The organism is Streptomyces sp. NPDC041784 (assembly GCF_055591025.1).
In genome coordinates this window covers 118,904-229,752 of sequence record NZ_JBVJAB010000004.1, presented here as the reverse complement: position 1 = coordinate 229,752, position 110,849 = coordinate 118,904, and the positions used below count along the sequence as shown (strand labels likewise).

The following is a 110,849-nucleotide window of genomic DNA, read 5'->3' as shown; positions in this document are numbered from 1 at the left end:
CACCCACCGCTTCTGCTCCCGCTGCGGCGAGCGCACGGTCATCGCCGCCGCCGGCCACATCCGCCGCTGCCCCGCCTGCGGCGCCGAGCACTACCCGCGCACCGACCCCGCGGTGATCATGGCCGTCACCGACGAGGACGACCGCATCCTCCTCGGCCGCCAGGTCCACTGGCCCGAGGGCCGCTTCTCGACCCTCGCCGGCTTCGTCGAGCCCGGCGAGTCCATCGAACAGGCCGTGCGCCGCGAGGTCTTCGAGGAGGTCGGCGTCTCCGTCGGCCAGGTCGACTACATCGCCAGCCAGCCCTGGCCCTTCCCGTCCAGCCTGATGCTGGGCTTCGTGGCCCGCGCCACCTCCACCACGATCGACGTCGACGGCGACGAGATCCACGAGGCCCGCTGGTTCTCCCGCGACGAGCTGGGTGCGGCCTTCGAGTCCGGCGAGGTCCTGCCCCCGTACGGCATCTCGATCGCGGCCCGTCTGATCGAGCTCTGGTACGGCAAGCCCCTGCCGACGCGCAACTTCATCTGAACGAGCGCTGACGTCTGAACGAGCGCTGACGTCTGAACGAGCGCTGACGTCTGAACCAGCGCAGACAAGAGGGCGGCCCCCCGATATCCCGGGGGGCCGCCCTCTTCTCTCACGCCTACGCGTCTGTCACGCCTACGCGCTTACGCTTACGCGCCGATCTTCTGCTTCACCTGCGCCAGCGACGGGTTCGTCAGCGTCGAGCCGTCCGGGAACAGCACGGTCGGCACCGTCTGGTTTCCGCCATTCGCCTTCTCCACGAACGCCGCGGACGCCGGGTCCTGCTCGATGTTGATCTCGGTGTACCCGATGCCCTCGCGGTCCAGCTGCTTCTTCAGCCGCTGGCAGTAGCCGCACCACGTGGTGCTGTACATCGTCACAGTGCCCAGCATGTCTCTCGTGCTCCTTCGGCGGGTCGGGGAGAGCGGGTCGCAAAGGGTGAACGTACTTGAAAGGGCGAGCATTCCCGGAACGCCCCCGGGGCGGGAACGGCCGGGAGTGACCTCCGCCGCATTAGTACGACCGCAAGGGCCTGCCTGTGGACAACCGGCTCGCCCGTCTCCACCGACCTGGCAGCATGGCCATGTGACAGCAGCAACGCACTCCCCCCTCTTCCCGCGGGTACCGGACTCGGCCGACGCGGTGCTCGAAGGGCTCGACCCCGAGCAGCGCGAGGTGGCCACCGCCCTGCACGGTCCGGTGTGCGTGCTGGCGGGAGCCGGCACGGGCAAGACCCGGGCGATCACCCACCGCATCGCCTACGGCGTGCGGGCCGGCATCCTCCAGCCCTCCAGCGTGCTCGCCGTCACCTTCACCAACCGTGCCGCCGGAGAGATGCGCGGCCGGCTGCGCCAGCTCGGCGCCCAGGGCGTCCAGGCCCGCACCTTCCACTCCGCGGCCCTGCGCCAGCTCCAGTACTTCTGGCCGAAAGCCATCGGTGGCTCCCTGCCCCGGCTCGTCGACCGCAAGATCCAGCTGGTCGCCGACGCGGCCGCCGCCTGCCGCATCCGCCTCGATCGCGGCGAGCTGCGGGACGCCACCGCGGAGATCGAGTGGTCCAAGGTCACCCAGACCGTCCCCGCCGACTACGCCGCCGCGGTCGCCAAGGCGGGCCGCGACGCCCCCCGCGACCCCGCCGAGATCGCCCAGCTCTACGCCGCCTACGAGGACCTCAAGCGCGACCGCGCGGTCATCGACTTCGAGGACGTCCTGCTGCTGACCGTCGCCGTCCTCCAGGACCGGCGCGACATCGCCGAGCAGGTCCGGGCCCAGTACCAGCACTTCGTCGTCGACGAGTACCAGGACGTCAGCCCGCTCCAGCAACGCCTGCTGGAGCTGTGGCTGGGCGAGCGGGACAACCTGTGCGTCGTCGGCGATGCCAGCCAGACGATCTACTCCTTCACCGGCGCCACCCCCGACCACCTCCTCGACTTCCGCACCCGCCACCCCGGCGCCACCGTCGTCAAGCTGGTCCGCGACTACCGCTCCACCCCCCAGGTCGTCCACCTGGCCAACGGCCTCCTCTCCCAGGCCCGCGGCCGCGCCGCCGACCACCGCCTGGAGCTGGTCTCCCAGCGCGGCGCGGGGCCCGAGCCCGCCTACTCCGAGTACGCCGACGAGCCCGCCGAGGCCGAGGGAGCCGCCCGCCGTATCCGCGAACTGCTGGCCGCCGGGGTCCCGGCCGCCGAGATCGCCGTCCTGTTCCGCACCAACGCCCAGTCCGAGACCTACGAACAGGCCCTCGCCGACGCCGGCATCCCTTACCAGCTGCGCGGCGCCGAGCGGTTCTTCGACCGGCCCGAGGTCCGCAAGGCCGGGGTGGCCCTGCGCGGCGCGGCCCGCTTCGGCGGCAACGACCCCCTCCTGGAGGACGCCGTCGACCTGCCCTCCCAGGTGCGTGCCGTCCTCTCCGGCGAGGGCTGGACGCCACAACCGCCGGCCGGCTCCGGAGCCGTCAGAGAGCGCTGGGAGTCACTGGCCGCGCTGGTGCACCTCGCCCAGGACTTCGCCGCCGCCGGCCCCGGCGCCACCCTCGCCGACCTCGTCGCCGAACTCGACGAGCGGGCGAACGCCCAGCATGCCCCGACCGTCCAGGGCGTCACCCTCGCCTCCCTGCACTCGGCCAAGGGCCTGGAGTGGGACGTCGTCTTCCTGGTCGGCGTCGCCGAGGGCATGATGCCGATCACCTACGCCAGGACGGACGAGCAGATCGAGGAGGAGCGCCGTCTCCTCTATGTCGGGGTCACCCGGGCCCGGGAGCGCCTCCATGTCTCCTGGGCGGTCTCCCGCTCGCCCGGCGGCCGCCCGAGCCGCCGCCCCAGCCGCTTCCTCGACGGACTGCGCCCCGGGTCGGGGGCGGCCGCGGGCCGCTCCGGCTCCGTAGCCTCCGGAGGCATCGAGCGGGGCTTCTCCGGCGCCGTCGTGGGCACCCCCGACGTGCCGCGCCGCAGACAGCGCACCCCCGCCCGCTGCCGGGTCTGCGGGCGCACCCTCACCGACGCCGGCGAGCTGAAGCTGCTGCGCTGCGAGGGCTGCCCCTCCGACATGGACGAGGGGCTCTACGAACGGCTGCGGGAGTGGCGCGAGGTGCAGGCGCGACGCAACCGACAGCCCGCGTTCTGCGTCTTCACCGACAAGACCCTGATGGCCATCGCCGAGTCCGTCCCCGAGGAGGCGGGCGAGCTCGCGAGGATCCCCGGGGTCGGCGTCCGCAAGCTCAACCGTTTCGGAGCCGATGTGCTGGCCATCTGTGCAGGCCAGCACCTCACCGAGGGGGAAGAGGGGGACTGATGCGAACTCGTCGAAAAAATAGTTTGCGCATGCCCCAGCAATCCCCATAGGTTCTTAGACACGGGAACGGGGGCCTTCTCGGAGGCCCTGATTCCGTGTTCTACTTTCATATCCGCAGGACTGGGCTCACCCCCGGTCCCCCGAGACGCCGAGAGGAGGCGATTCCAGTGATCATCATCAACAGCAGCTCCATCAGCACCGCCAAACTGAGCGATTGCTCGGTCGTCTCCACGTGCATGCTCGGCGCCTCGAACCTGGGCACCGGTCTGTCCGGCATTCGTGCCGACCGGCTGGCGTCCCTCTCCGTTGCCCCCGCGGGTCTTCTCACCCGTGAGCGCGACGAGCGACCGACAGAGGCACTGGAAGCAGTAGAGGCACAGGCCCACGCCTATGCCTTCGCGGCGGCCGGTGCCGGATTCCGGAAGCAGACGACGCAGCACCACCTGATGTGGGCCTTCCGTGGGCCAGAACCCTGGAGTGATCCAGCCTGATCGTCGATCAGGCCGGCGCCTTCAGGGCCGCGGAACCCCACCGGGATCCGCGGCCCTTCTGTTTGTCCCCGTACCGGGGACAGACGGGCGAAGGGGCCTCGGGACAAGAAACGCCGACACCCGGCCCAACAGGGCCGGACCGACCAGACGAGGAAGACGAACCGTGCAACTCGAAGCGCACGCCCCGTCCGTACCGCCTTCCGAAACGATCCCCCCGCCCGGCCTCACGGAGGACTCCACCTTGACCCCGCTCACCGCGCTCACCGCGCTCGACGACGCCATCGAGAACCTCGGTGTACCCGTCCCCTGCCGCTCCTACGACCCGGAGGTCTTCTTCGCCGAGTCGCCGGCCGACGTCGAGTACGCCAAGTCCCTCTGCCGCACCTGCCCGCTGATCGAGGCCTGCCTCGCCGGCGCCAAGGAGCGGCGTGAGCCCTGGGGCGTCTGGGGTGGCGAGCTGTTCGTCCAGGGTGTCGTCGTCGCCCGGAAGCGGCCGCGTGGCCGCCCGCGCAAGAACCCGGTCACGGCATGAACACCGCAGGAACGATCGACCGCCCCCTCACGCAAGACCCCCAGAAGCAGGCCCCGATGAAGCCGTTCACCAGCGAGCCCGCAGGCTCCGCAACCGAAGACGTCACCACCACCGGCGCGATCGACTCGCGCAAGAACAGGACCCGAGAGATGCAACTCATCCCAGAAGCGCTGGCTCGCGCGCATATGCGCGACCAGCTGCAGGAGGCCGAGCGGGAACGCCGGGCGCTGCGCCTGGCGACCGCTCGCCGGATGCAGCGCAGGGCGGAGCGCGCCTCGATGCGCGCCCGCCGGGCGCTCGCCATGGCCGTGATGCAGTAACACCCACACCGGAAGCGGTGGCCTCCCCGACCGGGGAGGCGGAACTTTCCCCGCGGGGGCCGGTCCGTCCGAACGGACCGGCCCCCCCGGTGCGTTGTGCCCGGTGCCGCGCCCGCGCGGCGTATCGTCCCGTGAGTGACGAGTCGATCCGGCGGCAGTGACCACGGCGGTTCCCCGGCGGAGCCCCGCCCTCTCAGGTGCGACCGCTGCGGCGCCCGGGCGGAGGAACCGCCGCCCGTCACCTGGACCTGCTCCGTGGAGCACGGCGTCCGCCGCTACTACTGCGAGACCTGCGCCCGGGAGAACCTCCGGGCGATCGAGGGACGGCTGGACTCGGAGTGGTGGTGAGGCCCCCGCCCAGTGGCGGGAGCCCCCTCACGCCCCCGCCGCCGACTCCTCCGCCTCCAGGTCGTCCTCCAGGACGAAGCCGGGGAGCCACTCGGCCAGCTCGTCCCGCAGCCGTACCGTCGCGCCGAGCTGACACAGCACACCGATCGTGCTCAGCGTCACCCGGTGTATCAGCAGGTAGGCCGGCGGCAGGTTGAGCTGCTTGCCCAGCTGGTGGGCGGGGGAGCGGGGATCGGCGATGCGGGCCGCCTGGCTGCGCATCCAGCCCCGGGTGAACGTGAACTCCTCCACCCGGGCCGGCTCGATGATCGGCAGCAGGTAGTCGAGGACCGCGTCGGGATCCAGTGCGATGGACTCCTTGACGAAACCCTCCGCGCAGAGCAGGTCGTAGACCGCGTCCGCCTCACCGTCGAGCGTCATGCGCAGGGAATCGCCGATCGGCTCTGGCAGGCCGCCCGAGAGCCGGTCGACCGTGCCGAAGTCCAGGACGCCCAGCCGCCAGTCGTCCTCGCCGCCGGGACCGCCGGGCAGCAGACGGAAGTTGCCGGGGTGCGGGTCGGCGTGCAGCAGACCGGTGCGGGCCGGGCCGGAGAAGAGGAACCGGGACAGCAACTGGCCGGCCCGGTCGCGCTGTTCCTGGGTGCCGTCGGCGATCACCTCCGACAGGGGCACCCCGTCGATCCACTCCGTGATCAGCACCTGGTCGCATTGGTGGACCACCGCCGGGACCATGACGTCGGGATCGTCGGCGAACTCCTCCGCGTGGGCCTGCTGGGCCGCGGCCTCCAGGCCGTAGTCCAGCTCCTCCGAGACCCGGTCCCGCAGCTCCGAGATCAGGGGTTTGACGTCCATGCCCGGGATGAGCGGGCCCAACAGACGTGCGAAGCGGCTGAGTTGGGTGAGGTCGGACAACAGGGCCTCGCCCGCCCCGGGGTACTGGACCTTGACCGCGACCTCGCGGCCGTCGTGCCACACCGCGCGGTGCACCTGCCCGATCGAGGCAGCCGCGGCCGGCTTGTCGTCGAACTCCAGGAACAGCTCGGGCCAGTCCGCGCCGAGGCGCTCGGCGAGCACCGAGTGCACCGTGCGGGTCGGCATGGGCGGCGCCGCGTCCTGGAGCTTGGTCAGGGCCGCCCGATAGGGGCCCGCGACCTCCTCGGGCAGGGCCGACTCGAAGACGGACAGGGCCTGCCCGAACTTCATCGCGCCGCCCTTCAGCTCGCCCAGGACCTTGAACAGCTGCTCCGCGGTCCGCTGTTGCAGCTCACGGCCGACGATCTCCGCGGACTCGCCCACGATCCGCTTGCCCAGACCCCAGGTCGCCCGGCCGGCGAAGCCGAGCGGGAGCGCGGCGAGCTTGGCGGTTCTGGTGACCGCCTTCCGGGGAAGATCAGACATGCGCCCTCCAAGTCCCAGCCTGCCGCGCCGCCGCAGTCGTACGGCGTACGTCCTTCGAATGCCGTTGCTCCGCCATTGTCTCGTGCGATCCCCTGTCCTCGGCGGTGTGTTCCTGCTTACCTTTCGCGGCGGCCCCGCACGGACATGCGGGGTGTGGCCACAACGGTCGCGCATTCCACTGGAGTGTGGGGAGGGAGACCTCCCACCGGGCGCCCGCGCTGGAGGGCTGCCGGCCGTCGAGGAACGTGAGCGCGTGTGCGGCCGCCAGCCCGGCAACCGTGGTGGCCAGGGACAGATCGCAGGCGCGGGCCGGGCGCCGCCGCCCGGACTGCCACTGCGCGACCAGCCGCGGCCAGGTCGCGTCCCGGTCGGTGCGCGCCTGATGCAGACAGCCGGCACAGCCCGTCTCCCCGGGCAGGACGAGCGGGCCTACGACGCCCGTGCCCTCCACCACCCCGGCGTGGAGATGCGGTGTGCCCGAGGCGATCAGCGGCTCGGCCGTCGCGGGGTCGGGCGCGTGCACGGACACGTCGTCGCGCGGGGCGAGGACCACCAGGGAGAAGCCGGGCGTGTCCGCCTCGGCGGACGGTCCGGCGCTCCGGCGCGGCGGGCGCTGCGGGGCGGCCCGGCGCACGGCCCGCCGGGCCGCCTCGTCCCGCCGCTCGCCGACGGCCTCTACGGGCAGCCCGCCCGGTGCGATGTCCCCCGGGTCCACCCGGCCGCCGTCGCGGACGTCGACCTCGCCGACCCCCGCGCCCGCCAGCAGCGAGGCCAGCACCGCGCCGACCCGGCCCGCGCCCCGCACCTGCACCCGCAGCCGGCGCCGGGCGGCCAGCCGGCCCATCGCCTCGCCCGGTTCCGACGTGGTCAGCGACAACGAGGCGAGATCGGGACGCAGCCGGTCCAGGACCTCCTTCCGCTCCCGCAGGGCGTCCGCGTCCGGACCGCCCCCGCGCGCGTCGTCCAGCAGACCGGCCCCGGCCAGCCGCTCGACCAGCCGGTCGACATGACCGTCCGGCAGATCCATGCGGCGCCCCTCCTCGCGCAGCAGAGCGAGCCTGCGGGTGCCGTCCAGCAGGGCGAGGAAACTGCCCGTTGCCGTGTCCACCGGACCGAGTGTCAGCGCGTGCGCCGGTGCCATCCCGAACTGCACGGTGTTCAGGTCACGCCAGCCGCGCCGCAGCGCCGGCTTCACCATCGGATGCATCGAAGACCCCCGTACGCCTGGTACTCCCGTACTCCCGTACTTCCGGACGCCGGTGGAGCGGGGGCGTGAGGTCGCCTCGCTCCGCCGACGAGTGCCAGCATGCCCGGCCCCGCCGAGCCGTGCCGAAAGTTGTCCACAGGTGGGGGAGTTCGTCGTACAAATCCATCGTACGAGGCAAAGCGGAAGTGAGGGTTCGGAACCCGACCGTCCCGGAGTCGGGACTTCTCCCGTGTGCAGCGGGTAACGTCGGGGCGTGCCCGCCGACCCCCTGCACCGCGCCAAAATGCCACAGCGCAGCACGACGAGCCAGCCGCCCAGCAGCTCGAGGACGAGCCCGATCGAGGTTCGCAGAAGCGCCCGTCGACGTCGGACGGTCTCCGCGTACCGCGAGGGCGATCGCACCATCGTGCTCATCCCCGCCCGGATGTCCGAGGCCGAGGAGCAACGCTGGGTGAGGGTCATGCTCGACAAGCTCGCCGCGCAGGAGAGCAGGCGGGTACCGGGCGACGCCGAGCTGGCGGAGCGCGCGCAGCGGCTGTCGGACCAGTGCTTCGACGGCCGGGCCCGGCCCACCTCGGTCCGCTGGGTGACCAACCAGAACACCCGCTGGGGCTCGTGCACTCCGGCCGAGGGCAGCATCCGGCTCTCGCACCGCCTGAAGGGGATGCCGGAGTACGTCATCGACTACGTGCTCGCCCATGAGCTGGCGCATCTGTTGGTCCCGGGGCACGGCCCCGACTTCTGGCGGCTGCTGGAGGCCTACCCGCGCACCGAGCGGGCCCGCGGCTATCTCGAGGGTGTCGTCGCCGCCGAGCGGCTGCCCCATCTGCCGGGCGCGCGCGGAGAGTAGTTCTTCCGGCACCCCGCGCGCCGGTTGTGTACCGGGTCTGTACCGACATCGTGCGTTGTCGGACTTTGCCGTTAGCCTGACGCGACGCACTCGCAATCGGGATGGGGGACGGTCGTTACGCATGCCCAGGGAATTCCAGCGCGGCCACAAGGCCAGGATCAGTGACCTCACGGCGGGCACCGATCTGTACGTAGGCGTGCAGATCTCCGCCCCCGGCCTGTCCTTCGACATCAGCTGCTTCGGTCTGGACGCCGACGAGCGGCTCTCGGACGACCGGTACTTCGTCTTCTTCAACCAGCCGAAGTCCCCCGAGGAGTCCGTCCAGCTCCTGGGTGCCCAGGCGGGTGACACGGAGTCCTTCCGCATCACCCTGGACCGGATCCCGGCTCAGATCCAGAAGCTGTCCTTCACGGCGACCATCGACGGCGCCGGCCAGATGTCGCAGATCGCCCCCGGGTATCTCCGCATCGTCGCGGGCGGAGAGGAGGTGGCCCGGTACGCCTTCAGCGGCTCGGAGTTCACCACCGAGCGCGCCGTGATGCTGGGCGACTTCTACCTGAAGGACGTCTGGCGGTTCGCGGCCGTCGGACAGGGCTTCGACGGCGGTCTGGAGGCGCTGCTGAAGAACTTCGGCGGCGAGGTGGCGGAGGAGGAGGCGCCTGCCGCGCCGCCGCAGCCACAGACCGGTGCCGCCCCCGGCTTCGCCCCGCCCGCGTTCGCCGCCCCGTCGGCCCCGGCGCCCGCGACGGTTCCGGCCCCGGCGCCCGCACCGCAGCCGCAGCCCGCCGCGCAGGGCTTCGCGCCGCCGCCCGGAGCGACTCCGCCGCCCGCCCCGGCGCCCGCGCCCTCGGTGCACGGCGCGCCGACCATCGTCGCGCCCATGACCCCGCCCGGCGGAGTCCAGGTGCCGCCTCCGGCCCCGGCCCCCGCGCCGTACGGCCAGCCGCCCCAGCAGCAGCCCTACGGCCAGCCCGCCGCCCCGATGCCGCCCGGCTACGGCCAGCCCCAGGCACCGCAGGCCCCCGTGCCGCCCGGCTACGGCCAGCAGACGCCGCCCCCAGGCTACGGTCAGCAGCCCCCCTTCGGGCAGGCCCCCGCCCAGCAGGCGTACGGCGTCCCGCAGGGCGCGCCCCAGGGCGGTGCCGGTGTGGCCGCGGCGCTCCAGCAGTTCAAGGAGACGCCCACCGGACAGCGCTGGACGCAGCAGAACAAGAAGCTGGTCCGCGTCGACCTCGGCATCGGTGGCCAGCCCGTGCTCGCCCGGCAGGGCAGCATGGTGCTCTATCAGGGCAAGGTCGACTTCAGCTACAAGGGCGCGGGCTTCGCCGGCCGGATCGTGGGCAACGCGACCGGCCAGGAGATGCAGCTGATGCGCTGCACCGGCCAGGGCCAGGTGTTCCTCGCCGACAACTCCACGATGCTGCACCCCATCGAGCTCCAGGGCGACGGCATCTGCGTCTCCGCCGAGAACGTCCTCGCGTTCGACGAGAGCCTCCAGTACGAGGTCCGCCGCATCGAGGGGCACGGCATTCCCGGCGGCGCCCTGTTCACCATGCAGTTCACCGGCACCGGCACCATCGTCGTGAAGACGCACGGTGTGCCTGTCGTCCTGCCGGTCACGCCCACCACCTTCGCCGACTGCAACGCCGTCGTCGCCTGGTCGGCCGCCTCCCAGGTGGTCGTCTCCAGCCAGGTGCGGATGCGCCGCAACGCCTACCCCGGCGACACCGGCGAGAGCGTCAACCTCCAGTTCCGGGGCGCGCCCGGCAACTTCATCGTCGTCCAGCCGTACGAGGTCTGAGGGAGCCCGTCATGAACCAGCCGCTCGCGGGCTATGCCCCCGCACCCGTCACCGCCCGCATGGAGAACCACGGCAACCACATGCTGAAGGTCGCCATGCAGACCGGGAACGACCTTCTCGCGCGCGTGGGCTCGATGGTCGCCTACGAGGGCTTCGTCCAGTACGAGCCCAACCCGCCTGCCGTGCGCCAGATCGCGCGCGACTGGATGACCGGCGAGGGCGCGCCCCTGATGAAGTGCTCCGGCGACGGCCTGCTGTACCTCGCCGACTACGGCGCCAACGTCGTCGTGATCAACCTCAACGGCGACGGCATCTCCGTCAACGCCACCAACCTGCTCGCCTTCGACGCGCACCTCACCTGGGGCGTCGAGCGGGTGAAGGGTCTGGCGAAGTTCGCCGGTCAGGGCCTGTGGAACACCAAGATCTCCGGGCAGGGCTGGGTCGCGCTGACCTCCCGGGGCAAGCCGATCGTCGTCGATTGCGGTGGCGGCGAGGACGAGACGTACGTCGACCCGGACGCGCTCGTCGCCTGGTCCCCGAACCTCAAGGTGAAGGGCAAGCGCAGCTTCAAGGCGCAGTCCCTGATCGGCCGGGGCAGCGGTGAGGCCTACCAGATGGCCTTCTCCGGCCAGGGCATCGTCGTCGTCCAGCCCAGTGAGGACAGCACCGACCGCCTCCGGATCCGGGGCTGAGGGGGAGCCAGAAACGCCATGCAGAGCTCACTTTTCGCGCACAACGACTCGCAGACCCAGGAGCGTTGGAGCCTCCAGAACAAGCAGATGCTCCGCGTCACCCTGGAGGGCCACGACGACATCCTGGCCCGCAAGGGCACGATGGTCGCCTACCAGGGCCTCGTCGAGTTCGACGCCGAGTACCAGGCCGGGGGTCAGGCACGCGCGCGTGCGCGTACCGGCGAGGGCCTGGACCTGATGCGCTGCCACGGACAGGGCACGGTCTACCTCGCCAACCTCAAGCAGCACGTCCACCTCGTGGACGTGGAGCAGGACGGCCTGACCGTCGACAGCAGCTATGTGCTGGCCATGGACTCCTCGCTGCACCACGAGGTCATCGCCGTCGACAGCCTCTACGGCATCTCCGGCTCCGGGAAGTACCAGCTCAACATCACCGGCCGCGGCCGGGTCGCCCTGATGACCTCGGGCGCGCCGCTGATGATGCAGGTCACGCCCGACAAGTACGTCAACTGCGACGCCGACGCCATCGTGGCCTGGTCCACCGGGCTGCGGGTGCAGATGCAGGCCCAGACGCACTCCTCCGGGGTGTGGCGCCGGCGCGGCAACACGGGTGAGGGCTGGGAGCTGAGCTTCATGGGCACCGGTTTCGCGCTCGTGCAGCCCAGCGAGCTGCTGCCGCCGCAGAACGCCCAGATCGGCTCCGGGGTGGCCGCGCAGTACGGGATGGGACAGCAGGGCGCCCGGGGGCAGAACCAGGGCAACGTCTGGAGCTGACCGTCCGGAAAGCAGACGTAAGGGGCGACCGTCCAGGTGGTCGCCCCTTACCCATGCCCCGGAACGGACACGGGGTGCTCAGACCGCGAGCCTCGCACGGGTCGCCTCCAGCAGGCGTACGACCGAGTCGTCCGCCACCTCCGGGACCTCGGCGTAGGCGAACCAGCGCAGGTCGAGGGACTCGTCGCTGATCGCCTCCACGGCACCGGCCGGGGCGAGCGCCGCGTACTGGACGTCGAGGTGCCAGGCGCACGGCGTGTGGTGCCGGTCCAGGCGCACCGGGCCGCCGGGCAGCAGGCTGAGCCCCGGGATGCCCGACTCCTCCGTGGCCTCGCGCAGGGCGGCCACGGCCAGCGTCTCGTCGGCCGGCTCGCAGTGGCCGCCCATCTGCAGCCACATCCGGATCTTCTTGTGGAGCGTGAGCAGCACCCGCCCGCGTGACGGGTCGATCACCAGCGCGCTCGCCGTGACATGCCCGTCGCCGCAGGCCTTCCACATGCCGTCCGGGTGGGCCTCGAGGTGGTCCAGATAGGCCTGGCGCAGCTCGTCCTGGCCCTCGTAGCGCTTCAGTACGAGGACCGCGTCGTCGTGGAGGCTCACTCGGTGTCGTCGCCCTTGTCGTCGTCCTTCTTCAGGTTCGGCTTCCCGGCGGAGCCGCTGCCGCCGGCCGCCTCGCCGAGCATCTTGTCCAGCTCGGAGAAGTCCATGTGCTCGCGGTGCACGAAGCCGTCCGGGTCGTCCAGGTCGGAGGCCGTCGGCAGCATGTCCGGGTGGGCCCACAGGGCGTCCCGGCCGTCGACCCCGCGCGCGTCCGTCAGCGATGCCCACAGCCGGGAGGCGTCGCGCAGCCGGCGCGGACGCAGCTCCAGGCCGATCAGCGTGGCGAACGTCTGCTCCGCCGGACCGCCCGAGGCGCGGCGGCGGCGCAGCGTCTCGCGCAGCGCGTCCGCGGACGCCAGGCGCGGCTTCGCGGCGGCGTGGACCACCGCGTCCACCCAGCCCTCGACCAGCGCCAGGGCCGTCTCCAGACGGGCCAGGGCGACCTTCTGCTCCGGGGTGTCCTCCGGCTGGAACATACCCTGCTGAAGGGCGTCCTGAAGCTGCTCGGGGTTCTGCGGGTCGAACTGGCCGACCACGTCCTCCAGCTTGGCCGTGTCGACCTTGATCCCGCGCGCGTAGCCGTCGACCGCCCCGAACAGGTGCGAGCGCAGCCACGGGACGTGCGCGAACAGGCGCTGATGGGCGGCCTCGCGCAGCGCGAGGTACAGCCGCACCTCGTCCTTCGAAACGCCGAGGTCCTTGCCGAACGTCTCGATGTTCACCGGCAGCAGCGCGGCCCGGCCGGCCGGACCGAGCGGCAGACCGATGTCGGTCGAGCCGACGACCTCACCCGCCAGCACCCCCACGGCCTGGCCGATCTGTGAGCCGAACATCGCGCCGCCCATGGAGCGCATCATGCCGATCAGCGGGCCGGCCATGGCCTGCATCTCCTCCGGCAGGACGTCGCCCATGGCCGCGCCGACGCGCTCGGCCACCGGGTCGACCAGCTCCTTCCACGCGGGCAGGGTCGCCTCGACCCACTCCGCGCGCGACCAGGCCACGGCCGAGCCGGCGCCGGACGGCAGGGACGTCGCGTCGTCCAGCCACAGGTCGGCCAGGCGGACGGCCTCCTCGACCGCGGTGCGCTCGGCGGGACCGACGGACGCGTCCTTCACACCGTCGGACGTGCCCTGGGAGACCGTCTGGCGGGCGATCTGCTTGGCCATGTCCCAGTTCACCGGACCGCCCTCGTAGGAGAGCATCTGGCCCAGCTGCTGGAACGCGGCGCCCAGGTCGGTGGGGTTCAGCGAACCGAACATGGCCGCGAGCGGATTGTCCGCGCCGGGGGCGCCGAAGCCTCCGGCTCCGGGCATCCCGCCGAAACCGAACGGGTTGGCCGGTCCCTGACCACCACCGCTCTGCTGGTCCTTCTTCTTGCCCTCGTCGCCGTCTTCCGGCTCCTCCGGCGGAAGGCCGAATCCGAATGGGGTGTCACTCACGGGGTTCCTCGGCTGGTAAGGCCACCGGTTCTCGTCCGGCGGCGCGGCTGCCCTGCAACACCACCCAGCGTAGACACCCCGGGGCTCGATCGGGCCTCGGTGCTTCGCCGACTCTTGGCCTGCGGCAGGATGGATGCCACCTGGTACGTACGCGTCACTCGCGCTCGTATGCCAAGACAACCGCTGGAGACACCTGGTGAGTTCCCCAGATCCGCAGGTTCGCGCAGCGCGAAACCACTCAACCCCCGCCGGTGCGCGCGGGCCCGTCGTCGCCGTGACCGGCGCCGCGACCGGGGTCGGCGCCCTGCTCACCGAGCGGCTCGCCGCGTCGGAGGAGGTCAAGCAGGTCATCGCGATCGACGAGCGGCGTGGTGAGTGCGACGCGGCACAGTGGCACATCCTCGACGTCCGCGACCCTGCGATCGCCGACAAGCTCCGTGGGGCGGACGTCGTCGTCCATCTCGCGCTCGATCTCGACCTGGGGAGTGACGCCGCCGCCCGGACGGCCTACAACGTGCGCGGGACGCAGACCGTGCTGACCGCGGCCGCGGCGGCCGGGGTGCACCGCGTGGTGCTGTGCACCTCCGCGATGGTCTACGGCGCGCTGCCGGACAACGAGCTGCCGCTCTCGGAGGACGCGGAGCTGCGGGCCACGGCCGAGGCGACGGGCGTCGGGGACCTGCTGGAGATCGAACGGCTGGCCCGCCGGGCACCGCGGGCGCACCCCGGGCTGAACGTCACCGTCGTACGGCCGGCGGTGCTGGTGGGAGGCACGGACACGGCGCTGACCCGGTACTTCGAGTCGCCCCGGCTGCTGGTGGTGGCCGGGTCGCGGCCGGCCTGGCAGTTCTGCCACGTCGAGGACCTGTGCAGTGCGCTGGAGTACGCCGTCCTGGAGAAGGTCGACGGCGAGCTGACCGTCGGCTGCGACGGGTGGCTGGAGCAGGAGGAGGTCGAGGAGCTGAGCGGGATCCGGCGGATGGAGCTGCCGTCCGCGGTGGCGCTCGGCGCGGCGGCCCGGCTGCACCGGATCGGGCTGACGCCGTCTCCGGCGGGGGACCTCGCCTACACGATGTATCCGTGGGTGGTGAGCGGGTCGCGGCTGCACGACGCGGGGTGGCGGGCGCAGTGGACCAACGAGGAGGTGCTCGCGGAACTGCTGGAGGAGGTGGCCGGGCGGCACACGGTGGCCGGACGGCGGCTGGGCCGCAAGGACGCGACCGCGGCGGGGGCCGCGGGGGCGACGGTCGCCCTGCTGGGAGCGGCGGCCGTGGTGCGCAGGGCCCGGAAGGCCCGGCGGCGCTGAGCGACGGGCGGGGCGGGCGGCCGGACGGTCGCCCCCGCCGCCTCCGTTCCCGGGGCGCAGCCCCTCCTCGTCCCGTTCCCCGTCCCCGTTCCCCGGGGTGCGGCCCGGACCTGTAGGACGCTCCAAGCCCGCACACGCGTGTGCCGGGCGATCACGCTGTTCCCCGTGGTCCCGCGCGTGCGGCACGATGGGGGTATGGCAGTCACCAACGATCATCCCGGCGAGCAGGGCACCCAGAACCCCCTGAAGCTGATCGCCGTCCGGGACACGGCGCTCTCCCTGGACGAGGTCTTCGGAGCCGTCGGGGACGACGCGGCCGGCGGGACGGCGCTGTTCGTGGGGACCGTGCGCAACCACGACGGGGGTGCCGACGTCGACTCGCTCGGGTACTCCTGCCACCCCAGCGCCGAGGCGGAGATGCGGCGGATCGCGGAGAAGGTGGTCGCCGCGTACCCGGTGCGGGCGCTCGCGGCCGTGCACCGGGTCGGGGATCTGAGGGTGGGCGACCTCGCGGTGATCGTCGCCGTGTCGTGTCCGCACCGGGGTGAGGCCTTCGAGGCCTGCCGGAAGCTGATCGACGACCTCAAGCACGAGGTGCCGATCTGGAAGCACCAGCGGTTCTCCGACGGGACCGAGGAGTGGGTCGGGGCCTGCTGAGGACCGCCCGCCGAGATCTGCCCCCGACCTGTCCGTGGCTCCGGTTGCGTAACCGGCCCCCTGCCGTGAGCGTTGTCAGTGCGGATGGTTAATCTGCTGATCAGTCAGTTGCGGTATGGGGTTGGGAGGTCGGCATGGGTGCGCTCGCCTGGTTGCTGATTCCGCTTGTGGCTGCTGTCGGTGCCGGCCTGTGGGGGAGCTGGGCCAACCGCACCCGGAAGGCGCGCAGCGACGGACCCGAGCTGGACGGGTACGCGCGGTTCCGTGCCGCCATGGAGAGGCCCGCCGTCGTGCAGCGGCCGGCCGCCAGGGAGGAGTCCCCCTCGGGGACCTGACCCGGGACCTGCCCCGGGCCCGACGCGGGGCTGACCCGGACCTGCCCCCGGACCTGCCCCGGGCGGCCCTGCCCCGGGTGGTGGCCCTGACGGTGCGCTGACAGAAGCGTCCCGTACTGTCGAGTCATGCCACGCCGCACCGCGACGATGCTCGCCTCCACCCTGATGCTGATCGCGCTCCTGTGCGCGGGGGTGCTGATCCCCGTGCCGTACTCGGAGATGTCTCCGGGGCCGACGGTGAACACGCTGGGGGAGCACGACGGCGAGCCGGTGCTGCAGATCTCGGGGCGCAAGACCTACACGGCCGACGGTCACCTGAACATGACCACTGTGCGGGTCACCAGCGCGGACTACCGGATGAACCTCGTCGAGGCCGTGTACGGCTGGCTGGCACACGACAACAAGGTCGTGCCGCACGACACGCTGTACCCCGACGGCAAGACCGAGGAGCAGTCCACCCAGGAGAACGCCGAGGAGTTCAGCCAGTCCCAGGAGAGCGCCAAGGTCGCCGCCCTGAAGGAACTGGACATTCCGGTGACGTCCTGGGTGATCGTCTCGACCGTGGTGAAGGACTCCCCGGCGGAGGGCAAGCTGCACGCCGGCGATGTGATCAAGGCCGTGGACGGTACGGCGGTCAAGGAGCCGGGCGACGTCGCCGAGCTGGTGACGAAGCACAAGCCGGGGCAGGACGTGGTCTTCACGATCGTCCCGGCCAAGGAGCAGGCCGCCGCCGAGAAGGCGAACCGGACCGCGACGAAGACGCAGGACGTCGCCATCAGGACCGCGACCTCCGACGACACCGGTGAGAAGCGGGCCATCGTCGGGATCTCCGCCGGGACCGATCACACGTTCCCGTTCACCATCGACATCAAGCTCGCCGACGTCGGCGGCCCCAGCGCCGGTCTGATGTTCGCCCTCGGGATCTACGACAAGCTCACCCCGGGCAGCCTCACCGGCGGCACGTTCGTCGCCGGCACGGGGACCATCGACGACGACGGCAAGGTCGGGCCGATCGGCGGCGTCGAGATGAAGACGGTCGGCGCGCGCAGCCAGGGCGCCCAGTACTTCCTGACCCCGAAGGACAACTGCGCGGCCGCCGCCAAGGACACCCCGGCGGGGCTCAGGCTCGTCAAGGTGGACACCATCGACGACGCCCTCGCCGCGCTCCAGGACATCCGCAGCGGCGACACCGCCGACCTGCCGAAGTGCACGAAGTAGCCGGGACGACCGTTCCGCGAAGGGCGCCTACGCCTCGGAGGGCCCCCACTCCGCGAAGGGCGCCTACTCCTCGAAGGTCGCCGACAGCGCCTGCGCCAGGCCCGGGACCAGGCTCGCGCCCGTGAGGACCTCCGTCGGGGCGTCCTTCTCGCGCAGCCGCAGAGCGGACTCGCGGGTGCCGTCACGCAGTACCGCGACCGTCATCCGGACCTCCTGGCGGTCCGGGTGGGCGGCCACCCACTGGGTGAGCTTCGCGTCGCTCAGGCCCTGCGGGACCTGGGCCTCGGCGGACGGAGGCAGCATCAGCCGCTCCACGGTGAGCGCGCAGCCGACGACCGCGTCGGGCCAGGCGATCGTGGCCAGGAACTCGTCGAGCGGCTTGTCCGTTGGCACTTCGTCCTGCTCGATCGGAGTGAGACCGGTGGTCTCTGGCTCGTCCTCCAGGCCGAGCTGGGCCGCGAGCGAGGGTTCCTGAGCCCGCAGCCGTGCGGTGTCTACGAGGGCGAAAAGGCGTGCGGGCTGGTCCCAGCCGAGGCCGGAGGCGTACTCGTCGATCTCGAGCACGGCCCGGGTGAGCGGGTTCGCCGCCATGGGAGTGTTGGACATGGTCACAATCCTCTCTCGTTCCTGGCCGGAATCGGGAACCGAGTAAACGGTGAGTAAGTTGCATAGGTGTGGGCCCACGATCACGGGGGGCCACTCACGGTCCACGAACACGCGGGCCTGACGGATCAACAGCGACTTTCGAGGTGCGCACCTTGGCTTTCCAGATGCCGGACCGCGGCGGAGGCCCGACAGGGCCGCGGATCAGAGTGGGCCGCCCGTCCCGGCGGGTCAGGACCCTGCTCATGACACTGGGCGTCCTTGCCGTACTCGGCATGGCGTTCACCATGTTCGCCGGGTTCTGGACGGACTGGCTCTGGTACCGGTCGGTGAACTACTCGTCGGTGTTCACCACCATGCTGTGGACCAAGATCGGGCTGTTCTCCGTCTTCGGCCTGCTGATGGCCCTCGCGGTCGGCTTCAACATCTGGCTGGCCCACCGGCTGCGGCCGCCGCTGAGCGCGATGTCCGCCGAGCAGCAGAGCCTCGACCGCTACCGCATGGGGATCGCGCCCTACAAGCGGTGGCTGCTGTTCGGCATCACCGCGCTGGTGGGCCTGATCGCCGGCGCCTCGGCGGCCGGCCAGTGGCGGACCTGGCTGATGTGGGTCAACGGCGTCTCCTTCGGACAGAAGGACCCGCAGTTCCACCTCGACGTGTCGTTCTTCGCCTTCGACCTGCCCTGGTACCGGTTCCTGCTCGGCTTCGGCTTCGCCGCCACGATCCTCTCCCTGATCGCCGCCGCGCTCACCCACTACCTGTACGGCGGCCTGCGCGTCACCAGCCCCGGAGCGCGCGCCACGGCCGCGGCGACCGGACACCTGTCGGTGCTGCTGGGCATCTTCGTCGCGCTGAAGGCGGTCGCCTACTGGCTCGACCGCTACGGCCTCGCAGTGAAGTCCAGCGACTTCAAGGCGACGGACAACTGGACGGGCCTGAGGTACGTCGACGCCAACGCCTATCTGCCGGCCAAGACGATCCTGTTCTGCATCGCCGTCATCTGCGCCCTGCTGTTCTTCGCCACCCTGTGGCGGCGCACCTGGCAGCTGCCGGTGATCGGCTTCGGCCTGATGGTCCTCTCGGCGATCCTGATCGGCGGGCTGTACCCGGCGATCGTGCAGAAGTTCCAGGTCCAGCCGAACGAGCAGGCCAAGGAAGCCCCGTACGTCGAGAAGAACCTCAAGGCGACGCGTGAGGCGTACGGCATCGACGGCGCGCAGGTCACCGAGTACTCGGGCACCAGCCCCACCGAGGACAAGACGCAGCTGCGCGACGACGTCGACGCCACCGCGAGCATCCGCGTCCTGGACCCGAACATCGTCTCGCCGACGTTCCAGCAGCTCCAGCAGATGCGGAAGTACTACGCGTTCCCGACCAACCTGGACGTGGACCGCTACACCGTGGAAGGCACCGACCAGGACACGGTCATCGGTCTGCGCGAGCTGAACCTCGCGGGCGTCGACAAGCAGAACTGGATCAACAACCACTTCCGCTACACCCACGGCTACGGCGTGGTCGCCGCCAAGGGCACCACGGCCGACGCCGACGGCCGCCCGGCCTTCACCGAGTCCAACCTGCCCTCCGAGGGTGTCCTCGGGAACTACGAGCAGCGGGTCTACTACGGCGAGAAGACGACCACGTACTCGATCGTCGGCGGTCCCCAGAAGGAGATCGACTACTCCGACGACCAGGGCGAGAAGACCACCAGTTACACGGGCAAGAGCGGCGTCAACCTCTCCAACCCGGTCAACCGGGCCGCGTACGCGGTGGCGTTCGGCGAGCCGCAGATCCTGTACTCCGGCGCGATCGGCGACGGTTCGCGGATTCTGTACAACCGCACGCCGAAGGACCGCGTCGAGGCGGTCGCCCCGTGGCTGACCATCGACGGCGACGCCTACCCGGCCGTGGTCGACGGCAAGATCCAGTGGATCGTCGACGCGTACACGACGACGAACGGCTACCCGTACGCGTCCCGTACGACCCTCGGCGACACCACCGCCGACTCGCTGACCGCGACCAACGACAACCGCGCGGTGGTGGCCCAGCAGAACCAGGTCAACTACATCCGCAACTCGGTGAAGGCGACCGTCGACGCGTACACGGGTGAGGTCAAGCTCTTCCAGTGGGACACCGAGGACCCGGTCCTGAAGACCTGGATGAAGGCGTTCCCGGACACGGTGGAGCCGAAGGCCGACATCTCCCCCTCGCTGATGGCCCATCTCCGGTACCCGCAGGACCTGTTCAAGGTCCAGCGCGAACTGCTCACCCGCTACCACGTGAAGGACGCCACGACGTTCCTCAGCGGCAGCGAGGTGTGGCAGGTGCCGGACGACCCGACGAACAAGTCGGGTGACGCGGTGCCGCCGTACTACCTGAGCATGAAGATGCCCGACCAGAAGGCGCAGGCGTTCTCGCTGACGACGACGTTCACGCCCAACGGCCGGGACAACCTCAGCGCGTTCATGGCGGTCGACTCCGAGGCGGGCACGGCCGACTACGGCAAGATCAGAGTCCTCAAACTGCCGACGAGTACGACCGTCGACGGACCCAAACAGGTCCAGAGCCAGTTCAACTCCGAACAGGCCATCGCCGAATCGATCAGGCTGCTGAGAGGCGGCGACTCGGAGGTCGAGTACGGCAACCTGCTGACGGTGCCCCTCGACGGCGGACTGCTCTACGTCGAACCGGTCTACGTGCGCGGTGGGGGACTCCAGTACCCGCTGCTGCGCAAGGTGTTGGTGACCTACGGAGGCAACACCGCCTTCGAGGACACCCTCGACCAGGCCCTCGACAAGGTCTTCGGCGCGACGGCCACGACCCCGCCCGCAGACGACGGGGGCGACGACGGCGGTGGCACCACCACACCACCACCGACGTCCACCAACCCCACGGTCCAGGAGGCGCTGGACGACGCGCAGAAGGCCTTCACCGCCGGCCAGGAAGCCCTGAAGAAGGGTGACTGGGAGGCGTACGGCAAGGCGCAGGACGACCTTGAGGCCGCGCTCAAGCGGGCCGAGGACGCGCAGGCGGCGGCGGGCAAGAACGGCGACAAGGCCAGTAGCACGCCGAGTCCGAGCAACTCCGCCAGCCCGTCGGCCACTCCCAGTCCGACCGGCGGTACCGCCGACGGCTGATCAACACCGTCCCGCGTCGTGGTACAGTTGTTTCACACGGCGCGGGGTGGAGCAGCTCGGTAGCTCGCTGGGCTCATAACCCAGAGGTCGCAGGTTCAAATCCTGTCCCCGCTACTGAAAACGAAGGCCCGGATCCAGAAACGGATCCGGGCCTTCGTGGTGTGCGAACGCATGTGCCGTGGTGGCGGACCGCCGCGCCGCTGTGGGGAGTTGAAGGAGTTGTGTTTGACTTGTCTCTCTGTGGGCATGTCGACAAAACGCTGAAGTGACCTCACGGGCTGCGGTATACCAGGTGTACCCGGGTTGCAGGTGGTGCGACGATGGACGTTATGGGGGACAAGGCAACTCTGTTCGAGACAGGGCGGTTTGTGCAGCCTTCCGGTAAGGAAGCGACCCCGGACCAGGGCCGGGACGAGGCGGCGGAGTCCGTCGAGACGGTGGACATGGTCGAAACAGTCGAAATGGCTGAAACGTCTGAAACGGTCGAATCGGTTGACGCTGTCGAATCGGCTGGATCGGTCGGGACGGGCGAGACGGTCGAGACCGGGGAGGCCGTCGAGGAGATGCGGCTGCGGCTCGCGGCCGAGTCCGGCGACGCCGAGGCGACCAGCGTCCTCGGGGCCATGCTGCTGCGCCGCGGCGACCTCGACGGGGCCGAGCCCCATCTGCGGGCCGCCACCGCGGCAGGCGACCGGGCCGCGGCCAACAACCTGGGTGTCCTCCTGCACCAGCGCGGCTACCCCGACGAGGCCGCCGGATGGTGGCGGGTCGCCGCCGTCGCCGGCTCCGCCGCGGCCGGGCACGCGCTCGGCCGCCACCACCGTGAGCGCGGCGACGAACCCGCGGCCGAGTACTGGCTGCGCCAGTCCGCCGAGCAGGGCCACGCGCTGGGCGCCTACGCCCTCGCCGACCTGCTGGAACACCGCGGTGACCGCGGTGCCGAACACTGGATGCGGGCCGCCGCCGAGCGCGGGCACCGCGAGGCGGCGTACCGGCTGGCACGGGCGCTCGAACACCAGGACAACCCGGAGGCCCGGGCCGCCTCACCGGTCGAGGGCGACCCCGACAACGGTGTCTCCAGGCAGGCGGAGGCCGAGCAGTGGTACCGGCAGGCCGCCGCGCGCGGGCACCGGCGGGCCGCGCTGCACCTCGGCGCGATCCTGGAGCGGCGCGGCGCGCTCAAGGAGGCCGGGCGCTGGTACCTGACCTCGGCCAAGGACGGCGAGGCGCGGGCCGCCTGCGCGCTCGGCTTCCTGCTGCGCGACGCCGGCGACACCGAGAACGCCGCCATCTGGTGGCTGCGGGCCGCACAGGACGGCGACGGCAACGCGGCGAACGCGCTGGGCGCGCTGCACGCCGAGCGCGGCCAGACCCAGACCGCCGAGCGCTGGTACCGGGCCGCGATGGACGCCGGTGACGACAACGGCGCCTACAACCTCGCGCTGCTCAGCGCCGAGCAGGGCCGCACCGCGCAGGCCGAGCAGTGGTACCGGCGGGCGGCCTACGCCGGGCACCGGGAGGCGGCCAACGCGCTCGCCGTCCTGCTGCTCCAGGTCGGGGACACGGCCGGTGCCGAGCCGTGGTTCTCCAAGGCCGCGGAGGCGGGCAGCGTCGACGCCGCGTTCAACCTGGGCATCCTGTTCGCCGGGCGGGGCGAGGAGACGGTCGCGCTGCGCTGGTACGAGCGGGCAGCCGCCGCCGGACACACCGAGGCGGCGCTCCAGGTCGGGATCGCCCGGCTGCGGGACGGCGACGAGCGGGAGGCCGAGCGGCATCTGCGGTGCGCCGCGGGCGGGGGCAGCGCGGAGGCGGCGTACCGGCTGGCGGCCGTGCTCGACGCGCGCCGGCCGCCGCAGCCCGCGCACGAGCTGGGCGAGATCGTGCACGAGAAGACCGAGTGCGAGGAGTGGTACGAGCGGGCGGCCACGCAGGGGCACCGACGGGCCCAGGTGCGGGTCGGGATGCTGGCCGCGGCGCGGGGTGACGTGGTGGAGGCGGCACGGTGGTACCGCACGGCCGCCACGGCCGGGTCGCGCAACGGTGCCTTCAATCTGGGGCTGCTGCTGGCGAGGGAGGGCAGCGAGCCCGAGGCGGTGGTGTGGTGGACCCGGGCCGCAGACGACGGGCACGGGCGGGCGGCGCTCCGGCTCGCCCTGGTCTACGCGCGTCGCGGTGAGCTGGCGGAAGGGAAACGGTGGGCGGACCGGGCGGTGTCGCTGGGGCCGGGAGAGGTCGCGGAGCGGGCGGCGCGGCTGCGGGACGCGCTGCGGGAGGAGCTGTCGGCCTGACGGCGCCCGGGTGCCGCTCCAGCGGTACGGACGGCCCGCAGGCCGTGCCGCCCCCCAGGCTGTTCGCGCCGCAGGTCGCAGGGCTGTCGCAGGGCTGTCGCAGGGCTCACAGGTATTGATTTGCTTCCGCCCTCCTCCTTCACGTAACGTTGCATTCATCGACGCGGGGTGGAGCAGCTCGGTAGCTCGCTGGGCTCATAACCCAGAGGTCGCAGGTTCAAATCCTGTCCCCGCTACTGAAGGCCGAGGGCCGGAATCCGAAAGGGTTCCGGCCCTCGGTTTTTTCGTCGACCAGGACGCGTGGGCCACGGCACACCGACCGTCGGCACACCGACCGCAACGCGAAGCCCCGGCGCCCGCAAGGGGCACCGGGGCTTCGGAGCTGAGCGAAGCGCTACGCCGCCGCGCAGGTGGGGCAGGTGCCGCGGTACGTCACCTCGACGCCTGAGACGGAGAAGCCGAAGCGCTCCGAGGCGGGGAGGTCCGCCAGCGGGTTGCCGGTCGGGTGGACGTCGCGGATCGCGCCGCACCGGGCGCACACCAGGTGGTGGTGCGGACGGTGGGCGTTGGGGTCGTACCGCTTGGCGCGCTTGTCCGTGGCGACCTCGAGCACCTCGCCGAGGGAGACCAGCTCGCCGAGCGTGTTGTACACCGTCGCCCGGGAGATCTCGGGCAGCTTGGCGACCGCCCTGGCGTGCACCTCGTCGGCCGTCAGGTGGACGTGATCGCCGTCGAGGACCTCGGCCACGACGCGTCGCTGCGCGGTCATCCGCCAGCCGCGTCCGCGCAGGCGTTCCAGAAGGTCACTCATGCGCACCAGCCTAACAGCAGGGGGGAACAGAACCCGATCAGGTGTGATTTTGGAGATGTACTCGACTTGGACTGTGTCCATTGTAGGATCGGGCTTGGCTCTGGCCAAGGTTCATACCCGCTGTCGGGCGGTGTCAGGCGGGGATGTGCTGCCGGGCCGGTACCCAGCAGCGGATGATGTCGCGGACCGAGACGATCCCGGCCGGTTCGCCCCGGTCCAGGACGATCAGATGCCGGAAGCCGCCGTGGGCCATGGCGCGGGCCGCCTCCTCCAGGGTCCAGGTCGGCGCGGCGAAGACCACGTTGTTGGTGGTGTGGGCGTGGGTCCGCTCGGTGTCCGGGTCCTGACCCAGGCCGACGGAGTTGAGGATGTCCCGCTCGGTGAGGATGCCTATGCCGCCGGCGTCCGGATCGAGGACGACGGCGGCGCCGACATGACGCGCGGACATCAGGGCGGCTGCCTGGCGGAGGGTGTGGGCGGGGCCGATGGTGAGAACCACCGTGCTCATGGCGTCGCGGACGAGCATGGGCTGGAACACCTCCTACGGATCCATGGGACTAGTTCATGGATTCACAAGTTCACAAGTGGGGGTGTTGTCAGCGTCCCAGGTAAAGCCAGGGTCAACAAGAGGGCGCGCGTGGCCAATTGAGGGCGTGCGCGCTCATCTGTGGGCGTCAGCGGCGCCCGTCGAGATACCCCAGGAGCTCGTCGTGCAGCAGCCCGTTCGACGCGGCCGCGTCACCGCTGTGCGGGCCCGGGCGGCCGTCGAGTCCGGTGAAGGTGCCGCCGGCCTCCGTCACGACGATCGCGTTGGCCGCCATGTCCCAGAGGGACAGCTCGGGCTCGGCGCAGAAGTCGATGGAACCCTCGGCGACCATCATGTACGGCCAGAAGTCGCCGTACGCGCGCGTGCGCCACACCTCGCGGGTCAGGTCGAGGAAACCGCGCAGCCGGCCGCGCTCCTCCCAGCCGGAGAGCGAGGAGTACGCGAACGAGGCGTCGGAGAGGTTCGCCACGCGTGAGACGTGCAGCCGGGAGGCGGAGGAGAGGCTGCGCCCGGAGTAGGCGCCGTGGCCCTTGGCGGCCCACCAGCGGCGGCCCAGGGCCGGTGCCGAGACCAGACCGACGACCGGCTGGTAGCCGCCCTCACCGGCCTCCATCAGGGAGATGAGGGTCGCCCAGACCGGGACGCCACGGACGTAGTTCTTGGTGCCGTCGATCGGGTCGATCACCCAGCGACGAGGTCCCGTGCCCTCGAGGCCGTACTCCTCGCCGAGGATCGCGTCCCGGGGGCGGGCGCGCTGGAGCTGGCCGCGGATCAGTTCCTCGGCGGCCTTGTCGGCCTCGCTCACCGGGGTCATGTCCGGTTTGGTCTCGACCTTGAGGTCGAGGGCCTTGAAGCGGTCCATGGTCGCGGCGTCGGCGGCGTCCGCGAGGACGTGCGCGAGACGGAGGTCGTCGAGGTAGTCCGGCATGGGACGAACGGTATCCGGCGGGGGTCGGACGGGGCCACAGGGGACCAGGGTGCGGACGATGCGCGCGGCCGACTGCTTCCGCGCACCCTTGACAGTGCCCCCTTGCGCGTCAAACCTGTCAGCAAGCCGCTCGCCCCGGGAGGCGATGATGCCTGCAGCGCGGGAATCCCTACTGGACGCCGCCTTCGCGGCGCTTGCCGAGCGGCCGTGGTCCGCGGTGCGGATGGTGGACGTCGCCGTGACGGCCGGGGTGTCCCGGCAGACCCTCTACAACGAGTTCGGCAGCAAGGAGGGCCTGGCCAGGGCGCTGGTGCGGCGGGAGGCCGACGGGTATCTCGCCGGCGCCGAGCGTGCCCTGGCGGTCCCCGGCGACGTGCGCGAGCGCCTCACCGCCACCGCCGAGTGGACCGTCTCCGTCGCCCGCGACAACGTGCTGGTACGGGCCGTGCTCACCGGCTGCTGGAGCGAGCGCCTGCCGTCCCCGACGCTCTCCGCGGTGCCGTCCTCCTCCGCCGTCCCGGCGCAGCGGCGGGCGGACGGCCCACTGCCCTCGCCCGGCGACCTCCTGGCGGCCGTCCGTGACCGGGCCGTCGCCGCGCTCGGCGGTCCCGGCGCGGCCCGCGCGGACATGACCGAGCTGGCGCGCTCCTGCGAACTCGCCGTCCGCCTCGCCCTGTCCTGCGTCGCGGCGCCACCGCCCGGGGAGGACGGGGTGGCGGACCTGGTGCGGTGCGCGTTGCAGCGCCAGAACACGCACGGGAACACGCACCAGAACACCCACCAGAACACGCAGTAGCGGGTAGCGGCATGCGGCCTAGTGCGTCGACCCCGACAGCTGGAGCCCGATCACTCCTATGATCACCAGGCTGATCGAGACGATCTTCAGGACGGACACCAGGTCGCCCAGGAAGATCATTCCGTAGATCGCGGTGCCCGCCGCGCCGATGCCGGTCCATACGGCGTACGCCGGGCCGACGTCGAGTTTCTTCAGGGAGAGGGTCAGCAGGCCGAAGCTGCCGAGGGCGAAGATGCAGAAGGCGATCGTCGGCCAGAGCCGGGTGAAGCCGTGCGAGAGCTTCAGGCAGACGGCGAAGCCGGTCTCGAGCAGTCCCGCGACGATGACCAGCAGCCACGCCATGTGCTGTCCTCCCGTGTGTGCGGCTCGGTGCGATTATGCACTTACCGGACTCAGCACCCCACAAACAACGCGGAGGTCAGCCCCCTCCTCCGTCACCTGCTCAGCCCGGTTCCCCGGTCGCCTCAGTCCCCGTCCGTCCGTTCCCGCGTGGCCAGCAGCCGCCGCAGCGAGTACAGCCGCGCCGGGTCCGCGTGGCCCTCGGCCACCCACGCGTCCAGCGCGCAGTCCTGCTCGTCGTGACTGCACGCGCGCGGGCAGTTCACCGTCCCCGGCTCCAGGTCGGGGAAGGCGTGGATCACCCGGGACGGGTCGATGTGGGCGAGGCCGAACGACCGTACGCCCGGAGTGTCGATCACCCAGTCGTCGGTGCCGTCGAGGGGCAGGGCGAGAGCCGAGGTCGTGGTGTGCCGGCCCCGGCCGGTCACCGCGTTGACATGACCCGTCAGCCGGCGCCTGTCCTGCGGGACCAGCGCGTTGACGAGGGTGGTCTTGCCGACGCCGGAGTGGCCGACGAACGCCGTGATCCGCCCGGCCAGGTGCTCGCGCACCCGGTCCGCCGCGTCGCCGTTCTCCAGCTCCTCGCGGCTGGTGACGACGTACGGGATGTCGAGGTGGCCGTACAGCTCCAGCAACTTGTCCGGCGACGCCAGGTCCGACTTCGTCATGACCAGCAGCGGGGTCAGACCGCCGTCGAACGCCGCGACCAGACAGCGGTCGATCAGGCGCGGGCGGGGCTCGGGGTCGGCGAGGGCGGTGACGACGGCGAGCTGGTCGGCGTTGGCGACCACCACCCGCTCGTACGGGTCGTCGTCGTCCGCGGTGCGGCGCAGCACCGAGGTGCGCTCCTCGATGCGGACGATCCGGGCGAGGGTGTCCTTCTTGCCGGACAGGTCGCCGACGATCGCCACCCGGTCGCCGACGATCGCCGCCTTGCGGCCCAGTTCGCGGGCCTTCATCGCCATCACGACGCGGTCGTCGACCAGACAGGTCAGCCGGCCCCGGTCGACGGTGAGGACCATGCCCTCGGCGGCGTCCTCGTGCTTGGGCCGGATGTGGCTGCGAGGCCGGTTGCCCTTGCGGTTCGGGCGGCTGCGGATGTCGTCCTCGTCGGTGTGCTTGCCGTAGCGGCGCATGGCTAACGTCCCTGAACCCCGAGCATCCCGGTCCACAGGTCGGGGAAGTCCGGCAGTGTCTTCGCCGTGGTCGCCACGTTCTCGATCTGCACGCCCTCCACGGTCAGGCCGATGATCGCGCCGGCCGTCGCCATGCGGTGGTCGTCGTAGGTGTGGAAGATCCCGCCGTGCAGCCGGCGCGGACGGATGTGCAGGCCGTCGGCCGTCTCCGTCACGTCCCCGCCCAGCTCGTTGATCTCCTTGGTCAGCGCCGCCAGGCGGTCCGTCTCGTGCAGCCGCAGGTGCGCGACGCCGCGCAGGGTGGACGGGGAGTCGGCGAGGGCGGCGACGGCCGCGATGCCCGGGGTCAGCTCGCCGACGTCGCTGAGGTCGACGTCGACACCGTGGACCGAGCCCGAGCCGGTGAACACCAGCCCGTAGTCGGTCAGCTCGCAGGAGCCGCCCATCTCGGTGAAGATCTCGCGCAGCCGGTCACCCGGCTGGGTGGTGCGGGCCGGCCAGTCGGGCACGGTCACCCTGCCGCCCGTCACCAGCGCCGCCGCCAGGAACGGCTGGGCGTTGGACAGGTCCGGCTCGATCGTCAGGTCCCGGCCCAGCAGCGCGCCCGGGGTGACCCGCCAGACGTTCGGCTCGCCGCCCGACTCCGGGGTGTCCACCTGGGCACCGACCGCGCGCAGCATGTCCACGGTCATCCGGATGTGCGGTACGGAGGGGAGCGTGGCGCCCGTGTGGCGGACCTCCACGCCCTGGTTGAACCGGGGGCCGGAGAGCAGCAGCGCCGACACGAACTGGGACGACGACGAGGCGTCGATCTCCACCGGGCCGCCGTCCAGCGCGCCCACGCCGTGCACGGTCAGGGGCAGCGCGCCCCGGCCGTCGTCGTCGATCCGGGCACCGAGGACGCGCAGCGCGTCGATGACACCGTGCAGGGGACGCTCGTACGAGCGAGGGTCGCCGTCGAACCGGACCGGGCCGTCGGCCAGCGCGGCGACCGGCGGCAGGAACCGCATGACCGTGCCCGCGTTGCCGACGTCGACCGCGGCCGGGCCGTGCAGCCCCGCCGGGAGCACGCGCCAGGCCTCGCCGGTGCCGTCGGGGCCCACGCCCTCCTCGATGCCGATGCCCATCGCGCGCAGGGCCTCCGCCATCAGCAGGGTGTCCCGGGAACGGAGCGGGCGACGCAGCCAGCCGGGTTCGGAGGCGAGGGCGGCGAGGACGAGGGCGCGGTTGGTGACCGACTTCGACCCCGGAACGTGGACCGTCGCGTCGACGGCCTCGCTCACGGTGGGGGCGGGCCAGAGGGCGGTGTGGGCCGGGTTCACGGGCATGCGTTCACTTTAGTCTTACGCCGTGGTTCGGGTGCGGCGGCGTTGGGGCTGGTCGCACCCCCGGGAGTGGCGCCCTTGAGAGCCGCGCCCCGAGCGTCCGCCCCGGAGAGTCGCGCCCCTGGCCAGCGGGGCGGGCTCACAGCCCGAGCAGCCAGCGCCCCCCGCCCATCAGCGAGCACAGGCTCACCGCGTGGAACAGGAACAGCCACAGCCCCGCCGGTACGTGCGTCAGCCGTGACAGCTGGTCCGCGTCCGAGTCGCCCGCCCCGCCCCGGGTCCGCTTCAGCTGGAGCTCGAAGGCCGGGCGTACCCCACCCAGCAGCAGGAACCACACCACCGCGTACGCGAACGCCGCCTGCACCTGGGGGCCCGCCAGCCAGGAGACCAGCAGGAACGTGCCCCCCGTGAGGACCACCGTGAGCGCCCCGTACGCGTTGCGGATCATCACCAGCATCGCCACCAGCAGGGCCGTGGCCAGCCACAGCAGCAGGGTGATGCGGCCGGCGCCGAGGAGGGCCGCGCCGCCCAGGCCGAGGAGCGGGGGAGCGGTGTAGCCGGCCGCCGCCGTGAGGATCATGCCGAGGCCGTACGGCTTGCCGCGGCTGACGGTCAGACCGCTGGTGTCGGAGTGCAGCCGGATGCCGGTGAGCTGGCGGCCGGTCAGCAGGGCGATCAGGCCGTGGCCGCCCTCGTGGGCGATGGTGATGGCGTTGCGGGATATTCGCCACAGGGTGTGCGGGACGACGACGGCGAGCGCGGCGACCGCGGTGGCGATCACCACCCACAGGTCGGGGTCGGACTGGGTGCCGACGAGACGGTCCCACAGGTCGGGCAGCGCTAGGGCGGCGGTGCTCTCCATGTTCGGTGGTGGCTCCCTCTCGTTGAGTACAGGGGTGTCGGCGCGGGGCGCCGTCTTTCGGGGGGTGGTGGCCGGGTGACGGGTGGGCCTGGCAGTGTGGCACGCATGTGCGGACGGTATGCAGCGAGTCGCAGGCCTGAGGATCTCGCAGGAATCTTTGAAGTCGAGAAGTGGGAGCCGGAGGAGACTCTGGAGCCCGACTACAACGTGGCGCCGACCAAGGAGGTCTACGCCGTCCTCGACCGTCCGGTGAAAGACGCCGGCGACCCGCGCCCGGTTCGCCAGCTGCGCAGGCTGAAGTGGGGGCTCGTGCCGTCCTGGGCCAAGACGCCCGAGGGCGGCGCCCGGATGATCAACGCGCGCGCGGAGACCGTCCACGAGAAGCCGTCGTACCGCCGTGCCTTCGCCGCGCGGCGCTGCATCCTGCCCGCCGACGGCTACTACGAGTGGGTCACGGCCAAGGAGGAGCGGGACCTGGAGGTCGAGGGGAAGAAGAAGCGCCCGCGCAAGCAGCCCTACTTCGTGCTGCCGGCCGACGGCTCGGTGTTCGCGATGGCCGGGCTCTACGAGTTCTGGCGCGACCGGACCCTGCCCGACGACCACCCGCAGGCCTGGTGGGTGACCTGCTCGGTGATCACGACCGAGGCGGAGACGACCCCGCTCGCCGTGGCCCCCGCCGACGGGCCGCACGCCCTCGCCGACATCCACCCCCGGATGCCGCTGATGCTCACGCCCGACCGCTGGGACGCCTGGCTGGACCCGGCCCGCTCCGACCTGGACGGCCTGCGCTCCCTCCTCGACCCCCCGCCGGCCGGTCTGATGCGCGCCTACCCCGTGTCCACGGCCGTCAGCAACGTCCGCAACAACACCCCGGAGCTGCTGAAGGAGCTGGAAGGCCCGGAGGAGGGCACACTTTTCTGACGTGACCACCGTGACCTCAGAGATCGTCTCCACCGACGCGGGCGACGCCCGTGTCACCTGGCACCCCGCCGACGCGCCGCGGCTCGTCCTCGCCGTCAGTCACGGCGCCGGCGGCGGCATCGAGGCCCGTGACCTCCAGACCCTGGCCCGGGTGCTGCCGGGCCACGGCGTCACCGTCGCCCTCGTCGAGCAGCCCTGGCGGGTGGCCGGCAAGAGGGTGGCGCCCGCGCCGAAGACGCTGGACGTCGGCTGGCGCGGGATCTGGCCGGCCGTCGCCGGCCCCGGGCTGCCGGTGATCTCCGGCGGGCGGTCGGCGGGGGCCCGGGTGGCCTGCCGTACCGCCGGCGAACTCGGCGCGCACGCCGTCCTCGCGCTCGGCTTCCCGCTGCACCCGCCGGGCCGGCCCGAGAAGTCCCGCGCCGCCGAGCTGCTCGGCGCCGGGGTGCCCACGCTCGTCGTCCAGGGCGGGAACGACAGCTTCGGACGGCCCGAGGAGTTCCCCGAGGGCGACTACGAGCTGGTCGAGGTGCCGGACGGCGACCACGGCCTCGCGGTGCCCAAGCGGGCCGGGATCAGCCAGGAGCAGGCGCTGGAGATCGTCTCGACCGCCGTCGTGCAGTGGGCCGGGTCACTCGGGTAAAGAGTCACTCGGGTAAAGGGCAGGGAATGTCGGGGCGCCGCTCTCTGTTGAGCCGGACAGAAGTGCTGAACACGCAGCACCGATGTCGTGGGAAAGGAAGTCCGCCGCATGGGTTCGACCATCTGCCCGAGCCGCAGCGCCCGCACTGACCTGGACTGGACGGTGCTGCACGCGGCCAGGACCGCTCCTATTCGAGGGGCGGCAGGCACGGGTAGTCGTCTATCCTCCGATTCGAGTGGGACCGGTTTCGGTTCTGCCCGCGATCTTGAGGAGGTGGGTCCGGTCACCGGTACCGACGCAGGGACCGACAACGGCCAGGCGGAGCTGCCCGAGGGCCAGGGCGCGGAAGCGGCGACGGGCACGGAGTCGACCGCCGAGCGCAGTGCGCGCTTCGAGCGGGACGCGCTGGAGTTCCTCGACCAGATGTACTCGGCCGCCCTGCGCATGACGCGCAACCCGGCGGACGCGGAGGACCTGGTGCAGGAAACGTACGCCAAGGCGTACGCGTCCTTCCACCAGTTCCGCGAGGGCACCAACCTCAAGGCCTGGCTGTACCGGATCCTCACCAACACCTTCATCAACTCGTACCGCAAGAAGCAGCGTGAGCCCCAGCGCAGCGCGGCCGAGGAGATCGAGGACTGGCAGCTGGCCCGCGCCGAGTCGCACATGTCGACCGGTCTGCGCTCCGCCGAGTCGCAGGCGCTGGACCACCTGCCCGACTCGGACGTGAAGTCAGCACTGCAGGCGATCCCCGAGGAGTTCCGCATCGCCGTGTATCTGGCGGATGTCGAGGGCTTTGCGTACAAGGAGATCGCCGACATCATGGGGACACCCATCGGTACGGTGATGTCCCGGCTGCACCGGGGCCGCCGTCAACTGCGCGGCATGCTCGAGGACTACGCCCGTGAGCGCGGGCTGGTCCCGGCCGGCGCCGGAGAGTCGAACGAAGCGAAAGGCTCGGGCTCATGAGCTGCGGAGAGCCGCACGAGACGGATTGCAGCGAGGTTCTCGACCATCTCTACGAGTTCCTCGACAGCGAGATGCCGGAGGTGGACCGGGACAAGTTCAAGGTCCACTTCGACGAATGCTCGCCGTGCCTGGAGAAGTACGGCCTGGAGCAGGCCGTGAAGAAGCTGGTCAAGCGGTGCTGCGGACATGACGACGTGCCGACCGACCTGCGCGCCAAGGTCCTCGGCCGGCTCGATCTGATCCGCTCCGGCCAGACCGTGCCCGAGCATGACGTGACGGCTTCGCCGGTGACTCCCCAGGAGTCCTGAGCACCAGGCGTCCTGAACACCAGGCGTCCCGAGCACCGGTCGTCCTGAATTCTTCTCGGGTCACTCGAATGTGCTAATCGGCGGGTGATACGCCCGCCCGCCCACCCCCGGCCGTCCTAGGCTCCTGAGCCCGGACAGGCACGGCTGGGGGAGGCGGACATGCAGACAGTCCCGGCACGGGCGCGTGCCTATGCCGCCTGTGTCGCCCTCGGTGCCCTGGCCTGTCTCACCCCGCTCACCACCGTGACGACACCCTGGTGGGCCGTCGGCCTGCTCGCCGCCCTGTACGCCGGGGGCGAGCAGATCGCCCGGCGCCGGTTCGCGGGCACCTTCTCGACGGTGCTGCTGGCCGGCGCCTTTCTGCTGGCACCGCCCGCCGCCGCGCTCGTCCCGCTCCCCGGGGCTCTGCTCTCGCACGTCGAGCAGGGCCCCGTTGCGCTGCGCCGGATCTGGCGCGCGGCCCAGTCCTCCCTGGCGGTGTGGGCCGCCGCGCGGGTGCACGGCGCGCTGGGCGGCCCGGACACCGTGCTCGGTTCCGCGCTGCCGTACGCGCTGCTGCCGGCGGGCGCGGCCGTCCTCGTCTTCTGCGCCGCGCTCGCCCTGCTGGACGGCGGCATGCTCGCGCTCGCCGAGGGCCTGCCGCTGCGGCGGGTCTGCCGGGGGCTGTTCGTGCGCTCGCTCGCGCCCCTCGCCGTGCACGGACTCGCCGGGCTGATGACGGCCGTGCTGTGGCGCAGCCCGTACGGGCCGGTCTCCGCGCTGCTCGTGCTGTTCCCGGTGGGCGTCTCATGGTGGGTGTTCGCCCAGTACCACCGGGAGCGTGCCGCCCACCGGGCCACCATCCGGGCGCTGGTGCAGGCCGTCGACATCAAGGACGGGTACACCCGCGGGCACAGTGAGCGGGTCGGCCAGGCCTCGATGATGATCGCGCGCGAACTCGGCATGGACGAGGGGCGGATCGAGGTCCTCCGGTTCGCCGGGATCCTGCACGACGTCGGCAAGCTCGGCGTCCCCACCCGGCTGCTCCGCAAGGACGGACCGCTGACTCCCGAGGAACGGCGCGTGATCGAGCTGCACCCCGAGTACGGGCACGAGATCACCCGGGGCATCTCCTTCCTCGGCGAGGCCCGCTCGGCGATCCTCCACCACCACGAACGGATCGACGGCAGCGGCTATCCGTACGGTCTGGCGGGCAGTCAGATCCCGGAGCCCGCGCGGGTGGTGGCCGTCGCGGACGCCTTCGACGCGATGACCTCCAACCGGTGCTACAGCCGGGCCCGGCCGGTGGACGCGGCGCTGGAGGAGCTGCGGCGGTGCGCGGGGGCGCAGTTCGATCCGCGGATGGTGACGGCCCTGGAGCGCGTGATCGGCCGGGAGGGCTGGCATCCGGTGGTCACCGCCGACGAGCCCGCGCCGTCCGTTCCCCCGCAGCCGTCCGCGCGCCGGAACCCGGAGGTGCACCGATGACCTGCCGCTTCCCCCTGCTCGCCCTGCGTGCCGCCGCAGTCCTGCTCGCCGCGGTCTGCCTCCTCGTCACCCTGCGCACGGGCGTCGAGGCGGGCCGGACCGCCCTCGCCTTCGGCGTCCTGGTCGCCGTCGGCGAGCTGATCCGCCCCCACTCCCGGCCCCGCCCGGGCGCGGGGTCCCCCCTGACCGGGTCCGGGCTGCGCGAGGCCGCGCCGCTCGGCGCCGCCGGGGCCCTGTCGTACGCGCTGCTCGGGGAGCACGCCGGACAGCCCACGCAGCACGGGGCCGCGCAGGTGGTGTCCGTCGTGGCCGCCGCCGCGCTGCTGGGGAGCGTGCCGCGGCTGGCCCGGGGGCAGGGCCCCGTCCTCGACCACCTGGTGCGGCGGATCCTGGCCGTCGGCTTCACCGCGGTGTGCTTCCAGCCGCTCTACCACTGCGGCTTCTTCGACGGCTGGAGCGGCTCGGCGTACGCGCTGCTGCTGCTCGCGCTGCTCGTCCTGACCGTGCTCTGCGACGCCGTGGTCGCCGCCGCGCTGGCGCACTCCCGTACCGGCTGGCCGTTCGGGCCGCTGCTGCGGGACGAGCTGCGGGCCGTGCCCGGGATCGGGTCGGCGGTGTGCGCGACGGGCGCGGTGATGGCGCTCGCGGTGGCCGTCGTCGGCCTGTGGGCGCTGCCCGTGTTCTCGGTGCCGCTGCTGCTCACCCAGCTGTCCCTGCGCCGGTACGCCGCCGTGCGCGCCACCTATCGGCAGACCATCGCCTCCCTCGCCCGCGCCACCGAGATCGCCGGGTACACCCCGGCCGGGCACGCCCACCGGGTCGCCGCGTTGGGCCAGGCCGTGGGCCGCGACCTGGGGCTTCCGGAGGCGGAGCTGACCGTGCTGGAGTACGCGGCCCTGATGCACGACATCGGCCAGCTCAGCCTGGTCGACCCGGTCCCGGCCGGGGCCACCGCGGACCTGCCCGCGGCCGAGCAGCGGCGGATCGCGCTGCTCGGCGGGGCCGTCGTCCGTCAGACCGGGGCGGGTCCCCAGGTCGCGGCGGTCGTCGAGCGGCAGGCCGACCCCTACCCCGAGCAACCGGTGGCCGCCCGCATAGTCCGGGTGGTGAACGCGTACGAGGAGAAGGTGCGCGACGCGGGTCCGGGCGGGCCGCTCACCGCCCTGGAGGAGCTGCGGCTGGGCACCGGCGGGGAGTACGCGCCGGAGGTCGTGGAGGCGCTGGCCAGGGTGCTCGCACGGGACTGTCTGACCCTGCCCAGGGGTGGGTAACCCATGGGTAATGAGCGGCCTTCCAGCCACACGTGGTTGGATGCGAGGGAGAGAGTGTCCGGGGGCACTGGCCAGCCCACACCACGGAACTGGCAGGCGGGAATCGTGAGGATCTTCGGCAAGGGACGGCACCGGCCCTCCGCCTCCTGGCGGCAGGCCACGGACCGCGCGTTCACGCTGATCGGCGACGGACGGTACGAGGACGCGGGCGCGCTGCTGACACGTGCCGCCGATCTGGAGCCCTGGCTGTCCGAGTCCTGGTTCAACCTCGCCCTGCTGCACAAGTTCCGGCACGACTGGGAGCAGGCCCGCACCGCAGGCCTGCGGGCGGTGGCCCTGCTCGACCGGGAGACCGGCGCCCCCGACTGGTGGAACGTCGGCATCGCCGCCACCGCGCTCCAGGACTGGCCGCTGGCCCGCCGCGCCTGGCAGGCCTACGGGCTGCACGTCCCCGGCAGTGTGACCGGCTCCGGCGAGCCCCTCGGCATGGAGCTGGGCAGCGCGGCCGTACGGCTGTCCCCGGAAGGGGAGGCCGAGGTCGTCTGGGGGCGGCGGCTGGATCCCGCGCGCATCGAGGTGCTGTCGATCCCGCTGCCGTCGTCCGGGCGGCGCTGGGGCGAGGTCGTATTGCACGACGGTGTCCCGCACGGGGAGCGGACCACGTCCACCGGGCACTCCTACCCCGTCTTCGACGAGATCGAGCTGTGGGCGCCGTCACCGGTCCCCACCTGGGTGGTGCTGCTGGAGGCGGCCAGCGAGGCCGACCGGGACGCCCTGGAGCAGCTCGCCGCCGACGCGGGCTTCGCCGCGGAGGACTGGTCGTCGTCGGTGCGGCTGCTGTGCCGGATGTGCTCGGAGTCGCGGATGCCGTCGGACGAGGGCGACGGGGAGCATCTCGACCCCCACGACCACAGTGAGCCGGGGCATCCGGGGCCGCTGGGGCACCGGACGGACGGGCAGCTGTGGGTGCCCGAGCGGGAGTGCGGGGTGGCCGCGCCCGCTGCGCTGGTGCGGGGACTGCTGGACGGCTGGGTCGCCGACAGCCCGGACTCCAGGGCGTGGCGGGATCTCGAAGAGGTTTGCTGAACGGCTCCCTCCGGCCCGCTCCCTTTAGGCTGTACTCGCAGATTTCTCTTCAGGTTGCAGGAAGGCATACGTCGGTCATGGCGCAGCAGGACACCGATCAGCAGCACGCGGGCGTGCTCCCCGTGGACGACGAGGGCTTCGTCATCGACACCGAGGAGACGGAGGAGCGGGAGCTGGCCTACCGCGAGCGCGGCACCTCGCGGCCGATCACCGTCGTCGGGAACCCGGTGCTGCACAAGGAGTGCAAGGACGTCACCGAGTTCGACGACGCGCTGCTGAAGCTGGTGGACGACATGTTCGCGAGCCAGCACACCGCCGAGGGCGTGGGCCTGGCCGCCAACCAGATCGGCGTCGACCTGAAGGTCTTCGTCTACGACTGCCCCGACGACGAGGGCAACCGGCACACCGGCGTGGTCTGCAACCCCAAGCTCGTCGAACTGCCCGCCGACCGGCGCCGGCTGGACGACAGCAACGAGGGCTGCCTGTCGGTGCCCACCGCCTACGCGCCGCTGGCCCGCCCCGACTACGCCGAGGTGACCGGGCAGGACGAGAAGGGCAATCCGATCAAGGTGCGCGGCACCGGGTACTTCGCTCGGTGTTTGCAGCACGAGACGGATCACCTGTACGGCTACCTCTACATCGACCGGCTCTCCAAGCGCGAACGCAAGGACGCGCTGCGGCAGATGGCCGAGAACGAGCCCCGCTACCCCGTGGTCGCCAACGACTGAGCCACGTACGCAGCGATCACGACGCCTGGCCGGGAACCCTCCCGGCCAGGCGTCGTTCGTATGTCCGTCGGACGTTCGATCGCTTACGCACATCGACTGATCCATAACCAGTCACGCGGGGGTGGATTATCAGCATGTTGGGGTAGTGAATGAAGCAAATCCGTTCCCAGAACGGTCAGTTGTAGTGCTGAATGGGGAGTGCGGGGATACGCAACGGCGCACGCCCGGCACGGCGGGAGGGGCGTGTGCCCACTGGCGGCTGAGAGGGGTTGTTCGTGCCAGCTTTCCCATGCAGCACCACATACAGCACCACGGCGACGGTGGCCGCGCCCGCGGTCCCGCCCTCGCTCTCTCTTCCGGTCATCGAGGCCGCGTTTCCCCGGCAACTGCATCCGTATTGGCCGCAGTTGCAGGAGAAGACCCGTGCCTGGCTGCTGGAAAAACGGTTGATGCCGGCGGACAAGGTCGCAGAATATGCCGACGGCCTGTGCTACACGGATCTGATGGCGGGATACTACCTGGGAGCCTCGGACGAGGTTATGCAGGCCATCGCCGACTTCAGCGCCTGGTTCTTCGTCTGGGACGACCGGCACGACCGTGACGTCGTGCACGGTCGCACCGCGGACTGGCGACGACTCAGGCTCCGGTTGCATGCCGCGCTGGACGCCCCGGTGGCCCACCTGCGCCATCGGGATCCGCTGGTGGCCGGACTCGCGGACAGTGCGCGCCGGCTCTTCGCCTTCCTTCCCGGCACCTGGAACGCGCGGTTCATCCGCCACTTCCACGCGGTGATCGAGGCGTACGACCGGGAATTCCACAATCGCATCGAAGGGCGGGTTCCCGGCGTCGACGAATACCTCGCGCTGCGCCGGCTCACCTTTGCGCACTGGATCTGGACGGACCTTCTGGAACTCAGTGCGGGACGTGAAATACCGGATGCGGTGCGGAAACATCCTTCCTTTCGGTGCGCGGCCCTGCTGAGTCAGGAATTCGCCGCCTGGTACAACGACCTCTGTTCGCTCCCGAAGGAAATAGCGGGCGACGAGGTGCACAATCTCGGAATCAGTCTCATCACCCATGAGGGGCTGACCCTGGAAGAGGCAGTGGAAGAAGTCCGGCGACGCGTCGAGGGATGTATATCCGGGTTCCTCGCCGTCGAAAGGGACGTCTTACGGCTCGCGGACCGTCTCGCCGACGGGACGGTCCGCGGAAAGGAACTCGCCGCTGCCGTACGGGACTGCCTCGCGAATATGCGGAACTGGTTCAGTTCCGTCTACTGGTTCCACCACGAGTCCGGCCGGTACATGGTCGACAACTGGGACGACCGGTCCACGCCCCCGTACGTCAACAACGAAGCGGCAGGTGAGAAATGACCGTCGAGTCGGTGAAGTCCGCGACACCCGCGCCATCCGAACTGCGTGAGCCACCCCTGGCCGGTGGCGGGGTCCCGCTCCTGGGTCACGGCTGGAGGCTCGCCCGCCATCCGCTGGCCTTCCTGGCCCGGCTGCGCGACCACGGCGACGTCGTCCGCCTCAAGCTCGGCCCCAAGACGGTGTACGCCGTCACGGCGCCGGAGCTCACCGGGGCGCTCGCCCTCAACCCCGACTTCATCGTCGCCGGACCCCTGTGGGAGTCCCTGGAGAGCCTGCTCGGCAAGGAGGGCGTGGCCACCTCCAACGGCCCGCGCCACCGCCGGCAGCGGCGCACCATACAGCCCGCGTTCCGGCTCGACGCCATCCCCGGCTACGGGCCGATCATGGAGGAGGAGGCCCACGCGCTCGTCGCCCGCTGGTCGAAGGGCGAGGTCATCGACGTCACCGCCGAGGCCTTCCGGGTGTCCGTGCGCATCTCCGCCCGCTGCCTGATGCGCGGCAGCTACATGGACGCCCGCTCCGAGCGCATCACCTCCGCGCTCGCCACCCTGTTCGCCGGTATGTACCGACGCATGGTGGTACCCCTCGGACCGCTTTATCGGGTGCCGGTTCCGGCCAACCGCGAATTCAACCGGGCGCTGGCCGATCTGCATCGCCTGGTGGACGAGATCGTCGCCGACCGCCGGGCATCCGGTCAAAAGCCGGACGATTTGCTGACGGCTTTGCTGGAGGCGACGGACGAGAATGGCGAGCCGATCGGGGAACAGGAGATCCACGACCAGGTCATCGCGATACTCACCCCGGGCAGTGAAACCGCCGGGTCCGTGCTCATGTCGCTGCTCCACGTGCTCACGGAGCACCCGGATCAGGTGGACAAGATCCGCGAAGAGGTGAAAAACGTTGTCGGTGACCGGCCGGTCACATTCGACGACGTCCGAAAGCTGCGGCACACCGCCAATGTCGTCGTCGAGACCATGCGGCTGTATCCCGCCGTATGGATATTGACCCGGCGCGCGGTGACCGACACCGAGCTCGGTGGATACCGCATTCCCGCCGACGCCGACATCATCTACAGTCCGTACGCGGTCCAGCGCGACGAGCGGTCGTTCGAACGGCACGAGGAGTTCGACCCCGACCGCTGGCTGCCCGGTCACTCCGAGGAGGTGCCGAAGCACGCCATGGCGCCGTTCGGCGTCGGCAACCGGAAGTGTCCGAGCGACCACTTCTCGATGGCCGCGCTCACGCTGATCGCCGCGACCGTGGCGAGCGCGTTCCGCTTCGAGCGGGCACCCGGCTCCGACCCCCGCACGCACATCGGCATCACGCTCCGGCCGCGCCGGCTGATGCTGCGGGCGCTGCCGGGGTGAGACGCGGCGTGCGGGTCAGGCGGCCTGCGGACCCCGGAACGCGCGGCGGTAGGCGTTCGGGGTCGTCCCCAGGGCCCGCACGAACTGATGGCGCAGGGCGCCCGCCGTACCGAAGCCGGTGCGCCAGGCGATCGCGTCCATCGTCTCGTCCGTCGCCTCCAGCAGCTGCTGGGCCAGCAGTACGCGCTGCCGCAGCAGCCAGCGGTAGGGGGTGGTACCCGTCTCCTGCTGGAAGCGGCGGGCGAACGTCCGCGGGGACATGTGGGCGCGGGCGGCGAGCTGTTCGACCGTGACCTCCTGGTCGAGGTGCTCCTCCATCCACGCCAGCACCTCGCCGACCGTGTCGCACGACGACCTGGGCAGCGGCCGCTCGATGTACTGTGCCTGGCCGCCGTCCCGGTGCGGCGGCACGACCATCCGCCGGGCGATCCGGTTCGCGACCTCGGGCCCCTGCTCCTTGCGGACCAGGTGGAGACAGGCGTCGATCCCGGCGGCCGTACCGGCGGAGGTGATCACCGGGTCGTCGTCGACGTAGAGGACGTCCGGTTCGACGACCGTCCGGGGGTGGCGGCGGGCCAGCACGTCCGCGTGCCGCCAGTGCACGGCGCAGCGCCGGCCGTCGAGCAGCCCCGCGGCGCCCAGCACGAAGACCCCGGAGCAGACGCTGAGCACCCGGGCGCCCCGGTCCACGGCCCGGCGCAGGGCGGCGAGCAGCTCGGGCGGAAACGCGCGGTCGAGATTCGCGTCCGAGGCCGGTACGGCGATCAGGTCGGCCTCCTCCAGCCGGTCGAGGCCGTACGGCGTCGACACGGTGAGCCCGCCGACATGGGTGCCCAGGACCGGACCCTCCGCCGACACCACGGCGAAGTCGTACACCGGCAGCCCCTCGTCGCTGCGGTCGAGGCCGAACACCTCGCAGACGACGCCGAGCTCGAAGGGATGCACGCCGTCGAGGAGGACCGCGGCCACGTTGCTCAGCATGGCCAACCTCGCTTCCTGGCAGAGGCTCTCTTCTCGCTCTTCGGCCGGGGGTCCGGGGGTTGTCCCCCGGGACAGCGCAGCAGCATGGTGACAGTGTGCACCCTGAGTGGCAGGAATTTGAAGGTGTGCGGCAGTCCTGCCACTCACGGTCAGGAGCGTCCGGCGGGACAGTGGTGTCCATGAACACGAACCAGATCGAAGGCCTCATCGGAATGCTCATGGTCCTCGGGATCCTCGTCCTCCTGGTCCTCCCCTCCGTGCTCGGCATCGTGCGCGACCGGCGCGCCGACCGGCAGATCAGGGAGGCCCAGGAGGCCCGGGAGGTCCCGGGCGACAGGGAGCGTCAGAAGTCCTCGTCCAGGTCCACGGAGCCCTCCACCGCGACCTGGTACGCCGACGGGCGGCGCTCGAAGAAGTTGGTCAGCTCCTGAACGCCCTGCAGCTCCATGAAGGAGAACGGGTTCTCCGAGCCGTACACCGGGGCGAAGCCGAGCCGCGCCAGGCGCTGGTCGGCGACGCACTCCAGGTACTGCCGCATGGAGTCGGTGTTCATCCCCGGGAGGCCGTCGCCGCACAGGTCACGGGCGAACTGCAGCTCGGCCTCGACGGCCTCCCGCAGCATGTCCGTCACCTGCTGTTCGAGCTGGTCGTCGAAGAGGTCCGGCTCCTCCTTGCGGACGGTGTCGACCACGTCGAACGCGAAGCTCATGTGCATGGTCTCGTCACGGAACACCCAGTTGGTGCCGGTGGCGAGGCCGTGCAGCAGACCCCGGCTGCGGAACCAGTAGACGTACGCGAAGGCGCCGTAGAAGAACAGGCCCTCGATGCACGCGGCGAAGCAGATGAGGTTGAGCAGGAAGCGGCGGCGGTCGGCCTTCGACTCCAGGCGGTCCAGCTTCTCGACCTCGTCGATCCACCGGAAGCAGAACTCGGCCTTCTCGCGGATGGACGGGATGTTCTCCACGGCGTCGAAGGCGGCCGCCCTGTCCTCCGGGTCGGGGAGGTAGGTGTCCAGGAGCGTCAGATAGAACTGGACGTGCACGGCCTCCTCGAACAGCTGGCGCGACAGGTACAGGCGCGCCTCCGGGGAGTTGATGTGCTTGTACAGCGTCAGCACGAGGTTGTTCGCGACGATCGAGTCGCCCGTCGCGAAGAACGCGACCAGCCGGCCGATCATGTGCTGCTCGCCCTCGGACAGCTTCGCCAGGTCGGCGACGTCCGAGTGGAGGTCGACCTCCTCCACGGTCCAGGTGTTCTTGATGGCGTCCCGGTAGCGCTCGTAGAAGTCCGGGTAGCGCATGGGGCGGAGCGTCAGCTCGAAGCCCGGGTCGAGCAGGTTTTTGGCAGACACAGTCTTGGCTTCGCTGGTCATTACTGGCAGGCCTCGCAGGACTCGGGGTTCTCAAGGGAGCAGGCGACGGCTTCTTCCGAGGGCACCTGCTGTACGGGGATGGAGGCTTGGGCCTGTGCGGCGCGGGCGATCCGGGTCGCCGGGCGCGAACGCAGGTAGTACGTCGTCTTCAGGCCCGACTTCCAGGCGTACGCGTACATCGAGGAGAGCTTGCCGATGGTCGGCGTCTCCAGGAACAGGTTCAGGGACTGGGCCTGGTCCAGGTACGGGGTGCGGGCGGCGGCCATGTCGATCAGACCGCGCTGCGGGATCTCCCACGCCGTGCGGTACAGGGCGCGCACCTCGGCCGGGATCCACGCGAAGTCCTGCACCGAACCGCCCGAGTCGCGCAGCGCCTCACGGGTCCGCGCGTCCCAGACGCCCAGCGCCTTGAGGTCCTGCACCAGGTACGAGTTGACCTGGAGGAACTCACCGGACAGCGTCTCGCGCTTGAACAGGTTGGACACCTGCGGCTCGATGCACTCGTACACACCGGCGATGGAGGCGATGGTGGCCGTCGGCGCGATGGCGAGGAGCAGCGAGTTGCGCATCCCGGTGGCGGCGATCCGCTCGCGCAGCGCCGCCCAGCGCTCCGGCCAGGTGAACTCGACGCCGTAGTGGTCGGGGTGCAGGACACCACGGGCGGTACGGGTCTTCTCCCAGGCCGGCAGCGGGCCGTTGCGCTCGGCCAGGTCCGCGGAGGCCTCGTACGCGGCGAGCATCACGCGCTCGGCGATCCGCGTGGACAGCGCCTTGGCCTCGGCGGAGTCGAAGGGCAGCCGCAGCTTGAAGAAGACGTCCTGGAGGCCCATCGCGCCCAGGCCCACCGGGCGCCAGCGGGCGTTGGAGCGGCCCGCCTGCTCGGTCGGGTAGAAGTTGATGTCGACGACCCGGTCGAGGAAGGTCACGGCGGTGCGGACGGTCTCGTCCAGCCGCTCCCAGTCGATGTCGCCGTTCGCCGTGTCGACGAACGCGCCGAGGTTGACCGACCCCAGGTTGCAGACCGCCGTCTCGCCGTCGTTCGTGACCTCCAGGATCTCCGTGCAGAGGTTCGAGGAGTGGATCACATGGCCCGGCTCGGCCGTCTGGTTGGCGGTGCGGTTGGCCGCGTCCTTGAAGGTCATCCAGCCGTTGCCGGTCTGCGCGAGGGTGCGCATCATCCGGCCGTACAGATCACGGGCCGGGATGGTCTTCCTGGCGAGCCCGGCGGCCTCCGCCTTGCGGTACGCGGCGTCGAACTCCTCGCCCCACAGATCGACCAGCTCGGGCACGTCGGCCGGGGAGAACAGCGACCACACCTCGTCGGCGTTCACCCGGCGCATGAACTCGTCCGGCACCCAGTGCGCGAGGTTCAGGTTGTGCGTACGGCGGGCGTCCTCACCGGTGTTGTCGCGCAGCTCCAGGAACTCCTCGATGTCGGAGTGCCAGGTCTCCAGGTAGACCGCGGCCGCGCCCTTGCGCCGGCCGCCCTGGTTCACGGCGGCCACCGAGGCGTCCAGGGTCTTCAGGAACGGGACGATGCCGTTGGAGTGCCCGTTGGTGCCGCGGATGAGGGACCCGCGGGAGCGGATCCGGCTGTACGACAGTCCGATGCCGCCGGCGTGCTTGGAGAGCCGGGCCACCTGGTGGTAGCGGTCGTAGATGGAGTCCAGCTCGTCCAGCGGGGAGTCGAGCAGGTAGCAGGACGACATCTGCGGGTGCCGGGTGCCGGAGTTGAAGAGCGTGGGGGACGACGGGAGGTAGTCGAGCCGGCTCATGAGCCCGTAGAGCGCGGCGACCTCGTCGACGGAGCGCGGGGTGTCGTCCTCGGCGAGGCCGGCGGCGACCCGCAGCAGGAAGTGCTGGGGCGTCTCGACGACCTTGCGCGTGAGGGGGTGGCGCAGCAGGTAGCGGCTGTGCAGGGTGCGCAGGCCGAAGTAGCCGAAGCGGTCGTCGGCGCCGGTGTCGATCAGCGCGTCGAGCCGCGCCGCGTGCAGCGTCACGAAGTCGGCGGTGCGGTCGGCGATGAGGCCCTCGCGGTGGCCGACGGCGACGGACTCGGTGAACGTCGTCACGCCCTGCGAGGCGGCCTCGGCGGCGATGCCGACGGTCAGCAGCCGGGCGGCCAGCTTCGAGTAGGCGGGGTCCTCGGAGATCAGGCCGGCGGCCGCCTCCGTGGCCAGCTCGCGCAGCTCCGTCTCGTCCGCCCGCGCGGACCGGCCGCGCAGCGCGGCGGCGGCGACCCGGCCGGGGTCGGCGTCGGGGAGGTCGGCGGTCAGCTCGGTCAGGGTCCGCAGCAACGCGGTACCGGGACCGTCGGTGTCCAGCTGGATGGCTGAAGCCGGGTCGGCTGGCGCGATGGTCACGTGGGGGCTCTCCCTCGCTCGGCAATGGGCCTGGCGGAGGGCAGGGGGCAGCACACGAGCGCGCACGGCGTCGCGGTCCACCGGCCCACTCCACGAGGCCCGGACGGCAGGCACCCGAGCCGGACGGCCGGGTGCGCTGTCGGCAGGTCCTCGGACTGACTCCTGCGCACGACGGCTCCTGGGAACAGACATGCACAAGTACACCGTTGCGGGACAGTTCCGGATTCGCACCGGATTCCCCTGCGACGACAGCGAGCATGAGCATACATCTTGTGCTCGCCGGTCACGCCACCCCCAGATGTTGTGTCGAGGCGGTTTCAGAGCGTCAACTGATAGGCGAGCAGAGTGATGTCGTCCAGCTCCGGCACGGGATTCCAGTCCCGCTCGGGTGTTCGGACGAAGCCGAGACGTTCGTAGATGCGATGGGCCGCGTACATGGTCCGCTGGGTCGACAGCACGACACGCGCGCAGCCGTCGACGGCCCGCGCGCGCTCGACGCAGGCCCACACGAGGGCCTCACCGGCACCCCGGCCGCGGCCGGCCCGGTCGACGGCGAGCATCCGGATCTCGGCCTCGCCGGGAACCGCCAGATCGGCCATCGGGCCGGGGCCCGGGACGAAGGTCACCCCACCGAGGAGCCGGCCGCCCTCCACGGCTACGAGCACCTCGGCGGCGGCCGCCCGCCCGGCCACGTCCTTCAGCACGGGCAGGTACAGGTCGTTCCCGCCGTAGTCGAGGAGGCCGTCCTCGAGATAGGCCCGGGCGGTGATCTCGCCCAGCGCCTCGTACTCGGCGATCTCCGCCGGTCGTATCACGATGTCCATGGCCCCGAGTCTGTCGGACGGCCGCACCCGGGAGCCCCCGATTTCCGCGGTGGGGCGGCCGGGTTGCGGGGCGTGCCGGGAGTGCTTCCATGGAAGAAGGCGTCGGCGCCCCGCAGGTCCTCCGTCCCGAGATCCGCTCTCGGAGGGAGCACACGATGACGAGGGTCGTCCGCCACCTGCCCGGCAAGGAACGGCCGCGCGACGCGCCGATGGCGACACTGGACCTCCGGCGCGCGGGAAGCCGGGTAGGACAGGGCCTCGTGGGCCGCTGGCACACCCTGACGATCCGTCTGGAGGCCCGCCGCGGGGCCACCCGCCCCCGGAAATGGCGCCGCTGGGTCACCTACGCCAACGTCACCCGGATCGTCTGGCTCGTCGCCGTGCTCGCGCTGCTCGCCTGGATCGGGGAGGGCCTGGCCATCCTCATCACGAGCGAGACGACCGGCTTCGAGAAATGGCGGCAGCACAACCAGGGTTTCGACACCGTCTTCAAGTTCGTCGGTCCGATCCTCGCCGCCTCGATCGCCGCCACGCTCTTCCTGTTCTGGTGGTACCGCTGGACCAAACGGCGATACCTCGCCAAGGCACTGCGCGATCCCCGCAAGCTGGTGCCCACCGCCGGGCACGACACCGCCGAGATCGTGGGACGGGAGGAGATCGCCCAGGTCATCGCCGAGCGGCTGCGCGAGCGCGACACCCGCCGGCCCTATCTGCTCGTCGGCGGCGTCGGCGCGGGGAAGACCGCCGTCCTCGTACGGCTCACCGAACTCCTGGCCCACCAGAACGCCGTACCCGTACCGATCCGGCTGCGGGACGCGGTCGACGGGGGCGACCTGAACTTCGAACATCTCGCCAGGCGCCGCTTCGCCGACGAGGCACCCAAGGGCATCCTGGCGCGCGGCAAGACCGACCGGGTCTGGCAACAGCTCCTCGCCGACGACAAGCCGGTCGTCCTCGCCGACGGCCTGGAGGAGGCCCTCCTCGACGACGGGCGCCAGCAGAACCGGGACAACGTCATCCGACGGGCCATCGAACGCGCCCACGAGGAGAAGCTGCCCCTGGTCATCGCCTCCCGGCCGCACAGCCCGCTGGAGAGCACCTCCGCCGCGATCGTCGAACTGGAACCGCTCGGCGAGGAGGCGGCGCTGCGGTTCGTCGAGGCGGGCGTACCGGAGACCGACGAGCGCCGGGTGGATTGGATCGTGGAGACGGCGGAGGTGACCGAGTCACCGGTCTACCTCCAGATCGCCCGCGAACTGCACCGGCGCGGAGCCCTGGAGCACGACCGTCCGGACGCCGATCCCCACCACATGAACACCCGCAGCCGTGACCGCGCCACCCTGCGGCTCTGGCTGCTGGAGACCTGGGCCGAGGCGCTGTGCGAGGGGAAGCTGCGCGAGGACGTCGCGCTGGCCCCGCAGGAGCGCCGGGACACCCTCGAGGTGGCCTCGGCCCTGGCCTGCGTCGGACTGCTCCAGGACAAGCTGGAGGTCGGCCTCGCGGAGCTGCTCGACCCGGACGTCCTGCACCCCGGACCGGCGCGGCGCGCCCGGGCCCGGGCACAGCACCTGTGGGCCGGCCGCGTCTTCGACCAGTACGGCAAGCACGGGAACGACCTCTCCGACTGGCACCGGCAGCGGATCTGGGACGCGCTGTGCGAGCGGCTCGGCGACGACGAGCGCAGACGGCTGCACGCGGGGAACATGGACCAGTGCCACGCCGCCCTGGCCCGCCTCGCGGCCCACGCGAGCAAGCTCAAGCTGGTGGAGGGCTTCGAGCGCAGGGTCCGTTTCCCGCACAGCATCATCCAGGCCTACTTCGGCTACCGCGTGCTGAACCACCTGGGGGAGCGGGGCGCCGGGGAACTGGTCGAACAGGCGCTCCAGCCGCCCGGTCCCAGCCGTGAGCTGCTCATCGCCCTGGTGCTGCTGTCCCGGGCGCGGGCGGCGAGCCTTCCGGCCCGGGGCGGCGGGATCCGGGCCGACGTGCGCAAGGAGATCGCCGAGCTGGCCCGGCAGACATCCGTGCGGGGCCGCCCGCCGGCCCTCCGGCTGAGCACGGCCGCGGGCCGCCGCACGGACGATCCGAAGGCCCTCGACCTCTACGCGGCGGCCGTGGAGATCGAGAGCGCGGAGCACGACCCGAGACGGCTGGCCGGCATCGTCGCGGAGGTGCGCGCACGCTGGCCCGGCATCAAGGGAGACCGGCGCACCCTGCGGGACGCGAAGCGGAGACTGATCAAGCAGGTCGGAGCCGCGCTGCGCAAGACCTCCGACCGGATCGACACCACCCCGCTGTACTGGGAGCTGTTCCAGCTGGGCATCGAGGAGCCCTCCTACTCGATCCGCCTGGCCGTGTCCCAGGAGTTCGGAGCCGGCGGCAACGCGGCGTTCGCCGTGATCCGCGAGCGGGTCGGCCTGAACAGCGACCCCGTGGAGGAGTACAACGACCGGCTGGAGCAGCTGAGGGCCTGGAAGCGAGGGGAGTACGAGACGTGGGCCGCGCGCATGGGGCGGGCGAGAGCGGCCGGGGTGTCCTCGCGCGCCGCGTCGGCCGAGGATGTCCGGCGGCTGCAGCGCGAGCGGCGGGAGCTGAACGCGCGCTACCGCGAGCAACGGGTCGCTCTCTTCCGGGAGTTCGTGATGCGGGCCTGGGCGGTCCCCATGCTCTTGGGCTCGGTCGACGAGGCCCACCGCGACGAGGCCCAGGAACGCCTCACCAAGTGGCTGCGCCACCTCGACCCGGCGTTCACCGGCGGCGCCCCCGACCTGCCGCTCGCCCTGGAGGCCGCGCTGGCCCAGGGCTTCAAGTACGCGGCCAACCGGCGCCAACGGCACCCGCACACCTACCCGGGCGGCCGCGCCGGCCTGATCCGCCAGGCGGAGACCGTGCTGCAGCAGTCCCGGTGCTGGTACGCCCAGCTCAGCCTGCTCCAGGCCCTGTGCCTGTGGGAGCTGGCGGACAGCGCCGGCGGCAATGACCGGGGGCACGGTGCGGCGGGGCGCAACGGCGGCCACCCCGACGGGCACGAGCCGATCCAGCCGCTGGGCGGGGCCACCGCCGTACGGACCGTGAAGCGCTGGCTGTCGATGGCGGGCACGGTGAACGCGGCGCCGGGCCGGCCCGGTGAGGACGGCGACCAGGTCCGGCGGCCCCTGCATCCGTTCGTCGCCGAGGCGGGCGACCTGGTGGCCCTCGCCCTGGAGACCGGGCAGCCCGAGCGGTTCCTGTGGATCGACGAGAAGGGCGTCGCCGACAACATCGGCGCCCGCGCCGACGAGCGCGGGGGGTACCGCAGGCACAGCCTGTGGATCCCGCCGTCGGTCGGCTGGAGCACCCTCGACCCGCGCGCCCAACGCCTCGTCGCCGATGTGCTGATCATGCTGAACCTCATCGAACGGGACGGGCACCCGGACGAGGTCGAGGAACGCCTGGCCCGCGCGGAGCAGCCAGGTATGCCTCTGCCGCCGTGCATCCGTACGAACCGGGAGCCGCTGCGGCCCGGACTGCGGATCGGCACGTCCACCCCGCCCGCGCCGGGCTCGGCCTGTCTGCCCGACTGCACCTTCCAGCTCTGCCCGTACCCTCCCCGGGGCTGGTTGCCCCGGGGAGAGATCCGCGAGCCGTTCTGCCGCCAGCAGCAGGCCCTGCTGCCCGGCCGCGTGCGGCGCTGGCTGCCCAGGGGGCTGCGCAGGAAGACACCGCACTGGGTCGGCATGCGGGTCCGCGAACTGGACCGCTTCTGGGACGCGATGGCCAGACGGACCCGCGACTAGGACCTGTCCGGGGCGGTCTAGTGGGACGTCCCCGCCGTCGCCGGTGGCAGTTCCACCTGGACGCCCGGGTCGCCCGCGTCCGCCGTGTAGTCCTCCGGCCTGGTCTCGTCGACGCCCTCGGGGGCCTTCGCGGCCCTGAGGACGAAGGTGAGGACCACCGTGACGACGACGTTGAGGACGAAGGCCGTGAGACCGATGTAGCCGATCTCGCCGATGCCGGGGATCTCCTTCGCCGAGCCGCCGAAGTGCTTCTGGGTCGGGGAGGCGACCCCGTACGCGGCGACCGTGCCGTAGACCATGCCGACCGCCCAGCCGGCGAGCAGCGCCCAGCGGTGGAACCAGCGGGTGAAGAGACCGCCGACCAGGGCAGGGAAGGTCTGCAGGATCCAGATGCCGCCCAGCAGCTGGAAGTTGATCGCGACGGTCTTGTCCATCGTCAGGACGAAGACCAGGGCACCCACCTTCACCAGCAGGGACACCAGCTTGGAGACCTTGGTCTCCTGCGCCGGCGTGGCGTCCGGCCTGATGAAGTCCTTGTAGATGTTGCGGGTGAAGAGGTTCGCGGCCGCGATCGACATGATGGCCGCCGGGACGAGCGCGCCGATCCCGATCGCCGCGAAGGCCACGCCCGCGAACCAGGCCGGGAACATGTCCTCGAAGAGCTGCGGGATGGCCAGCTGGCCGTTGGTGACCTTGACACCGGCCGCGATCGCCATGAAGCCCAGCAGGGCCAGCAGGCCGAGCATCAGGGAGTACAGCGGCAGGATCGTGGTGTTGCGGCGGATCACCTCACGGCTCCTGGAGGACAGGGTCGCGGTGATCGAGTGCGGGTACATGAAGAGCGCCAGCGCGGAGCCGAGCGCCAGGGTGGCGTACGTCCACTGACCGGCCTCGGCCGGGACCAGGGAGCCGCGCGGCTTGCCCGTCGCCGGGTTGGTCTGGCCGAACGCCTCGCTCGCCTTGGCGAAGATGTCGTCGAACCCGCCGAGCTTGATCGGGATGTAGATGATCGCCACCGCGATGACGATGTAGATCAGCGTGTCCTTCACGAACGCGATCAGCGCGGGAGCCCGCAGCCCGGACGAGTAGGTGTACGCGGCCAGCACGCCGAAGGCGATCAGCAGCGGCAGGTCCTTGACGAACCAGTTGGTGTTCTCGCCGCCGCCGACACCCATCACGTCGAGCACGGCCTGGATGCCGACCAGCTGGAGCGCGATGTACGGCATCGTCGCCAGGATGCCGGTCAGCGCCACCGCCAGCGACAGGCCCTTCGAGCCCCAGCGCCCGCGCACGAAGTCGGACGTCGTCACGTACCCGTGCTTGTGCGAGACCGACCACAGGCGGGGCAGGAAGGTGAAGATCAGCGGGTAGACGAGGATCGTGTACGGCACCGCGAAGAAGCCGGCCGCGCCCGCCGCGTAGATCGCCGCGGGCACGGCGACGAAGGTGTACGCCGTGTAGAGGTCACCGCCCAGCAGGAACCAGGTGACCCAGGTGCCGAAGGAGCGGCCGCCCAGACCCCACTCGTCGAGGCTGTGCTCGTTCTCGGCCTTGCGCCAGCGCGCGGCCAGGAAGCCCATGACCGTGACGGCCAGGAAGAAGATGATGAAGACGGCGAGTGCCACGCCGTTCACGCCGTCGTTCACTTCGCGCCGCCCCCGTTCCGGGACTCGCGGGCGCGCTGGTCACGCCGCCACAGCGTGTAGGCGACCATCGTGAGCACGGTCGAGACCAGCACCCACAGCATCTGGTACCAGTAGAAGAACGGGATCCCGATGAACGCGGGATCCACCTTCGTGTACGAGCCCACCCACAGCATCGCCACGAACGGCGCGAGCAGGCAGAGGGCGATGATGACGCGCGCGGGCGTCACCACCGGTTCCCTGGTTCCTTCCGGGGTGTCTGACATCGGCGGCTCCGTCCCCTCACTGATTGCCTTGATCACCTTTGCAATGCGCAGGCAATGTAAGTGACGGGTAAGCGCAGCGGAAGACCGCCTCCGCATATCGCCCCTGCATCTGCACGGTTCGGCCGCAGATCGGGACACTACCGGAAGGAGATCGGGACACCACCGGAAGGAGCCGGAGGAGCCGGAAGGAGCCGGAAGGACTCGCGGAGGGGAGGCTCCTCAGTCCGTGGGCCGCTTCAGACGCGCCACGAACTTGTAGCGGTCGCCCCGGTACACCGACCGCACCCACTCCACCGGCTTGCCCTCCTTGTCCAGCGAGTGCCGGGAGAGCATCAGCATCGGCAGGCCGACGTCGGTGCCGAGCAGACCGGCCTCGCGCGGGGTGGCCAGGGAGGTCTCGATGGTCTCCTCGGCCTCGGCCAGATGGACGTCGTAGACCTCGGCGAGGGCGGTGTAGAGCGAGGTGTACTTCACCAGGGACCTGCGCAGCGCGGGGAAACGCTTCGCCGAGAGATGGGTCGTCTCGATCGCCATCGGCTCGCCGTTGGCCATGCGTAGCCGCTCGATGCGCAGCACGCGGCCGCCGGCGGTGATGTCGAGCAGCCCGGCGAGGGTGTCGTCGGCGGTGATGTAGCCGATGTCCAGCAGTTGCGAGGTGGGTTCGAGACCCTGGGCGCGCATGTCCTCGGTGTAGGAGGTGAGTTGCAGCGCCTGGGAGACCTTCGGCTTGGCGACGAACGTGCCCTTGCCCTGGATGCGCTCCAGGCGGCCCTCGACGACCAGCTCCTGGAGGGCCTGGCGGACGGTGGTCCGCGAGGTGTCGAACTCGGCCGCCAGGGTCCGCTCCGGCGGGACCGGGGTGCCCGGCGCCTGGGTCTCCGTCATGTCGAGCAGGTGCTTCTTCAAGCGGTAGTACTTGGGCACACGCGCGGTACGGACGGTCGCCCCACCCTCGTTCTCCGCACTGCTGACGTCGGTGCTCATGGCCTGCCTTCCCGGCTCCTGGTGCCGAAATGGCCGACATGCATGTCGGCCGCGGCTCACATCGTGGCACGGCTTGGTGCGCGGATGTCCCGTGTGGGTGACCTCGCACGCCCGTGATCTCCTCTGTATACCTTCACGCCCGCCCTTGGTCTAGTCCAGGATTCCGTTTCCGGGGCCGGTGGCCGGCCCGGTGGTACACCCGCGCGCGGGCGCCCGATCCCCCTCCGTCCCGGTGGCCGAAAAACGAAAAGTCCCTGCATATCGCGGTCGCGTAACGGAGGACTCCACCGCGCTCGCACACCCTTGACAGCCCTATTGGTCTGAGCCAAGCTCCCGGTACTGGTCTACACCAATGGTCCAGGTCCTGGCCCCACGGACGGTACGCGTTGACGCTCGACCGCGGCGGGGAGGCAGGGGGGTTTGTGGCATCCCTGAGGAGGGTGGCGTGAAGCGCAAGCTGATAGCCGCGATCGGTATCGCGGGCATGATGGTCTCCATCGCGGCGTGCGGGGACGACAGTGGCAGCGGGGACTCGAAGGGCACCGACGCCAAGGAGCTGACGGTCTGGCTGACCGTCGACGCCCAGAACAACTGGCCCGAGCTGGTGAAGGCCGCCGACGCGGCGGTGCAGAAGAAGCACCCCGGCGTCAAGATCACTCACGAGTACTACGGCTGGCCGGACAAGAACGCCAAGCTCGACGCGGTGCTCGCCACCGACAAGGCCCCCGACGTGGTCGAGATGGGCAACACGGAGATGCTCGGCTACATGGTCAAGGGCGCCTTCGCCCCCCTCGACGCCGCGAAGTTCGACAACTCCTCCGCGTGGCTGGACGGCCTCAAGGCCTCGGTGACCTACGACGGCAAGACCTACGGCGTCCCCTACTATGCCGGCGGCCGCGTCGCCAACTGGCGCAAGGACGTCTTCGCCTCGGTGGGCGTGAAGTCCACCCCGAAGACCTACGCCGAGCTGACCGCCGCCCTCGACAAGGTGCAGAAGAAGGAGGGCGACAAGTTCTCCGCCTGGTACCAGCCCACCCGCGACTGGTACGCGGCCATGTCCTTCGTCTACGACGCCGGCGGCTCGATCGCCGTCGAGTCGGGCGGCCAGTGGAAGGCCAACCTCTCCTCGCCCGAGTCACTCAAGGGCCTCAACGAGTTCAAGAACGTCGTCGACACGTACATGCACGGCGACAAGACCAAGGACGAGTCCGACCGCTACATCGTCTACGGCCAGGGCAAGTCCGGCATGATCTTCGCCCCCGCCTGGGAGGGCGCCACGGCCGCCGCCCCGGAGAACGACAAGACGGGCAAGCTCAAGGACAACGTCGAGAACTTCGTGATGCCCGGCCCGTCCGGCAAGAACCTCCCCGTGTTCCTGGGCGGCTCCGACCTCGCCGTCCCCGTGAAGTCGGACGCGCAGGACCTCGCCGCCGAGTGGATCAACGCCTTCACCGGCCCCTCCGGCCAGAAGGGCCTGATGGCCAAGGGCAACCTGCCCAACAACAAGACCGACCTCGCCACCCTCAAGAACGACCCGGCGACGGCCGTCCCGGCCACCGCGGCCGAGTCCAACTGGTTCGTCCCGATGGCCCCCGGCTGGGGCCAGGTCGAGAAGGCCCAGGTGCTCCAGACCATGCTGCAGAGCATCGGCACCGGCAAGAAGTCGGTCGAGGACGCCGCGAAGGAAGCGGACGCCGCGATCGACAAGGTCATCAACACCAAGTGACCTGACGGCGGCGCCCCGCCCCGCGCCGGGCGCCGCCTCCCGTACGACCCGTACGGGGCTTCGCCTTCGTACGACCCGAGGGACCGCTGAGGAGCGCGCGGATGAGTGCCGCAGACACGACCACCCCTGCCAAGGTGCCGCCGACGCGGCCGTCACCCCCACCACGGGCCGACGTGAGCAAGCCATCGGGACGACGGGGCGCGGCCACCGCCGGCACCCCCTGGCTGCTGCTCGCGCCCTGTCTGCTGGTTCTCGCCCTGGTGATGGGCTATCCGCTGGTCCGCCTGGTCACGATCTCCTTCCAGAAGTTCGGCCAGTCCCAGCTCTGGGGCTTCCAGCCCGCCGAGTCCGTCGGCTTCGACAACTTCGCGGGCGTGCTGGGCGACGGCGAGTTCTGGCAGGTCGTCGTCCGTACGGTCGTCTTCGCCGCCGGCTGCGTGATCCTCACGATGGTCCTCGGCATGCTGATCGCGCTGCTCCTCCAGCGGGTCTCCGGCTGGGTGAAGACCCTGATCAACATCGCCCTGGTGGCCAGCTGGGGGATGCCGGTCATCGTCGCCACCACCGTCTTCAAATGGCTGTTCGACTCCGACTACGGCATCCTCAACGCGGTCCTGAGCAAGCTCCCCGGCGTCGACCTGATCGGCCACAACTGGTTCGCGAGCGGACCGCAGGGCCTCGCCGTCATCATGCTGCTGGTGATCTGGGGCGCGGTGCCCTTCGTGGTGATCACCCTCAGCGCCGGCCTCACCCAGGTCCCCGCCGAGCTGGAGGAGGCCGCCCGCCTCGACGGTGCCGGCGCCTGGGGCGTCTTCCGGTACGTCACCCTGCCCATCCTCAAGCCGATCATCGTGATGCTCACGACCCTGTCGGTCATCTGGGACATGGGCGTCTTCCCGCAGGTCTTCGTGATGCGCAACGGCCACCCGGAGCCCGAGTTCCAGATCCTGACGACCTACTCCTACGACCGCGCCTTCGTCGTCAACGACTACGGGCAGGGCTCGGCGATCGCCCTGATCACCGTGCTGCTGCTGCTCGGGGTGGTCGCCGTCTACATGCGTCAGATGCTCAAGATCGGAGAGGTCGAATGAGTACGGTGTCCGCTCCGGGGCGGTCGAAGCTCGGCTGGAACCTCCTCGGTCTCCTCGTCTTCGCCGTCGCCGGCTTCCCCGTCTACTGGATGCTCAACACGGCGTTCAAACCGGCGAAGGACGCCATCGACCCGGACCCGAGCCTGCTGCCGACCAGTGTGACCTTCTCCAACTTCGGCCGCGCCCTGGACATCGCCGACTTCTGGGGCCCGGTCGGGCGCAGCCTGGTCGTCTCCCTGGCGGTCGTCGTGATCGGCATGGTCGTCGGACTGCTGGCCGCCCTCGCCATCTCCCGGTTCGCCTTCCGCGGCCGCAAGATCGTGATCGTGGGCATCCTGGCGGTCCAGATGGTCCCGCTGGTCGCCATGATCATCCCGGTCTTCCTGCTGCTGAACGACCTGAACCAGTACGACAGGCTGTCCGGTCTGATCATCACCTACCTGACCTTCGTCCTCCCGTTCACGGTGTGGACCCTGCGCGGCTTCATCGTCAACATCCCCAAGGAGCTGGAGGAGGCCGCGATGGTCGACGGCTGCTCCCGCACCGGCGCCTTCGTCCGGGTCGTCTTCCCGCTCCTGGCCCCCGGCATGGTCGCCACCTCGGTCTACGCCTTCATCCAGGCCTGGAACGAGTACCTGTACGCACTGATGCTGCTCAGCCAGAAGAACCAGACCGCGACCGTCTGGCTCGGCAACTTCACCACCAAGCACGGCACCGAGTACGCCCCGATGATGGCCGGCGCCACCATGATGGCCGTCCCCATCGTCGCCCTGTTCCTCCTCGTCCAGCGCAAGATGGCCGCGGGTCTCACCGCGGGCGCCGTGAAGGGATGACGCCCCGATGACGACCATCACCAGCGGTACCGACACCCTGACCCGGGACGCGCTGACCGTCCTGCAGCCCGGCTTCACGGGCGTGACCGCCCCCGACTGGCTGCTGCGCCGCCTCGGCGAGGGCCTGGCCTCGGTCGGCCTGTTCGGCCGCAACATCGCCTCCCCGGAGCAACTCTCCGCCCTCACCGCCCAGTTGCGCGCCGAGCGGGACGACGTCCTGGTCGCGATCGACGAGGAGGGCGGCGACGTCACCCGCCTGGAGGTGCGCACCGGCTCCTCCTTCCCCGGCAACCACGCGCTGGGCGCGGTGGACGACGTGGACCTGACCCGCCGGGTCGCCCACGAGCTGGGCCGACGGCTCGCGGAGTGCGGGGTGAACCTGAACTGGGCCCCGTCGGCGGACGTCAATTCCGACCCGGCGAACCCGGTCATCGGCGTCCGCTCCTTCGGGGCCGACCCCGGCCTGGTCGCCCGGCACACCGCCGCCTATGTCACCGGCCTCCAGTCCGCCGGCGTGGCGGCCTGCACCAAGCACTTCCCGGGCCACGGCGACACGGCCGTCGACTCCCATCACGCGTTGCCGCGCATCGACGTGCCGACGGAGGTCCTCTCGGACCGCGAGCTGATCCCCTTCCACGCGGCCATCAGCGCCGGCACCCGGGCCGTCATGAGCGCCCACATCCTGGTCCCGGCCCTGGACCCGGTCCGCCCGGCAACGTTGTCCCGCCGCATCCTCACCGGTCTCCTGCGCGAGGAACTCGGCTACGACGGCCTGATCGTCACCGACGGCATGGAGATGCAGGCCATCGCCGGCACCTACGGCATCGAGCGGGGCAGCGTCCTCGCGATCGCCGCCGGCGCCGACGCCATCTGCGTGGGCGGCGGCCTCGCCGACGACGAGACGGTACGCCGGCTGCGCGACGCCCTGATCACCGCCGTGCGCACCGGCGATCTCCCCGAGGAACGCCTGGCCGACGCGGCGCGACGGGTACGGGCCCTGGCCCGCTGGACGGCCACGGCGTCCACCGAGGGCGGCGCGGCCGAACCGGAGATCGGCCTGACCGCCGCCCGCCGAGCCCTCCGCGTCACCGGCGCGGACGGCTTTACCCCGCTCACCGAGCCCCCGTACGTCGCCGCCCTCACCCCGGTCGCCAACATCGCCGTCGGCGACGAGACCCCGTGGGGCGTGGCCGCGGAACTGGCCCGGCTGCTGCCGGGGACGCGGACGGGCAGCTTCACCGGGGAGGACGCCGGTCGCGCGACGCTGGCCGCGGCGCAGGAGCGGCGGATCGTGGCGGTCGTCCGTGACGAACACCGCCACCCCTGGATGGCGGCGGCCCTCGACACCCTCCTGGCGGCCCGCCCGGACACCGTCGTCGTCGAGATGGGCGTCCCCCAGGCCCCACCGCGCGGCGCCCTCCACCTCGCCACCCACGGCGCGGCCCGCGTCTGCGGCCGAGCGGCGGCGGAGTTCATCGCCGGACGGTAGGCACGACGACGAAGGCGCCGGGTTCCTGGAACGGAACCCGGCGCCTTCGTCGTCGTACGGGAGCGGGGGAGCGGGGGCAGGGCTCAGATGCCCTGCCACTCCGGCTTGTCGGCGTAGGTGTGGCGGAAGTAGTCCGCGAGCTTCAGCTTGGACGCCGCGCCCTCGTCGATGACGACCGTGGCGTGCGGGTGGAGCTGGAGCGCGGAGGCGGGGCACACCGCCGCGACCGGGCCCTCGACGGTGGCCGCGACGGCGTCCGCCTTGCCCTCGCCCGTCGCCAGCAGCACCAGGTGCCGGGCCTCCAGGATCGTGCCGATGCCCTGCGTGATCACATGGTGCGGGACCTGCTCGATGTCACCCTCGAAGAAGCGCGCGTTGTCGACGCGGGTCTGCTCGGTCAGCGTCTTGATCCGGGTGCGCGAGGCGAGCGAGGAGCACGGCTCGTTGAACCCGATGTGCCCGTCCGTCCCGATCCCCAGCAGCTGGAGGTCCACCCCGCCGGCCGCCGCCAGCGCCGCGTCGTACGCCGCGCACGCCGCCTGGATGTCCTCGGCCGTGCCGTCGGGCCCGAGGAACGCCTCCATCCCGATGCCCAGCGGCTCCAGCACCTCGCGCCGCAGCACCGAGCGATAGGACTCGGGGTGCTCGGCGGGCAGCCCCACGTATTCGTCGAGCTGGGCGATCCGGGCCCGCGAGGTGTCCACGGCACCGGCGTGCACCTTGGCCGCCAGCGCCTCGTAGACGGGCAGCGGGGTGGAGCCGGTGGCCACGCCGAGCAGGGCGTCCGGCGTGCGCCGCAGCAGCTGCGCCATGGCCTCGGCGATGAGTTCGCCGCCCGACGCGGCGTCCGGAACGATGACAACTTCCACGCTGGGCCTGCCGTTCTGGAGAGATCTGAAGGGGGCTGCGAGCTATGTGGTTTAGACCAATCTAGCAGAGGTGGGTAAGGGCGGCATGGCCACGCGGTGGGGTCCGGGTGAACCCCTCGCCGAAATTGCCCCCTCGATCTGGCCCCGCACGGGAACCCGCACAGGCTAGGCTGCGTTGTGGATGCTAGGGCGTCCGAATAGTCGGCGCCTCCACAACAACGCACAGCCTCCCACTCATGGACACACCAAGTGGTCTAGTCCACAATGGTTCCTGAGAAGCAGGAGACGCAACACCAAGAACTTCCGTCTTCCCCGCACAGGAAGGCGGACCGAGGGTCCGGAGCTCTCTGCCCTGACTGCCCCGGCTCCTCACCTTCGGCCGACGGGACCGCACACCCCGCGGCCGATATTGCTCCGGGCTGCGGTGCCGGGAGGGTTGAGGGTCCCTCCCAGGCGCCGCGGCCCGCGGGTGTTTTCGGCCCCGGCGTTTTTAGGCCACGGACAGACCCGCGGGTACGCTCGCAACGTGCCCTCCATGAACGAACTCGTACGCCAGCACACCGCCCTCGACGACTCCGACCTCGAGTGGCTCCACCTGCTGGTCTCGGAGTGGCAGCTGCTCTCCGACCTCTCCTTCGCCGACCTGGTCCTCTGGGTCCCCACGAGCGACGGCACTCGCTATGTCTCCGTGGCCCAGATGCGCCCCAACACGGGCCCCACCTCCTACCAGGACGACATGGTCGGCCACCTCGTACCGCGCGGCCGCCGCCCGCTCCTGGACGCCGCCCTCGACGAGGGCCGGATCGTGCGCGAGGGCGACCCGGAGTGGCGCGAAGAGGTCCCCGTACGGGTCGAGTCCATCCCCGTCCGGCGCGAGGGCCGCGTCCTCGGCGTCATCGCCCGCAACACCAACCTGCTGACCGTGCGCACCCCCAGCCGCCTGGAGCTGACCTACCTCCAGAGCGCCTCCGACCTCGCGCAGATGATCGCGGCCGGCTCCTTCCCCTTCCCCAACCAGCAGATGGACATGGACGCCGCCCCGCGGGTCGGCGACGGTCTGATCCGGGTCGACGGCGACGGCCTCGTCCAGTACGCCTCCCCGAACGCGCTCTCCGCCTACCACCGCCTCGGCCTCGCCTCCGACCTGGTCGGCCACCACCTCGGGCAGACCACCGCGGAACTCGCCCCCACCCGGGGCCCGGTGGACGAGGCGCTGGCCAAGGTCGCCAGCGGCTGGGCGCCCCGCGAGTTCGAGATCGAGGCCAAGGACGGGGTCATCCAGTTCCGTACGATCCCGCTCAAGCCCAAGGGCACCCGCATCGGTTCGCTCGTCCTGCTCCGGGACGTCACCGAACTGCGTCGCCGCGAACGCGAGTTGATCACCAAGGACGCGACCATCCGGGAGATCCACCACCGGGTGAAGAACAACCTCCAGACCGTCGCCGCGCTGCTGCGTCTCCAGGCCCGCCGGATCGAGTCCGAGCGCGGCCGGGAGGCCCTGGAGGAGGCGGTGCGCAGGGTCGGCTCGATCGCCATCGTGCACGAGACGCTCTCCCAGAACCTGGACGAGCGCGTGGAGTTCGACGAGATCGCCGACCGGGTCCTCGCCATGGTGGCCGAGATCTCACCGGGCAAGGTCACCGGCCGGCGCAGCGGACGCTTCGGCATCCTGGACGCGGAGGTCGCCACCCCGCTCTCGATGGTTCTCACCGAGATCCTCCAGAACGCCCTGGAGCACGGCTTCCGCGAGGGCGACACCGGCACGGTCGAGGTCTCGGCGGTCCGCGGCGGTACGACGAAGGAGGCCCGCCTCCTGGTCACGGTGCAGGACGACGGTGTGGGCCTGCCCGAGGGATTCGACCCGCACACCTCCGGCAACCTCGGCCTGCAGATCGTACGGACCCTGGTGGAAGGGGAGTTGGGGGGAACGTTCGACATGGTCGCGGCACCGCTGCGCGGCACGCAGGTGATCCTCGACATTCCGGTGCTCGCACAGAAGTAGGAATCGCGCGGAAGCCGGAATCGCACAAAAGCAGAAGTCGCGCGGAAGCCGGAATCGCGAGAGCCGGAATTACGCAGAGTAAGAATGCGGTAAGGCCGGTCAGGCACAGCAAGAAGCCCCGGACCGTTCAGGGGTCCGGGGCTCAAATGCTCGTTGCCAGCGATTAGCTGCGCATCGGGGGTACTGCGCGCTGCGGCTCGGGGGCGGGAGATGCGTACTCGCTGTACGTGCCGCCAAGCTCAGGCTGTTTGTGGGGCGGGTGTTGTCAGGCGGAGGCCTGACGGGCCCGGTTGCGGGCGGCGCGGCGCTTCATGGCGCGACGCTCGTCCTCGCTGAGACCACCCCAGACGCCGGAGTCCTGGCCGGACTCGAGCGCCCACTGCAGACACTGCTCCATAACCGGGCAGCGACGGCAGACGGCCTTGGCTTCCTCGATCTGCAGCAGCGCAGGACCGGTGTTGCCGATGGGGAAGAAGAGCTCGGGGTCTTCCTCGCGGCAAACGGCGTTGTGACGCCAGTCCATGGCTGCTACCTCTCCTTGGTATTACGTGCAGGTTGCTTGTGAATGTGAACGCTTTCACGAATCCCTCAACAAGTGAAGGGCCAACCCGCCAGGTTCGCTGGCGTGGTCCTGTGGATTGAAGAGGGGTTCTGGTGATCAGTGGAGGCCGGTGTTGCGGGCCGTCCCGATCGCCACGTAGAGCGTCGCAAACCTCAGCGGCGGATACAACCCCTACCGGAAAGTTTTTTTTGATTCCTCGGTGTCGACTAGGTCACAGCCGTACTTCCATGGGGTGGACCCTGGCCTAAACGTTCGAGTGAAAGGACTTCAGCCCTTTCTGCTCACACAATCACACGCAGTGCACGGCGTACGCCTGTGAACGTCACGCTCGTACGCAGTCCGAGGTGGTCGCCGTCCATCTGGAGGGGCAGGGGGACCTTCGAATGCAAGGTGAACTGGTCCAGGTCGTGCAAGGAGTGGGCGTGCTTGCCGTGCGGGCCGCGCTCGGGGGACGAAGTGAGCAACTGGGTGCCATACCGGGCAACCGCGGCGGTGGACAGACGGCTGAGACCGAGTACGTCGAGCCCTGTATCGAACGAGGCCTTAGGCGACGCGTACACCGGGCGATTGCCCAGATAGGTCCACGGAGCCGTGTTGCAGACTATGGACAGCACCAAATCGGTCACCGGATCCGCGCCCGGCCGCTCCAGCGTGATCGACCCGTGCCGGCGCTGTGACTCGCCCAACAGTTGGCGAACGGCCTGCCGGAGGTAGAGCGCGTGGGTGGACTTCCGGCCCCGCTCCCGGTGCTGCTCGACCCGGCCGACGACCCCCGCGTCGAAACCGAGCCCGGCGTTGAAGGTGAACCAGCGCGAGGGCACCGCCTCGTCCTCCGAGCCCGGCGTGCCCGAGGCCACGCCGAGGCCGACCGTGCGCTGGCTCTCCTGGCGCAGCGCGTCCAGCAGGGCGCCGGTGGCCTCGACGGGATCGTTGGGCAGGCCCAGGGCGCGGGCGAAGACATTGGTGGAGCCGCCGGGGACCACGGCGAGACCGGGCAGGTTCTCCGGATCCGGGCCGGCGTGCAGGAGGCCGTTGACGACCTCGTTGACCGTGCCGTCGCCGCCGAGCGCCACGACCAGGTCGGTGTTCCCGCCCTCCGCGGCCTGTCGGCCCAGGTCACGCGCGTGCCCGCGGTACTCGGTGGTGACCGCCTCCAGCTTCATCTCGCTGGCGAGCGCGTGGATCAGGACATCACGCGTCCGTGCACTGGTAGTCGTTGCCGCCGGATTGACCACGAGAAGTGCACGCATGAGTTGCAGCGTACCTACTGGGTGGTACCCGGCACAGGCCGAGGTGCTGATCGGACAGGAGATCACGGGGTGAGGCTCGACACGAGCGGCGCGCACGGCCCGACACGAGAGGCGCCCACGCGCACGCGGGCGGCCGAAGGCCCCGCAGGGCCCGACGGCTACCCTGCAGGGGTGAGCAGTGAGCAGACTCCCGTCGCCCCCGAGACCGCAGGCGCCCGCCCGCGCCGCCTGACCTACGCCGCCGCGCTGACCGGCCTGGAAGGGCTGGCGCTGGTCGTCGGCGGGGTCTGGATCCTCGTCCTGGGGATCACCGGCGACCCGGACGACCGGCAGCAGGCCGTCACCGGCGGGATCACGCTGCTCGTGCTCGCGCTGCTGCCGCTGCTCGCCGCGCGTGGGCTGCTGGGCCTGCGCGGCTGGAGCCGCGGACCCGCCGTCATCACGCAGATCCTGGCACTGCCCGTGGCCTACAACCTGCTCCAGGCCGACAGCATGGCGATCCCGGCGGGCATCGCGCTCGCGGCCGTCGCCGTCGCGGCGCTCGTCCTGATCGTCAACGCCGAGTCGACCCGGGCCCTCGGGATCCGGGGGCCCGGCCGCGCTCCGGACCAGGGGTAGCCCCCGCGGGGACTACTCCTCGACCAGCAGCTTCTCCCGCAGCTGCGCCAGCGTGCGCGCCAGCAGCCGGGAGACGTGCATCTGCGAGATGCCGACCTCCTGCGCGATCTGCGACTGGGTCATGTTGCCGAAGAACCGCAGCAGCAGGATCCGCTTCTCGCGCGGCGGGAGGTCCTCCAGGAGCGGCTTGAGCGACTCCCGGTACTCGACGCCCTCCAGCGCCTCGTCCTCCGCGCCCAGGGTGTCCGCGACCGCCGGGGACTCGTCGTCGGTGTCGGGGACGTCCAGGGACAGTGTGGAGTACGCGTTGGCGGACTCCAGGCCCTCCAGGACCTCCTCCTCCGAGATGGCGAGCTTCTCGGCCAGCTCGTGGACCGTGGGGGAGCGGCCGTGCTGCTGGGACAGCTCCGCGGTCGCCGTGGTGAGCGCCAGGCGCAGCTCCTGGAGGCGCCGCGGCACCCGTACCGCCCAGCCCTTGTCACGGAAGTGCCGCTTGATCTCGCCGACGACCGTCGGGGTCGCGTACGTGGAGAACTCCACGCCGCGGTCCGGGTCGAAGCGGTCGACCGACTTGATCAGCCCGATGGTGGCGACCTGGGTGAGGTCGTCCAGCGGCTCGCCGCGGTTGCGGAAGCGGCGCGCGAGGTGCTCGACGAGCGGCAGGTGCATCCGGACCAGCCGGTTGCGCAGCTCCGCGTACTCGGGGCTGCCGTCGTTCAGTCCGCGCAGCTCGACGAACATCGCCCGCGCCCCGCTGCGGTCCCCTTCGTGACGGGGCTCGTGCTGCGTGCCCTGCACGCCGTGTTCGTCGTCTCGCTGGTGCTCGCTCATCGTCCCGCCCGTCGCCCTCTGTCGAGCCCTGGCCTCGGCAGCCCGGCCGGGGGAACCCCCGATACGCCTCTCCCGAGGCGAGCCGTCCTGCACGGCGTCTTCCGGGAGACCGGCCCCCGCGGAGGCCTGGTCGTCCTCCGGGTGCGGCCTGGCCTGCTCCGGAATGCCGTTGATGCCGTCCGCCGTCATGCGTCGGGAACCGTCCGGAGAGACTGTGTCCTCGGCCGGCAGCTCCCGTGTGCCGCGCTCTTCGTCCCGCACCGGCCCGTCCCCGTTCCTCACGCCGGCCCGGGTCCCGCGCCGCGCTGTTTGTAGAGGCTGATCGAAACGGTTTTGTCCTCGTCGACGGCGGAGGAGACCTTGCCCGCGAGGGCGGACAGGACGGTCCAGGCGAAGGTGTCGCGCGCGGGGGCGTGACCGTCCGTGGTCGGCGCCGACACGGTCACCTCGAGCGAGTCGTCGACGAGCCGGAAGACACAACTGAGCACCGAGCCGGGCACGGCCTGCTGGAGCAGGATCGCGCAGGCCTCGTCCACCGCGATGCGCAGGTCCTCGATCTCGTCCAGGGTGAAGTCCAAACGGGCTGCGAGGCCGGCCGTGGCCGTCCGCAGCACCGACAGGTAGGCACCCGCAGCCGGCAGCCGGACTTCCACGAAGTCCTGGGTCGCGGGCTCGCCTGCGATCTGGGACACCCTCACCTCCAAGGTGGTACAAGCTATTCGGGGCCGAGGGTCGCCCCCCGGGGTAACGCGTCTGTGGTGCAGCGGTGACGCTACCGCGCTCTCCGGTCTCCCGTCCCGGGACCCCAACCCCCTGGCGTCACTCACAGTAAAGCTGTGAACACGCTCCGTGTCTAGGGGGTCTGCGGAAACCCAAAAGGGAAGAGGGCGCGCCGGGTTGACGTACCCAGGCGTCAGATGGTCGAACCGTACCCGCCGGACGGCCGGACCGTCTCCGGAGTACGGCGCTACGACCGTCTCAGAACTACAACGTCCGGGCCGCCCGGGAAGTTCACACCAGGACGTGGTCGACGAAGCACCACCGCCAGCTCTCACCGGGTTCGAAGGTACGCATCACCGGGTGCCCGGAGTCCTTGTGGTGCTCCGTAGCGTGCCGGCCGGGCGAGGAGTCGCAGCAGCCGACGTGGCCGCACGACAGACACAGCCGCAGCTGCACCGGGTGGGTGCCGTCGCGCAGACACTCGGGACAGGTCTCGCCGAGCGGGACAGGTTCCGGGTCGGGCAGCGCGTCGGCGTGCGTGCACTGTTTCATGATGGCCAGATTACGACGGGTGTGCGGACGACCGTGCGGAAAAACGAGGGCGGGCGAGACATGGACGTGATGCCACTGCTGTTGCTGGTGGCGGGCAGTGCGGCGATCGCGGCGGCGGCCCGGCGCACCCCGGTGCCGGCCCCGCTGCTCCTGGTCGCCGTGGGACTGGTCGTGTCGTACCTCCCGGGGGTCCCCGAGTACACCCTCGACCCCGACATCGTCCTGCCGCTCCTGCTGCCGCCGCTGCTGTACACCTCGGCCTCCGACAGCTCCTATCTCGACCTGCGCGCGCAGGCCCGGCCGGTGGCCCTGCTGTCGGTCGGGTACGTGCTCTTCGCGACGCTCGCCGTCGGCTGGGCCGTGTACCTGCTCGTGCCGGGGCTGCCGCTGACCGCGGCGCTCGTGCTGGGCGCGGTCGTGGCGCCGCCGGACGCGGTCGCGGCGACGGCGGTGGCGCGCCGGGTCGGCCTGCCCTCGAAGATCACCACCATCCTCCAGGGCGAGTCCCTGCTGAACGACGCCACCGCGATCACCGCCTACAAGGTGGCCCTCGCGGTCGTGGTCGGCGAGGGCGCCTCCTGGGCCGGCGGCATCGAGGAGTTCCTGGTGGCGTCGGTCGGAGGCACCGCCGTGGGCCTGATCCTGATGGCCCCGCTGCACTGGCTGCGCACGCACCTCAAGGAGCCCCTGCTCCAGAACACGCTCTCCCTGCTCATCCCGTTCGTCGCCTACGCGGCGGCCGAGCAGTTCCACGCCTCCGGCGTCATCGCGGTGGTCGTCGTCGCCCTCTACCTGGGCCACCGCGCGTGGGAGGTCGACTTCGCCACCCGCCTCCAGGAGGAGGCCGTCTGGAAGATGGTCGCCTTCATCCTGGAGTCGGCGGTCTTCGCCCTGATCGGACTCCAGCTCCCGGTCGTCCTCAGAGGACTCGGCGACTACGAGGGGCCGGACGCCGCCTGGTACGCGATCGTGGTGTTCCTGGTGGTCGTCGCGGTCCGCTTCCTGTGGGTGTACCCGGCGACCTTCCTGCCGCGGCTGCTGTCTGCCCGCATCCGCGCGCGGGAGGAGAACCCCACCTGGCGCGGGCCCATCGTGATCGCCTGGGCCGGCATGCGGGGCGTGGTCTCGCTGGCCATCGCCTTCTCCATCCCGCTCACCGTGGAGCACGGCGACGCGCCCTTCCCGCACCGCAACCTGATCCTCTTCCTGACCTTCACCACCGTCATCGGCACCCTGGTCGTGCAGGGCCTGACCCTGCCCCCGTTGATCCGCTTGCTGAAGTTCCCCGAGCCCGACCCGCAGGCCGCCACGCTGGCCGAGGCCAACGCCCAGGCGCAGGCGTCCCGGGTCGCCGAGGAACGCCTGGACGCGCTCCTGGCCGACGAGCGCAACGCCCTGCCCCCGCCGCTCGCCGACCGGCTGCGCACCGTCCTGGAGCGCCGCCGCAACGCCGTCTGGGAGCGCCTCGGCCAGGCCAACCCGGTCACCGGCGAGACCGTCGACGACACCTACCGCCGCCTCGCCCGCGAGATGATCAGCGCCGAGCGCGAGGTCTTCGTCCGGCTGCGCGACGGCCGCTACATCGACGACGAGATGCTGCGGATCCTGCTGCGCAGACTGGACCTGGAGGAGGCGGCGGCCTACCGGGAGGCCTCATAGGCCTCATAGGCCACATAGTTCACGCAAGCCGCGCAGGTCACGCAGGCCACGCGGGCGTCGAGGTGGGGGGTCGGCGTCCGTGCTCACGCGGTGAACGGCGCCCCCGTCACCACCGCCGCGAGCCGGGTCCCGGGCGGGAACGCCCCCTCCTCGGTGAGGGTGACAAGGGCGTAGAGCGACTTGGCGACATAGAGACGTTCGAGCGGGATTCCGTGCCGGCGCTCGAAGTCTTCGGCGAAGGCGTCGAGTTCCGCGGGGACGCGCGCGTAGCCGCCGAAGTGGAATCGGTCGTCGAGGTGCCAGGCGCCGCGCCGGGCGCCGAAAGCCTGCTGCTGGAGGGCCTGTATCTCCTCGCCGAGGAAGCCGCCCTTGAGAACCGGAATCCCGAGGGCGCACTGTCCGGGGGCCAGTCCCGCCGCCAGTCCGGCGAGGGTCCCGCCGGTGCCGCAGGCCAGCGCGACGACGTCCGCCCGGCCGCGCAGCTCCTCGCCGAGCGCCCGGCAGCCACGCACGGCGAGCGCGTTGCTGCCGCCCTCGGGGACGACGTACGCGTCCTCGGCGCCGGCCGTGCGCAGGAGCGTCGCGAGGGTGTCCGGCTCGGCCTTGCTGCGGTAGGTCGCGCGGTCGGTGAAGTGCAGCCGCATGCCGTCGGCCGCGCAGCGGGCCAGGGACGGGTTCAGCGGACGCCCGGCCAGTTCGTCGCCGCGCACCACCCCCACCGTGGGCATCCCGAGCAGCCGGCCGGCGGCCGCGGTGGCGCGCAGATGGTTGGAGTAGGCGCCGCCGAAGGTGAGGAGCGTCCGGCCCGCCGCCCGCTCCAGGTTGGGCACCAGCTTGCGCCACTTGTTGCCGATCAGCTCCGGGTGGATCAGGTCGTCCCGCTTCAGCAGCAGCCGTACGCCGTGCCGCTCGAACCGGTCGTCGACCACCTCTTGGAGCGGGGAGGGCAGGCAGGGGCGCAGGTCGGTCACCCGGTCATTGTCGAACACCGTTCGCGGAAACGTCCCTCTTCCCGGCTCCGCGGTGATCCATTCCCGCTCTTTCGTGTAATAGCACGAGCACACACCGTGATGGAAGGCTGGCCGAGTGAACAGTGCACCGGCGCAGTTCGGCGCCCGTGCATGATTTGGGAGGGCAATTTCTCATGTCGGTAGGCGAAGAGGTCCGCACGGATTCGGGCAAGCCGCAGCAGAGTCTCGGCACCGCGGCCGCGCGGAACCTGGCCACCACGACCAAGTCCGCACCGCAGATGCAGGAGATCAGCTCCCGGTGGCTGCTGCGGACCCTGCCCTGGGTGGATGTGCAGGGTGGTACGTACCGGGTCAACAGGCGACTGACGTACGCGGTCGGCGACGGCCGCATCACGTTCGTCAAGACAGGCGACCGCGTCGAGGTGATCCCGGCCGAGCTGGGCGAACTGCCCGCGCTGCGCAGTTACGAGGACGAGGAGGTGCTGGCGGAGCTGGCCCAGCGCTGCCGGCAGCGGGAGTTCGGCCCCGGCGAGGTCATCGCGTCCTTCGGCAGCCAGACCGACGAGGTCTACCTGCTGGCGCACGGCAGGGTGGAGAAGGTCGGCACCGGCCCCTACGGTGACGACCAGGTCCTCGGGGTCCTCGCGGACGGCGCGTACTTCGGCGACCAGGCCCTGCTCGACTCCGACGCCATCTGGGAGTACACCGCCCGCGCGGACACCGCCTGCACGGTCCTGATCCTGGCCCGTCAGGACGTCGAGCAGGTCGCGGAGCGCGCCGACACCTTGCGCGAGCACCTCCGGCAGCTGCGGGCGATCCCCGAGCAGCGCACCAACAAGTACGGCGAGAAGGAAGTCGACCTGGCCGCGGGCCACGCCGGTGAGCCGGACATCCCACACACCTTCGTCGACTACGACGCCCGCCCACGCGAGTACGAACTGAGCATCGCCCAGACCGTCCTGCGCATCCACTCGCGCGTGGCCGACCTCTACAACCAGCCCATGAACCAGACCGAGCAGCAGCTGCGGCTGACGGTCGAGGCGCTCAAGGAGCGCCAGGAGCACGAGCTGGTCAACAACCGGGAGTTCGGCCTGCTCCACAACTGCGAGTACGACCAGCGGATCCAGCCGCACGACGGCGTGCCGAGCCCCGACGACCTGGACGAGCTGCTCAGCCGGCGGCGCGGCACCAAGATGCTGCTCGCCCACCCGCGCGCGATCGCCGCGATCGGCCGTGAGCTGAACAAGCGCGGCCTGGTCCCCGAGACGATCGACGTCGGCGGCAACCGGATCCCGACCTGGCGCGGCGTGCCGATCTACCCGTGCAACAAGATCCCGGTCACCGAGGCCCGGACCAGCTCGATCATCGCGATGCGTCTCGGCGAGCAGGACCAGGGCGTCATCGGCCTGCGCCAGTCCGGCATCCCGGACGAGATCGAGCCGAGCCTGTCCGTCCGGTTCATGGGCATCAACGAACAGGCCATCATCAAGTACCTGGTGACGGCCTACTACTCGGCGGCCGTCCTCGTGCCCGACGCGCTGGGCGTCCTGGAGAACGTCGAGATCGGCCGCTGGCGGTGACCTCCGCCACCAGGCCGTTCGCGACACGGGAATGGCGGAGGTCCATCGGCAGCCAGGGCGGGACCGGGCCGGGAGCGCCCGACGGGCAGGAGGCGACGGCGATCCTGGAGCGCGCACGGGTGTCCGTCGACCCCGAACTGTGCGCCGCCGTCGACGCGCTGCCCGGGCCGATCCGCCGGATCGCGCGCTTCCACTTCGGCTGGGAGACCGCCGACGGCACCCCTGCCACGGGCAATGCCGGCAAGGCGATCCGCCCCGCGCTCGTCCTCGCCGCGGCCGCCGCGCTCGGCGGCCCGGAGGCCCGGGCGGCGGCCGTGCGGGCCGCCGCGGCGGTCGAACTGGTCCACAACTTCACGCTGTTGCACGACGACGTGATGGACCGGGACACCACCCGCCGGCACCGCCCCACCGCCTGGACCGTGTTCGGCGACGCCGACGCGATCCTCGCCGGGGACGCCCTCCAGGCGCTCGCCCTCGGCATGCTCGCCGAGGACCCGCACCCGGCGTCCACGGCGGCCGTCGCCCGGCTCGCGGCCTGTGTGGTCGAACTCTGCGCCGGCCAGCAGGTGGACACGGCGATGGAGAAACGCGACCCCGCCGAGGTCGGTCTCGACGAGGTGCTCGCCATGGCCGAGGCCAAGACGGGCGCGCTGATCGGGTGCGCCTGCGCGGTCGGCGCGCTGTACGCGGGCGCGGCGGACGAGGACGTCGACGCGCTGGACGCGTTCGGCCGCGAGGCCGGGCTCGCCTTCCAGCTCATCGACGACGTCATCGGCATATGGGGCGACCCACGGCACACCGGCAAGCCGGCCGGCGCGGATCTCGCCGCCCGCAAGAAGTCCCTCCCGGTGGTGGCCGCGCTGACCTCCGGCACCCCAGCGGCCACCGAGCTGGCCGCGCTGTACGCGGAGCGGTACGAACCGGCGGACCTGGACCGCACGGCGCTCGCCGTGGAACGGGCGGGCGGGCGCGCCTGGGCGCAGGACCAGGCGGCCGATCGGATGTCCCGGGCGATGTCCGAACTGGCCCGGGTGATCCCGGACCCGGAGTCGGCGAGCGGTCTGCTGTCCCTGGCGGAGTTCGTGACCCGCCGCAGCGCCTGAGCCAGGGCGGAACCGCCGAGGAGCGGCGCCCGCGCACGACGTACGGGCGGCGCCCGACCCGCGACGAACGGTCACATCCCCGGACCCCGGCGTCTCCGTCCCCGGTCCCTGCGGCCCCTGACACCGCACGGCCGCCCGGCGGCGCCGGCCCGACGGGTCCCGCACATCCCCACGGTGTGCGGGGCCCGACCATGCCATGTCAGGTTCCCCGCGCACAGCGGGGAGCGCCGGCGCTCCGTCCGCCCTACCCTGAGGTCATGGACAGGGAACAACGCATCTGTCCCGCCTGCGGGCAGGCCGTACAGTCCGTCGTCCAGCGCCACAAGACGCTGGGCGCGTGGGTTCCGCGCTGGGTCGCGGGCCCCTGCCACAACCCGAAGTGCGAGGCGTACGTCGAGGAGGGTGCCGGGCCCGAACGGAAATCCGGTACCCCCGCGCGGCCCACCGGCTAGCGTGAGGCCATGACCGATCCCCTCCCGTACGTCCTGCACATCACCGAGCGGGCCCTGTGGAGTGTCGCCCGTGAGCGGGGCGCCTACGACTGGTCGACGCGTGGGCGCACCCTCGCCGAGGAGGGCTTCGTCCACTGCTCGACCCGCGCCCAGCTCCCGAAGGTCGCCGCCTTCCTCTACGGCTCCTACGACGGCCCCGACGACCTGGTCGTCCTGGTCGTGGACCCCGCCCGGCTGGACGTCCCGCTGAGGTACGAGGCCCCGGAGCCGGGCGGCGAGGAGTTCCCGCACGTGTACGGGCCGATCCCGGTGGACGCCGTGGTCGACGTGGAGCCCTGGCGGTGAAACCGGCCGGGGGAGGCCGGCGCCGGCGCCGGCGGTGGACCGTCGGCGTGTGGACCGCGACCGTGGTCGCGGTCGTCGGCGGAGTCCTGACCCTGTGGTTCCAGGACACGAACCGACAGGCGGAACGGCCCGACGGCCGGCCCACGACCCAGGAGTCGGCCGCACCCCTGCTCCACCTGGACGTGGACGACCCGGCCCTGAAGGAGCGCTGAGGGAGCCCTGAGGGAGCCCTGAGGGCTGGTTCACGCCCCCGCGCGCGGCAGTCCGCCCGTCTCCGCGTCCCGGCCGGTCAGGCAGTACAAGCCGCCCGCCGGGTCGCGCATCACCGTCCAGTGGGGGTGCTCGGCGACGAGGACCGCGCCGAGCCGCTCGTGGCGTCCGCGTACGGCGTCGAGGTCCGGTCCGCTCGCCAGGTCGAGGTGGGCGCGGGCGGGTTCCGCACCGCCGAGCCGCTGGAGCAGGATGCGGACCGGCAGCCCGGCCGGGGGCTCGACCACATGGAACTCCGACCGGGAGCCGGCCCGGGACGTCCAGTCGGGCAACAGGGCCCCGAAGAAGGCGACTTCCGCGTCGTAGGCGGACGGCGGGACGTCGAGGCAGACCTGGTCCAGCCGGCTGCCGGCGACCACGGGCGGGCGGACCGACTCGCCGTGCCACGGCACCGCGCAGAACAGCTGCCCGCCGGGGGAGCGCAGCACGGACCAGCCGTCGTGCGTGGCCGCGCTCCGCGCGCCCAGCGCCAGCGCCGCCGCGACGAACCCGGGCACGTCCTCGACGGCGAAGTCGAGATGCGCGCCGCCCGCGCCGTCGGCGACGCCCTGCACCTTCACACAGGCGTCGGCGCCCTCCGCCAGCAGGGTGACGAACTCCCCCAGGTCGCCCCGCGGCGCGGACAGCCGGGTGTCCGTGACGGCCGTCCAGAAGGCGCACGCCCGCGCGAAGTGCTCTGCGGGCCGGTCGACGAAGGCGTACGTCCAGCGGACGCGGGTGCGGTAGTCCATGCGGTGATCGTAGGGACCAGCCCCCTCGGACGGCACGTCCCCTGAAGCGCCAGAGCTGGATCAAGGGAACCGGGCGCCGGCTCGTTGTCGTCGGGCGGTCACCCCGTACGGCAGTGCAAGCTCAGCCGGAGGTCGTCGGCAGCCCGGATCCGAGGATCGTGGGCGCGGCGGCCGGACTGCTGGAGGCCGGGGAGGACGACCTCCTCCAGGACACCCCTCAAGGCCTGTCCGGCTGACCGACGCGAAGGGCCCGGCCGGCGTCGTGCGTCGGCCGGGCCCCTGCCCGAAAGCCCCCGGGACGGCGGTGGTGCACCGACCGCCGGTGGGGGAGGCCCGGATGTCAGGCCTTGGTCTCCCAGAAGATGCGGTCGATCTCGGCGATCAGCTCCAGGGCCTTCTCACCGGTCTTCGGGTCGGTCGACGCCTTGGCGGCCGAGAGGGCCTTCAGGGTGTCGTTGACCAGCACGTGCAGCTGGGGGTACTTCTCGAAGTGCGGGGGCTTGAAGTAGTCGCTCCACAGCACGGAGACGTGGTGCTTCGCGAGCTCGGCACGCTGTTCCTTGATGACGGTGGCGCGCGCCTGGAAGTGCGGGTCGTCGTTGGCGGCCATCTTCTCCTGCACGGCCTTCACCGACTCCGCCTCGATGCGGGCCTGGGCCGGGTCGTACACGCCGCAGGGCAGGTCGCAGTGCGCGCTGACCTTGACCTTGGGGGCAAACAGGCGGGAAAGCATGGAGCGTTCCTTCCTCGTGATCGTCTTCTCAGGTGGGACATTACTCCCTGCAAGACGGGTTTTCGCGAGTGCCCCCATGGGCTTAGGACAAAAGTCCGGGGTCAGACTGAGACTGGCGGAGGAACGGACCAGGGGAGGTGCCGGCGATGCCGGAGCTGTCGCGGGAGACCGAGCGCGCACGGGTGGCCGCGCTCTTCGGACTGGCCGAGGTGACCGGTCCGTCCATGGTGCCCACGCTGTACCACGGGGACCAACTGGTGGTGCAGTACGGGGCCAGGGTCCGGCCCGGAGACGTCGTCGTGCTGCGCCACCCGTTCCAGCAGGACCTGCTCGTCGTCAAACGGGCCGCACAGCGCCGTGAGGGCGGCTGGTGGGTGCTCGGGGACAACGCGTACGCGGGCGGCGACAGCACCGACTACGGGACCGTGCCAGACGAGCTGATCCTCGGCCGGGTGCGGCTGCGCTACCGGCCGCGCAAGCCGGATCAGCGCTCGCCGCTGGCGCTGGTGCGCTGGGCGCTCTCGGCCGCCAGGCCGGTGCTGTCCGCCCGGTCGGTCCGGTCGGCCTCCAGGCGTTTGCGGGCGCGGTAGGCGGCGACGTTGGCGCGGGTCGCGCAGCGGTCCGAGCAGTAGCGCCGGGAGCGGTTGGTCGAGGTGTCCAGGTAGGCGTTGCGGCACGGCGCCGCCTCGCACAGGCCGAGCCGGTCGACGCCGTACTCCGTCAGATGGAAGGCCAGGCCCATGGCGGCGATCGCGGCGTAGCCCGCGGTCGCGTTCGAGGGGTGGTCGGCCAGGTGCATGTGCCACAGCGGGCGGCCGTCGTCGTCCCGGAAGTCGTGGCCGGAGATCTGCGGGCTGACCGGGAACTCCAGCAGCAGGGAGTTCAGCAGGTCCACCGCGAGCGTCTCGTCGCCGCTGTCGGCCGCCTCGAAGACCGCGCGCAGCCGGCCCCGGACCGAACGGAACCGCGTGACGTCCGCCTCGGTGGCGCGACGGGCCGCCGACTGGTTGCCGCCGAACAGGTCGCGGACGGCCTCGACCGAGGTCAGCGAGTCCTTGCCCCGGGCCGGTTCCTCGCTGTTGACGAGACGGACGGCGTAATCCGAGTAATAGGCCAGTTCCACTTGTAGTCCTTACGGAGGGGCTCTAGGGTCGTGGGTGCGGTCGGGTAACAGCTGATCGTGCTTCCAGGGTATTACGCAGGCGACGGAGGAGGGGGCTCTCATGACCACGAGCACGGGAACCGACTGGCAGGCCTGGCAGGAGAGCTGGGACCGTCAGCAGGAGTGGTACATGCCCGACCGGGAGGACCGCTTCCGGATCATGCTGGACATGGTCGAGACGCTCGTCGGCACGGCGCCGCGCGTCCTCGACCTCGCCTGCGGCACCGGCACCATCACCGCCCGGCTGCTCGCCCGCCTCCCCGGGGCCACCAGCGTCGGCGTCGACCTCGACCCCGCCCTCCTGGCCATCGCCGAGGGCACCTTCGCGGGCGACGACCGCGTCACCCTGGTCACCGCCGACCTCAAGGACCCGGACTGGCCCGCCCGGCTGCCGCACGACTCGTACGACGCCGTACTGACCGCCACGGCCCTGCACTGGCTGCACAGCGAACCCCTCGCGGCCCTCTACGGTCGGATCGCGGAACTCGTCCGCGACGGCGGTGTCTTCATGAACGCGGACCACATGATCGACGACTCGACGCCCCGGATCAACGCGGCGGAGCGGGCGCAGCGCCACGCGCGCATGGATCAGGCCAAGCGCGGCGGCGCCCTCGACTGGGCCGAGTGGTGGCAGCTCGCCGCCCAGGACCCGGTCCTGGCCGCCCCCACCGCCCGCCGCTTCGAGATCTACGGCGAGCACGCGGACGGCGACACGCCCTCCGCGGCCTGGCACACGCGCGTGCTGCGGGAGCGGGGCTTCTCGGAGGCCCGCCCGGTGTGGGCGTCGCCCTCGGACACACTGCTCCTCGCGCTCAAGTAGCCCCCGCCGGCCCCCGCGCACGGGAAGGGGCGGTACGGATCTCTCCGTACCGCCCCTTCTCCGTCGTACCGCTAGAGCACCTTGGACAGGAACGCCTGCGTCCGCTCGTGCTGCGGGTTGGTCAGGACATCACGCGGGTTGCCCGACTCGACGACCACACCGCCGTCCATGAAGACCAGGCTGTCGCCGACCTCGCGGGCGAAGCCCATCTCGTGGGTGACGACGACCATCGTCATGCCCGACTCGGCCAGATCGCGCATGACGTCGAGGACGTCACCGACCAGCTCCGGGTCGAGGGCCGAGGTCGGCTCGTCGAACAGCATCAGCTTCGGGTCCATGGCCAGCGCGCGGGCGATCGCGACGCGCTGCTGCTGGCCGCCGGAGAGCTGCGCGGGGTAGTTGCCGGCCTTGTCGGCCAGGCCGACCCGGTCCAGCAGCTCCAGCGCCCGCTGCTTGGCCTGCGCCCTGCTGACGCCCTTGACCTGCATGGGGGCCTCGACGATGTTCTCCGCCGCCGTCATGTGCGGGAACAGGTTGAACCTCTGGAACACCATGCCGATGTCCCGGCGCTGGAGCGCGACCTCGCTGTCCTTCAGCTCATACAGCTTGTCGCCCTTCTGGCGGTAGCCCACCAGGTGCCCGTCGACGTACAGACGGCCGGCGTTGATCTTCTCCAGGTGGTTGATGCACCTGAGGAACGTGCTCTTGCCGGAGCCGGACGGGCCGATGAGGCAGAACACCTCGCCGTTCTTGACCTCCAGGTCGATGCCCTTGAGGACCTCGACCGCGCCGAAGGACTTGTGGACGCCTTCCGCCTTCACCATCGCGGTCACTGGGTGCCCCTTTCGCGGCCGAGCGAGAGCAGGTTCGCCTTGACCTTGTGGAAGACCGTGGGCGGCAGGCTGCGGCTGCTGCCGCGTGCGTAGTGACGCTCCAGGTAGTACTGGAAGACGCTGAAGACGCTGGTCATGATCAGGTACCAGATGGAGGCGACGAAGAGCAGCTCCATCACGGCGAACGACGAGGAGCCGATCACCGAGGTCGAGCGCAGCAGTTCGTTGTACGTCACCACGTACACCAGCGACGAGGTCTTCAGCATGTTGATGAACTCGTTGCCGGTCGGCGGCACGATCACTCGCATCGCCTGCGGGATGACGATCCGGCGCAGCGTCTTGGAGTGGCTCATGCCCAGCGCGTGGGACGCCTCGGTCTGCCCCTCGTCCACGGCCAGCAGGCCGGCACGGCAGATTTCGGCCATGTACGCGGCCTCGTTCAGGCCGAGTCCGAGCAGGGCGCACATGAACGGCGTCATGACGTCCGTCATCTCGTCCTTGTAGATCGGCCCCAGGTTCAGCATGGGGAAGATCAGTGCAAGGTTGAACCACATCAGCAGCTGGACGTAGACCGGGGTGCCGCGGAAGAACCAGATGTACAGCCAGGCGACCGTGCTGGTCACCGGGTTCTTCGAGAGCCGCATCACGGCCAGCAGGACGCCCAGGACCACGCCGAGCACCATGGCCAGGATGCTGATCAGCAGGGTGCGTCCGGCGCCCTTGATGACGGTCGAGTCGAAGACCTTGTCGCCGACCGTCGACCACTGGATGTCGCCGGTGGCGAACGCGTTGACCAGCAGCGCGAGGAGCGCGACGACGACGACGCCGCTGACCCAGCGGCCCCAGTGGCGCACCGGGATCGCCTTGATGGCCTCCGGCGGGCCGGAGAACTCCGAGTCCTTCGAGACCGGCGGGGTGTCCTCGGGTGGCGCGCCCGCGGAGGACTTGTCGAGCTTGTCAGTCATGGGGACTGCCCTTCAGAAGTGCGGGTGGATCACTTGCCGCTGTTGATCGCGGCTTCCTTGATCGCACCGCTCTCGGCGCCCCACTTCTCCAGGACCTTCTGGTACGAGCCGTCCTTGATGATCGCGTCGACGGCTTCCTTCAGCGCATCGCGCAGCTGGGTGTTCTTCTTGTCGACGACGATGCCGAACGGAGCTGCCTCGTACTGCTTGTCGAGGACCTCGAAGGTGTTGCCGCCGCCGGCCTTGCGGGCCAGGTCCACGGCGACCGGGTAGTCGTTGACGCCGGCCACGGCACCGCCGGACTTCACGCGGGTCTGGGCCTCGGTGTCGTTCTCGAAGGACTCGATCTTGATGGCCTTCTTGCCGTCGTCCGCGCACTTCGTGGACTGCGTCTTGAGGGCCTCCTCGTACGTCGTGCCGCGCTGCACCGCCACGGTCCGGCCACAGAGGTCGTCCAGGGACGTGATGCCCTCGGGGTTGCCCTTCTTGACGTAGATGGCCGTGCCGGCGGTGAAGTAGTCGACGAAGTCGACACCCTCGCCGAGCTTCTTGCCGCTGTCGTCCAGGCCTTCCTGGCGCTGCTTGTTGTCCGTGATCGACGACATCGCGATGTCGTAACGGCCGGTGTTGACCGAGGTGATCAGGGTGTCGAAGCCGCCCGAGGTGAACTTGAAGTCGACGCCGAGCTGCTTGCCGAGGGCGGCCGCGATGTCGGGGTCGACACCGACGATCTTGCCGTTGTCGACGGACTCCATGGGGGCGTACTCGGCGTTGGTGCCGACCTGGATGACACCGCTCTTCTGGATGTCCGCGGGCAGCTTGGAGAAGAGCGGAGCGGTGCTGGCGTTGCCCGTCGCGTCGGAGGTGCTGTCGCTGCCGCCTTCGGTCTGGTCGCCGCAGGCGGAGAGCAGCAGGGCGCCCGCGACCGCGAGTGATCCGACCGCTGCCAGGCGGGTGCGCACGGCGGTCGTGTGTCGGGTGGAGCGTGCGGTCATGGTGGGTTCCTCCGGCGGATGGATGGAGATGCCGATGGGTCGACAAATGCCGATGGGTCGACGAGAACACACACCTTCGGGTGTCGCGACCTCGTGTGATTACGGCATCTTGCCATTCGGACTGCGCCATTCAGGGGCGCAGCTATGTCAAAATCGGATAACGGGCGACCCCCGAACCGCATCAGTCCGGTACATCACGGCCGGACGGAGCCGGATCATCTGCGGGAATCCCCCGTTCCGGCCGAAAGATCTTCGGTTCACCTTGCGATGTGATCGCCTCTGACGCGCCCTGTTCGTTGACTTGAGTCCGTGTCAAGAGTTCGTGTCAAGAGCTTGTCCACTCCTTGTCCACTTCTTCGCGCATGAGTCATGTCACTGGGATATGACTGCGGAGCGGGCACGGCGTGGCCGCGCGGGGTGCACTGTGGGAGTCCTGCAAGGGATGCCATGTGACCTTGCACGAATGGACTCGTCGGCTGTGGTCTCCGTCCGGTAAGAAGGTTCTTTACACCCCTCATCCGGGGCTCAGGGCGCGTGTGCGGCGCGCCCGACGCGCAGGCGCTCGCACGCATCACCTCTGGGCTCTGCGCGGTGCCCGCCCACTCCTCACCAGGAGTGGCCACCCTCAACCATGAACACCTAAGGGGTAAGACACAGTGGCAGCGGAGATCGTCAATCCTCGCAGCGATAGCGCGGACCATGCGGGCCAGGAGGGCGGTGCGGAGCCCCTCGACTCGTTCGATCCGGCCTTCGCGCTGCACCGGGGCGGAAAGATGGCCGTGCAGGCCACCGTCCCGATCCGTGACAAGGACGACCTGTCCCTCGCATACACCCCCGGCGTCGCACGCGTGTGCACCGCGATCGCGGAACAGCCGGACCTGGTGAACGACTACACCTGGAAGTCCTCGGTCGTCGCCGTCGTCACCGACGGTACGGCCGTGCTGGGACTCGGGGACATCGGCCCGGAGGCCTCCCTTCCCGTGATGGAGGGCAAGGCCATCCTCTTCAAGCAGTTCGGCGGTGTGGACGCGGTCCCGATCGCGCTCGCCTGCACGGACGTGGACGAGATCGTCGAGACGGTGGTGCGCCTCGCACCCTCGTTCGGCGGAGTGAACCTGGAGGACATCTCGGCACCGCGGTGCTTCGAGATCGAGCGCCGGCTCCAGGAGGCGCTCGACATCCCGGTCTTCCACGACGACCAGCACGGCACGGCGGTCGTGACGCTGGCGGCGCTGCGGAACGCGGCGCGGCTGAGCGGGCGCGCGATCGGCGATCTGCGGGCCGTCATCTCGGGCGCCGGCGCGGCCGGGGTCGCCATCGCGAAGATGCTGGTCGAGGCCGGTATCGGGGACGTGGCGCTCACCGACCGCAAGGGCATCGTCTCGGCGGACCGCGAGGACCTCACCGACGTCAAGCGCGAGGTCGCCGGGTTCACCAACAAGGCCGGGCTGACCGGCTCCCTCGAGGACGCGCTGGCCGGCGCGGACGTCTTCATCGGCGTCTCCGGCGGTACGGTCCCGGAGGCGGCGGTGGCCTCCATGGCCGAGGGCGCGTTCGTCTTCGCCATGGCCAACCCGAACCCCGAGGTGCACCCGGACGTCGCCCACAAGTACGCGGCGGTCGTCGCCACCGGGCGGTCGGATTTCCCGAACCAGATCAACAACGTGCTGGCGTTCCCGGGGATCTTCGCGGGCGCGCTCCAGGTGCGGGCGTCCCGGATCACCGAGGGCATGAAGATCGCGGCCGCGGAGGCGCTGGCGGGTGTCGTCGGTGACGACCTCTCCGCGGACTACGTGATTCCGTCGCCGTTCGACGAGCGGGTCGCTCCCGCGGTGACCGCGGCCGTTGCGGCGGCCGCGCGTGCCGAGGGCGTCGCTCGCCGCTGACGTACCTCGAATGGCCCCGTCCGTTCGGGCGGGGCCATTTCTTTGCCCTCGTGCTCGCCCGTTCGTGTGAGGGGGTGCCATCGGCGCCTGAGGGGGAGGGCGTCACCGGCACCATCACCGGCACCACGGCCCTGGCACCGCCGGCCCGGCACCCCGCCCCGGCGCCACCGCCCCGGCGGCGTCGACGGTGGCGCGGGACGCGGGACGCCGTTGCGCAAGAGGGCATGTCTCACAGCGGCCCCCGGTTTCCCCCACCCCTCCGGCCCCCTATCGTCAGGGACATGTTCGCCGTCTACGCCGCCCGAATCGACCGCGACCAGCCGCTTTCCGGACTGGAGTTGGGGGAGCGACCGGCCCCCGAGACCCGTTCCGGCTGGAGTACCGTCCAGGTCCGGGCCGCCTCCCTCAACCATCACGACCTGTGGTCCCTGCGCGGCGTCGGCCTCGCCGAGGACAAGCTGCCGATGATCCTCGGCTGCGACGCCGCCGGCGTCGACGAGGACGGCAACGAGGTCGTCCTGCACTCCGTCATCGGCCAGAGCGGCCATGGCGTCGGTCCCGGGGAGCCCCGGTCCATCCTCACCGAGCGCTACCAGGGCACCTTCGCCGAGCAGGTCGCCGTGCCGACCTGGAACCTCCTGCCCAAGCCCAAGGAGCTGTCCTTCGCGGAGGCCGCCTGTCTGCCCACCGCCTGGCTGACGGCGTACCGGATGCTCTTCACCAACGCGGGGGTGCGCCCCGGTGACTCCGTGCTCGTCCAGGGCGCCGGGGGCGGTGTCGCCACCGCCGCCATCGTGCTGGGGAAGGCGGCCGGGCTGCGGGTCTTCGCGACCAGCCGGGACGAGGCCAGGCGGAAGCGGGCGCTGGAGCTGGGCGCCGTCGAGGCGGTGGAGCCGGGGGCGCGGCTGCCCCAGCGGGTGGACGCCGTCATCGAGACCGTCGGCGCCGCCACCTGGTCCCACTCGGTGAAGTCGCTGCGGCCCGGCGGCACGCTGGTGATCTCCGGTGCGACGAGCGGCGACCGGCCCTCGCACGCCGAGCTGACCCGGATCTTCTTCCTGGAGCTGAAGGTCGTCGGCTCCACCATGGGGACCAAGGACGAGCTGGAGGACCTGCTCTCCTTCTGTGCCGCCACCGGTGTCCGCCCCGTCATCGACGAGGTGCTGCCGCTGGACCGCGCCCGCGAGGGCTTCGAACGCCTCGCGTCCGGCGACCAGTTCGGCAAGATCGTGCTCACGCACTCCTGACGGGCGGGCGCCACCCTCCTTCGGCCTTCGAGGCGGGCCCGGAGATCCGGGCCCGCCTTTTGCGCGCCTCTGGCGTCAACTTTGGTTGACATCCCGACTGTCGTCAACGTAAGTTGACAGCATGACCGAAGCAACGGATCTCGCCGAGCGCGCCGGCGACCGCGATCCACGGGTCGGACTGCGTGCCGTGGCCGCACTGCGCCGGCTGCTGGAGCAGCTGGAGGCGGTACAGGTGCGCAGCGCCCGCAACCAGGGCTGGTCGTGGCAGGAGATCGCCGCGGAACTCGGAGTCAGCAGGCAGGCCGTGCACAAGAAGTACGGGAGGCAGTGATGTTCGAACGGTTCACCAAGGACGCCCGGGACGTGGTGCGCGGCGCCGTCGAGCACTGTGCGGGGGCGGGGATCCGGACCGTCGGCGCCGAGCACCTGCTGCTCGCGCTGCTGGACCGGGAGGCGAGCCGCGCGTCCTTCGCGCTGGCCGCCCTCGGGCTCGCCGAGCGCAAGGACTCGGTGCGCACGGCACTGGACGAGGCCCGTCGGCGTGCGGGCCTGACCCGAGCCGACACCGAGGCTCTCGCCGGGCTGGGCATCGATGTCTCGGAGATCGTCTCCCGTGTCGAGGAGGCGCACGGGGTCGGCGCGATGTCGGGCGACGGGAGTGACGGGAAGGGCGGGAAGGGCGGGGGCCGGTGGAGCGGGCGCCCGGCGTTCGGCCGGGAGGCCAAGCGCATCCTGGAACAGTCCCTGCGCATGGCCCTGGCCCGCCGCGAGCGGCACATCGGCGACGAGCACATCCTGCTGGCGATGACCGTCGGCCCCGGGCCGGCCGCCGAGGTCCTGGCCGACCACGGGGTCACCCATGCGTCCCTGACGCGGGTGCTGGGTGACGGGGGAGAGGCCGCCCGGGCCGGCTGACGGCTGACCAGGCCTCGCCTCGGCCTTTCCGCAACCTCGGTCTCCCGGCCCGCTCGGCTTCCCCGTAGCCTCGCCGCCCCTCGGCCTCAGCCCTTCGGTGCCCGCAGTATCGCCCCGATGTGTGCGGCCGCCGTCGACAAGTGGCGACGGGCGTCGCGGAGTTGGTCCGGGGTGACGCCGTGGTCGCGGGCCGCGTCGCGGATGTCGTCGCGGAAGCGGTCCAGGAGGCGGTCGAGGTCGCGGGCCGGGTCGCCGCTGGAGTCCTCGTGGGCCCAGGCCGGTTCGTAGTCGGCGGGGAAGTCCTCCGGGGTGTGGGAGTAATCCGGGGTCCGCTCGGGTCCCGGACGGGCCGTCCCCGTCGGCTCCTTGCCGCCGGTGGTGCGGCCGAAGCCGAAGTCGCGGCCGAGGTCCTTGCCGAACTCCTTGCCGAAGTCCTTTCCGAACTCGCCGAACTCCTTGGCCAGTTCGGTCAGGCCCTCGCGGACGCCCGTCGGCCAGTCGCCCCGCGCGAAGTGGTCCTGGACCTGCTCCTGGACGCGGCGCGCTATGCGCTGGACCTCCTCCTGGGCCTGGGCGCGGGCGTGGTCCTGGGCCTCCTTGGCCTGGCGGCGGGCCCGCTGGGCCTCGTCACGGGCGCGGCGGCTCTCGTCCTTGGCCCGGCGGGCCTGTTCCTTCCACTCCAGCTTGACGCGGCGCATCTCCTCCTTGGCGGCCCGCCACGCCTCCTTGTCGCCGAACTCCGGCTCCCAGGCGGGGCCCGCCTCGGCGCCCTGCCGGGCCTCGGAGGCCGCCGCGCGCATCTCCCGGCGCAGATCGCCCGCAGCGCCGCGCACATCGGCCCGGATCTCCGCGGCCAGCTCGGCGACCGACTCGCGGATCTCCAGCTCCAGGTCGGCCAGTTCACCGCTGCGGTCGGCCAGCTCGGCGCGGCCCGCGTCGGTGATCGCGTACACCTTGCGGCCGCCCTCGGTGGTGTGGGTGACCAGGCCTTCGGCTTCCAGCTTGGCCAGCCGCGGGTACACCGTGCCCGCCGACGGCGCGTACAGGCCCTGGAAGCGCTCTTCGAGGAGGCGGATCACCTCGTAGCCGTGGCGCGGGGCTTCGTCCAGCAGCTTCAGCAGGTAGAGGCGGAGGCGGCCGTGGGCGAAGACGGGAGGCATGTCAGAACACCTTCTTGTCGGTCGTGCTGTCGGCCGGGGTGTCGGGGGAGTTGTCGTCCCGGCCGGAAGGGGCATTGTCTCCCGTGTCGAAGGCCGGTCCGTCCTCCGTGGCCGGGCGCCGCAGCAGGGCGATCGAGCCGGAGATCGTCGTGGCCTTCAGCCGGCCGTTGCCCGCGCCTAGGCGGCCGGTGATCCGCTTGGCGCCCCACCGGCCGCTGACCCGGAGGTCCTCGAAGGCGTTGGAGACCGAGCCGCTGGCGGTGTTCGCCTCCACGCGCGCGTCCGCCGGGTGGGGGAGGCGGATGGCGATCTCGCCGGAGATGCTGGTCAGCGAGATGTCCGTGGGCCCGCTCGTGGGGTCCAGGTCGACGATCATCGAGCCGCTCACCGAGTCGGCCTTGACGGAGGAGCCGGCCTCCACGACCGTCAGATCCCCGGAGACGGAGTTGAAGCGCAGGTCGCCGGTGAGCGCCTGGGCGTCCAGGCTCCCCGACACCGTGTCCGCACGGACCGGGCCCGCGAGGCCCACCAGGGTGGTGTCCCCGGAGACGCCCTTGACCTCCGTACGCCCGTCGATCCCGGAGACTGTGGCGCCGGCGCTCACCACGCCCACCTCCACGCGGGTGCCCGCCGGTACGGTCAGGGAGACCACGGCGCTGCGCAGCCAGCCCTTGCGGTCCAGCCATTTGAGGAAGCCCTTCCAGGGCAGGTCCTCGTAGGCCACGGTCAGGATGCCGTCCCGCTGGGTCACCACCAGGGGTGGTCCCTCGATCCGGGACACCTCCAGGCGGGCGGGGCCCTCTTCGGTGCCCACCACGTTCACCGTGCCGTTCACGATGCGCACGTGCAGGTCGCTCACGGGCTCGTCGAAGGAGAGCTTCCTGGGCTCGGCGACGGACCACTCGGACATGGTGCAGACCTCCTCGATGCGGCAGCAACGCGCCATATCGCGTCTCTCGCTATTCACGATATATCGCGGACTGGGGAAGTCAAGGCACTCGTTCGGGTGATCACCGGCACTCCGAGGAGCGTGAATCGTCCTAGCGTGTGGACATGCCGACGGAAGACACCGCCTCCGGTGCCCTGCTGCTCTGCCGGGCCGACCCCGACGCCGTCGCCCCCGCGGCCCACCTCCTGCGCACCCGCATGCTGCTCACGGGCGCCGGCGACGACTGGAGCGTCCTGGTGCCCGAGGTCACGCCGTGGCTGCAGGGCGACGACCCCGTCGACCGCGTCCTCAGCGGCTGGGCCACCGCCCTGGCCGTCGGCGCGCCCTGGCCCGTCCTGGCGCTGTGGTGGGACGCCGGCCGGGCCGGCATCGCCCTCGCGTCCGGCTTCCGCCGCCCCGTCGGCTACGCCTGGCTCGCCGACGGCACCCCGGCCGGCGAGGACGAGGCCATGCACACGTTCGCCGCCCGGCTCGGCCTCGACCCCGTCCTCGACCTCCAGGACCTGGAGCCGCTGACCCGCCCGGACACCGCCGCCGACGCCCACACGCGCGTGCGTGCACTGCTCGCCGTCCTCACCCGCGCGGGTCTCGCCCTCCCCGCCGGAATCGAGCCCGGCGCCCCCGCCGACCACCTCCAAGAGGCCGCCCGCGCGCGGGCCGACGTCCGGCGGATCGACTGGCCGGGCTGGCGTGAGACCGTCCGCACGGAACTCGACGCCGTCGAGAGCGCTGTCGAGAACAGCCCCCTGGGCCCCTGGCTCCCCTGGGCCGGCACCCCCCGCGCGCACGCCCTCGCCCTGGCCCAGGTGGCCGCCGCCCTCCCCGTCACCGCCTGGGGCCTACGGCGGCGCAGCACCGGCTGGATCGCGGCGGGCGTGCTGCTCCTGGCCCACGGCCTCCTGGGGCTGGCGTACGACCTGGGACGCCCGCGCGACTGACGGCACCGCGGCAGCGCTGCCGCCACCACCCCCCCCGGTACACACGAAAGACCCCCGTACACACGAAAGACCCCCGTACACACGAAAGAGGCGCCCCTGGGGGCGCCCCTCGGTCAGGCGGCGGGACCTACTCGTCGTCCTCGTCGTCCAGCCGGGCCAGCCAGGTCGCCAGGCGCTCCACCGGCACCTCGAAGTCCGGGTTGAGGTCGACGAACGTCCGCAGCTGCTCGGCGAGCCACTCGAAGGTGACCTCCTCCTCGCCGCGCCGCTTCTCCAGCTCTTCGATGCCACGGTCCGTGAAGTACATGGGTCAAGGATAAATGCGCGGAAACGGCCGGGCCGCACCCCCGGAACAGGGGGTGCGGCCCGGCCGCGTACGGCGTGCGCGAGAGCGGTTACGCCTCGAACACCTCACGCACCAGCTGCTCCTGCTCGGCCTGGTGGCGCTTGGCGGAGCCGACGGCCGGGGACGAGCCGTGCGGGCGCGAGATGCGCCGCAGACGCTCGCCGTGCGGGATATCGGCGCCGACCGCCAGGTCCAGGTGGTCGATCAGGTTCAGGGCGATGAACGGCCAGGCACCCTGGTTGGCCGGCTCCTCCTGGACCCACAGGTACTTCTCGGCGTTCGGGTACTTGTTGACCTCGGCCTGGACCTCGGCGCCCGGCAGCGGGTACAGCCGCTCGAGGCGGATGATCGCCGTGTCCGTGATGCCGCGCTTCTGCCGCTCGGCCTCAAGGTCGTAGTAGACCTTGCCCGCGCAGAAGACGACCTTCTTGACGGCGCTCGGCTCGACCGAGTTGTCGCCGATGACCGGGCGGAACCCGCCGCTCGTGAACTCCTCCGCCTTCGACGCGGCGGCCTTCAGGCGCAGCATCGACTTCGGGGTGAAGACGACCAGCGGCTTGTGGTGCGGGTTGTGCACCTGCCACCGCAGGAGGTGGAAGTAGTTCGACGGGAGCGTCGGCATCGCGACCGTCATGTTGTTCTGCGCGCAGAGCTGCAGGAAGCGCTCGACGCGGGCCGAGGAGTGGTCCGGGCCCTGCCCCTCGTAGCCGTGGGGCAGGAGGAGCGTGACACCGCTCAGCTGACCCCACTTCTGCTCGGCCGCGGAGATGTACTCGTCGACCACCGTCTGCGCGCCGTTGACGAAGTCGCCGAACTGCGCCTCCCACATCACGAGCGCGTCGGGGCGGGCCAGCGAGTAGCCGTACTCGAAGCCCATGACCGCGTACTCGGACAGCAGGGAGTTGTAGACGTTGTAGCGCGCCTGGTCCTCGGCGAGGTACTGGAGCGGGGTGTGCTCCTCACCCGTCTCACGGTCGATGAGGACCGCGTGGCGCTGGCCGAAGGTGCCGCGCTGGGAGTCCTGGCCGGACAGGCGGACGGGGGTGCCCTCCAGGAGGAGGGAGCCGACCGCGAGGGTCTCGCCCATGCCCCAGTCGATCGTGCCGTCCTCGACCATCGCCGCCCGGCGCTGCAGCTGCGGCAGCAGACGCGGGTGTACGTGGAAGTAGTCGGGGATGTTGACCTGGGACTCGGCGATCCGCTTCACGGTCTCCGTGGAGATCGCGGTGTTCACGGCGACCGGGAAGTCCGCCTGCGGGTCCGACATCGGTCCCGCGCTCGGCTGGGCCGTGACGGCCTCGCGGACCTCCGTGAAGACCTTCTCCAGCTGGCCCTGGTAGTCCTGGAGCGCCTGCTCGGCCTCTTCCAGGGTGATGTCGCCCCGCCCGATCAGGGACTCGGTGTACAGCTTGCGCACCGAGCGCTTCTTGTCGATCAGGTCGTACATCAGCGGCTGGGTGAAGGCCGGGTTGTCCGACTCGTTGTGACCGCGGCGGCGGTAGCAGATGAGGTCGATCACCACGTCCTTGTTGAACGCCTGGCGGAACTCGAAGGCAAGGCGTGCGACGCGCACGACGGCCTCGGGGTCGTCGCCGTTCACGTGGAAGATCGGGGCCTCGATCATGCGGGCCACGTCCGTGGCGTACATCGAGGAGCGCGAGGACTCCGGGGCGGCGGTGAAGCCGACCTGGTTGTTGATGACGATGTGGACCGTGCCGCCCGTGCGGTAGCCGCGCAGCTGCGACATGTTCAGGGTCTCGGCCACCACGCCCTGGCCCGCGAAGGCCGCGTCGCCGTGCAGGGCCACCGGCAGGACGGTGAAGTCCGTGCCGCCCTTGTTGATGATGTCCTGCTTGGCGCGGGCGATGCCCTCGATGACCGGGTCGACCGTCTCCAGGTGGGACGGGTTCGCGGCCAGCGAGACCTTGATCTGCTCGCCGTCCAGGCCGGTGAAGGTGCCCTCGGCGCCCAGGTGGTACTTCACGTCGCCGGAGCCGTGCATCGACTTCGGGTCGAGGTTGCCCTCGAACTCGCGGAAGATCTGCGCGTACGACTTGCCGACGATGTTGGCGAGGACGTTGAGGCGGCCGCGGTGGGCCATGCCGATGACGACCTCGTCCAGGCGCGACTCCGCGGCGCTGTCGATGACCGCGTCGAGGAGCGGGATGACGGACTCGCCGCCCTCCAGGGAGAAGCGCTTCTGGCCGACGTACTTCGTCTGCAGGAAGGTCTCGAAGGCCTCCGCCGCGTTCAGCCGGCGCAGGATGCGCAGCTGCTCCTCGCGCTCCGGCTTGGTGTGCGGGCGCTCGATGCGGTCCTGGATCCACTTGCGCTGCTTGGGGTCCTGGATGTGCATGAACTCGATGCCGGTGGTGCGGCAGTACGAGTCGCGCAGCACGCCGAGGATGTCGCGCAGCTTCATCAGGGACTTGCCGGCGAAGCCGCCGACGGCGAACTCGCGCTCCAGGTCCCACAGGGTGAGGCCGTGCTCGGTGATGTCCAGGTCGGGGTGCTTGCGCTGGCGGTACTCCAGCGGGTCGGTGTCGGCCATGACGTGGCCGCGGACCCGGTAGGAGTGGATCAGCTCGAAGACCCGGGCGGCCTTGGTGACGTCGTCGTCGTGGCTGGCGTCGATGTCCTTGAGCCAGCGGACCGGCTCGTACGGGATCCGCAGGGCCTCGAAGATCTCGTCGTAGAAGCCGCTCTCGCCGAGCAGGTAGTTCGCGACGATGCGCAGGAACTCGCCCGAGGCCGCGCCCTGGATGACCCGGTGGTCGTAGGTCGACGTGAGCGTCATGACCTTCGCGATGCCGAGCTTGTTCAGGGTGTCCTGGGAGGTGCCCTGGAACTCCGCCGGGTAGTCCATGGAGCCGACGCCCATGATGACCGACTGGCCGGGCATCAGACGCGGGACCGAGTGGACGGTGCCGAGGCCGCCGGGGTTGGTCAGGGAGACCGTGACACCGGTGAAGTCGTCCATCGTCAGCTTGCCGTCGCGGGCGCGGCGGACGATGTCCTCGTAGGCCTGCCAGAACTCGAAGAAGTTCAGCGTCTCGGCCTTCTTGATGCCGGCCACGACGAGCTGGCGGTCGCCGTTGGGCTTCACCAGGTCGATGGCCAGGCCGAAGTTGACGTGCGGCGGCTTGACGAGGGTGGGCTTCCCGTCCTTCTCCGCGTAGTGCCAGTTCATCGACGGCATGGCCTTGATGGCCTGCACCATCGCGAAGCCGATCAGGTGCGTGAAGGAGATCTTCCCGCCCCGGGCGCGCTTGAGGTGGTTGTTGATGACGATGCGGTTGTCGAACAGCAGCTTCACCGGGACCGCGCGCACGGACGTGGCCGTGGGCAGCTCCAGGGACGCGTTCATGTTCTTGGCGACCGCGGCGGCCGGGCCACGCAGCGTGATCAGCTCCGGGCCCTCCGGCGACGCCGCGGCAGCGGCGGCGGGCGCGGGCTTCGCGGCGGCCGGCTTGGGAGCCGCGGCGGGCTTCGCCGGAGCCGGAGCGGCGGCGGCCGGGGCGGCCGGGGCCGGGGCGGCGGCCACGGGCTTCGCAGGGGCGGCGGCCGGGGCCGGCGCGGGAGCCGGGGCGGCGGGAGCCGGGGGCGTGGTGGTGGTCCCTGCGGCCCCCGCGGCCGCAGTACCCGCCGGAGCCGGTGCGGAGCCCGCACCCGGCTTGTAGTCGGCGAAGAAGTCCCACCAGGCACGGTCTACCGAATTCGGGTCCTGGAGGTACTGCTGATAGATCTCGTCGACGAGCCACTCGTTCGGGCCGAACGCGGCAGCGGGATTCTTGCCCGCTTGGTCTGCGTCGGTCGAGATGCTCGATGCGTTACTGGGGGACTGTGGCGACACGGCGGCAACCGCCCTCTTCCGCTTCACAAGGTGATGGACAGCGGGAATAAAGGCTACGCCTCCAAGAGCGTGAAGGTCAGGCCGAGCCGGTCCATCGTCGCGTAAGTCACATCGGAAAGTGCGTTTCGGGGGTGGAAATGGCGGGAAACAAGCGCGGTTACTCTGCGACAAGGGTGCGTTGATGCAGGTCGCGCACGCTGAGCGTGCGGACCCGTGCCGACCTGCGCCGGTCCACTGCCTGATCACACGTGTCCGTCAGCGCGGACACCGGTGGATCTTGTGGCTCCGGTTCGAACTTTACGTCAACTTGGTACGGAAGGCTCTCCCGGAAGGGTGACAAGAATCCGGCAGCCCCGCTCGGATTCGGCCACTCCGATCCGGCCTCCGTGCAGATCGACCGCCCAGCGGGCGATCGCCAGCCCCAGTCCCGTGCCCCCGTCGCTGCCCGGACCGTGCGGCCGGCGGACGGCACCCCGGTTGAAGCGCTCGAAGACGCGGTGCCACTCCGAGCGCGGAATGCCGGGCCCCTCGTCCAGGACCTCCAGCTCCAGTGACTCCGCCAGCGGGCCGCGCCGCGCCTTGACCGTCACCCGGCCGTGCGGCGGGCTGTGCTTGACCGCGTTGTCGATCAGGTTGGCGACGACCTGGTGGATGCGCTCCGGGTCGGCGTGCGCGGTCAGCTCCGGCGGCGAGACGTCCAGGTGCAGATGGACGTCCGTACGCGTGTGATTGCCGCCCGAGCCCATCGTCGCCCGCGCAGAGGCGACCATGTTGGCCTCCTTCAGCACGCCCGACAGGTACGGCCACACCTCGAAACGCCGTCTGCGCAGCGGTACGACGCCGTTGTCCAGGCGGGACAGGTCCAGCAGGGTCTCCACCAGCCGCCCGAGCCGCTCGGTCTGCTTCAGCGCCGTGCGCATCGTCTCGGGGTCCGCCTCGGCGATGCCGTCGACCACGTTCTCCAGGACCGCGCGCAGTCCGGCGATCGGGGTGCGCAGCTCGTGCGAGACGTTCGCCACCAGCTCCTTGCGCTGCCGGTCCTGCGCCTCGAGTTCGTCCGCCATGACGTTGATCGTCTGGGCCAGGTCGCCCAGTTCGTCGCGGCGGTTCTCGCGCACCCGGCGGGTGTAGTCGCCCTGCGAGATGGAGCGGGCGACCGCGTTCATCTCGTCCAGCGGCGAGGTGAGCGAATGCGCCACGAACTGCGTAATGAGCAGCGTGGCGATCATCGAGAAGACCGTGATGAAGCGCAGTTCCGTCTTCGTGTGCACGGCGATCACGGACAGCCCGGTGGTGATCAGCACCGAGACGACGACCAGCGCGCCCAGCTTGGTCTTGACCGAGAACGGGCGCACCTTGCCCCAGGTTTCCCCGGGGTCTCTCGGACCGTCCGCGCCGCTCATGGCGTCGGGGTCTCCAGCGCGTAGCCCACGCCGTGCACCGTGCGGATCCGCTCGGCCCCGATCTTCCGGCGCAGCGCCTTGATGTGGCTGTCCACCGTGCGGGTGCCGGAGGCGTCCGCCCAGTCCCAGACCTCCGCCAGCAGCTGCTCACGGGAGAGCACCGCGCGCGGGGTGTTGGCCAGGCAGACCAGCAGGTCGAACTCGGTGGGCGTGAGGTGCACGTCCTCCGAGCGCACCCGCACCCGGCGCTGCGCGTGGTCGATCTCCAGCTCACCGAGGCGCAGGATGCCGCTGCGGGGGGTGGTCGCCGCGATCGCGGCCCGCTCCACCCGGCGCAGCAGCACGTGCACGCGTGCCGCCAGTTCGCGCATCGAGAACGGCTTGGTCATGTAGTCGTCGGCGCCCACGCCGAGCCCGACCAGCATGTCGGTCTCGTCGTCGCGCGCGGTGAGCATGAGGACCGGCACCGGGCGGGCGGCCTGCACACGACGGCAGACCTCCAGACCGTCGAAGCCGGGCAGCATGATGTCGAGGATCAGCAGATCGGGCTGCCAGGCCTCCGCGGTGTCGACGGCCGCCGGGCCGTCGCCCGCCGTTTGCACGAGGAATCCCTCGGCGCGCAGGCGGGCCGCGATGGCGTCGACGATCGTCGGGTCGTCCTCGACGACCAGTACGCGGCGCTGAGCGCCGGGAGTCGCCGTCGTCGTGCCGTTGTGCGCGGTGTGTGTCTGCTCCATCGCCCGCCCCTGAGTGTGCTTTCCGGAATCAGTGGGGTGATCCCTTGTCTGCGCATGACTGCGGTTGACGCGTGAATGATCGGCGTCAGGCATGAAACGTACCCGGAGTCACCTCGCCATCGCTATCCAGGTCGGACGGCGAGGTGCACGACGTCCGGCACGCCTCGGGCAACCGGGATCTCTTCGGTACGCACCTGTTGGAACCCGGCATTCCCCAAGGTTCCCTCGAATTCCGGAGAGGGCTGGGCGGACCATACGGCGAGGATGCCGCCGGGTCTCAACACCCGGGCGCAGCCTGCGAGTCCGGCCGCCGAGTAGAGGCTGTCGTTGCCCTCGGTGACGGTCCAGCCGGGTCCGTTGTCGATGTCCAGGCAGACCGCGTCGAACGTGTCGCATGTCTCATTGACGTAGTCCAGCAGGTCCGCTTCCTCGATCTTCGTGCGCGGATCGGCCAGCGCCGGTGCGGAGTAGGCGGACAACGGGCCGTCGAGATGCCAGTCGATGACGGCCCGCTCGCGTTCCACGACCGTGACGCCGCCCCAGCGGGGATCGGCCGCCGCGTGTGCGAGCGAGAATCCGACGCCCAGGCCGCCGATCAGCAGGCGAGGGGCGGGGCGGGCGTCCAGCGCGTCCAGTGCGGCGTCGACGAGCAGCCGTTCCGAGCGGCCGTCGGAGGTGTCCATCAGGAAGCAGCCGTTGGCGATGATCTGGAGCAACTCCCCGTGCCGGCGCAGCACCACCTCGCCGTAAGGGCCCTCGCGACGGTCCAGCACTTCGGGGATGTCGTACGGGGTGGCCATCGGCCCATCGTGGCACTTCCCTGACGGAATGTTGACGGAATTAAGAGAGGGCCGGTCGGGCAGGGGTGAAGGGGCTGTGTGACGTTGACGGGCTCCTGTGCGCTGTAGGTCGTGGAGCTTCCGGAACCCTCGGAGCTTCCTGTGAATCGACGCCCGCGTGGCGTCGGTCACAGACATCAAGCGGGTCGGGCGCGAAGGCTGGGGGCAAACGGAAGGAGCGCCTCACGGTGGAACGCACGAGCCCCGCCCTTCCCGGGCGCACGAGCCCGGCCCTTCCCGGTGTGTCCGGGCTGCTGGACGGCATCCCCCGCCAGCACGCCCAGCGCCCCACCGCATCACCCACCGCGTCACCCGCCGAACCGCCCGCCGGAACGGGCCCCCGTCGCAGGCCCCGCATCCCCGTCCCCTTCACGCTCTCCTACGCCGCGGTCCTCGTCGTCACCTCCTACGTCACCGCCCGCGCCGACCCCGCCCTCGTGCACGCCCTCCACCAGGGCTCCAGCACCGACGTGGCGCACCTGCTGCGCGCACCGGTCCCGGTGCTGGTGGCCAGCGCGCTCTGGGTGGCCGGCGGGATCCTCTCGCCGTTCGCGCTCTGCTTCCTGGTCGTGCTCGGCGCGCTGGAACGGCGCCTCGGTGGCGTCCGTACGGCCGTCGTCTTCCTGCTCGGGCACGTCCTGGCCACCCTCGCGACCGAGGTCCCGGTGGGCCTGGCCGTACTGGTGGGCCATCTCCCCGACAGCTCGCTGCACCGCCTCGACTACGGCATCAGCTTCGGCGTGGCCGCGAGCCTCGGCGCCCTCGCGGGCCTGCTGCGTCCCTGGCTGCGCCTGCCCGTGCTGGCCGCCTTCGGCGCGATGCTCGCGCAGGACCTGCTCGCCTTCACCGACCCGATGACGAACTGGGGGCACCTCATCGCCCTCGGGGTGGGGATCGGGACCTGGCCGTGGGTGCGGCGCTGGGCGGCGGAACGCGGACACACCGTCACCGCCGCCGCGGTTGCCGCTTCCTAGTCGCCGTCAGCGCTCCTGGCCGCGGTCAGCCCTCCTGGCCGCCGTCAGCCGTTTCTGGCCGCCGTCAGTTTCCGTGCCGGCGCGGGGATCCCGAGCCGTGTCTCCCGCCCGGCGTCCGCGCCGTGCAGCAGGTTGGTGAGCTGGTAGGGGTCGGCGCGCAGGTCGTAGTACTCCCGGAAGAGGATCTCGCCGGTGCCCCGCGCCCGCCCGTCGGTGCCGAGGCGGCCGCGGTGGTACTCCGTGTACTGCTCGCTCTTCCCGATGTACGACGCCCAGGTGTGCACCGGCACCTTGTCCTGACGGTTCCACCACCACTCGGCCAGCAGGTGCTCCCGGTCGTTGCGCGGGTCGAGGAGGGAGTGCCCGTCGTGCGGGGTGTCGGGGGTGACGCCGGCCGCCGCCAGGAACGTCGGGGCGATGTCCGACGTGACCGGTGAGCCGGTCGTCCCTGCCGCCGCGCGCCAGTCCGCCGGCCGGCCAGGACATCAGGAACGGCACCTCCAGGCTCGGCCGGTACGGCACCGACGTGCGCAGCCAGCCGTGGTCGCCCCAGCACAGGCCGGAACAGGCGGTCCGCCACGCTCGCCTCGTCGGCCCGGACCGCCGCCCGGAACGCCTCGGCGGCACGCGCGTACCGGGCCCTCTTCTCCTCGTCGAAGCGGTACAGCATCGCCCAGACGCCGGCCATCCCGTCGTGTGGCGAGCGGCGCGCGTCGTGCGGGGTCGGCAGCACGGGCCCGCACGGGGTCCAGCCCTCGTCCGTGCGTTCGACCACCGCGAAGCCGGACGACTTCCGGGTGGGTGACGACGGCCCGCGCGGAGTCCGCGCGCACGCCGGCGGGGAAGCGGTCACCCGTATAGACGAAGTCGCGCAGGCCCAGCCGCAGGGCACCGGCCATCGGCCCCTCGTCCCGGCCGGGGTCCAGCACGAAGTCCAGGTCCGGGGACGGGGTGCCGGCGCGCTCGTTCCACGAGGGGTCCATGGCCTCCGGGTCGGTGGGCCGGGGCGGCTCCAGCCCGTCGTCGCCGGTCCGGGCGAACTCGTCGCCGCGCACCACCCGGTAGCGCACGCCGAGGGCCGTGACCTCGTCGGCCGGCTCCCGGTCCAGCACGGTGACGGCCGCGAGCAGCTCCCGCCGGGCGGCCGGGTCGTCGGTGCCGTCCTTCGCCATGCGCCACAGAAACGAGTTCAGCGAGTCCCTGGCCCGCTGGGGCATGCCGTCCACCACCGGCTTCAGCAGACGCCAGTACGGTGCGGCGGCGGACGGGTCCCGGGCCGCCACCCCGAAGACGGGCCCCCGCAGCGCGAGGTGCGGGTAGCGCCGGGACGCCTCGACGGCGTCCGCCTCCGTCACCCAGGCGACCGGGTCGTCCCGCCGGATCAGCTCCTCGTGCAGGGCGTCCAGTCGTCGCTTCCAGTCATCGGTCATACGCGCATTGTGGTCGTGGAGTGCGGCGACTTGGGGGTGAATGCCGGAAGTGGGCGGGATAGGGAAGGGGTGTGGAGGGGAGGATGGAGGCGAGTGTGGAGCGGGCGGGGAGGAGGGGGTCGGGAGAAGGGGGCGGATCGGGTGGGGGTGGGCGGGTTTCCCGCTCCGTGATCGCCCACAGCGAACGGGCGGCGGTCCCGGGAACATCCGGAGCCGCCCATGCATTGAGTCGGCATAGCTCAACTTGACTGCCGAAGGGGAGATCATGGCTTCGACGTCCACATCGCTCACCCTGCCCGTACTGCCTCTTGATGACGAGGTCGTACTCCCCGGCATGGTGGTTCCGCTGGACCTCAACGACACCGACGTGCGCGCCGCGGTGGAGGCCGCCCAGGCCGCCGCACGGTCCGAGCCCGGGAAGCCCCGGGTGCTGCTGGTGCCGCGGATCGACGGGACGTACGCGAGCACCGGTGTGCTCGGCACTGTCGAGCAGGTCGGCCGGCTGGCCGACGGCGACCCGGGCGCGCTGATCCGCGGCCGGGGGCGCGTGAAGATCGGGGCCGGGACGACCGGCCCGGGCGCGGCACTCTGGGTCGAGGGCACCCGTATCGACCAGACCGTGGCCGAGCCCCTCCCGGGGCAGGTCGCCGACCTGGTCAAGGAGTACAAGGCGCTGGCCACCGCCTGGCTGCGCAAGCGCGGCGCCTGGCAGGTCGTCGACCGCGTCCAGGCCATCGACGACGTCTCCGCGCTCGCCGACAACTCCGGCTACTCGCCGTTCCTGACCACCGAACAGAAGGTGGAGCTGCTGGAGACCGCCGACCCGGTGGCCCGGCTGAAGCTCGCCACCCAGCAACTGCGCGACCATCTCGCCGAGCAGGACGTGGCCGAGACCATCGCGAAGGACGTCCAGGAGGGCGTCGACAAGCAGCAGCGCGAGTTCCTGCTCCGCCGCCAGCTGGAGGCCGTCCGCAAGGAACTGCGCGAGCTGAACGGCGAGAACTCCAAGGACTCGGCCGAGGAGTCCGACGACTACCGCGCCCGCGTGGAGGCCGCCGACCTGCCCGAGAAGGTCCGCGAGGCCGCCCTCAAGGAGGTCGACAAGCTGGAGCGCTCCAGCGACCAGTCCCCCGAGGGCTCCTGGATCCGCACCTGGCTGGACACCGTCCTCGAACTGCCGTGGAACGAACGGACCGAGGACGCCTACGACATCCAGGGCGCCCAGGCGATCCTCGACGCCGAGCACGCGGGCCTGGAGGACGTGAAGGAGCGGATCACCGAGTACCTGGCCGTGCGCAAGCGCCGCGGCGAGCGGGGCCTCGGGGTCGTCGGCGGCCGGCGCGGCGGTGCCGTGCTGGCGCTCGTCGGCCCGCCCGGCGTCGGCAAGACCAGCCTCGGCGAGTCGGTCGCGCACGCCATGGGCCGCAAGTTCGTCCGCGTCGCCCTCGGCGGCGTCCGCGACGAGGCCGAGATCCGCGGCCACCGCCGCACCTACGTCGGTGCGCTGCCCGGCCGGATCGTGCGCGCGATCAAGGAGGCCGGGTCGATGAACCCGGTGGTCCTGCTGGACGAGATCGACAAGGTGGGATCCGACTTCCGGGGCGACCCGGCGGCCGCCCTGCTGGAGGTCCTCGACCCGGCGCAGAACCACACCTTCCGGGACCACTACCTGGAGGTGGAGCTGGACCTGTCGGACGTCGTCTTCCTCGCCACCGCCAACGTCTTGGAGGCGATCCCGGAGGCCCTGCTCGACCGGATGGAGCTGGTCCGCCTCGACGGCTACACCGAGGACGAGAAGGTCGTCATCGCCCGGGACCACCTGCTCCCGCGCCAGCTGGAGCGGGCCGGCCTCGACAAGGACGAGGTGGTCCTCGAGGAGAGCGCCCTGCGCAAGCTGGCCGGCGAGTACACCCGCGAGGCCGGCGTGCGCACCCTGGAGCGGTCCATCGCCCGGCTGCTGCGCAAGGTCGCCGCCCAGCACGAACTGGGCGAGCGGGAGTTGCCGTTCACCATCACGGCCGCCGACCTGCGCGCGCTGATCGGGCGGCCGCACCACGTACCCGAGTCCGCCCAGGACCCGGCCGAGCGCCGTACGGCGGTGCCGGGCGTGGCGACGGGCCTCGCGGTCACCGGCGCCGGCGGTGACGTCCTCTACGTCGAGGCGTCGCTGGCCGACCCGGAGACGGGCGCGGCGGGCCTGACCCTGACCGGTCAGCTCGGTGACGTGATGAAGGAGTCGGCGCAGATCGCCCTGAGCTTCCTGCGCTCGCACGGCGCGGAGCTGGAGCTGCCCGTCGGCGACCTGAAGGACCGGGGAGCGCACATCCACTTCCCGGCGGGCGCGGTCCCCAAGGACGGCCCGAGCGCCGGCATCACGATGACGACGGCCCTCGCCTCCCTGCTGTCGGGCCGGCTGGTCCGCACGGACGTGGCGATGACCGGCGAGGTCTCCCTGACCGGCAGGGTGCTGCCGATCGGCGGCGTCAAGCAGAAGCTGCTCGCCGCACACCGCGCCGGGGTGACGACCGTCATCATCCCCAAGCGCAACGAGCCCGACCTGGACGACGTCCCGGCGGAGGTCCTGCAGAAGCTGGACGTCCACGCCGTCACCGACGTCCGCCAGGTCCTGGAACTGGCGCTCGCGCCCGCCGTGAACGGCGCGTCGCCGGAGGTTCCGGTGGCGGCGTGACGGGCGCTGCCGGAAGAAGGCGGGGCCCGGGCTCTCGTGAGGGAGGCCCGGGCCTCGCCGCACCCCGCCCGTGGCACGGAACATCCGGGCAGCACCAGGAGAGCGACGGGGCAACCCCCGGTCAGCACCGGGAGAGCGGCAGCGGAACCCCCGGGAAAAGCATGGAAAGCTACGCACGTAGAGGACCAGGCAGGTACGGGGAACCGGATCAGGGGTGCTGACGTGCACGAACACACGCAAGGCGAGGGACGCGGGGGCGAGTCCACGGAGTTCCTGTCCCTGGAACGGGAACTGACGGTGCTGCTGCGCCGCGCCCGCGCCAACCAGGGCGAGATGGCCCGCGAGGTCCATCCGGACCTGGAGTCCGCCGCGTACGGCCTCCTCGTCCGGCTGGAGGAACTCGGCCGGCAGCGTGCCACCGAGCTGGCCGCCTACATCGGCGTCGGCAAGGCCACCATGTCCCGCCAGCTGCGCGCCCTGGAACAGCTCGGCCTGGTCGCCCGCGAACCCGACCCCGCGGACGGCCGCGCCTGGCTCGTCGACCTGACCGAGGAGGGCCGCACCCGGGTGAGCCGGGTCCGTGAGGCCCGCCGCGAGCGGTACGTCCGGCACTTCTCCGACTGGGACCGCGGGGAGGTCGCCGAGCTGGCCCGGCTGCTGCACGAGCTGAACCGGGGCATGGAGAAGTAGCCGGCCCGGTCAGGTTCCGTCCTCCAGCTCCACGTACACCGCGGTCGCGTCGTCGTGCGTCTTGCCGCCCCCCAGGAACGCCCGCTCCGCGCCGTCCGCCCGCTCCAGCGCCCGTACGCGCTCCACCAGCGTCCGTGTCCCCCGCGCGCGGACAAGGGTGAACAGGTCCGTCCAGCCGCCCTGACGGAACGTCTCCGTCCAGCGGGTCGCCCCGTCGGACAGCGCGGCCAGGGCGCCGACGTCCGCACGCGGCACGCTCCCCGTCACCGCCCGGCCGGCCACCGCCGGGTCCGCCGCGGCCGTGAAGAAGCCGCCCTCCTTGTTGCGCAGCGTGCCGTCGACCCTCTCGGCGCTCCTCAGCAGGGCGCGCGGCAGCCGGGCCAGCCGTTCGTCACGGACCGGCGTGACCGTGCCGTCGGGGGACGCCAGCAGCAGCGTCGCGTCGCAGAGCACCAGGTACTCCACGGTCTCCGGCGACCAGCGCGCCACGGCCACCGTCGCCTGCGGGGTGCGCGGGTGAGAAAGGTCACAGGTGTTGCCATGGGCCCCGGCGGTACGCGCGATGGCGAGGGAAAGGGCCTCGGCCAGCGGAACATCCGGGAGTGAAACGGTCAGTTCGGTCAGGGCCCCGCCCAGTCGTGCCGTGAACCAGGGGACCGAATGCAGACAGCCCGCGCCGCCCGGCGGCGGTGTCACCCCGTCCAGGAGGACGACCGAACCGCCCTGTCCGGAGGCGGGAAGTCCGACACTCGCGAAGTCCTCGTTGGGACAGGCCCGATCGCCCGGCTCCGACACAAGTTCCGTACGCATCCGGCCAGTCTGCACGACTGCTCCACGGCCTCCGCAAAAGGCTGGCATCGGTTGCCGAACAGGCGTACCAGCGCAGGTCAGACGCCTGTTTTGGGAGGGAATGAAGGGCTCCGGGAAGACGTGGTGGCGAATACTGTCAAAGCCCGCCGCTCACGTCCAACCGGCCTGCCGGGAAAGGCCTCCGCGCACGCCAGGGGAACTTGCCCGCCAACTCCCCTCCGATGTTCACTCCTTCGGGTGGCGGGGCAAGCGATGCGCGGCCCCTGCCCACCGGCACTGGGAGGGTCGGGGACCGAACCGGACGTACGCATCAGTTGACGGAGCGTCACATCCGGCCCATGGGCACACGAGTCAGGAATGCGAGCACCGGTGCAGAAGACGCGGCCTCGGCGCACAGGCAGGCAGACGGCCTCCGAGGGGGGCGCGGAGCGCACCCCTGTCGGCAAGGGCCGGCCCACCCATGTACGCAACCGGCTGATCATCGCCGTGGCGGTGGTCGCCGCCGCGATCGCCGGCGCCGGTGCTCCCGCACTCCTCACCGCCTCCGGGCAGCTGAAGGACTCCCAGGACCTGGTGACCCTGGCCGAGCGGACCCAGGACGCCCTCGCCCTCGCCCAGTCCCTCGCGGACGAACGCGACGAGGTCACCGTGTACGTCGCGGCCGGCCGCCCCGAATCCGAGGCGCCGTCGACCCAGGGCAGCGACCGGGTGGACCGCCAGGCGCGCGAGCTGACCGCCGACACGGACACCTCCGCCGCGCTGCGCGAGGCCCTCGACTCCATCGTGTCCGTGCGCCGGAGCGCGCTCACCGGTGAGGGCACCGCCCTGGAGGCGCACGAGGCCTACTCCAAGGTCATCACCGCGCTGCACGGGCTCGCCGAGCGGCTCGCGGAGCAGACGCCGCCGCGCGCGGGCTCCGGCGCGCACGCCCTCGTCGCCCTCGACACCGCCGTCCAGCAGGCCTCCGCGACCCGCGGACTGCTGCTCGCCGCGCTCAACGTGCCCACGACCACCCAGTCCGTCGTCGACCCCGTCACCGGCCTGGCGAGCACCGAGAAGGTCTCCTCGGAGGCCGACACCGAACAGCGCGACGCCCTCACCGCCGCCGCCCAGCAGTCCCGGGTCCGCTCCGACGCGGCCCTCGCCGACTTCCGCCAGAGCGCGCCCGAGGACGCGGTGGACTCCTACGACTCCACGGTCACCGGCGGCGACGTCGACACCGCCGAGAAGTACCTCGCCGCCCTCACCGACCAGCCCAGGCTGAGCGCCGGCGACCTGGCCACCAGTGTCAAGAAGCTGGACGCCGCGCTCTCCGCCCGCGTCGACCTGATGCGCGGCGCCGAGTCCGCCTCCTACAACCACCGCACCGAGGACCTCGCCCAGCTGCGCGACGACGACGTCACCGCGCTGGAGATCCGGGTCGCCCTGCTCGGCGCGCTGATGCTGCTCGCGGTCACCGTCGCCACCGGCATGGCCCGCAGCCTCACCCGCCCGCTCTCCGCGCTGCGCCGCGGCTCCGCCCGGCTCGCCGAGGCCGAGAACCCGGCCGCCGAGGAACCGGTCACGTTCACCGGCCGCAACGACGAGTTCGCCCAGGTCGTCCGCTCGGTCAACGCCCTGCACGCGCATGTCCTCGCCGCCCACGAGCGGGTGGGAACGCTGGAGTCCGACCGCAAGCACCTCGTCGGCCAGCGCCAGAAGATGGCCGACGCCCGCGAGGAGCTCCGCGCCGAACTCGCCGAGTCCGCCGCCCAGCTGGAGCGGCTGCGGTCCAGCATCACCGGCACCTTCGTCAACCTCGCCCTGCGTACCCTCGGTCTCGTCGAGCGCCAACTCGCCGTCATCGAGACCCTGGAGGAGCGCGAGCAGGACCCCGACCGGCTGGCCACCCTCTTCAAGCTCGACCACTTCGCCACGGTCATGCGCCGGCACAGCGAGAACCTCCTCGTCCTCGCCGGCACGGAACACGTGCAGCAGCACGCGGGTCCGATCCCGCTGGTGGACGTGGTCCGGGCGGCCGTCAGCGAGATCGAGCGCTACGAGCGGGTCCGTATCTCCTCGCTGCCGCCGCACGCGCACGTGGCCGGCTTCGCCGCGGACGACCTGAGCCATCTGCTCGCCGAACTCATGGAGAACGCCACCTCGTTCTCCCCGCCGGACCTCCCCGTCGAGGTCTCCGGCTGGCTCCTGGAGAACGGCGAGGTCATGCTCTCCGTCCAGGACGAGGGCATCGGGATCACGGGCGAGCGCCTGACCCGGCTCAACGGCCGCCTCACCGACTTCGACCCGGAGACCCCCTACGACCAGGAGGGCGAGGAGGGGCTCGGCCTCGGCCTGTACGTCGTGGCCCGCCTCGCCCACCGGCACGGGGTGCGGGTGCAGCTGCGCGAGCAGCAGCAGGGCGGGGTGACGGCGGTCGTCGTCCTGCCGACCCCGCTGCTCGCCGAGGCCCCCTCGGCCGCGGTCCCGTCCGCCACGCCGGCTTCCTCCACGACCCCGACCTTCTCCCTCCCCGGCGCCGACGCGGAGGCCAACTCCAACGTCCTCCCGGGCCGCCCGAAGCCCACCGCGGACCCCCTGGTCACGCTGGCCGAGCGGGCCGTACACGAGGCGGGGGAGGAGAAGCGCGGGGAGACGGTACCGAGGCCCCGCACGGAGACCTCGCCCATGACACCGGCGGAGCCCTTGGCGGGGCGCCGCGCGGAGGGCGCGTCCGGGGCGCCGGCGGAGCCCCGTACTGAGACTCAGGCCGGGCGTGGCGCCGAGGGTGCGTCGGGGACGCCTGCCGAGCGGTTCGCCGAGGCCGACGCCGAGGTTCCGGCCGGTCGTCCGGTTGAGCCCCGTACCGAGACTCCGGTCGAGCCCCACTCCGAGACCCCGGCCGAGACCGAGCCCGAGGCACGCGCCGAATCCTCGGCCGAGTCCGGCGCCGCCGGGCGGCCCGCAAGGTTCCCGGCCGACGACGACACCTCACTCCCGGCCGGACCCGACACGGCCGCCTCGGCCGGAGCGGACGCCGTCGCCCCGGCCGGAACCGGCACCGCCGCCCCCGTCGGGCAGTCGGTCGACCTCCCCGCCGAGACGACCATGGAACTTCTGCTGCCGGGTCCCCTCGGGGAAGCGGAGGCGGAACCGGCCGCGGACGCGGACATGGAAACGCACCCGGAACCGGAAGAGGCCGCGGAGCGGGACCGCACCCCCGAGCCCGCCGCCGGCGACAGCGTCGACGGCGACAGCAGCCCGGAGCACAGCCGGGTCCCGGACCGGTCCGAGGAACTCGTCACCGACAAGGGCCTGCCCAAGCGCACACCCAGAATCACCTCACCCGCACAAGCCCCGCGGCAGCGGACCGCCTCGGTCGACGCCGAGGCCCTCCGCCGCCGGCTGGGCGGCTTCCGCCGGGGGGCGGAGGCCGGCTACCGCGACGTAGAAGCGGAGATCGCCGAAAAGACGGGCCAGAACAAGGTTCCGTCACCTCAAACAGCTCAAGAAGCACACGCACACGCCGAAGAAGACACGGGGGGCACAGTCGAGGAGGCAAGCAGTTGACCGCGCCCAGTACCTTCGGACTGAGCAGTGAAGCCCGTAACCTGCACTGGCTGTTGACCAACCTGGTGGAAGAGGTGCCCGGCATCCAGTCCGTCGCGGTCGTCTCCTCCGACGGACTGCTCCTCCTCTCCTCGGACCCGGACCGCAACGACGCGGCACGGCAGGCCCGGAGCGAGAAACCCACCGGCCCGCGCGGTTCCTCCGCCGACCTCGCCACCATCGTCTCCGGTATCGGCAGCCTCACCATCGGCGCCGCCCGGCTCATGGAGTTCGGCGGGGTGAAGCACACCATGATCGCCATGGCGGAGGGCAGCCTCCTGGTGATGTCGATCAGCGACGGCTCCCTGCTCGGCGTCCACGGCTCCGCCGACTGCGACATGAGTGTCGTGGCCTACCACATGGCCCTCTTCGTCGGCCGCGCCGGCCACGTCCTCACCCCCGAACTCCGCAGTGAGCTGAGGAAATCCCTGGAGTCGGAGTCCGCCGGGAGCGCCCGATGAGCGACACCCCGAGCCGCCCCCAGCTCCCCGTCCGCGGCGGCGAGCGCAGGCCCGCCCGCGTCCGCCCCTACTCGCTCACCGGCGGCCGCACCCGCTTCGGCCACGTCCTCCTGGTGGAGACCTTCGTGGCCGCCCTCGAAGCCCCCGAGGAGCGCAAGGAACTGACTGGGGGCACCGCCCACGCGTTTGGCAGTGGGGGAGGTTCCCTCGCAGCCAGAGTCATGCCGGAACTGCGGGCCATCGTCGAGCTGTGCCGCCGTATGCGCACGGTGGCCGAGATCGCCGCGCTGCTGAGGATGCCGCTCGGCGTGGTCCGCGTCCTCCTCAGCGACCTCGCGGACCAGGGAAAGATCCGTGTGTACGGCACCGGTACCGCTCACGGTACGGGCCGTCCCGACCGCGCTCTGCTGGAAAGGGTGCTGAGTGGACTCCGTCGTCTCTGACGCCGCCTCCTCCTTTGGCGTCACCCCTCTCGTCGCACCCCGGACCGACGAGCCCCTTCAGCCCTGGCAGACGGACCGCACCCGCGCCCCCATCGCGACGAAGATCGTGGTGGCGGGCGGTTTCGGCGTCGGCAAGACGACCCTCGTCGGCACGGTCTCGGAGATCGAGCCCCTCCAGACGGAGGCGCTGATGACCGAGGCCAGCGAGGAGACCGACGACCTCACCGGTACGCCCGAGAAGACCACTACCACGGTGGCCATGGACTACGGCCGCCTCACACTCGACGACGACCTGGTGCTCTACCTGTTCGGTACGCCGGGCCAGCAGCGGTTCTGGTTCATGTGGGACGACCTGGTGCGCGGCGCGATCGGGGCGGTCGTCCTGGCCGACACCCGCCGGCTCAAGGACTGTTTCCCCGCGCTGGACTACTTCGAGAGCTGCGGGCTGCCGTACGTCGTCGCCGTCAACCACTTCGACGGCAGCGAGCTGTTCGAGCCGGAGGACGTGCGGGAGGCGCTGACCATCCCCGCGCACATACCTGTCATGATCATGGACGCGCGGCGCCGGATCTCGGTGATCGAGACCCTCCTGGCCCTGGTGGGCCACGCGCTGGACGAAACCCCCGAGTAGTCGCCCCTTAGGAGCCACCCCCGCATGCGGAAGATACTCGTCGTCGGAGCCGGCCAGTCCGGACTCCAGCTCGCCCTCGGCCTCCAGTCGCACGGGTACGAGGTCACCCTGATGTCGAACCGGACGGCGGACGAGATCCGCTCCGGCCGGGTCATGTCGACGCAGTGCATGTTCCACACGGCCCTCGAGCACGAGCGCGATCTCCAGCTGAACTTCTGGGAGTCCCAGGCCCCGAAGGTCCAAGGACTCGGCGTCTCGGTGGCCGCTCCCGGCTCGCACGACCCGGGCCCCACCCAGCGGGCGATCGACTGGCTGGGCCGGCTCGACGGCTTCGCGCAGTCCGTCGACCAGCGGGTGAAGATGGCCGGCTGGATGGAGACCTTCGCCCAGCGCGGCGGCCAGCTCGTCATCCACGGCGCGGCCGTCTCCGACCTCGACTACTTCTCCCGCGCCTACGACCTCGTCCTGGTCTCCGCGGGCAAGGGCGAACTGGTCTCCATGTTCGCCCGCGACCCCGAGCGCTCCCCCTACCGCGAGCCGCAGCGCGCGCTGGCCGTCTCCTACGTCCACGGCCTGGGCCCGCGCCCGGAGCACCCGGACACCGAGGCGGTCCGCTGCAACCTGGTCCCCGGCGTCGGCGAACTGTTCGTCATGCCGACGTTCACCACGTCCGGGCGCGCCGACATCCTCTTCTGGGAGGGCATACCCGGCGGCCCGCTCGACGTCTTCAACGGCGTCAAGGACCCGGCGGAGCACCTCTCCCTGACCCTGGAACTCATGGAGAAGTTCACGCCCTGGGAGTACGAGCGGGCGCGGGACGTCGAACTGACCGACGCGGGCGGCACGCTGGCCGGCCGTTACGCGCCGACCGTCCGCAACCCCATCGGCCGGCTGCCCGGCGGCGGGCTGGTCCTCGGCGTCGCGGACGTGGTCGTCGCCAACGACCCGATCACCGGTCAGGGCTCCAACTCCGCCTCCAAGTGCGCGGCGGCGTACCTCGCGTCGATCCTGGAGCGGGGCGAAAAGGAGTTCGACGAGGAGTGGATGCGTGCCACGTTCGACCGCTACTGGGACACCGCGCAGCACGTCACCAAGTGGACCAACGCGATGCTGGCCCCGCCGCCGGAGCACATCGTGAACCTGTTGGGCGCGGCGGGACAACTCCCGCCGGCGGCGGACCGTTTCGCCAACGCCTTCAACGACCCGGCGGACTTCGAGAACTTCTTCTATGAGCCGGAGAACACGGCCGCCTACCTGGGCTCGCTGACCGGAGCCTGACGAGCCGAATGGCCGCACGGTGACGGGGACCAGGACGGGCCCTGCCACGGTGACGGACTAGGACGGGCCCTGGTGGCCCTGGTGGCCCTGGAGGCTCTTGAGGTCTCCAGGGTTCGGGAGGCTCGGGGGCGCAGGGCGTCGTAGGGGCCTTCCCCTCGGATCCGGGCGTACGGCCCCCAGGACCGGGTGGGACGCGATCGGGGAGATCTTGACCTTCTCTCCGGTGCGCGGGGCCTGGACCACCTTGCCGTCGCCCAGGTACAGGGCCACGTGCGTGGCCTCGGGGAAGTAGACCACCAGGTCGCCGGGGCGCAGTTCCTTCAGGGGGATCCTCGGCAGCCGTGCCCACTGTTCCTGGCTGGTGCGCGGGATCGGGGTGCCGGCGTGGCCCCAGGCCTCGGAGGTCAGGCCCGAGCAGTCGTACGACCTCGGGCCCTCCGCACCCCACTGGTACGGCTTCCCGATCTGCCGTACCGCGTACCGCACCGCGCGGTCTCCTTCCGTGGACGGCGGGCGGGAGTCGTCCAGTTCGCCGGAGGCCATGACCTTCCGCTGGGCCTCGGCGACATCGGCGCGCTCCCGTTCGGCGATCGCGGTGAGCTGGGCGGTGGTGAGGGAGGCGAGGAGTCTCTCGACGTCGTCGAGGCGGCGGCGGACGTCGTCGCGTTCCTTCTTCCGCCGTTCCGTGAGGGTGAGCTGGGCGTCGAGGGCGGCGCGGGCCCGGCGGGCCAGTTCGCCGGCCCGGTGCTCGCTGCCCTCCAGCCGGCCCACCGTCTCGGCCCGCTCCCGTGCCAGCCGGCCGATCACGTGGCCCTCGTCGAGCGCGTGCTGCGGATCGCGGGCGAGCAGCAGCCGGACGTACGGGGAGATGTCGGTGCTGCTCTGGTACTGCTGGCGGGCCAGCCGGCCGGCCGCGCCCCGGCTCTCGTGCACGGACAGCCGGGCCTTCGCCAGGGCGGTCTCCAGCCGGTCGGTCTCGGCCCGCCGTTCCTTCAGCTTCTCCTCGGTGGCGTTGTACGCCTCGGTGGCCCGCTCGGCCTCCCGGTACAGCCGCTGAAGGTCCGTCAGCAGCGCGGCTACGGACCGCCGGTCGGGCGGTGCCGGGTCCTGGGGCGCGGTGGCCGGCGGTCCGGCCGGGTCCGGTACCGGTACGGCCACGGCGGCCCCGGGGGCCAGGACGACCTGCGCGGCCAGCGCCGCCGTCAGGGTCGTCAGGGCCGTCACCGTCGTCATCGCCGATACCGCCGTACAGGCCAGACGCAGCAGTCTTTCTGACACGTCATCACCTCCACTGCGGGGGAGGTGCCCGGGTGGCCCCTCCGTCCCGCACGGCGAGCATGGGACGCGTCGGGGCGTTCCGCGCGCCGGGCGTGCGCGGTTCGGCGCAACGGGGTCACCCGTCGGTGTCGTCCCGGCGCTCCTCCGGCGTGGGGGTTTCCGGTTTCGACCACGGCCACTTCAGTCCGCCCCCGGCCTTCCCGGTGGGGTCGTACTCGTACTTCCAGCCCCGCGGGAGTCCGAGCCGCCGGCTGTGGCCGCGCGGGACGCGCCGGTAGACCAGGATCGTGGGCGGGCCGCCGGCCGCGTCGGGGACGGGGATGCGGTAGGTCTTCGGCGGTTGCCCGGTGGGGCCGACCAGGACGGGCAGGACGCGGCCGTCCATGGGCCCGCCCTCGAAGGGGGTGTCTTCGCTCTTCACGCCACCAGTGTCGATCAGGACTCGGCGGCCAGCGCGTCCCGGACCAGCTCGGCGCTCTGCGGATCCCGGGCGGCGGTCACGGTCAGCAGCGCGACGAGCTGCTCCACCAGCCAGTCCCGCAGCTCGTCGGCGGGCGGATCCTGGTCCTCGTCGAGCCAGATCAGGGAGGCCGCCTCGACCGCCGTGATCCACATCCGGACGGTCATCCGCAGCCGGGGCCCGGGATCGGCGACCCCGAGGTGGGCGTAGATGTGCTCGGCGGCGGCCCGTCGTACGCCGTCCACGATGGCGGTCGTCCGGGAGGTCTCCACCACGCTGCCGCCCTGGAGCAGGGCGCTGAAACCGGCGTCGTGGCGGCCGACGAAGGCGAGATAGCGGTCGAGGGCGCGGCCGAGCCGGGGGAGGAGCGGGCCGACCTGCGGCTCGTCGAAGCAGTGCCGCAGCTCCTCGGCGGCGGAGCGCAGCGCCGCCTCGTACAGCTGCTGCTTGCCGCCGGGGAAGTACCGGTAGACCAGCGGCCGGGAGACCCCGGCGGCCTCCGCCACGTCGTCCAGCGAGACGTCCTCGGGGACGCGGTGCGCGAAGAGGGAGAGCGCGGCGTCGAGCAGCTGGCTGCGGCGCTCCTCCACGCTGAGCCGACGGTAGGCGGGGGCGGCGGGGGTCATGACGTGCAGCGTAATCCCCCCGCCCGCCACGCGCGCCCGAGCTCGTGACCCCGGGGGCGTTGTCAGGCCAGCAGCCCCGACGACTTCCACAGCCGCCGTCCCACGCCCCGCAGGACGCCGATGTCGTCCAGGAAGTCCGTGAGCCGCTTGGCGCCCGTCTGCATGACCTCGCGGCGGTGTCCGCTGGCCTTCACCTGGGCGAGGGCCTCGCGCCTGTCCAGGCCGACGTTCGTGTAGACCTCGGGGTTCACGAAGGCGACCGAGAAGATGCGGGCGAACTCGCCGGCGGTGACCCGGGTGAACTCCTGGGACCACTTCGGGGCGGTCACCATCTGGCGGCGCAGCTCCTCACGGGCGTAGCGCACGTGCCGGGCCTCCTCGACGACGTGGATCCGGGTGACGCCCCGGATCAGGGTCTGGACCCGCTCGTCCGGGAAGGTCAGCCGCTGCATCCAGTCGAGGACCTCCTCGCCGAGCAGGGTCGCGGTGAAGGAGCCGGGGGTGGTGGAGATCGTCTTGAACAGGCGGCCGAGCTGCTGGTGGGCGCGGCTCACCGGGTACCAGGGCGTGTCCCCGTGGGCGATCAGCCGGGCGAACATCTTCGAGTGCCGGCACTCGTCCTCGATCTCGGTCAGCGCGTACCGCACGTGCGCGCTCGTCGCCGCCTTGTCGTAGATGTGCCGGACCAGCAGCTGCATCAGGATGATCTCGAACCAGATGCCCAGCGAGGCCAGCGCGGCCGCCTCGTGCCGGGACAGCAGCATCCGCTGCTCCTCGCTCATCCGCTTCCACAGCGGGGTGTCGTAGAGCGAGAGCAGTTCCGGCGGCCAGAACCACTTGCCCTCCTCGAAGGGCGCGTCCCAGTCCAGTTCCTTGTCGGGGTCGAAGGAGTGCCTGGCGGAGGAGGCGAGCAGTCGCTCGGCCACCTGCTCCCGGTCCTTGAGCAGGCCGAGCGCGTCCCGCAGCCCTTCCAGCGCGCCGTCTTCGGTGAGGGTCGTCATGGCTCTTATGAGACTGCCTGTCAGCAAGGTCGTCAATCCCCGTGCGGCTACTTGTCGTCCACGCGCCCGTTCCCGTACAGGCGTGCGAGACTGGCCGGGCCGGGGTGGACGTCGGGGGGAGACGAGTGAGCACCGCATCCGCAACCGTCGCGGACCGCGCCGCCGCACGCCGCAGCCTGGAGGGCCTGTCTCTCGGGGACGCCTTCGGCGAGCGCTGGTTCCCGCTCTTCCGGCCGCCACGGCAGGCGTACGCGGAGGTCCGCGCCCGCCGTATGCCGCCGGAGCCGCACTGGCACTGGACCGACGACACCGCGATGGCCCTCGGCGTCCTCCGGGTCCTCGATCAGTACGGCGAGATCCGGCGTACCGAACTGGCCCTCGCCTTCGCGCTCGGCCACGACGCCGACGCCGCCCGGGGCTACGGCAGCGGCATGCACGACCTGCTGCCCCGGCTGCTCCCCGAGCCCGCCCGCTGGCCGGAGTTCAGCCGCGAGCTGTTCGGCGGCGAGGGCAGCCTCGGCAACGGGGCGGCCATGCGCGTCGCACCCCTGGGCGCCTGGTTCCACGCCGACCTCGACCGGGTGATCGAGCAGGCCGTCCGCTCCGCCGAGGTCACCCACGCCCATCCGGAGGGCATCGCCGGCGCGGTCGCCGTGGCCGTCGCGGCGGCGCTCTCCGCCCGGCGGGAGCTGACCCTGGACGCGGTGGCGGGGCTCACCCCGGACAGCGCGGTCCGCGAGGGCCTCGCCCGCGCCGCCGCACTGCCCCTGGCCACCGAGCCCTGGAAGGCCTCGGACCTTCTCGGCAACGGTCAGCGCATCCGCGCCGACGACACGGTCCCCTTCGCCCTCTGGTCCGCCGCCCGCCACCCCGACGACCTCGTCGCCGCCCTGTGGACCACGGCCGAGGGCTTCGGGGACGTCGACACCACCTGCGCGATCACCGGCGGCGTCGTGGCGGCCCGCACCGGCGTCGAGGACGTCCCGGCCCGCTGGCTGGAGCGGCGGGAGCCGCTGCCCGGCACCGGACGGCGCGCGTGACGGCGGCCTCGGACCCGGTCGTCGGCTTCCGGGTGACCAACCGCGGCGAGGAACTCCTGGAGCTGATCCTCGAACCGTACGGCAGCGACCACTGGATGCGGCCCGGTGAGACCTTCGTGATCTGGGCGCTCACCCCCGAGGACAACGGTCTGTTCGAGGTGACCCACGAGCCGGGCACGATCACGGTGTACGCCCCGTCGCACGCGTTCGTCGGGGACGAGGACGGCGACGAGATCGACTGCGGCCACAACCGCCCGCCACCGCCCGACCCGTTCCGGCTGAGGCTGCCCTAGACCGAGCAGCCAAGCTCCTCGGGTACGGCGAAGGAGACCGGCTCCGCGCCCTGCGGCGGGAAGGACGTCCGCAGGGTGAAGGCGTACGGCGTCGGACCGTGCGCCCGCAGGTGGAGGAGGCGCGCCTCGGCCTCCGCGACCGTCGGCCGGTGGCCCGCCGGGACCCACCACAGGGCCGTCATCGCCTCCTGGACCCGCTCGAACCACTCCCGCCGACGGGACATCATCTCCCGGTGGCGCCCCTGGTACATGTACGCGGTCAGGGCGTCGGTGTCCCGCCACACCGTCATGTTGACGATCAGCCAGTCGTCCCCGAAGACCTTGATGTCGGTGGCGTCGCCGCCCTCCGACTGGAGCCGCCAGACATAGCCGTCTGCGGCCTCCGCGTCCGCGTTCACCGGGTCGAGGGCGTCGACGAAGTCCTTCAACTCGGGTGAGTCCAGCGGGAACTTGAGGCGGGAGATGTTGACCTGCGCGAGTTCGAGGGCGGCGGATTCGGGAGCGGTCTCCGGGGCTTTTCCGTGCGCTGCGTCAGTCATGCGTGCACCGTAGGACGCTCCTGTCCGCGCCCGGAACCCCCCGTCTCACGAGCTGAGCACCGCCGCCATCACCGCCCGCGCGATCGGCGCCGCCATCCCGCCCCCGGTGATGTCCCCGCGGTCCGCCGACCCGTCCTCCACCACCACCGCGACCGCCACCCCCGGCTCGAACTCCCGCTCGCCCTGCGCCCACGACACGAACCAGGCGTACGGCGTTCCCACGTTGCCGAGGCCGTGCTGGGCGGTGCCGGTCTTGCCGCCGACGATCGCGCCGGGGATCGCCGCGTTCGTGCCGGTGCCCTCGCGCACCACGCCCTCCATCAGCTCCCGCATCCGCCGCGCCGTGGACGGGTACATCGCCTGACGCGACGCCCGGGACCCGGCCGTCGCGACCGTCGCCCCGCTCCGCCGGGTGGTCCGCTCCACCAGGTACGGCTCGCGCAGCATCCCCCCGTTGGCCACCGCCGCCGACACCATCGCCATCTGCAACGGCGTCGCCCGCGTGTTGTACTGCCCGATCGACGACAGCGCCAGCTGCGCCCGGTCCAGCGAGGTGTCGAAGGTGCTCGTCGCGACCGAGAACGGGATCCGCAGGTCCGTCGCGTTGAAACCGAACGCCTGCGTCGTACGCGTCATCCTGGCCAGCCCCACGTCCACGCCGAGCTTCGCGAACACCGTGTTGCACGACCACTCGAACGCCACCCGCAGCGGGGCGTCCCGGCAGCCGTCGCCCTCGTTCGTCAGACGCGTCCTGGTACCGGGCAGGGTGTACGGGGCGGGGGAGCGGGTCG

The 110,849-nt window shown here is 71.3% G+C and carries 107 protein-coding genes, 2 tRNA genes, 1 pseudogene and 1 riboswitch (2 of these 111 running past the window's edge); of the genes and pseudogenes, 61 read left to right on the top strand and 49 right to left on the bottom strand.

Annotated features, from left to right (window positions below; translation table 11 throughout):
* A protein-coding gene (gene nudC / locus ACZ6D7_RS10490) for an NAD(+) diphosphatase (protein WP_469486714.1) crosses the window boundary here: on the top strand, positions 1-529 show its 3' portion. 416 nt of this gene lie to the left of the window's left edge; 529 of the gene's 945 nt are visible here — the last part of the coding sequence; its start codon lies beyond the left edge, outside the window; its stop codon occupies positions 527-529.
* A gap of 146 nt (positions 530-675) precedes the next feature.
* Here nudC and ACZ6D7_RS10485 read toward each other — a convergent pair whose 3' ends face one another.
* Positions 676-918, bottom strand: coding sequence for a mycoredoxin (locus tag ACZ6D7_RS10485; protein ID WP_062642532.1), 243 nt, complete (start codon positions 916-918; stop codon positions 676-678).
* A 193-nt stretch (positions 919-1,111) separates the two neighbouring features.
* On the opposite strand from ACZ6D7_RS10485, the gene ACZ6D7_RS10480 reads away from it, so the two are divergent.
* From ACZ6D7_RS10480 to ACZ6D7_RS10460, 5 genes are all read left to right on the top strand, one after another.
* On the top strand, positions 1,112-3,316 hold the full coding sequence (locus ACZ6D7_RS10480) for an ATP-dependent DNA helicase UvrD2 (RefSeq protein ID WP_469486708.1): 2,205 nt from the start codon (positions 1,112-1,114) through the stop codon (positions 3,314-3,316).
* 167 nt (positions 3,317-3,483) lie between these two features.
* Positions 3,484-3,807 (top strand): hypothetical protein, encoded by a 324-nt coding sequence (locus ACZ6D7_RS10475; RefSeq protein WP_469486703.1) that lies wholly within the window; start codon positions 3,484-3,486, stop codon positions 3,805-3,807.
* A gap of 163 nt (positions 3,808-3,970) precedes the next feature.
* Positions 3,971-4,339 carry a WhiB family transcriptional regulator gene (locus tag ACZ6D7_RS10470; RefSeq protein WP_019072119.1) on the top strand — a complete coding sequence of 123 codons (369 nt, stop codon included), beginning with the start codon at positions 3,971-3,973 and terminating at the stop codon, positions 4,337-4,339.
* On the top strand, positions 4,336-4,659 hold the full coding sequence (locus tag ACZ6D7_RS10465) for a hypothetical protein (protein ID WP_469486698.1): 324 nt from the start codon (positions 4,336-4,338) through the stop codon (positions 4,657-4,659). Before ACZ6D7_RS10470 ends, ACZ6D7_RS10465 begins: the two co-directional genes overlap by 4 nt.
* 135 nt (positions 4,660-4,794) lie before the next feature.
* A complete protein-coding gene (locus tag ACZ6D7_RS10460; protein ID WP_469486696.1) occupies positions 4,795-5,007 on the top strand; it encodes a hypothetical protein in 213 nt (70 codons plus the stop codon).
* 27 nt (positions 5,008-5,034) lie between these two features.
* Here the strand turns inward: ACZ6D7_RS10460 and ACZ6D7_RS10455 are convergent, their stop codons facing one another.
* Together ACZ6D7_RS10455 and ACZ6D7_RS10450 are read right to left on the bottom strand one after the other, a co-directional pair.
* A complete protein-coding gene (locus ACZ6D7_RS10455) occupies positions 5,035-6,405 on the bottom strand; it encodes an ABC1 kinase family protein (RefSeq protein ID WP_469486691.1) in 1,371 nt (456 codons plus the stop codon).
* Entirely contained in the window at positions 6,398-7,612 is a 1,215-nt protein-coding gene (locus ACZ6D7_RS10450) for a TOMM precursor leader peptide-binding protein (protein WP_469486683.1), read from the bottom strand. Before ACZ6D7_RS10450 ends, ACZ6D7_RS10455 begins: the two co-directional genes overlap by 8 nt.
* A gap of 253 nt (positions 7,613-7,865) precedes the next feature.
* On the opposite strand from ACZ6D7_RS10450, the gene ACZ6D7_RS10445 reads away from it, so the two are divergent.
* The 4 genes from ACZ6D7_RS10445 to ACZ6D7_RS10430 all read left to right on the top strand — a co-directional run bounded on the left by ACZ6D7_RS10445 (position 7,866) and on the right by ACZ6D7_RS10430 (position 11,729).
* Positions 7,866-8,462, top strand: coding sequence for a M48 metallopeptidase family protein (locus tag ACZ6D7_RS10445; protein WP_469486677.1), 597 nt, complete (start codon positions 7,866-7,868; stop codon positions 8,460-8,462).
* A 121-nt stretch (positions 8,463-8,583) separates the two neighbouring features.
* Positions 8,584-10,263 (top strand): TerD family protein, encoded by a 1,680-nt coding sequence (locus tag ACZ6D7_RS10440; RefSeq protein WP_469486674.1) that lies wholly within the window; start codon positions 8,584-8,586, stop codon positions 10,261-10,263.
* Between the two features lie 11 nt (positions 10,264-10,274).
* The gene (locus tag ACZ6D7_RS10435; RefSeq protein WP_390661150.1) at positions 10,275-10,955 is read left to right on the top strand and encodes an AIM24 family protein; all 681 of its coding nucleotides are present in this window, start codon (positions 10,275-10,277) and stop codon (positions 10,953-10,955) included.
* 18 nt (positions 10,956-10,973) lie between these two features.
* Positions 10,974-11,729: an AIM24 family protein gene (locus tag ACZ6D7_RS10430; protein ID WP_469486670.1), complete on the top strand. Its 756-nt coding sequence runs from the start codon at positions 10,974-10,976 to the stop codon at positions 11,727-11,729.
* Positions 11,730-11,807: 78 nt separating this feature from the next.
* On the opposite strand, the gene ACZ6D7_RS10425 is transcribed toward ACZ6D7_RS10430, so the two are convergent.
* Together ACZ6D7_RS10425 and ACZ6D7_RS10420 are read right to left on the bottom strand one after the other, a co-directional pair.
* On the bottom strand, positions 11,808-12,329 hold the full coding sequence (locus ACZ6D7_RS10425) for an NUDIX hydrolase (RefSeq protein ID WP_469486667.1): 522 nt from the start codon (positions 12,327-12,329) through the stop codon (positions 11,808-11,810).
* Positions 12,326-13,768, bottom strand: coding sequence for a zinc-dependent metalloprotease (locus tag ACZ6D7_RS10420; RefSeq protein ID WP_469486664.1), 1,443 nt, complete (start codon positions 13,766-13,768; stop codon positions 12,326-12,328). The genes ACZ6D7_RS10425 and ACZ6D7_RS10420 overlap by 4 nt, the downstream gene beginning before the upstream one ends.
* A 196-nt stretch (positions 13,769-13,964) precedes the next feature.
* Between ACZ6D7_RS10420 and ACZ6D7_RS10415 the strand changes: the two genes are divergently transcribed.
* From ACZ6D7_RS10415 to ACZ6D7_RS10400, 4 genes are all read left to right on the top strand, one after another.
* Positions 13,965-15,074, top strand: coding sequence for an SDR family oxidoreductase (locus ACZ6D7_RS10415; RefSeq protein WP_469486661.1), 1,110 nt, complete (start codon positions 13,965-13,967; stop codon positions 15,072-15,074).
* Between the two features lie 195 nt (positions 15,075-15,269).
* Positions 15,270-15,731, top strand: a complete 462-nt coding sequence (locus tag ACZ6D7_RS10410; protein ID WP_469486654.1) for a molybdenum cofactor biosynthesis protein MoaE — start codon at positions 15,270-15,272, stop codon at positions 15,729-15,731.
* 134 nt (positions 15,732-15,865) lie between these two features.
* Entirely contained in the window at positions 15,866-16,066 is a 201-nt protein-coding gene (locus tag ACZ6D7_RS10405) for a hypothetical protein (RefSeq protein WP_469486651.1), read from the top strand.
* A 126-nt stretch (positions 16,067-16,192) separates the two neighbouring features.
* Positions 16,193-17,284 carry a YlbL family protein gene (locus tag ACZ6D7_RS10400; RefSeq protein ID WP_469486645.1) on the top strand — a complete coding sequence of 364 codons (1,092 nt, stop codon included), beginning with the start codon at positions 16,193-16,195 and terminating at the stop codon, positions 17,282-17,284.
* 63 nt (positions 17,285-17,347) lie between these two features.
* Here the strand turns inward: ACZ6D7_RS10400 and ACZ6D7_RS10395 are convergent, their stop codons facing one another.
* A complete protein-coding gene (locus tag ACZ6D7_RS10395) occupies positions 17,348-17,890 on the bottom strand; it encodes a PPA1309 family protein (RefSeq protein WP_469486642.1) in 543 nt (180 codons plus the stop codon).
* A gap of 164 nt (positions 17,891-18,054) precedes the next feature.
* Here ACZ6D7_RS10395 and ACZ6D7_RS10390 point away from each other — a divergent pair, with 164 nt between their 5' ends.
* The 4 genes from ACZ6D7_RS10390 to ACZ6D7_RS10375 all read left to right on the top strand — a co-directional run bounded on the left by ACZ6D7_RS10390 (position 18,055) and on the right by ACZ6D7_RS10375 (position 23,545).
* Complete coding sequence (locus ACZ6D7_RS10390; protein ID WP_469487920.1) at positions 18,055-21,021, top strand: UPF0182 family membrane protein; 2,967 nt, start codon at positions 18,055-18,057, stop codon at positions 21,019-21,021.
* Positions 21,022-21,061: 40 nt separating this feature from the next.
* Positions 21,062-21,135: transfer RNA gene (locus tag ACZ6D7_RS10385), tRNA-Met, on the top strand.
* Positions 21,136-21,341: 206 nt separating this feature from the next.
* Positions 21,342-23,309, top strand: a complete 1,968-nt coding sequence (locus ACZ6D7_RS10380; RefSeq protein ID WP_469486639.1) for a tetratricopeptide repeat protein — start codon at positions 21,342-21,344, stop codon at positions 23,307-23,309.
* Between the two features lie 162 nt (positions 23,310-23,471).
* A tRNA-Met gene (locus tag ACZ6D7_RS10375) sits at positions 23,472-23,545 on the top strand.
* A 158-nt stretch (positions 23,546-23,703) separates the two neighbouring features.
* Here the strand turns inward: ACZ6D7_RS10375 and ACZ6D7_RS10370 are convergent.
* From ACZ6D7_RS10370 to hisN, 3 genes are all read right to left on the bottom strand, one after another.
* Complete coding sequence (locus ACZ6D7_RS10370; protein ID WP_469486636.1) at positions 23,704-24,120, bottom strand: Fur family transcriptional regulator; 417 nt, start codon at positions 24,118-24,120, stop codon at positions 23,704-23,706.
* 133 nt (positions 24,121-24,253) lie between these two features.
* On the bottom strand, positions 24,254-24,646 hold the full coding sequence (locus tag ACZ6D7_RS10365) for a CBS domain-containing protein (RefSeq protein WP_469486633.1): 393 nt from the start codon (positions 24,644-24,646) through the stop codon (positions 24,254-24,256).
* 148 nt (positions 24,647-24,794) lie between these two features.
* Positions 24,795-25,595, bottom strand: coding sequence for a histidinol-phosphatase (gene hisN, locus ACZ6D7_RS10360; RefSeq protein WP_469486630.1), 801 nt, complete (start codon positions 25,593-25,595; stop codon positions 24,795-24,797).
* A gap of 148 nt (positions 25,596-25,743) precedes the next feature.
* Between hisN and ACZ6D7_RS10355 the strand changes: the two genes are divergently transcribed.
* Positions 25,744-26,391 (top strand): TetR/AcrR family transcriptional regulator, encoded by a 648-nt coding sequence (locus ACZ6D7_RS10355; protein WP_469486626.1) that lies wholly within the window; start codon positions 25,744-25,746, stop codon positions 26,389-26,391.
* Positions 26,392-26,409: 18 nt separating this feature from the next.
* Here ACZ6D7_RS10355 and ACZ6D7_RS10350 read toward each other — a convergent pair whose 3' ends face one another.
* The 4 genes from ACZ6D7_RS10350 to ACZ6D7_RS10335 all read right to left on the bottom strand — a co-directional run bounded on the left by ACZ6D7_RS10350 (position 26,410) and on the right by ACZ6D7_RS10335 (position 30,053).
* Positions 26,410-26,733: a DMT family transporter gene (locus tag ACZ6D7_RS10350; RefSeq protein WP_469486624.1), complete on the bottom strand. Its 324-nt coding sequence runs from the start codon at positions 26,731-26,733 to the stop codon at positions 26,410-26,412.
* 122 nt (positions 26,734-26,855) lie between these two features.
* Positions 26,856-27,866, bottom strand: coding sequence for a ribosome small subunit-dependent GTPase A (rsgA, locus tag ACZ6D7_RS10345; protein ID WP_469486619.1), 1,011 nt, complete (start codon positions 27,864-27,866; stop codon positions 26,856-26,858).
* Positions 27,867-27,868: 2 nt separating this feature from the next.
* On the bottom strand, positions 27,869-29,194 hold the full coding sequence (aroA, locus tag ACZ6D7_RS10340; protein WP_469486615.1) for a 3-phosphoshikimate 1-carboxyvinyltransferase: 1,326 nt from the start codon (positions 29,192-29,194) through the stop codon (positions 27,869-27,871).
* A gap of 136 nt (positions 29,195-29,330) precedes the next feature.
* Entirely contained in the window at positions 29,331-30,053 is a 723-nt protein-coding gene (locus ACZ6D7_RS10335; RefSeq protein WP_469486612.1) for a M50 family metallopeptidase, read from the bottom strand.
* A gap of 105 nt (positions 30,054-30,158) precedes the next feature.
* Here ACZ6D7_RS10335 and ACZ6D7_RS10330 point away from each other — a divergent pair, with 105 nt between their 5' ends.
* The 10 genes from ACZ6D7_RS10330 to ACZ6D7_RS10285 all read left to right on the top strand — a co-directional run bounded on the left by ACZ6D7_RS10330 (position 30,159) and on the right by ACZ6D7_RS10285 (position 40,183).
* Positions 30,159-30,974: an SOS response-associated peptidase gene (locus tag ACZ6D7_RS10330; RefSeq protein WP_469486609.1), complete on the top strand. Its 816-nt coding sequence runs from the start codon at positions 30,159-30,161 to the stop codon at positions 30,972-30,974.
* 10 nt (positions 30,975-30,984) lie between these two features.
* Positions 30,985-31,614, top strand: coding sequence for an alpha/beta hydrolase family protein (locus ACZ6D7_RS10325; protein WP_469487917.1), 630 nt, complete (start codon positions 30,985-30,987; stop codon positions 31,612-31,614).
* A gap of 273 nt (positions 31,615-31,887) precedes the next feature.
* Positions 31,888-32,583 (top strand): RNA polymerase sigma factor SigR, encoded by a 696-nt coding sequence (gene sigR / locus ACZ6D7_RS10320; RefSeq protein WP_469486607.1) that lies wholly within the window; start codon positions 31,888-31,890, stop codon positions 32,581-32,583.
* Entirely contained in the window at positions 32,580-32,891 is a 312-nt protein-coding gene (rsrA, locus tag ACZ6D7_RS10315; protein WP_469486605.1) for a mycothiol system anti-sigma-R factor, read from the top strand. Before sigR ends, rsrA begins: the two co-directional genes overlap by 4 nt.
* A gap of 159 nt (positions 32,892-33,050) precedes the next feature.
* Positions 33,051-34,358, top strand: a complete 1,308-nt coding sequence (locus ACZ6D7_RS10310) for an HD-GYP domain-containing protein (RefSeq protein WP_469486602.1) — start codon at positions 33,051-33,053, stop codon at positions 34,356-34,358.
* Entirely contained in the window at positions 34,355-35,629 is a 1,275-nt protein-coding gene (locus ACZ6D7_RS10305; protein WP_469486599.1) for an HD-GYP domain-containing protein, read from the top strand. Before ACZ6D7_RS10310 ends, ACZ6D7_RS10305 begins: the two co-directional genes overlap by 4 nt.
* 105 nt (positions 35,630-35,734) lie before the next feature.
* The gene (locus ACZ6D7_RS10300; protein ID WP_469486596.1) at positions 35,735-36,715 is read left to right on the top strand and encodes a tetratricopeptide repeat protein; all 981 of its coding nucleotides are present in this window, start codon (positions 35,735-35,737) and stop codon (positions 36,713-36,715) included.
* Positions 36,716-36,792: 77 nt separating this feature from the next.
* The gene (def, locus tag ACZ6D7_RS10295) at positions 36,793-37,443 is read left to right on the top strand and encodes a peptide deformylase (RefSeq protein WP_469486593.1); all 651 of its coding nucleotides are present in this window, start codon (positions 36,793-36,795) and stop codon (positions 37,441-37,443) included.
* Positions 37,444-37,718: 275 nt separating this feature from the next.
* Positions 37,719-38,816 carry an epi-isozizaene synthase gene (cyc1, locus tag ACZ6D7_RS10290; RefSeq protein ID WP_469486591.1) on the top strand — a complete coding sequence of 366 codons (1,098 nt, stop codon included), beginning with the start codon at positions 37,719-37,721 and terminating at the stop codon, positions 38,814-38,816.
* Entirely contained in the window at positions 38,813-40,183 is a 1,371-nt protein-coding gene (locus tag ACZ6D7_RS10285) for a bifunctional albaflavenone monooxygenase/terpene synthase (protein WP_469486588.1), read from the top strand. Before cyc1 ends, ACZ6D7_RS10285 begins: the two co-directional genes overlap by 4 nt.
* A gap of 15 nt (positions 40,184-40,198) precedes the next feature.
* Here ACZ6D7_RS10285 and ACZ6D7_RS10280 read toward each other — a convergent pair whose 3' ends face one another.
* Positions 40,199-41,164 (bottom strand): helix-turn-helix domain-containing protein, encoded by a 966-nt coding sequence (locus tag ACZ6D7_RS10280; RefSeq protein ID WP_469486585.1) that lies wholly within the window; start codon positions 41,162-41,164, stop codon positions 40,199-40,201.
* A gap of 179 nt (positions 41,165-41,343) precedes the next feature.
* Here ACZ6D7_RS10280 and ACZ6D7_RS10275 point away from each other — a divergent pair, with 179 nt between their 5' ends.
* A complete protein-coding gene (locus ACZ6D7_RS10275; protein ID WP_469486581.1) occupies positions 41,344-41,595 on the top strand; it encodes a hypothetical protein in 252 nt (83 codons plus the stop codon).
* Here the strand turns inward: ACZ6D7_RS10275 and ACZ6D7_RS10270 are convergent.
* The 3 genes from ACZ6D7_RS10270 to ACZ6D7_RS10260 all read right to left on the bottom strand — a co-directional run bounded on the left by ACZ6D7_RS10270 (position 41,508) and on the right by ACZ6D7_RS10260 (position 45,723).
* Positions 41,508-42,536: a ribonucleotide-diphosphate reductase subunit beta gene (locus ACZ6D7_RS10270; protein ID WP_469486577.1), complete on the bottom strand. Its 1,029-nt coding sequence runs from the start codon at positions 42,534-42,536 to the stop codon at positions 41,508-41,510. The two genes, ACZ6D7_RS10275 and ACZ6D7_RS10270, sit on opposite strands and share 88 nt — an antisense overlap.
* Positions 42,536-44,899 carry a ribonucleoside-diphosphate reductase subunit alpha gene (locus tag ACZ6D7_RS10265; RefSeq protein ID WP_469486575.1) on the bottom strand — a complete coding sequence of 788 codons (2,364 nt, stop codon included), beginning with the start codon at positions 44,897-44,899 and terminating at the stop codon, positions 42,536-42,538. The genes ACZ6D7_RS10270 and ACZ6D7_RS10265 overlap by 1 nt, the downstream gene beginning before the upstream one ends.
* 124 nt (positions 44,900-45,023) lie before the next feature.
* A riboswitch (cobalamin riboswitch) is annotated at positions 45,024-45,164 on the bottom strand.
* Positions 45,165-45,216: 52 nt separating this feature from the next.
* Entirely contained in the window at positions 45,217-45,723 is a 507-nt protein-coding gene (locus tag ACZ6D7_RS10260) for a GNAT family N-acetyltransferase (RefSeq protein ID WP_469486570.1), read from the bottom strand.
* A gap of 155 nt (positions 45,724-45,878) precedes the next feature.
* On the opposite strand from ACZ6D7_RS10260, the gene ACZ6D7_RS10255 reads away from it, so the two are divergent.
* Positions 45,879-49,499, top strand: a complete 3,621-nt coding sequence (locus ACZ6D7_RS10255; RefSeq protein WP_469486567.1) for an NACHT domain-containing protein — start codon at positions 45,879-45,881, stop codon at positions 49,497-49,499.
* A 17-nt stretch (positions 49,500-49,516) separates the two neighbouring features.
* On the opposite strand, the gene mctP is transcribed toward ACZ6D7_RS10255, so the two are convergent.
* The 3 genes from mctP to ACZ6D7_RS10240 all read right to left on the bottom strand — a co-directional run bounded on the left by mctP (position 49,517) and on the right by ACZ6D7_RS10240 (position 52,392).
* A complete protein-coding gene (gene mctP / locus ACZ6D7_RS10250) occupies positions 49,517-51,145 on the bottom strand; it encodes a monocarboxylate uptake permease MctP (RefSeq protein WP_469486564.1) in 1,629 nt (542 codons plus the stop codon).
* Positions 51,142-51,408, bottom strand: coding sequence for a DUF3311 domain-containing protein (locus ACZ6D7_RS10245; protein ID WP_469486560.1), 267 nt, complete (start codon positions 51,406-51,408; stop codon positions 51,142-51,144). Before ACZ6D7_RS10245 ends, mctP begins: the two co-directional genes overlap by 4 nt.
* Positions 51,409-51,627: 219 nt before the next feature.
* Entirely contained in the window at positions 51,628-52,392 is a 765-nt protein-coding gene (locus tag ACZ6D7_RS10240) for a GntR family transcriptional regulator (RefSeq protein ID WP_469486557.1), read from the bottom strand.
* Positions 52,393-52,837: 445 nt separating this feature from the next.
* Here ACZ6D7_RS10240 and ACZ6D7_RS10235 point away from each other — a divergent pair, with 445 nt between their 5' ends.
* From ACZ6D7_RS10235 to ACZ6D7_RS10220, 4 genes are all read left to right on the top strand, one after another.
* The gene (locus tag ACZ6D7_RS10235) at positions 52,838-54,118 is read left to right on the top strand and encodes an extracellular solute-binding protein (RefSeq protein ID WP_469486554.1); all 1,281 of its coding nucleotides are present in this window, start codon (positions 52,838-52,840) and stop codon (positions 54,116-54,118) included.
* A gap of 101 nt (positions 54,119-54,219) precedes the next feature.
* Positions 54,220-55,209 carry a carbohydrate ABC transporter permease gene (locus tag ACZ6D7_RS10230; RefSeq protein WP_469486552.1) on the top strand — a complete coding sequence of 330 codons (990 nt, stop codon included), beginning with the start codon at positions 54,220-54,222 and terminating at the stop codon, positions 55,207-55,209.
* Positions 55,206-56,042: a carbohydrate ABC transporter permease gene (locus ACZ6D7_RS10225; protein ID WP_469486549.1), complete on the top strand. Its 837-nt coding sequence runs from the start codon at positions 55,206-55,208 to the stop codon at positions 56,040-56,042. The genes ACZ6D7_RS10230 and ACZ6D7_RS10225 overlap by 4 nt, the downstream gene beginning before the upstream one ends.
* Positions 56,043-56,049: 7 nt before the next feature.
* Entirely contained in the window at positions 56,050-57,531 is a 1,482-nt protein-coding gene (locus ACZ6D7_RS10220) for a glycoside hydrolase family 3 protein (RefSeq protein WP_469486546.1), read from the top strand.
* Between the two features lie 83 nt (positions 57,532-57,614).
* On the opposite strand, the gene nagB is transcribed toward ACZ6D7_RS10220, so the two are convergent.
* Positions 57,615-58,400, bottom strand: a complete 786-nt coding sequence (gene nagB / locus ACZ6D7_RS10215) for a glucosamine-6-phosphate deaminase (RefSeq protein ID WP_469486541.1) — start codon at positions 58,398-58,400, stop codon at positions 57,615-57,617.
* A 526-nt stretch (positions 58,401-58,926) separates the two neighbouring features.
* Here nagB and ACZ6D7_RS10210 point away from each other — a divergent pair.
* Entirely contained in the window at positions 58,927-60,402 is a 1,476-nt protein-coding gene (locus tag ACZ6D7_RS10210; protein ID WP_469486538.1) for a sensor histidine kinase, read from the top strand.
* Positions 60,403-60,667: 265 nt separating this feature from the next.
* Here ACZ6D7_RS10210 and ACZ6D7_RS10205 read toward each other — a convergent pair whose 3' ends face one another.
* Both ACZ6D7_RS10205 and ACZ6D7_RS10200 read right to left on the bottom strand, forming a co-directional pair.
* Positions 60,668-60,925: a WhiB family transcriptional regulator gene (locus tag ACZ6D7_RS10205; RefSeq protein WP_016639615.1), complete on the bottom strand. Its 258-nt coding sequence runs from the start codon at positions 60,923-60,925 to the stop codon at positions 60,668-60,670.
* A gap of 320 nt (positions 60,926-61,245) precedes the next feature.
* Entirely contained in the window at positions 61,246-62,214 is a 969-nt protein-coding gene (locus ACZ6D7_RS10200) for a diacylglycerol/lipid kinase family protein (RefSeq protein ID WP_469486535.1), read from the bottom strand.
* Between the two features lie 171 nt (positions 62,215-62,385).
* On the opposite strand from ACZ6D7_RS10200, the gene ACZ6D7_RS10195 reads away from it, so the two are divergent.
* A complete protein-coding gene (locus ACZ6D7_RS10195) occupies positions 62,386-62,832 on the top strand; it encodes a hypothetical protein (RefSeq protein WP_469486532.1) in 447 nt (148 codons plus the stop codon).
* 12 nt (positions 62,833-62,844) lie between these two features.
* Here ACZ6D7_RS10195 and ACZ6D7_RS10190 read toward each other — a convergent pair whose 3' ends face one another.
* The 3 genes from ACZ6D7_RS10190 to ACZ6D7_RS10180 all read right to left on the bottom strand — a co-directional run bounded on the left by ACZ6D7_RS10190 (position 62,845) and on the right by ACZ6D7_RS10180 (position 64,935).
* A complete protein-coding gene (locus ACZ6D7_RS10190; RefSeq protein WP_469486530.1) occupies positions 62,845-63,945 on the bottom strand; it encodes an RNA polymerase sigma factor SigF in 1,101 nt (366 codons plus the stop codon).
* Positions 63,942-64,355, bottom strand: coding sequence for an ATP-binding protein (locus tag ACZ6D7_RS10185; RefSeq protein ID WP_019058277.1), 414 nt, complete (start codon positions 64,353-64,355; stop codon positions 63,942-63,944). The genes ACZ6D7_RS10190 and ACZ6D7_RS10185 overlap by 4 nt, the downstream gene beginning before the upstream one ends.
* Before the next feature lie 319 nt (positions 64,356-64,674).
* Complete coding sequence (locus tag ACZ6D7_RS10180; RefSeq protein WP_469486527.1) at positions 64,675-64,935, bottom strand: UBP-type zinc finger domain-containing protein; 261 nt, start codon at positions 64,933-64,935, stop codon at positions 64,675-64,677.
* Between the two features lie 60 nt (positions 64,936-64,995).
* On the opposite strand from ACZ6D7_RS10180, the gene ACZ6D7_RS10175 reads away from it, so the two are divergent.
* The gene (locus ACZ6D7_RS10175) at positions 64,996-66,594 is read left to right on the top strand and encodes a Na+/H+ antiporter (RefSeq protein ID WP_469486524.1); all 1,599 of its coding nucleotides are present in this window, start codon (positions 64,996-64,998) and stop codon (positions 66,592-66,594) included.
* Positions 66,595-66,677: 83 nt separating this feature from the next.
* On the opposite strand, the gene ACZ6D7_RS10170 is transcribed toward ACZ6D7_RS10175, so the two are convergent.
* Positions 66,678-67,565, bottom strand: coding sequence for a 1-aminocyclopropane-1-carboxylate deaminase/D-cysteine desulfhydrase (locus ACZ6D7_RS10170; protein ID WP_469486521.1), 888 nt, complete (start codon positions 67,563-67,565; stop codon positions 66,678-66,680).
* Positions 67,566-67,738: 173 nt separating this feature from the next.
* Here ACZ6D7_RS10170 and ACZ6D7_RS10165 point away from each other — a divergent pair, with 173 nt between their 5' ends.
* The 5 genes from ACZ6D7_RS10165 to ACZ6D7_RS10145 all read left to right on the top strand — a co-directional run bounded on the left by ACZ6D7_RS10165 (position 67,739) and on the right by ACZ6D7_RS10145 (position 71,257).
* On the top strand, positions 67,739-69,145 hold the full coding sequence (locus tag ACZ6D7_RS10165; protein WP_469486518.1) for a family 2B encapsulin nanocompartment shell protein: 1,407 nt from the start codon (positions 67,739-67,741) through the stop codon (positions 69,143-69,145).
* A 44-nt stretch (positions 69,146-69,189) separates the two neighbouring features.
* Positions 69,190-70,248 carry a family 2 encapsulin nanocompartment cargo protein polyprenyl transferase gene (locus tag ACZ6D7_RS10160; protein ID WP_469487913.1) on the top strand — a complete coding sequence of 353 codons (1,059 nt, stop codon included), beginning with the start codon at positions 69,190-69,192 and terminating at the stop codon, positions 70,246-70,248.
* A gap of 257 nt (positions 70,249-70,505) precedes the next feature.
* On the top strand, positions 70,506-70,700 hold the full coding sequence (locus ACZ6D7_RS10155; RefSeq protein ID WP_469486514.1) for a hypothetical protein: 195 nt from the start codon (positions 70,506-70,508) through the stop codon (positions 70,698-70,700).
* A gap of 9 nt (positions 70,701-70,709) precedes the next feature.
* Entirely contained in the window at positions 70,710-71,045 is a 336-nt protein-coding gene (locus tag ACZ6D7_RS10150; protein WP_469486511.1) for a DUF952 domain-containing protein, read from the top strand.
* Positions 71,046-71,092: 47 nt separating this feature from the next.
* Entirely contained in the window at positions 71,093-71,257 is a 165-nt protein-coding gene (locus ACZ6D7_RS10145) for a hypothetical protein (RefSeq protein WP_469486508.1), read from the top strand.
* A gap of 30 nt (positions 71,258-71,287) precedes the next feature.
* Here ACZ6D7_RS10145 and ACZ6D7_RS10140 read toward each other — a convergent pair whose 3' ends face one another.
* On the bottom strand, positions 71,288-72,046 hold the full coding sequence (locus ACZ6D7_RS10140; RefSeq protein ID WP_469486505.1) for a VOC family protein: 759 nt from the start codon (positions 72,044-72,046) through the stop codon (positions 71,288-71,290).
* A gap of 113 nt (positions 72,047-72,159) precedes the next feature.
* On the opposite strand from ACZ6D7_RS10140, the gene ACZ6D7_RS10135 reads away from it, so the two are divergent.
* On the top strand, positions 72,160-72,282 hold the full coding sequence (locus ACZ6D7_RS10135) for a hypothetical protein (RefSeq protein WP_469487969.1): 123 nt from the start codon (positions 72,160-72,162) through the stop codon (positions 72,280-72,282).
* Positions 72,283-72,386: 104 nt separating this feature from the next.
* On the opposite strand, the gene sodN is transcribed toward ACZ6D7_RS10135, so the two are convergent.
* Positions 72,387-72,779, bottom strand: a complete 393-nt coding sequence (gene sodN, locus ACZ6D7_RS10130; RefSeq protein WP_469486502.1) for a superoxide dismutase, Ni — start codon at positions 72,777-72,779, stop codon at positions 72,387-72,389.
* 146 nt (positions 72,780-72,925) lie between these two features.
* On the opposite strand from sodN, the gene sodX reads away from it, so the two are divergent.
* Entirely contained in the window at positions 72,926-73,369 is a 444-nt protein-coding gene (sodX, locus tag ACZ6D7_RS10125) for a nickel-type superoxide dismutase maturation protease (RefSeq protein ID WP_469486499.1), read from the top strand.
* Here the strand turns inward: sodX and ACZ6D7_RS10120 are convergent.
* The gene (locus ACZ6D7_RS10120; protein WP_469486496.1) at positions 73,264-73,902 is read right to left on the bottom strand and encodes a CGNR zinc finger domain-containing protein; all 639 of its coding nucleotides are present in this window, start codon (positions 73,900-73,902) and stop codon (positions 73,264-73,266) included. The genes sodX and ACZ6D7_RS10120 overlap by 106 nt on opposite strands.
* A 100-nt stretch (positions 73,903-74,002) precedes the next feature.
* On the opposite strand from ACZ6D7_RS10120, the gene ACZ6D7_RS10115 reads away from it, so the two are divergent.
* Positions 74,003-74,761 carry a class I SAM-dependent methyltransferase gene (locus ACZ6D7_RS10115; RefSeq protein WP_469486492.1) on the top strand — a complete coding sequence of 253 codons (759 nt, stop codon included), beginning with the start codon at positions 74,003-74,005 and terminating at the stop codon, positions 74,759-74,761.
* Positions 74,762-74,832: 71 nt separating this feature from the next.
* Here ACZ6D7_RS10115 and ACZ6D7_RS10110 read toward each other — a convergent pair whose 3' ends face one another.
* Genes ACZ6D7_RS10110 through ACZ6D7_RS10100 form a run of 3 tightly spaced genes read right to left on the bottom strand, consistent with a single transcriptional unit; the run spans position 74,833 to position 77,554 of the window.
* Positions 74,833-75,594 (bottom strand): amino acid ABC transporter ATP-binding protein, encoded by a 762-nt coding sequence (locus ACZ6D7_RS10110; protein WP_469486489.1) that lies wholly within the window; start codon positions 75,592-75,594, stop codon positions 74,833-74,835.
* On the bottom strand, positions 75,591-76,559 hold the full coding sequence (locus ACZ6D7_RS10105; RefSeq protein WP_469486486.1) for an amino acid ABC transporter permease: 969 nt from the start codon (positions 76,557-76,559) through the stop codon (positions 75,591-75,593). Before ACZ6D7_RS10105 ends, ACZ6D7_RS10110 begins: the two co-directional genes overlap by 4 nt.
* Before the next feature lie 29 nt (positions 76,560-76,588).
* Entirely contained in the window at positions 76,589-77,554 is a 966-nt protein-coding gene (locus ACZ6D7_RS10100; protein ID WP_469486483.1) for an ABC transporter substrate-binding protein, read from the bottom strand.
* A 656-nt stretch (positions 77,555-78,210) separates the two neighbouring features.
* Between ACZ6D7_RS10100 and ACZ6D7_RS10095 the strand changes: the two genes are divergently transcribed.
* The 4 genes from ACZ6D7_RS10095 (at position 78,211) to ACZ6D7_RS10080 (ending at position 81,602) form a co-directional block, all read left to right on the top strand.
* Entirely contained in the window at positions 78,211-79,440 is a 1,230-nt protein-coding gene (locus ACZ6D7_RS10095) for an NAD(P)-dependent malic enzyme (protein WP_469486479.1), read from the top strand.
* 281 nt (positions 79,441-79,721) lie between these two features.
* On the top strand, positions 79,722-80,687 hold the full coding sequence (locus ACZ6D7_RS10090; RefSeq protein ID WP_469486475.1) for a zinc-binding dehydrogenase: 966 nt from the start codon (positions 79,722-79,724) through the stop codon (positions 80,685-80,687).
* A gap of 121 nt (positions 80,688-80,808) precedes the next feature.
* Positions 80,809-81,018 carry a helix-turn-helix domain-containing protein gene (locus tag ACZ6D7_RS10085; protein ID WP_018571396.1) on the top strand — a complete coding sequence of 70 codons (210 nt, stop codon included), beginning with the start codon at positions 80,809-80,811 and terminating at the stop codon, positions 81,016-81,018.
* Entirely contained in the window at positions 81,018-81,602 is a 585-nt protein-coding gene (locus ACZ6D7_RS10080; protein ID WP_469486472.1) for a Clp protease N-terminal domain-containing protein, read from the top strand. Before ACZ6D7_RS10085 ends, ACZ6D7_RS10080 begins: the two co-directional genes overlap by 1 nt.
* A gap of 86 nt (positions 81,603-81,688) precedes the next feature.
* Here ACZ6D7_RS10080 and ACZ6D7_RS10075 read toward each other — a convergent pair whose 3' ends face one another.
* Positions 81,689-82,762, bottom strand: a complete 1,074-nt coding sequence (locus ACZ6D7_RS10075) for a PadR family transcriptional regulator (protein WP_469486469.1) — start codon at positions 82,760-82,762, stop codon at positions 81,689-81,691.
* Between the two features lies 1 nt (position 82,763).
* Complete coding sequence (locus ACZ6D7_RS10070; RefSeq protein ID WP_469486465.1) at positions 82,764-83,672, bottom strand: DUF4097 family beta strand repeat-containing protein; 909 nt, start codon at positions 83,670-83,672, stop codon at positions 82,764-82,766.
* A gap of 143 nt (positions 83,673-83,815) precedes the next feature.
* Between ACZ6D7_RS10070 and ACZ6D7_RS10065 the strand changes: the two genes are divergently transcribed.
* On the top strand, positions 83,816-84,649 hold the full coding sequence (locus tag ACZ6D7_RS10065; protein ID WP_469486462.1) for a hypothetical protein: 834 nt from the start codon (positions 83,816-83,818) through the stop codon (positions 84,647-84,649).
* Between the two features lie 127 nt (positions 84,650-84,776).
* On the opposite strand, the gene ACZ6D7_RS10060 is transcribed toward ACZ6D7_RS10065, so the two are convergent.
* From ACZ6D7_RS10060 to ACZ6D7_RS10040, 5 genes are all read right to left on the bottom strand, one after another.
* Positions 84,777-84,956: a DUF6104 family protein gene (locus ACZ6D7_RS10060; protein WP_003992906.1), complete on the bottom strand. Its 180-nt coding sequence runs from the start codon at positions 84,954-84,956 to the stop codon at positions 84,777-84,779.
* Positions 84,957-85,044: 88 nt separating this feature from the next.
* Entirely contained in the window at positions 85,045-88,848 is a 3,804-nt protein-coding gene (locus ACZ6D7_RS10055) for a multifunctional oxoglutarate decarboxylase/oxoglutarate dehydrogenase thiamine pyrophosphate-binding subunit/dihydrolipoyllysine-residue succinyltransferase subunit (RefSeq protein WP_469486459.1), read from the bottom strand.
* 302 nt (positions 88,849-89,150) lie between these two features.
* Complete coding sequence (locus ACZ6D7_RS10050; protein WP_469486456.1) at positions 89,151-90,251, bottom strand: HAMP domain-containing sensor histidine kinase; 1,101 nt, start codon at positions 90,249-90,251, stop codon at positions 89,151-89,153.
* Positions 90,248-90,988: a response regulator transcription factor gene (locus ACZ6D7_RS10045; protein WP_469486453.1), complete on the bottom strand. Its 741-nt coding sequence runs from the start codon at positions 90,986-90,988 to the stop codon at positions 90,248-90,250. The genes ACZ6D7_RS10050 and ACZ6D7_RS10045 overlap by 4 nt, the downstream gene beginning before the upstream one ends.
* Before the next feature lie 122 nt (positions 90,989-91,110).
* Positions 91,111-91,788, bottom strand: coding sequence for a spermidine synthase family protein (locus tag ACZ6D7_RS10040; protein ID WP_469486445.1), 678 nt, complete (start codon positions 91,786-91,788; stop codon positions 91,111-91,113).
* Between the two features lie 227 nt (positions 91,789-92,015).
* On the opposite strand from ACZ6D7_RS10040, the gene ACZ6D7_RS10035 reads away from it, so the two are divergent.
* Complete coding sequence (locus ACZ6D7_RS10035; protein WP_469486442.1) at positions 92,016-92,801, top strand: rhomboid-like protein; 786 nt, start codon at positions 92,016-92,018, stop codon at positions 92,799-92,801.
* A 44-nt stretch (positions 92,802-92,845) separates the two neighbouring features.
* Here ACZ6D7_RS10035 and ACZ6D7_RS10030 read toward each other — a convergent pair whose 3' ends face one another.
* Entirely contained in the window at positions 92,846-93,091 is a 246-nt protein-coding gene (locus ACZ6D7_RS10030) for a hypothetical protein (RefSeq protein ID WP_469487966.1), read from the bottom strand.
* A 269-nt stretch (positions 93,092-93,360) separates the two neighbouring features.
* Positions 93,361-94,231 (bottom strand): annotated as a pseudogene (locus ACZ6D7_RS10025) (DUF5954 family protein); the annotation flags it as partial.
* A 265-nt stretch (positions 94,232-94,496) separates the two neighbouring features.
* On the opposite strand from ACZ6D7_RS10025, the gene lon reads away from it, so the two are divergent.
* Both lon and ACZ6D7_RS10015 read left to right on the top strand, forming a co-directional pair.
* A complete protein-coding gene (gene lon, locus ACZ6D7_RS10020; RefSeq protein WP_469486438.1) occupies positions 94,497-96,920 on the top strand; it encodes an endopeptidase La in 2,424 nt (807 codons plus the stop codon).
* Between the two features lie 222 nt (positions 96,921-97,142).
* On the top strand, positions 97,143-97,610 hold the full coding sequence (locus ACZ6D7_RS10015; RefSeq protein ID WP_469486435.1) for a MarR family winged helix-turn-helix transcriptional regulator: 468 nt from the start codon (positions 97,143-97,145) through the stop codon (positions 97,608-97,610).
* A gap of 9 nt (positions 97,611-97,619) precedes the next feature.
* On the opposite strand, the gene ACZ6D7_RS10010 is transcribed toward ACZ6D7_RS10015, so the two are convergent.
* Entirely contained in the window at positions 97,620-98,420 is an 801-nt protein-coding gene (locus tag ACZ6D7_RS10010) for a hypothetical protein (protein WP_469486432.1), read from the bottom strand.
* Positions 98,421-98,789: 369 nt separating this feature from the next.
* Here ACZ6D7_RS10010 and ACZ6D7_RS10005 point away from each other — a divergent pair, with 369 nt between their 5' ends.
* The 5 genes from ACZ6D7_RS10005 to ACZ6D7_RS09985 are packed head-to-tail and all read left to right on the top strand — an operon-like array spanning position 98,790 to position 104,821.
* A complete protein-coding gene (locus ACZ6D7_RS10005) occupies positions 98,790-101,969 on the top strand; it encodes a sensor histidine kinase (protein ID WP_469486430.1) in 3,180 nt (1,059 codons plus the stop codon).
* Positions 101,966-102,469, top strand: a complete 504-nt coding sequence (locus tag ACZ6D7_RS10000) for a roadblock/LC7 domain-containing protein (RefSeq protein WP_469486428.1) — start codon at positions 101,966-101,968, stop codon at positions 102,467-102,469. Before ACZ6D7_RS10005 ends, ACZ6D7_RS10000 begins: the two co-directional genes overlap by 4 nt.
* On the top strand, positions 102,466-102,912 hold the full coding sequence (locus ACZ6D7_RS09995) for a DUF742 domain-containing protein (RefSeq protein WP_469486425.1): 447 nt from the start codon (positions 102,466-102,468) through the stop codon (positions 102,910-102,912). The genes ACZ6D7_RS10000 and ACZ6D7_RS09995 overlap by 4 nt, the downstream gene beginning before the upstream one ends.
* Complete coding sequence (locus tag ACZ6D7_RS09990) at positions 102,893-103,543, top strand: GTP-binding protein (protein ID WP_469486422.1); 651 nt, start codon at positions 102,893-102,895, stop codon at positions 103,541-103,543. Before ACZ6D7_RS09995 ends, ACZ6D7_RS09990 begins: the two co-directional genes overlap by 20 nt.
* A gap of 24 nt (positions 103,544-103,567) precedes the next feature.
* Positions 103,568-104,821: a styrene monooxygenase/indole monooxygenase family protein gene (locus tag ACZ6D7_RS09985; protein WP_469486419.1), complete on the top strand. Its 1,254-nt coding sequence runs from the start codon at positions 103,568-103,570 to the stop codon at positions 104,819-104,821.
* A 57-nt stretch (positions 104,822-104,878) separates the two neighbouring features.
* Here ACZ6D7_RS09985 and ACZ6D7_RS09980 read toward each other — a convergent pair whose 3' ends face one another.
* The 4 genes from ACZ6D7_RS09980 to ACZ6D7_RS09965 all read right to left on the bottom strand — a co-directional run bounded on the left by ACZ6D7_RS09980 (position 104,879) and on the right by ACZ6D7_RS09965 (position 108,186).
* Positions 104,879-106,099 (bottom strand): C40 family peptidase, encoded by a 1,221-nt coding sequence (locus ACZ6D7_RS09980; RefSeq protein ID WP_469486415.1) that lies wholly within the window; start codon positions 106,097-106,099, stop codon positions 104,879-104,881.
* 115 nt (positions 106,100-106,214) lie between these two features.
* A complete protein-coding gene (locus ACZ6D7_RS09975) occupies positions 106,215-106,520 on the bottom strand; it encodes a hypothetical protein (protein ID WP_469486412.1) in 306 nt (101 codons plus the stop codon).
* A 14-nt stretch (positions 106,521-106,534) separates the two neighbouring features.
* Positions 106,535-107,185 (bottom strand): TetR/AcrR family transcriptional regulator, encoded by a 651-nt coding sequence (locus ACZ6D7_RS09970; RefSeq protein WP_469486409.1) that lies wholly within the window; start codon positions 107,183-107,185, stop codon positions 106,535-106,537.
* A 62-nt stretch (positions 107,186-107,247) separates the two neighbouring features.
* Complete coding sequence (locus ACZ6D7_RS09965) at positions 107,248-108,186, bottom strand: AurF N-oxygenase family protein (protein ID WP_469486406.1); 939 nt, start codon at positions 108,184-108,186, stop codon at positions 107,248-107,250.
* A 125-nt stretch (positions 108,187-108,311) separates the two neighbouring features.
* On the opposite strand from ACZ6D7_RS09965, the gene ACZ6D7_RS09960 reads away from it, so the two are divergent.
* Positions 108,312-109,226 (top strand): ADP-ribosylglycohydrolase family protein, encoded by a 915-nt coding sequence (locus ACZ6D7_RS09960; RefSeq protein WP_469486404.1) that lies wholly within the window; start codon positions 108,312-108,314, stop codon positions 109,224-109,226.
* Positions 109,223-109,519 carry a hypothetical protein gene (locus ACZ6D7_RS09955; RefSeq protein WP_469486399.1) on the top strand — a complete coding sequence of 99 codons (297 nt, stop codon included), beginning with the start codon at positions 109,223-109,225 and terminating at the stop codon, positions 109,517-109,519. The genes ACZ6D7_RS09960 and ACZ6D7_RS09955 overlap by 4 nt, the downstream gene beginning before the upstream one ends.
* Here the strand turns inward: ACZ6D7_RS09955 and ACZ6D7_RS09950 are convergent.
* Both ACZ6D7_RS09950 and ACZ6D7_RS09945 read right to left on the bottom strand, forming a co-directional pair.
* A complete protein-coding gene (locus ACZ6D7_RS09950) occupies positions 109,516-110,058 on the bottom strand; it encodes a DUF3291 domain-containing protein (protein WP_469486396.1) in 543 nt (180 codons plus the stop codon). The two genes, ACZ6D7_RS09955 and ACZ6D7_RS09950, sit on opposite strands and share 4 nt — an antisense overlap.
* A 45-nt stretch (positions 110,059-110,103) precedes the next feature.
* On the bottom strand, positions 110,104-110,849 hold the 3' portion of the coding sequence (locus ACZ6D7_RS09945) for a peptidoglycan D,D-transpeptidase FtsI family protein (protein ID WP_469486391.1). Its footprint extends 712 nt past the window's final position; the window shows 746 of its 1,458 coding nt (coding positions 713-1,458); its start codon lies beyond the right edge, outside the window; the stop codon is at positions 110,104-110,106.

Excerpts from the sequence above, each read along its gene's own strand:
- ACZ6D7_RS10485 (WP_062642532.1), bottom strand. The coding sequence starts at position 918 with ATGCTGGGCACTGTGACGATGTACAGCACCACGTGGTGCGGCTACTGC.
- ACZ6D7_RS10465 (WP_469486698.1), top strand. The coding sequence starts at position 4,336 with ATGAACACCGCAGGAACGATCGACCGCCCCCTCACGCAAGACCCCCAG.
- ACZ6D7_RS10455 (WP_469486691.1), bottom strand. The coding sequence starts at position 6,405 with ATGTCTGATCTTCCCCGGAAGGCGGTCACCAGAACCGCCAAGCTCGCC.
- ACZ6D7_RS10450 (WP_469486683.1), bottom strand. The coding sequence starts at position 7,612 with ATGCATCCGATGGTGAAGCCGGCGCTGCGGCGCGGCTGGCGTGACCTG.
- ACZ6D7_RS10440 (WP_469486674.1), top strand. The coding sequence starts at position 8,584 with ATGCCCAGGGAATTCCAGCGCGGCCACAAGGCCAGGATCAGTGACCTC.
- ACZ6D7_RS10435 (WP_390661150.1), top strand. The coding sequence starts at position 10,275 with ATGAACCAGCCGCTCGCGGGCTATGCCCCCGCACCCGTCACCGCCCGC.
- ACZ6D7_RS10430 (WP_469486670.1), top strand. The coding sequence starts at position 10,974 with ATGCAGAGCTCACTTTTCGCGCACAACGACTCGCAGACCCAGGAGCGT.
- ACZ6D7_RS10410 (WP_469486654.1), top strand. The coding sequence starts at position 15,270 with ATGGCAGTCACCAACGATCATCCCGGCGAGCAGGGCACCCAGAACCCC.
- ACZ6D7_RS10405 (WP_469486651.1), top strand. The coding sequence starts at position 15,866 with ATGGGTGCGCTCGCCTGGTTGCTGATTCCGCTTGTGGCTGCTGTCGGT.
- ACZ6D7_RS10400 (WP_469486645.1), top strand. The coding sequence starts at position 16,193 with ATGCCACGCCGCACCGCGACGATGCTCGCCTCCACCCTGATGCTGATC.
- ACZ6D7_RS10395 (WP_469486642.1), bottom strand. The coding sequence starts at position 17,890 with ATGTCCAACACTCCCATGGCGGCGAACCCGCTCACCCGGGCCGTGCTC.
- ACZ6D7_RS10390 (WP_469487920.1), top strand. The coding sequence starts at position 18,055 with ATGCCGGACCGCGGCGGAGGCCCGACAGGGCCGCGGATCAGAGTGGGC.
- ACZ6D7_RS10380 (WP_469486639.1), top strand. The coding sequence starts at position 21,342 with ATGGACGTTATGGGGGACAAGGCAACTCTGTTCGAGACAGGGCGGTTT.
- ACZ6D7_RS10370 (WP_469486636.1), bottom strand. The coding sequence starts at position 24,120 with ATGAGTGACCTTCTGGAACGCCTGCGCGGACGCGGCTGGCGGATGACC.
- ACZ6D7_RS10365 (WP_469486633.1), bottom strand. The coding sequence starts at position 24,646 with ATGCTCGTCCGCGACGCCATGAGCACGGTGGTTCTCACCATCGGCCCC.
- hisN (WP_469486630.1), bottom strand. The coding sequence starts at position 25,595 with ATGCCGGACTACCTCGACGACCTCCGTCTCGCGCACGTCCTCGCGGAC.
- ACZ6D7_RS10355 (WP_469486626.1), top strand. The coding sequence starts at position 25,744 with ATGCCTGCAGCGCGGGAATCCCTACTGGACGCCGCCTTCGCGGCGCTT.
- ACZ6D7_RS10350 (WP_469486624.1), bottom strand. The coding sequence starts at position 26,733 with ATGGCGTGGCTGCTGGTCATCGTCGCGGGACTGCTCGAGACCGGCTTC.
- rsgA (WP_469486619.1), bottom strand. The coding sequence starts at position 27,866 with ATGCGCCGCTACGGCAAGCACACCGACGAGGACGACATCCGCAGCCGC.
- aroA (WP_469486615.1), bottom strand. The coding sequence starts at position 29,194 with ATGCCCGTGAACCCGGCCCACACCGCCCTCTGGCCCGCCCCCACCGTG.
- ACZ6D7_RS10335 (WP_469486612.1), bottom strand. The coding sequence starts at position 30,053 with ATGGAGAGCACCGCCGCCCTAGCGCTGCCCGACCTGTGGGACCGTCTC.
- ACZ6D7_RS10330 (WP_469486609.1), top strand. The coding sequence starts at position 30,159 with ATGTGCGGACGGTATGCAGCGAGTCGCAGGCCTGAGGATCTCGCAGGA.
- rsrA (WP_469486605.1), top strand. The coding sequence starts at position 32,580 with ATGAGCTGCGGAGAGCCGCACGAGACGGATTGCAGCGAGGTTCTCGAC.
- ACZ6D7_RS10310 (WP_469486602.1), top strand. The coding sequence starts at position 33,051 with ATGCAGACAGTCCCGGCACGGGCGCGTGCCTATGCCGCCTGTGTCGCC.
- ACZ6D7_RS10305 (WP_469486599.1), top strand. The coding sequence starts at position 34,355 with ATGACCTGCCGCTTCCCCCTGCTCGCCCTGCGTGCCGCCGCAGTCCTG.
- def (WP_469486593.1), top strand. The coding sequence starts at position 36,793 with ATGGCGCAGCAGGACACCGATCAGCAGCACGCGGGCGTGCTCCCCGTG.
- ACZ6D7_RS10285 (WP_469486588.1), top strand. The coding sequence starts at position 38,813 with ATGACCGTCGAGTCGGTGAAGTCCGCGACACCCGCGCCATCCGAACTG.
- ACZ6D7_RS10280 (WP_469486585.1), bottom strand. The coding sequence starts at position 41,164 with ATGCTGAGCAACGTGGCCGCGGTCCTCCTCGACGGCGTGCATCCCTTC.
- ACZ6D7_RS10275 (WP_469486581.1), top strand. The coding sequence starts at position 41,344 with ATGAACACGAACCAGATCGAAGGCCTCATCGGAATGCTCATGGTCCTC.
- ACZ6D7_RS10270 (WP_469486577.1), bottom strand. The coding sequence starts at position 42,536 with ATGACCAGCGAAGCCAAGACTGTGTCTGCCAAAAACCTGCTCGACCCG.
- ACZ6D7_RS10260 (WP_469486570.1), bottom strand. The coding sequence starts at position 45,723 with ATGGACATCGTGATACGACCGGCGGAGATCGCCGAGTACGAGGCGCTG.
- ACZ6D7_RS10255 (WP_469486567.1), top strand. The coding sequence starts at position 45,879 with ATGACGAGGGTCGTCCGCCACCTGCCCGGCAAGGAACGGCCGCGCGAC.
- ACZ6D7_RS10245 (WP_469486560.1), bottom strand. The coding sequence starts at position 51,408 with ATGTCAGACACCCCGGAAGGAACCAGGGAACCGGTGGTGACGCCCGCG.
- ACZ6D7_RS10240 (WP_469486557.1), bottom strand. The coding sequence starts at position 52,392 with ATGAGCACCGACGTCAGCAGTGCGGAGAACGAGGGTGGGGCGACCGTC.
- ACZ6D7_RS10230 (WP_469486552.1), top strand. The coding sequence starts at position 54,220 with ATGAGTGCCGCAGACACGACCACCCCTGCCAAGGTGCCGCCGACGCGG.
- ACZ6D7_RS10225 (WP_469486549.1), top strand. The coding sequence starts at position 55,206 with ATGAGTACGGTGTCCGCTCCGGGGCGGTCGAAGCTCGGCTGGAACCTC.
- ACZ6D7_RS10220 (WP_469486546.1), top strand. The coding sequence starts at position 56,050 with ATGACGACCATCACCAGCGGTACCGACACCCTGACCCGGGACGCGCTG.
- ACZ6D7_RS10205 (WP_016639615.1), bottom strand. The coding sequence starts at position 60,925 with ATGGACTGGCGTCACAACGCCGTTTGCCGCGAGGAAGACCCCGAGCTC.
- ACZ6D7_RS10200 (WP_469486535.1), bottom strand. The coding sequence starts at position 62,214 with ATGCGTGCACTTCTCGTGGTCAATCCGGCGGCAACGACTACCAGTGCA.
- ACZ6D7_RS10180 (WP_469486527.1), bottom strand. The coding sequence starts at position 64,935 with ATGAAACAGTGCACGCACGCCGACGCGCTGCCCGACCCGGAACCTGTC.
- ACZ6D7_RS10175 (WP_469486524.1), top strand. The coding sequence starts at position 64,996 with ATGGACGTGATGCCACTGCTGTTGCTGGTGGCGGGCAGTGCGGCGATC.
- ACZ6D7_RS10165 (WP_469486518.1), top strand. The coding sequence starts at position 67,739 with ATGTCGGTAGGCGAAGAGGTCCGCACGGATTCGGGCAAGCCGCAGCAG.
- ACZ6D7_RS10155 (WP_469486514.1), top strand. The coding sequence starts at position 70,506 with ATGGACAGGGAACAACGCATCTGTCCCGCCTGCGGGCAGGCCGTACAG.
- ACZ6D7_RS10150 (WP_469486511.1), top strand. The coding sequence starts at position 70,710 with ATGACCGATCCCCTCCCGTACGTCCTGCACATCACCGAGCGGGCCCTG.
- ACZ6D7_RS10140 (WP_469486505.1), bottom strand. The coding sequence starts at position 72,046 with ATGGACTACCGCACCCGCGTCCGCTGGACGTACGCCTTCGTCGACCGG.
- sodN (WP_469486502.1), bottom strand. The coding sequence starts at position 72,779 with ATGCTTTCCCGCCTGTTTGCCCCCAAGGTCAAGGTCAGCGCGCACTGC.
- sodX (WP_469486499.1), top strand. The coding sequence starts at position 72,926 with ATGCCGGAGCTGTCGCGGGAGACCGAGCGCGCACGGGTGGCCGCGCTC.
- ACZ6D7_RS10115 (WP_469486492.1), top strand. The coding sequence starts at position 74,003 with ATGACCACGAGCACGGGAACCGACTGGCAGGCCTGGCAGGAGAGCTGG.
- ACZ6D7_RS10105 (WP_469486486.1), bottom strand. The coding sequence starts at position 76,559 with ATGACTGACAAGCTCGACAAGTCCTCCGCGGGCGCGCCACCCGAGGAC.
- ACZ6D7_RS10100 (WP_469486483.1), bottom strand. The coding sequence starts at position 77,554 with ATGACCGCACGCTCCACCCGACACACGACCGCCGTGCGCACCCGCCTG.
- ACZ6D7_RS10090 (WP_469486475.1), top strand. The coding sequence starts at position 79,722 with ATGTTCGCCGTCTACGCCGCCCGAATCGACCGCGACCAGCCGCTTTCC.
- ACZ6D7_RS10085 (WP_018571396.1), top strand. The coding sequence starts at position 80,809 with ATGACCGAAGCAACGGATCTCGCCGAGCGCGCCGGCGACCGCGATCCA.
- ACZ6D7_RS10080 (WP_469486472.1), top strand. The coding sequence starts at position 81,018 with ATGTTCGAACGGTTCACCAAGGACGCCCGGGACGTGGTGCGCGGCGCC.
- ACZ6D7_RS10075 (WP_469486469.1), bottom strand. The coding sequence starts at position 82,762 with ATGCCTCCCGTCTTCGCCCACGGCCGCCTCCGCCTCTACCTGCTGAAG.
- ACZ6D7_RS10070 (WP_469486465.1), bottom strand. The coding sequence starts at position 83,672 with ATGTCCGAGTGGTCCGTCGCCGAGCCCAGGAAGCTCTCCTTCGACGAG.
- ACZ6D7_RS10065 (WP_469486462.1), top strand. The coding sequence starts at position 83,816 with ATGCCGACGGAAGACACCGCCTCCGGTGCCCTGCTGCTCTGCCGGGCC.
- ACZ6D7_RS10060 (WP_003992906.1), bottom strand. The coding sequence starts at position 84,956 with ATGTACTTCACGGACCGTGGCATCGAAGAGCTGGAGAAGCGGCGCGGC.
- ACZ6D7_RS10050 (WP_469486456.1), bottom strand. The coding sequence starts at position 90,251 with ATGAGCGGCGCGGACGGTCCGAGAGACCCCGGGGAAACCTGGGGCAAG.
- ACZ6D7_RS10045 (WP_469486453.1), bottom strand. The coding sequence starts at position 90,988 with ATGGAGCAGACACACACCGCGCACAACGGCACGACGACGGCGACTCCC.
- ACZ6D7_RS10040 (WP_469486445.1), bottom strand. The coding sequence starts at position 91,788 with ATGGCCACCCCGTACGACATCCCCGAAGTGCTGGACCGTCGCGAGGGC.
- lon (WP_469486438.1), top strand. The coding sequence starts at position 94,497 with ATGGCTTCGACGTCCACATCGCTCACCCTGCCCGTACTGCCTCTTGAT.
- ACZ6D7_RS10010 (WP_469486432.1), bottom strand. The coding sequence starts at position 98,420 with ATGCGTACGGAACTTGTGTCGGAGCCGGGCGATCGGGCCTGTCCCAAC.
- ACZ6D7_RS09995 (WP_469486425.1), top strand. The coding sequence starts at position 102,466 with ATGAGCGACACCCCGAGCCGCCCCCAGCTCCCCGTCCGCGGCGGCGAG.
- ACZ6D7_RS09985 (WP_469486419.1), top strand. The coding sequence starts at position 103,568 with ATGCGGAAGATACTCGTCGTCGGAGCCGGCCAGTCCGGACTCCAGCTC.
- ACZ6D7_RS09970 (WP_469486409.1), bottom strand. The coding sequence starts at position 107,185 with ATGACCCCCGCCGCCCCCGCCTACCGTCGGCTCAGCGTGGAGGAGCGC.
- ACZ6D7_RS09965 (WP_469486406.1), bottom strand. The coding sequence starts at position 108,186 with ATGACGACCCTCACCGAAGACGGCGCGCTGGAAGGGCTGCGGGACGCG.
- ACZ6D7_RS09950 (WP_469486396.1), bottom strand. The coding sequence starts at position 110,058 with ATGACTGACGCAGCGCACGGAAAAGCCCCGGAGACCGCTCCCGAATCC.